101 protein-coding genes, 1 tRNA gene and 10 pseudogenes (1 of these 112 running past the window's edge) are annotated in these 115,343 nt (G+C 58.7%); 49 read left to right on the top strand and 63 right to left on the bottom strand.

Going from position 1 to position 115,343, the window contains the following annotated elements; all coding sequences use genetic code 11:
- From BLP10_RS16940 to BLP10_RS16910, 7 genes and pseudogenes are all read right to left on the bottom strand, one after another.
- Positions 1-592: the 5' portion of an aldehyde dehydrogenase family protein gene (locus tag BLP10_RS16940; RefSeq protein ID WP_091137184.1), read on the bottom strand. The gene continues 842 nt to the left of window position 1, outside the view; only the first 592 of its 1,434 coding nucleotides appear in the window; its start codon is at positions 590-592; its stop codon lies beyond the left edge, outside the window.
- Positions 589-1,704 (bottom strand): acyl-CoA dehydrogenase family protein, encoded by a 1,116-nt coding sequence (locus BLP10_RS16935; RefSeq protein WP_210183636.1) that lies wholly within the window; start codon positions 1,702-1,704, stop codon positions 589-591. The genes BLP10_RS16940 and BLP10_RS16935 overlap by 4 nt, the downstream gene beginning before the upstream one ends.
- Before the next feature lie 11 nt (positions 1,705-1,715).
- Positions 1,716-2,897: an acyl-CoA dehydrogenase family protein gene (locus BLP10_RS16930; protein ID WP_091137180.1), complete on the bottom strand. Its 1,182-nt coding sequence runs from the start codon at positions 2,895-2,897 to the stop codon at positions 1,716-1,718.
- Between the two features lie 6 nt (positions 2,898-2,903).
- Positions 2,904-3,272: pseudogene (locus BLP10_RS16925) on the bottom strand (enoyl-CoA hydratase-related protein); the annotation flags it as partial.
- Between the two features lie 82 nt (positions 3,273-3,354).
- On the bottom strand, positions 3,355-4,083 hold the full coding sequence (istB, locus tag BLP10_RS16920; RefSeq protein WP_091137296.1) for an IS21-like element helper ATPase IstB: 729 nt from the start codon (positions 4,081-4,083) through the stop codon (positions 3,355-3,357).
- Positions 4,083-5,582, bottom strand: coding sequence for an IS21 family transposase (gene istA, locus BLP10_RS16915; RefSeq protein ID WP_091137175.1), 1,500 nt, complete (start codon positions 5,580-5,582; stop codon positions 4,083-4,085). The genes istB (BLP10_RS16920) and istA (BLP10_RS16915) overlap by 1 nt, the downstream gene beginning before the upstream one ends.
- A gap of 495 nt (positions 5,583-6,077) precedes the next feature.
- On the bottom strand, positions 6,078-6,854 hold the full coding sequence (locus tag BLP10_RS16910; RefSeq protein ID WP_244510629.1) for a helix-turn-helix transcriptional regulator: 777 nt from the start codon (positions 6,852-6,854) through the stop codon (positions 6,078-6,080).
- A 158-nt stretch (positions 6,855-7,012) separates the two neighbouring features.
- On the opposite strand from BLP10_RS16910, the gene BLP10_RS16905 reads away from it, so the two are divergent.
- Together BLP10_RS16905 and BLP10_RS16900 are read left to right on the top strand one after the other, a co-directional pair.
- Positions 7,013-8,611 carry an MFS transporter gene (locus tag BLP10_RS16905; protein ID WP_091137171.1) on the top strand — a complete coding sequence of 533 codons (1,599 nt, stop codon included), beginning with the start codon at positions 7,013-7,015 and terminating at the stop codon, positions 8,609-8,611.
- Between the two features lie 256 nt (positions 8,612-8,867).
- Entirely contained in the window at positions 8,868-9,638 is a 771-nt protein-coding gene (locus tag BLP10_RS16900) for a hypothetical protein (protein WP_139165522.1), read from the top strand.
- A 6-nt stretch (positions 9,639-9,644) separates the two neighbouring features.
- On the opposite strand, the gene BLP10_RS16895 is transcribed toward BLP10_RS16900, so the two are convergent.
- On the bottom strand, positions 9,645-10,535 hold the full coding sequence (locus BLP10_RS16895; RefSeq protein WP_091137166.1) for a LysR family transcriptional regulator: 891 nt from the start codon (positions 10,533-10,535) through the stop codon (positions 9,645-9,647).
- 109 nt (positions 10,536-10,644) lie between these two features.
- On the opposite strand from BLP10_RS16895, the gene BLP10_RS16890 reads away from it, so the two are divergent.
- From BLP10_RS16890 to BLP10_RS16870, 6 genes are all read left to right on the top strand, one after another.
- Positions 10,645-11,259: a nitroreductase family protein gene (locus tag BLP10_RS16890; RefSeq protein ID WP_091137163.1), complete on the top strand. Its 615-nt coding sequence runs from the start codon at positions 10,645-10,647 to the stop codon at positions 11,257-11,259.
- On the top strand, positions 11,256-12,137 hold the full coding sequence (locus BLP10_RS16885; RefSeq protein ID WP_091137161.1) for an EamA family transporter: 882 nt from the start codon (positions 11,256-11,258) through the stop codon (positions 12,135-12,137). The genes BLP10_RS16890 and BLP10_RS16885 overlap by 4 nt, the downstream gene beginning before the upstream one ends.
- A 196-nt stretch (positions 12,138-12,333) precedes the next feature.
- The gene (locus BLP10_RS16880) at positions 12,334-13,074 is read left to right on the top strand and encodes an SDR family oxidoreductase (protein ID WP_091137159.1); all 741 of its coding nucleotides are present in this window, start codon (positions 12,334-12,336) and stop codon (positions 13,072-13,074) included.
- 65 nt (positions 13,075-13,139) lie between these two features.
- The gene (locus BLP10_RS23645; RefSeq protein WP_244510627.1) at positions 13,140-13,304 is read left to right on the top strand and encodes a hypothetical protein; all 165 of its coding nucleotides are present in this window, start codon (positions 13,140-13,142) and stop codon (positions 13,302-13,304) included.
- A 15-nt stretch (positions 13,305-13,319) separates the two neighbouring features.
- A complete protein-coding gene (locus tag BLP10_RS23640; protein WP_244510625.1) occupies positions 13,320-13,574 on the top strand; it encodes an MFS transporter in 255 nt (84 codons plus the stop codon).
- 347 nt (positions 13,575-13,921) lie between these two features.
- The gene (locus tag BLP10_RS16870; RefSeq protein WP_091137294.1) at positions 13,922-14,737 is read left to right on the top strand and encodes an APH(3')-I family aminoglycoside O-phosphotransferase; all 816 of its coding nucleotides are present in this window, start codon (positions 13,922-13,924) and stop codon (positions 14,735-14,737) included.
- 419 nt (positions 14,738-15,156) lie between these two features.
- Here BLP10_RS16870 and istB (BLP10_RS16865) read toward each other — a convergent pair whose 3' ends face one another.
- The 4 genes and pseudogenes from istB (BLP10_RS16865) to BLP10_RS16850 all read right to left on the bottom strand — a co-directional run bounded on the left by istB (BLP10_RS16865) (position 15,157) and on the right by BLP10_RS16850 (position 19,934).
- Entirely contained in the window at positions 15,157-15,966 is an 810-nt protein-coding gene (gene istB / locus BLP10_RS16865; protein WP_091137154.1) for an IS21-like element helper ATPase IstB, read from the bottom strand.
- Positions 15,963-17,473: pseudogene (gene istA, locus BLP10_RS16860) on the bottom strand (IS21 family transposase). The gene istB (BLP10_RS16865) and the pseudogene istA (BLP10_RS16860) overlap by 4 nt, the downstream one beginning before the upstream one ends.
- Positions 17,474-18,388: 915 nt before the next feature.
- Positions 18,389-19,114 carry a DJ-1/PfpI family protein gene (locus BLP10_RS16855; protein WP_210183635.1) on the bottom strand — a complete coding sequence of 242 codons (726 nt, stop codon included), beginning with the start codon at positions 19,112-19,114 and terminating at the stop codon, positions 18,389-18,391.
- Positions 19,104-19,934, bottom strand: coding sequence for a DJ-1/PfpI family protein (locus BLP10_RS16850; protein WP_091137152.1), 831 nt, complete (start codon positions 19,932-19,934; stop codon positions 19,104-19,106). Before BLP10_RS16850 ends, BLP10_RS16855 begins: the two co-directional genes overlap by 11 nt.
- A gap of 149 nt (positions 19,935-20,083) precedes the next feature.
- Here BLP10_RS16850 and BLP10_RS16845 point away from each other — a divergent pair, with 149 nt between their 5' ends.
- Positions 20,084-21,094, top strand: a complete 1,011-nt coding sequence (locus BLP10_RS16845; protein ID WP_210183634.1) for a GlxA family transcriptional regulator — start codon at positions 20,084-20,086, stop codon at positions 21,092-21,094.
- A 371-nt stretch (positions 21,095-21,465) separates the two neighbouring features.
- Here BLP10_RS16845 and BLP10_RS16840 read toward each other — a convergent pair whose 3' ends face one another.
- Positions 21,466-22,836, bottom strand: coding sequence for a PepSY-associated TM helix domain-containing protein (locus BLP10_RS16840; protein WP_091137150.1), 1,371 nt, complete (start codon positions 22,834-22,836; stop codon positions 21,466-21,468).
- A gap of 936 nt (positions 22,837-23,772) precedes the next feature.
- On the opposite strand from BLP10_RS16840, the gene BLP10_RS16830 reads away from it, so the two are divergent.
- Positions 23,773-24,450, top strand: a complete 678-nt coding sequence (locus BLP10_RS16830) for a peroxiredoxin-like family protein (RefSeq protein WP_091137145.1) — start codon at positions 23,773-23,775, stop codon at positions 24,448-24,450.
- Positions 24,451-25,015: 565 nt separating this feature from the next.
- Here BLP10_RS16830 and BLP10_RS16825 read toward each other — a convergent pair.
- The 5 genes from BLP10_RS16825 to BLP10_RS16805 all read right to left on the bottom strand — a co-directional run bounded on the left by BLP10_RS16825 (position 25,016) and on the right by BLP10_RS16805 (position 29,976).
- Positions 25,016-25,549: a response regulator transcription factor gene (locus BLP10_RS16825; RefSeq protein ID WP_091137142.1), complete on the bottom strand. Its 534-nt coding sequence runs from the start codon at positions 25,547-25,549 to the stop codon at positions 25,016-25,018.
- Positions 25,539-26,819 carry an ATP-binding protein gene (locus BLP10_RS16820; protein WP_091137140.1) on the bottom strand — a complete coding sequence of 427 codons (1,281 nt, stop codon included), beginning with the start codon at positions 26,817-26,819 and terminating at the stop codon, positions 25,539-25,541. The genes BLP10_RS16825 and BLP10_RS16820 overlap by 11 nt, the downstream gene beginning before the upstream one ends.
- A gap of 189 nt (positions 26,820-27,008) precedes the next feature.
- Positions 27,009-28,079, bottom strand: a complete 1,071-nt coding sequence (locus tag BLP10_RS16815; RefSeq protein ID WP_139165521.1) for a cytochrome C — start codon at positions 28,077-28,079, stop codon at positions 27,009-27,011.
- A 14-nt stretch (positions 28,080-28,093) separates the two neighbouring features.
- Positions 28,094-29,563, bottom strand: a complete 1,470-nt coding sequence (locus tag BLP10_RS16810) for a c-type cytochrome (protein ID WP_091137134.1) — start codon at positions 29,561-29,563, stop codon at positions 28,094-28,096.
- A complete protein-coding gene (locus tag BLP10_RS16805; protein ID WP_091137131.1) occupies positions 29,563-29,976 on the bottom strand; it encodes a hypothetical protein in 414 nt (137 codons plus the stop codon). Before BLP10_RS16805 ends, BLP10_RS16810 begins: the two co-directional genes overlap by 1 nt.
- A gap of 797 nt (positions 29,977-30,773) precedes the next feature.
- Here BLP10_RS16805 and BLP10_RS23230 point away from each other — a divergent pair.
- Positions 30,774-31,454: a copper resistance D family protein gene (locus BLP10_RS23230; protein WP_175493948.1), complete on the top strand. Its 681-nt coding sequence runs from the start codon at positions 30,774-30,776 to the stop codon at positions 31,452-31,454.
- A gap of 27 nt (positions 31,455-31,481) precedes the next feature.
- Here the strand turns inward: BLP10_RS23230 and BLP10_RS16795 are convergent, their stop codons facing one another.
- The gene (locus BLP10_RS16795; RefSeq protein ID WP_091137286.1) at positions 31,482-32,165 is read right to left on the bottom strand and encodes a DJ-1/PfpI family protein; all 684 of its coding nucleotides are present in this window, start codon (positions 32,163-32,165) and stop codon (positions 31,482-31,484) included.
- Positions 32,166-32,250: 85 nt separating this feature from the next.
- Between BLP10_RS16795 and BLP10_RS16790 the strand changes: the two genes are divergently transcribed.
- On the top strand, positions 32,251-33,213 hold the full coding sequence (locus BLP10_RS16790; protein ID WP_091137126.1) for a GlxA family transcriptional regulator: 963 nt from the start codon (positions 32,251-32,253) through the stop codon (positions 33,211-33,213).
- A 574-nt stretch (positions 33,214-33,787) separates the two neighbouring features.
- Here the strand turns inward: BLP10_RS16790 and BLP10_RS16785 are convergent.
- The 4 genes and pseudogenes from BLP10_RS16785 to BLP10_RS16770 all read right to left on the bottom strand — a co-directional run bounded on the left by BLP10_RS16785 (position 33,788) and on the right by BLP10_RS16770 (position 37,890).
- Positions 33,788-34,561, bottom strand: a complete 774-nt coding sequence (locus tag BLP10_RS16785; RefSeq protein ID WP_091137124.1) for a cyclase family protein — start codon at positions 34,559-34,561, stop codon at positions 33,788-33,790.
- Positions 34,562-34,572: 11 nt separating this feature from the next.
- The gene (locus BLP10_RS16780) at positions 34,573-34,941 is read right to left on the bottom strand and encodes a cupin domain-containing protein (RefSeq protein ID WP_210183633.1); all 369 of its coding nucleotides are present in this window, start codon (positions 34,939-34,941) and stop codon (positions 34,573-34,575) included.
- A 769-nt stretch (positions 34,942-35,710) separates the two neighbouring features.
- Positions 35,711-36,673 (bottom strand): annotated as a pseudogene (gene pdxA / locus BLP10_RS23630) (4-hydroxythreonine-4-phosphate dehydrogenase PdxA); the annotation flags it as partial.
- Positions 36,670-37,890, bottom strand: a complete 1,221-nt coding sequence (locus BLP10_RS16770) for a four-carbon acid sugar kinase family protein (RefSeq protein WP_175493947.1) — start codon at positions 37,888-37,890, stop codon at positions 36,670-36,672. The gene BLP10_RS16770 and the pseudogene pdxA, both read right to left, overlap by 4 nt.
- A 127-nt stretch (positions 37,891-38,017) precedes the next feature.
- Between BLP10_RS16770 and BLP10_RS16765 the strand changes: the two genes are divergently transcribed.
- On the top strand, positions 38,018-38,932 hold the full coding sequence (locus tag BLP10_RS16765) for a LysR substrate-binding domain-containing protein (RefSeq protein ID WP_091137119.1): 915 nt from the start codon (positions 38,018-38,020) through the stop codon (positions 38,930-38,932).
- Positions 38,933-39,112: 180 nt separating this feature from the next.
- On the opposite strand, the gene BLP10_RS16760 is transcribed toward BLP10_RS16765, so the two are convergent.
- Together BLP10_RS16760 and BLP10_RS16755 are read right to left on the bottom strand one after the other, a co-directional pair.
- Complete coding sequence (locus BLP10_RS16760; protein WP_425286965.1) at positions 39,113-40,387, bottom strand: IS701 family transposase; 1,275 nt, start codon at positions 40,385-40,387, stop codon at positions 39,113-39,115.
- 177 nt (positions 40,388-40,564) lie between these two features.
- Positions 40,565-41,380 carry an aminotransferase class IV family protein gene (locus tag BLP10_RS16755; RefSeq protein WP_091137117.1) on the bottom strand — a complete coding sequence of 272 codons (816 nt, stop codon included), beginning with the start codon at positions 41,378-41,380 and terminating at the stop codon, positions 40,565-40,567.
- 143 nt (positions 41,381-41,523) lie between these two features.
- Here BLP10_RS16755 and gcvA point away from each other — a divergent pair, with 143 nt between their 5' ends.
- Positions 41,524-42,447 (top strand): transcriptional regulator GcvA, encoded by a 924-nt coding sequence (gcvA, locus tag BLP10_RS16750; protein ID WP_091137115.1) that lies wholly within the window; start codon positions 41,524-41,526, stop codon positions 42,445-42,447.
- A 227-nt stretch (positions 42,448-42,674) separates the two neighbouring features.
- Here gcvA and BLP10_RS16745 read toward each other — a convergent pair whose 3' ends face one another.
- From BLP10_RS16745 to BLP10_RS16735, 3 genes are all read right to left on the bottom strand, one after another.
- Entirely contained in the window at positions 42,675-43,163 is a 489-nt protein-coding gene (locus BLP10_RS16745) for a hypothetical protein (protein WP_091137112.1), read from the bottom strand.
- A gap of 108 nt (positions 43,164-43,271) precedes the next feature.
- A complete protein-coding gene (locus BLP10_RS16740; RefSeq protein ID WP_091137110.1) occupies positions 43,272-43,484 on the bottom strand; it encodes a hypothetical protein in 213 nt (70 codons plus the stop codon).
- A gap of 385 nt (positions 43,485-43,869) precedes the next feature.
- On the bottom strand, positions 43,870-44,454 hold the full coding sequence (locus BLP10_RS16735) for a TetR/AcrR family transcriptional regulator (RefSeq protein ID WP_091137279.1): 585 nt from the start codon (positions 44,452-44,454) through the stop codon (positions 43,870-43,872).
- 69 nt (positions 44,455-44,523) lie between these two features.
- On the opposite strand from BLP10_RS16735, the gene BLP10_RS16730 reads away from it, so the two are divergent.
- Positions 44,524-44,955 (top strand): VOC family protein, encoded by a 432-nt coding sequence (locus BLP10_RS16730; RefSeq protein ID WP_091137108.1) that lies wholly within the window; start codon positions 44,524-44,526, stop codon positions 44,953-44,955.
- 275 nt (positions 44,956-45,230) lie between these two features.
- Here the strand turns inward: BLP10_RS16730 and BLP10_RS16725 are convergent, their stop codons facing one another.
- The 10 genes and pseudogenes from BLP10_RS16725 to BLP10_RS16680 form a co-directional block, all read right to left on the bottom strand.
- Positions 45,231-45,791, bottom strand: a complete 561-nt coding sequence (locus BLP10_RS16725) for a GNAT family N-acetyltransferase (protein ID WP_091137105.1) — start codon at positions 45,789-45,791, stop codon at positions 45,231-45,233.
- A 171-nt stretch (positions 45,792-45,962) separates the two neighbouring features.
- A complete protein-coding gene (locus BLP10_RS16720; RefSeq protein ID WP_091137103.1) occupies positions 45,963-46,661 on the bottom strand; it encodes an IS6 family transposase in 699 nt (232 codons plus the stop codon).
- Between the two features lie 261 nt (positions 46,662-46,922).
- Positions 46,923-47,612, bottom strand: a pseudogene (locus tag BLP10_RS16715) (IS6 family transposase).
- Between the two features lie 125 nt (positions 47,613-47,737).
- Positions 47,738-48,589: an inositol monophosphatase family protein gene (locus tag BLP10_RS16710; RefSeq protein WP_091137101.1), complete on the bottom strand. Its 852-nt coding sequence runs from the start codon at positions 48,587-48,589 to the stop codon at positions 47,738-47,740.
- Between the two features lie 93 nt (positions 48,590-48,682).
- Positions 48,683-49,513 (bottom strand): inositol monophosphatase family protein, encoded by an 831-nt coding sequence (locus BLP10_RS16705; protein ID WP_091137098.1) that lies wholly within the window; start codon positions 49,511-49,513, stop codon positions 48,683-48,685.
- A gap of 15 nt (positions 49,514-49,528) precedes the next feature.
- The gene (locus BLP10_RS16700) at positions 49,529-50,152 is read right to left on the bottom strand and encodes a protein-tyrosine phosphatase family protein (protein WP_091137095.1); all 624 of its coding nucleotides are present in this window, start codon (positions 50,150-50,152) and stop codon (positions 49,529-49,531) included.
- A gap of 105 nt (positions 50,153-50,257) precedes the next feature.
- Complete coding sequence (locus BLP10_RS16695; RefSeq protein ID WP_091137093.1) at positions 50,258-51,385, bottom strand: ABC transporter ATP-binding protein; 1,128 nt, start codon at positions 51,383-51,385, stop codon at positions 50,258-50,260.
- Positions 51,386-51,420: 35 nt separating this feature from the next.
- The gene (locus BLP10_RS16690; RefSeq protein WP_091137090.1) at positions 51,421-52,659 is read right to left on the bottom strand and encodes an ABC transporter substrate-binding protein; all 1,239 of its coding nucleotides are present in this window, start codon (positions 52,657-52,659) and stop codon (positions 51,421-51,423) included.
- Between the two features lie 52 nt (positions 52,660-52,711).
- Positions 52,712-54,547 (bottom strand): ABC transporter permease, encoded by a 1,836-nt coding sequence (locus tag BLP10_RS16685; RefSeq protein WP_091137087.1) that lies wholly within the window; start codon positions 54,545-54,547, stop codon positions 52,712-52,714.
- A gap of 228 nt (positions 54,548-54,775) precedes the next feature.
- A complete protein-coding gene (locus tag BLP10_RS16680; protein WP_175493946.1) occupies positions 54,776-55,825 on the bottom strand; it encodes a LacI family DNA-binding transcriptional regulator in 1,050 nt (349 codons plus the stop codon).
- 485 nt (positions 55,826-56,310) lie between these two features.
- Between BLP10_RS16680 and catB the strand changes: the two genes are divergently transcribed.
- Positions 56,311-56,949: a type B chloramphenicol O-acetyltransferase gene (gene catB / locus BLP10_RS16675; protein WP_091137082.1), complete on the top strand. Its 639-nt coding sequence runs from the start codon at positions 56,311-56,313 to the stop codon at positions 56,947-56,949.
- A gap of 127 nt (positions 56,950-57,076) precedes the next feature.
- Positions 57,077-57,754: pseudogene (locus BLP10_RS16670) on the top strand (IS6 family transposase); the annotation flags it as partial.
- A 221-nt stretch (positions 57,755-57,975) separates the two neighbouring features.
- Here BLP10_RS16670 and BLP10_RS16660 read toward each other — a convergent pair.
- The 5 genes and pseudogenes from BLP10_RS16660 to BLP10_RS16640 form a co-directional block, all read right to left on the bottom strand.
- The gene (locus tag BLP10_RS16660; RefSeq protein WP_091137080.1) at positions 57,976-58,473 is read right to left on the bottom strand and encodes a nucleoside deaminase; all 498 of its coding nucleotides are present in this window, start codon (positions 58,471-58,473) and stop codon (positions 57,976-57,978) included.
- Between the two features lie 23 nt (positions 58,474-58,496).
- A complete protein-coding gene (locus tag BLP10_RS16655; protein ID WP_244510618.1) occupies positions 58,497-59,132 on the bottom strand; it encodes an ankyrin repeat domain-containing protein in 636 nt (211 codons plus the stop codon).
- Positions 59,133-59,898: 766 nt separating this feature from the next.
- Positions 59,899-60,827 (bottom strand): annotated as a pseudogene (locus BLP10_RS16650) (integrase core domain-containing protein).
- A 303-nt stretch (positions 60,828-61,130) separates the two neighbouring features.
- The gene (locus BLP10_RS16645) at positions 61,131-62,630 is read right to left on the bottom strand and encodes a diguanylate cyclase (RefSeq protein ID WP_175493945.1); all 1,500 of its coding nucleotides are present in this window, start codon (positions 62,628-62,630) and stop codon (positions 61,131-61,133) included.
- A gap of 460 nt (positions 62,631-63,090) precedes the next feature.
- Positions 63,091-63,738, bottom strand: a complete 648-nt coding sequence (locus tag BLP10_RS16640) for an autotransporter outer membrane beta-barrel domain-containing protein (RefSeq protein WP_280141115.1) — start codon at positions 63,736-63,738, stop codon at positions 63,091-63,093.
- A gap of 90 nt (positions 63,739-63,828) precedes the next feature.
- On the opposite strand from BLP10_RS16640, the pseudogene BLP10_RS16635 reads away from it, so the two are divergent.
- Positions 63,829-64,104: pseudogene (locus tag BLP10_RS16635) on the top strand (transposase); the annotation flags it as partial.
- Positions 64,105-64,365: 261 nt separating this feature from the next.
- Here BLP10_RS16635 and BLP10_RS16630 read toward each other — a convergent pair.
- On the bottom strand, positions 64,366-65,397 hold the full coding sequence (locus BLP10_RS16630) for an IS110 family RNA-guided transposase (RefSeq protein WP_091137273.1): 1,032 nt from the start codon (positions 65,395-65,397) through the stop codon (positions 64,366-64,368).
- Between the two features lie 47 nt (positions 65,398-65,444).
- Between BLP10_RS16630 and BLP10_RS16625 the strand changes: the two are divergent.
- Positions 65,445-66,329, top strand: a pseudogene (locus BLP10_RS16625) (IS3 family transposase); the annotation flags it as partial.
- Positions 66,330-66,815: 486 nt separating this feature from the next.
- On the opposite strand, the gene BLP10_RS16620 reads toward BLP10_RS16625, so the two are convergent.
- Both BLP10_RS16620 and BLP10_RS16615 read right to left on the bottom strand, forming a co-directional pair.
- Positions 66,816-67,370 carry a GDSL-type esterase/lipase family protein gene (locus BLP10_RS16620; RefSeq protein ID WP_091137073.1) on the bottom strand — a complete coding sequence of 185 codons (555 nt, stop codon included), beginning with the start codon at positions 67,368-67,370 and terminating at the stop codon, positions 66,816-66,818.
- A gap of 379 nt (positions 67,371-67,749) precedes the next feature.
- A complete protein-coding gene (locus tag BLP10_RS16615; RefSeq protein ID WP_091137070.1) occupies positions 67,750-68,010 on the bottom strand; it encodes a hypothetical protein in 261 nt (86 codons plus the stop codon).
- On the opposite strand from BLP10_RS16615, the gene BLP10_RS16610 reads away from it, so the two are divergent.
- Complete coding sequence (locus BLP10_RS16610; RefSeq protein WP_091137066.1) at positions 68,009-68,410, top strand: hypothetical protein; 402 nt, start codon at positions 68,009-68,011, stop codon at positions 68,408-68,410. The two genes, BLP10_RS16615 and BLP10_RS16610, sit on opposite strands and share 2 nt — an antisense overlap.
- Positions 68,411-69,435: 1,025 nt before the next feature.
- Here BLP10_RS16610 and BLP10_RS16605 read toward each other — a convergent pair.
- The 7 genes from BLP10_RS16605 to BLP10_RS16575 form a co-directional block, all read right to left on the bottom strand.
- Positions 69,436-70,614: a pyridoxal-phosphate-dependent aminotransferase family protein gene (locus BLP10_RS16605; RefSeq protein WP_091137064.1), complete on the bottom strand. Its 1,179-nt coding sequence runs from the start codon at positions 70,612-70,614 to the stop codon at positions 69,436-69,438.
- 110 nt (positions 70,615-70,724) lie between these two features.
- Positions 70,725-71,813: an NAD/NADP-dependent octopine/nopaline dehydrogenase family protein gene (locus BLP10_RS16600; protein ID WP_091137061.1), complete on the bottom strand. Its 1,089-nt coding sequence runs from the start codon at positions 71,811-71,813 to the stop codon at positions 70,725-70,727.
- A 25-nt stretch (positions 71,814-71,838) separates the two neighbouring features.
- Positions 71,839-72,960, bottom strand: a complete 1,122-nt coding sequence (locus tag BLP10_RS16595) for an NAD(P)/FAD-dependent oxidoreductase (protein ID WP_091137059.1) — start codon at positions 72,958-72,960, stop codon at positions 71,839-71,841.
- A 40-nt stretch (positions 72,961-73,000) separates the two neighbouring features.
- Positions 73,001-73,798: an ABC transporter permease gene (locus BLP10_RS16590; RefSeq protein WP_091137057.1), complete on the bottom strand. Its 798-nt coding sequence runs from the start codon at positions 73,796-73,798 to the stop codon at positions 73,001-73,003.
- Positions 73,795-74,658, bottom strand: a complete 864-nt coding sequence (locus tag BLP10_RS16585; protein ID WP_091137055.1) for an ABC transporter permease — start codon at positions 74,656-74,658, stop codon at positions 73,795-73,797. The genes BLP10_RS16590 and BLP10_RS16585 overlap by 4 nt, the downstream gene beginning before the upstream one ends.
- Positions 74,651-75,730 (bottom strand): ABC transporter ATP-binding protein, encoded by a 1,080-nt coding sequence (locus tag BLP10_RS16580; RefSeq protein ID WP_091137052.1) that lies wholly within the window; start codon positions 75,728-75,730, stop codon positions 74,651-74,653. Before BLP10_RS16580 ends, BLP10_RS16585 begins: the two co-directional genes overlap by 8 nt.
- Before the next feature lie 57 nt (positions 75,731-75,787).
- Positions 75,788-76,741 (bottom strand): ABC transporter substrate-binding protein, encoded by a 954-nt coding sequence (locus tag BLP10_RS16575; RefSeq protein WP_210183632.1) that lies wholly within the window; start codon positions 76,739-76,741, stop codon positions 75,788-75,790.
- Positions 76,742-77,119: 378 nt separating this feature from the next.
- On the opposite strand from BLP10_RS16575, the gene BLP10_RS16570 reads away from it, so the two are divergent.
- Positions 77,120-78,076: a LysR substrate-binding domain-containing protein gene (locus BLP10_RS16570; protein ID WP_091137047.1), complete on the top strand. Its 957-nt coding sequence runs from the start codon at positions 77,120-77,122 to the stop codon at positions 78,074-78,076.
- Between the two features lie 572 nt (positions 78,077-78,648).
- Here the strand turns inward: BLP10_RS16570 and BLP10_RS23225 are convergent.
- Together BLP10_RS23225 and BLP10_RS16560 are read right to left on the bottom strand one after the other, a co-directional pair.
- Positions 78,649-78,722 (bottom strand) — tRNA-Lys (locus tag BLP10_RS23225).
- A 406-nt stretch (positions 78,723-79,128) separates the two neighbouring features.
- Complete coding sequence (locus BLP10_RS16560; RefSeq protein WP_091137042.1) at positions 79,129-80,808, bottom strand: MFS transporter; 1,680 nt, start codon at positions 80,806-80,808, stop codon at positions 79,129-79,131.
- Between the two features lie 716 nt (positions 80,809-81,524).
- Here BLP10_RS16560 and BLP10_RS16555 point away from each other — a divergent pair.
- The 6 genes from BLP10_RS16555 (at position 81,525) to BLP10_RS16530 (ending at position 91,596) form a co-directional block, all read left to right on the top strand.
- Entirely contained in the window at positions 81,525-82,460 is a 936-nt protein-coding gene (locus BLP10_RS16555; protein ID WP_091137040.1) for a recombinase family protein, read from the top strand.
- Between the two features lie 2,374 nt (positions 82,461-84,834).
- Positions 84,835-86,046, top strand: coding sequence for a plasmid partitioning protein RepA (gene repA / locus BLP10_RS16550; RefSeq protein ID WP_091137038.1), 1,212 nt, complete (start codon positions 84,835-84,837; stop codon positions 86,044-86,046).
- On the top strand, positions 86,046-87,116 hold the full coding sequence (repB, locus tag BLP10_RS16545) for a plasmid partitioning protein RepB (RefSeq protein WP_091137035.1): 1,071 nt from the start codon (positions 86,046-86,048) through the stop codon (positions 87,114-87,116). The genes repA and repB overlap by 1 nt, the downstream gene beginning before the upstream one ends.
- A 140-nt stretch (positions 87,117-87,256) precedes the next feature.
- On the top strand, positions 87,257-87,481 hold the full coding sequence (locus BLP10_RS23885; protein ID WP_342026203.1) for an antitoxin MazE-like protein: 225 nt from the start codon (positions 87,257-87,259) through the stop codon (positions 87,479-87,481).
- 736 nt (positions 87,482-88,217) lie between these two features.
- On the top strand, positions 88,218-89,474 hold the full coding sequence (repC, locus tag BLP10_RS16535; protein WP_244510614.1) for a plasmid replication protein RepC: 1,257 nt from the start codon (positions 88,218-88,220) through the stop codon (positions 89,472-89,474).
- 985 nt (positions 89,475-90,459) lie between these two features.
- On the top strand, positions 90,460-91,596 hold the full coding sequence (locus tag BLP10_RS16530; protein WP_244510612.1) for an RHE_PE00001 family protein: 1,137 nt from the start codon (positions 90,460-90,462) through the stop codon (positions 91,594-91,596).
- A gap of 116 nt (positions 91,597-91,712) precedes the next feature.
- On the opposite strand, the gene BLP10_RS16525 is transcribed toward BLP10_RS16530, so the two are convergent.
- Positions 91,713-92,219, bottom strand: a complete 507-nt coding sequence (locus BLP10_RS16525) for a hypothetical protein (protein ID WP_244510610.1) — start codon at positions 92,217-92,219, stop codon at positions 91,713-91,715.
- Between the two features lie 171 nt (positions 92,220-92,390).
- A complete protein-coding gene (locus BLP10_RS16520; protein WP_091137033.1) occupies positions 92,391-92,840 on the bottom strand; it encodes a GNAT family N-acetyltransferase in 450 nt (149 codons plus the stop codon).
- 382 nt (positions 92,841-93,222) lie between these two features.
- Here BLP10_RS16520 and BLP10_RS16515 point away from each other — a divergent pair, with 382 nt between their 5' ends.
- The 3 genes from BLP10_RS16515 to BLP10_RS16505 all read left to right on the top strand — a co-directional run bounded on the left by BLP10_RS16515 (position 93,223) and on the right by BLP10_RS16505 (position 96,726).
- Complete coding sequence (locus BLP10_RS16515; RefSeq protein ID WP_091137031.1) at positions 93,223-95,868, top strand: EAL domain-containing protein; 2,646 nt, start codon at positions 93,223-93,225, stop codon at positions 95,866-95,868.
- Between the two features lie 95 nt (positions 95,869-95,963).
- Positions 95,964-96,149, top strand: a complete 186-nt coding sequence (locus tag BLP10_RS16510) for a hypothetical protein (protein WP_091137028.1) — start codon at positions 95,964-95,966, stop codon at positions 96,147-96,149.
- Positions 96,150-96,210: 61 nt separating this feature from the next.
- Positions 96,211-96,726: a hypothetical protein gene (locus BLP10_RS16505; protein ID WP_091137025.1), complete on the top strand. Its 516-nt coding sequence runs from the start codon at positions 96,211-96,213 to the stop codon at positions 96,724-96,726.
- A 604-nt stretch (positions 96,727-97,330) separates the two neighbouring features.
- Here BLP10_RS16505 and BLP10_RS16500 read toward each other — a convergent pair.
- The 3 genes from BLP10_RS16500 to BLP10_RS16490 form a co-directional block, all read right to left on the bottom strand.
- A protein-coding gene (locus tag BLP10_RS16500; protein ID WP_091137261.1) for an IS6 family transposase occupies positions 97,331-97,988 on the bottom strand; the annotation gives its coding sequence in 2 pieces (ribosomal slippage) (positions 97,331-97,426 and positions 97,428-97,988; 657 coding nt in all).
- Between the two features lie 224 nt (positions 97,989-98,212).
- Positions 98,213-98,485, bottom strand: a complete 273-nt coding sequence (locus tag BLP10_RS16495; protein WP_244510609.1) for an SWIB/MDM2 domain-containing protein — start codon at positions 98,483-98,485, stop codon at positions 98,213-98,215.
- Between the two features lie 107 nt (positions 98,486-98,592).
- Positions 98,593-98,856, bottom strand: coding sequence for a hypothetical protein (locus tag BLP10_RS16490; protein ID WP_091137020.1), 264 nt, complete (start codon positions 98,854-98,856; stop codon positions 98,593-98,595).
- 109 nt (positions 98,857-98,965) lie between these two features.
- Here BLP10_RS16490 and BLP10_RS23405 point away from each other — a divergent pair, with 109 nt between their 5' ends.
- The 8 genes from BLP10_RS23405 (at position 98,966) to BLP10_RS16445 (ending at position 104,129) form a co-directional block, all read left to right on the top strand.
- A complete protein-coding gene (locus BLP10_RS23405; protein ID WP_139165520.1) occupies positions 98,966-99,307 on the top strand; it encodes a hypothetical protein in 342 nt (113 codons plus the stop codon).
- A gap of 51 nt (positions 99,308-99,358) precedes the next feature.
- The gene (locus tag BLP10_RS24095) at positions 99,359-99,619 is read left to right on the top strand and encodes a DUF7696 family protein (protein ID WP_091137016.1); all 261 of its coding nucleotides are present in this window, start codon (positions 99,359-99,361) and stop codon (positions 99,617-99,619) included.
- Between the two features lie 645 nt (positions 99,620-100,264).
- A complete protein-coding gene (locus tag BLP10_RS16470; RefSeq protein ID WP_091137011.1) occupies positions 100,265-100,984 on the top strand; it encodes a hypothetical protein in 720 nt (239 codons plus the stop codon).
- Positions 100,985-101,116: 132 nt separating this feature from the next.
- Positions 101,117-101,893, top strand: coding sequence for an ATP-binding protein (locus BLP10_RS16465; RefSeq protein ID WP_091137009.1), 777 nt, complete (start codon positions 101,117-101,119; stop codon positions 101,891-101,893).
- Between the two features lie 100 nt (positions 101,894-101,993).
- Positions 101,994-102,488, top strand: coding sequence for a hypothetical protein (locus BLP10_RS16460; protein WP_139165519.1), 495 nt, complete (start codon positions 101,994-101,996; stop codon positions 102,486-102,488).
- Positions 102,489-102,605: 117 nt separating this feature from the next.
- On the top strand, positions 102,606-102,896 hold the full coding sequence (locus BLP10_RS16455; RefSeq protein WP_091137003.1) for a hypothetical protein: 291 nt from the start codon (positions 102,606-102,608) through the stop codon (positions 102,894-102,896).
- 84 nt (positions 102,897-102,980) lie between these two features.
- On the top strand, positions 102,981-103,661 hold the full coding sequence (locus tag BLP10_RS16450; RefSeq protein ID WP_139165518.1) for a hypothetical protein: 681 nt from the start codon (positions 102,981-102,983) through the stop codon (positions 103,659-103,661).
- Positions 103,662-103,718: 57 nt separating this feature from the next.
- The gene (locus tag BLP10_RS16445) at positions 103,719-104,129 is read left to right on the top strand and encodes a hypothetical protein (protein ID WP_091136997.1); all 411 of its coding nucleotides are present in this window, start codon (positions 103,719-103,721) and stop codon (positions 104,127-104,129) included.
- 258 nt (positions 104,130-104,387) lie between these two features.
- Here the strand turns inward: BLP10_RS16445 and BLP10_RS16440 are convergent, their stop codons facing one another.
- The gene (locus tag BLP10_RS16440; RefSeq protein ID WP_091136995.1) at positions 104,388-104,807 is read right to left on the bottom strand and encodes a hypothetical protein; all 420 of its coding nucleotides are present in this window, start codon (positions 104,805-104,807) and stop codon (positions 104,388-104,390) included.
- Positions 104,808-105,549: 742 nt separating this feature from the next.
- Here BLP10_RS16440 and BLP10_RS16430 point away from each other — a divergent pair.
- From BLP10_RS16430 to BLP10_RS16375, 11 genes and pseudogenes are all read left to right on the top strand, one after another.
- Entirely contained in the window at positions 105,550-105,921 is a 372-nt protein-coding gene (locus tag BLP10_RS16430; protein ID WP_091136992.1) for a hypothetical protein, read from the top strand.
- Between the two features lie 62 nt (positions 105,922-105,983).
- Positions 105,984-106,487 (top strand): hypothetical protein, encoded by a 504-nt coding sequence (locus BLP10_RS16425; protein ID WP_091136989.1) that lies wholly within the window; start codon positions 105,984-105,986, stop codon positions 106,485-106,487.
- A gap of 140 nt (positions 106,488-106,627) precedes the next feature.
- Positions 106,628-107,164, top strand: a complete 537-nt coding sequence (locus tag BLP10_RS16420) for a hypothetical protein (protein WP_091136987.1) — start codon at positions 106,628-106,630, stop codon at positions 107,162-107,164.
- Between the two features lie 95 nt (positions 107,165-107,259).
- A complete protein-coding gene (locus BLP10_RS16415) occupies positions 107,260-107,958 on the top strand; it encodes a hypothetical protein (RefSeq protein WP_091137258.1) in 699 nt (232 codons plus the stop codon).
- A 13-nt stretch (positions 107,959-107,971) separates the two neighbouring features.
- A complete protein-coding gene (locus BLP10_RS16410; protein WP_091136985.1) occupies positions 107,972-108,226 on the top strand; it encodes a WGR domain-containing protein in 255 nt (84 codons plus the stop codon).
- 390 nt (positions 108,227-108,616) lie between these two features.
- Positions 108,617-108,832 (top strand): hypothetical protein, encoded by a 216-nt coding sequence (locus tag BLP10_RS16405; protein ID WP_091136983.1) that lies wholly within the window; start codon positions 108,617-108,619, stop codon positions 108,830-108,832.
- A 562-nt stretch (positions 108,833-109,394) separates the two neighbouring features.
- Positions 109,395-109,763 (top strand): hypothetical protein, encoded by a 369-nt coding sequence (locus tag BLP10_RS16395; RefSeq protein ID WP_091136981.1) that lies wholly within the window; start codon positions 109,395-109,397, stop codon positions 109,761-109,763.
- 825 nt (positions 109,764-110,588) lie between these two features.
- Positions 110,589-110,816 (top strand): helix-turn-helix domain-containing protein, encoded by a 228-nt coding sequence (locus BLP10_RS16390; RefSeq protein WP_091136979.1) that lies wholly within the window; start codon positions 110,589-110,591, stop codon positions 110,814-110,816.
- On the top strand, positions 110,813-112,072 hold the full coding sequence (locus tag BLP10_RS16385; RefSeq protein WP_091136977.1) for a type II toxin-antitoxin system HipA family toxin: 1,260 nt from the start codon (positions 110,813-110,815) through the stop codon (positions 112,070-112,072). Before BLP10_RS16390 ends, BLP10_RS16385 begins: the two co-directional genes overlap by 4 nt.
- Before the next feature lie 39 nt (positions 112,073-112,111).
- Positions 112,112-112,374, top strand: a pseudogene (locus BLP10_RS16380) (transposase); the annotation flags it as partial.
- Positions 112,344-113,027, top strand: a pseudogene (locus tag BLP10_RS16375) (IS6 family transposase). The pseudogenes BLP10_RS16380 and BLP10_RS16375, both read left to right, overlap by 31 nt.
- Before the next feature lie 349 nt (positions 113,028-113,376).
- Here the strand turns inward: BLP10_RS16375 and groL are convergent.
- Entirely contained in the window at positions 113,377-115,017 is a 1,641-nt protein-coding gene (groL, locus tag BLP10_RS16370; protein WP_091136974.1) for a chaperonin GroEL, read from the bottom strand.
- 50 nt (positions 115,018-115,067) lie between these two features.
- Positions 115,068-115,343: co-chaperone GroES (groES, locus tag BLP10_RS16365; protein ID WP_139165495.1), on the bottom strand; the 276-nt coding region annotated here is incomplete at its 5' end.

Here is a 115,343-nt window from a genome sequence, read left to right as displayed (position 1 = left end):
GATTGAAGGTTCCTGCTGGCACACCTGCTTCCGCCACGACCTCAGCGAGGATAAACGCGCTGATTGGAGCTACTTCGGAGGGTTTTAGGACAACTGTGCAGCCCGCGGCGAGCGCCGCAGCCACCTTTGCAGTCACCTGATGCAAGGGATAGTTCCAGGGTGTGATGCACCCCACGACGCCAACCGGCTCATGCACGACAAGGGAGTGACCGATGCGCTCCTCTCTCGGCAAGTCCATCGCCAAATCGGCATAGGCCTCCCACGCCAGAATCGGGCTGCCCACCTGGATGCGGTTCGAAAGCTTCAATGGCATGCCCACTTCCATTGCTACAGATCTCGCAATTTCGTCTGAGCGGGCCTTGAGTCCCTGCGCGATGCGGCGCAGTGCAGTGGCACGTTCTGCTGGTGGAAGCTGAGACCATACAGGAAACGCACGGTTGGCGCTGTCGACCGCCGCTTCGAGGTCAGCTCGAGACGCTGCGGATATCCGAGCTATAACTGTCCCGGTCGCTGCTTCAGTGATATCGAAGTGATCGGCCCCTGTTGCTGGAATCCACTGACCATCGATGAAAACGCGATCATAGTGCTTCATGCTGTCTCCAGAATTTTCTGATCGTAGGCCAGGATGGCCCGATCTTCGTCCCCAGCAACAAGCGCCGTCGTCAAGAGACGCTTGAAGTAGAGACCAACCGGCGTCTCGGCCGCCATGCCGATGCCGCCATGCATCTGTACGGCCTCCTGGGAAATTTTCCAGGCTGCCTTGACCACCGTGTAGTGTGCGGTGCAAATCGCCCGATGCCGCTCGGGGGCGGTGGCCGTGTCCAGGACGGCGGCTGCCCATTCTGTGACGGTTTCGGCCTGTGCCAGCTCTATGTCCAGGTCCACGAAACGATGCCTGAGAGCCTGATTGCTCGAAAGTGGGCGGTCAAATTGCTTGCGCACCTTCAGATAGGATCCTGTCATTTCGACCAACCGACGCATAGCACCGACCGCATCCGCACAAAGGGCGGCGATCCATGCATCCTGCATCCACGCAAGGAGGTCCTCCGCTTGGCGGCCGCATGCCAGAAGTGCGTCGCCATCGAGCGTGATGTCCTTGAAACAAAGGTCTGCACACGGTGTCAGATCGACCGCAGCGTATCGGCGTATCACGGAGCCGTGCGTACTGACGTCGACGGCGAAGAGAGCCAGCTCCTTCTCCAACATAGCTGGGACAAGGACAAGCTGGGCCTCGGCACCAAACGGAACCATCCGTTTCCGTCCGTTAAGACGATACCCATCTCCTTCCTTGACCGCATGAGCATGGGGGGTAAAGATCATCGGGTACGTATCGTCCTCATGGAAGGCAATCGTCGCAATGCTCTCGCCGGCGGCAAGCTTGTGCCGGTGGCGCGCCAGTGCCTCGCAGGAATCTAGCCGCGAAAGGGCCCGTGTCGCGACCGCCGACGACCAGACGAAGGGAGAAACGACGCCAGCCCAGCCGATCCGCTCTGCGATGGTCATCATCGCAAGGCCATGACCCATGCCCCCCTCCTCCGGAGGCAATGCCGCCGCTGGCACGCCGAGATCGGCCGAAGCCTGCCACAGCTCTCGCCAGTTCGAGACGGACGTGTCCGCTTCGTCGAAGAAACGGCCCAGCATATCATGCAGTAGGGATCGCTCTTCTGTCGGCACAAACGCGAACCCGTCGCCGAAGTCGTTCATGCTGTTCTCCATCACCCCAGCAAATGTTTTGCGGCAATCTCTCTCTGGATCTCGTTCGACCCGGCGTAGATTGTGGTCTTCCGCAGGTTGCAATAGCGCGGGCTCACGTGGGCGAATTCCGGATCCTCCACCGTCTCGTTGCGAAATTCACTGGATGCGGTCGGCATTGCGAATGATCCGAGTGCCCGCACCTGTAGTTCAGCGATATCCTGTTGCAGGTGCGAGCTCAGAATCTTCAGGTAAGGCGGATGCAGCTCACTGGTCTCTCCGCGCTCAGCCGCGCGCAGAAAGCGCAGGTTTGTCATATCGAGCGCAGCAAGCCTCATCTCAAGCGACGCGAGTCGAGCGCGAAAGGCCGGGTCGGAAATAACAGGTCCCCCGTTGCGTCGAACGCCCTGTGCGAGGCGCTTGAGGCGGCCGATCTCACGCTTGCAGAAGCCCATGCCACCGAAGTTCAAGCGCTCATGTACGAGGAGGTACTTAGCATAGGTCCATCCCCTTCCCTCTTCGCCCACCAGGTTCTGAATTGGCACGCGGACATTCTCAAACCAGACCTCGTTGATTTCATGCCTGCCATCGAAGGTGATGATGGGGCGAATAGTGATGCCTGGAGACTTGAGATCGATAAGAAGAAAGCTGATGCCGTCCTGCTTGCGTGCTTCTGTCGAAGTGCGCACGAGACAGAATATCCAATCCGCTTCGTGCGCCTCGGTCGTCCAGGTCTTCTGGCCGTCGACAATATAGAAGTCGCCGTCCCGGCGCGCGCGTGTGCGCAGCGAGGCAAGATCGGATCCAGCACCAGGCTCGGAATAACCTTGGCACCACCAGTCATCTAGCCTCGCGATGCGCGGCAGGAAGTGCTCCCTCTGCCAATGACTGCCGAACTCCATAATCACGGGCGCGACCATCTTTAGGCCAAAGGGTACAATCTCTGGCGCACCCGCCACGGCGCATTCGTCTTCGAACAAGTAGCGCTGGATGGGGGTGAATCCCGGCCCGCTGTGCTTGCGCGGCCATGTATATCCGCCCCATCCTCTTCGATGGAGAATCCTCGCCCAAGCTATAGTGTCCTCACGTCGGGCGAGTTCCCCGGATAGGATCCACCCGCTAATATCGTCGGGTAGCTCGCTGGCCAGGAACGCACGAACCTCTTCACGGAAGGCCAGTTCCTTTTCTGTCAGCAATGCGGACATTGGTAGTCACTTCCCAGAAAAACGTGGTGGCCGCCTCTCGACGAAGTGAGCAACTCCCTCGCGGAAATCCTCACTGCGAATGCTCAGAGCCATCTCGTGATTGGCGTAGGTGACCGCCTCCGCGAGCGTCTGGAAGGGAACCTCGTAGAGTTGTCGCTTGATCACGGCCATGGCTCTAGGCGATACGTAATCTACGAGATCGCGCACATATGCCATCGTATTCTCGAGTAGGGTATCCGCCGGGTAAACCCTGTTGACGAGGCCCATCCGCATAGCTTCGTCACTAGTGACCTTGCGTGCTGATAGCAGGAGGTCAAGTGCATTGGCGTGCCCTACGATTAGCGGCAGCATCCAGCTCAACCCATGCTCTGTCAATCGGCTTCCAAGTTTGACCCTCGATCAGCATCCAATTCTGACCCTGCGAGCATAAATGCAGTGCCGCCTTTCTGCGGCTTCATCAGATCCGGTTCTTGAAGCGCCAGCTCTCGTTGCCGGTCTCGACGATCTCGCAGTGGTGGGTCAGCCGGTCGAGCAAGGCCGTGGTCATCTTCGCGTCACCAAAAACGCTCGGCCATTCCCCAAAAGCCAGGTTGGTTGTGACGATCACAGAGGTCTGCTCGTACAGCCGACTGATCAGATGGAACAGAAGCTGGCCACCCGATTGGGCAAACGGCAGGTAGCCGAGTTCGTCCAGCACAACGAAGTCCATGCGCGAGAGATAGTCCCCCATCCGACCCTGCCGGCCTGCACGGGTCTCAGCCTCCAGCCGGTTGACCAGGTCAACCACGTTGTAGAACCGCCCGCGGGATCCAGCGCGAATGCACGCTCGTGCAATCCCTATCGCCAGATGGGTCTTGCCTGTGCCGGTGCCGCCCACCAGGACGACGTTGCGCTCCTGGGTCAGGAACTCCCCACCGGCCAGATCCCGCACGAGGCCTTCGTTGATCGGCGTGCCGGAGAAGACAAAGTCCTCAAGGTCCTTGGCCAGGGGCAGTTTGGCAATCGTCATCTGGTACTTGATCGAGCGCGCCTGCTTCTCGGCGATCTCGGCAGACAGAAGATCGCCCACCACCCGCTGCGGTTCGTGACTGCGCTTGACGGCCGTCGTGATGATCTCGTCATAGGCCGACCTCATGCCATAGAGCTTGAGGTTGCCCATCGCCGTAAGGATCTCAGTCCGTTCCATCATACAGCCCTCCTGATGCTGTCGTAGCGGGCACAATCGGCCTGCGGCTCATGCCGGAGCCGCAACGCCTGTGGGGTCGTGATCGTCAGTGGCGGGGCAGGCTCGCGGTGCCGGGCGAGAATGTTGAGGATCACGTCAGCGGACCAGACGCCTTCACTTAGCGCCTCGGCACAGGCAGCCTCAACCGCCGGCAGTCCATCGCTCAGCACCGCTGCCAGGATGCTGACCATCTGGCGGTCGCCATCATGTTGGCCGGCAAGCTTGCGCCGGACACGCTCAAGGGCGGCGGGCAGAACCCAGTCCTTGAACGGAGCCCCATTGCGCAGAGCTCCCGGCTTGCGGGCCAGGACCGGCACGTAATGCCAGGGATCGAAGATCGTCTGATCGCGGCCGAAGCAGCGGACATGCTCCGCGACGATCCGGCCGTCCTGGCGGCATTCAATCCGGTCGGCATAGGCCCGGATCTCCACCGGGCGCCCGACTGCGCTGGCGGCCACCGAGTACTTGTTGGAGTCGAAACGAACCAGAGAGGTTCGGGAGACAGACGCGGGAATGGCGTGAAAGCCATCGAACGGTCCGGGATAGGGCACCAGGCTGGCCCGTTCCGCCTCAAAGACTTGCCAGATCGTCCGCTCGCGGTGCTCGGGATGAGCATGCGCTTTGGCATAGGCAATACACTGATCAAGCAACCAGGCATTCAGCTCGTCATAGCTCTTCACCCGCAGCCGCGGGGTGAAGAAGCGCTCACGTACAAGCCCGACCTGGTTCTCGACCTGGCCCTTCTCCCAGCCGGAGGCCGGCGTGCAGGCGACCGGCTCGACCAGGTAATGCCCGCACATCTGGAGGAAGCGACGGTTATAGGCACGCTCCTTGCCCGCAAAGATGGCGTCCACCGCCGTCTTCATGTTGTCGTAGATGCCGCGCCGGCAGGTGCCCTTGAAGAACGCGAAGGCGCGATCATGAGCGTCGAACACCATCTCCTGGCTCTCACGCGGATAGGCTCGCACGAACATCATGCGCGAGTGGCAGAGCCGGACATGGGCGACTTTGACGGTCACCGGCATGCCGTTGAGCAGGATGACCTCATGGCTCCAGTCGAACTGATAGGCTTCGCCCGGCGCAAAGCTCAGGGGCACGAAGACGGCGGTCGCAGAGGTGGACTGCTCCCGACGCCAGCTCCTGGCATAGCGGCGTACGGCGTCATAGCCGCCCTCGTAGCCAAGACCCCGCAGCTCCTCGAACAATCGGATCAGGGTCAGACGTTCCCGAGCGGGCTTGGCGTCGTTAAGCGCCAGCAGTCGATCCAAGTCCTCCCTCCAGGGGCCGATCCGCGGCAGAGGCTGGCGTTCGCGCTCGTAGCGGAACTCGGTGGCTCCCGAGCGCAGCACCTTGCGGACGGTGTTGCGCGCGATGTGGAGCTCGCGGGCGATCTGCTTGATCGTCTTGCCGCGCACGAAGAACTCGCGCCGGATCCGTGCAATCGTGTCCACGCCCTTTATCCCCTGCCACCTATCCTGATCCAGGACAGGCAGTGTGCTCGCATGACAGCCGCAGGGGTCAAATTTGGACGCCGATCCCCCGTCTCAGAGGGTCAACATTGCACGCCGAAACACATGCTGGGCAATTCCTGAGTAAATGAGACATGTCAAACTAATTGAGACAACCGCTCGACGGATGGGTGGGTCGCAAAAATGCAGCTGTGCTGAGCTCCAAGGTGCTCCCTTATCGAAAGCCGGAGTTCGGAGTGGTCATCAAAGTCCAAACCGGACTTCGGTCGGATCGCCCGCTCAGCACTTACATCGTCATGGCACCAGCCTTTGATCTCCCAAGCTGCTTCCTAATTTTGGATGTCAGATCTCGGTCCGTACTCAGTCGATCACTTCGGCACCTTGCTCTGCCTGCCCCGGCAGCAGGATCTCCGATAGCACGCCCTGTCGCACCGGACGCGCTAGTCAAGGAATTCGGTAGCAGCGTTCCGGCATCGCAGTGTTGGTCTACACCGCCCGGCGCACCGGGTGGGATTTTGGATCGCGCTCCAGAATCTCCCTCGATCCTTCCGGGAAATACACAACGATCCGCAGGTGCCGGTATTCGTCGATGGTCATGACTTCATGTTGGAACTTCAGAACATCGTTCTCAGAAGCGAGGGAAGACAGCCCCCGAGATGGCGAATGATCCTGAGCCCCGTTCCACCAGTGTCGGAAATCGGGCGAGAGCTTCTTCAAATCGTCTATGAGCTGGAGCATCGCTGAGTCGTCAGGAACGAGAGCGAGGTCGCGCCGAAGGCTCGCAACGAGGCGTGGGGCATCGCTTCCCCACGTTGGAAGGCGACAGCGCAGATGCGGATCCGCAAACACCATCCGAAGCATGTTCCGGTCTGCCGGCTCCTTTCGCGAAAAGCCGAACAGCCGATCTGCAGCCGGATTCCAAGCAATGATATCCCACCGTAGATTCAAGACATACGCCGGTCGAGCTTCCAACTCATCCATAAGCTGCTGTACAAGCGGCGAGACGACCGGCCAATGGTACGGCTCGGCCGGCGGCGGCCGACGATGCGCTAGAAGGAATAGATGACAGCATTCGGCATCGTCGAGCTTGAGCACCTTGGCCAGCCTCAGAAGAAAGTCCTCAGAAACGCCAATCTCGCGCCCCTGCTCAAGCCACGTGTACCAGGTGATGCCGACACCGGCGAGTGTGGCAACCTCCTCGCGGCGCAGCCCAGGAGTGCGGCGGCGGCGGCCGCTCGGCAGGCCGACGTCGGCGGGTGTCAATCGCTGTCGATGGTGCCGTAGGAAATCCGAGAGTTCTTTCCGTGTGCGCTCAAGAGATCTAGCCAGCATATCGTATTGTCCCGAGTAACAGCATAAACTGCCAAATTGTAACAGATTAAATCTATCTCGAGAATGCCGCCAGACTTTCAGGAGGCAGCATGTCACTCGAATGCGATCAAAGTTCCCTTGGTTTTCGGGAGGTCCCGGCGGAGACCATCCCAGCTGAACGTCGGCGAAAGGCCGGGCCCGTGGAATGGGGCGGGCTGGCCGTGCTTGCGCTGCCGACCGCCCTGCTCGGATTAGATGTGACCCTGCTTTATCTGGCGATGCCGGCGCTTGCGGCGGACCTGCAGCCGAGTAGCAGTCAGGCGCTGTGGATCATGGACGCCTATGGCTTCATGATTGCGGGCTTCCTTATCACCATGGGCACACTGGGTGATCGGATCGGCCGTCGCCGGCTGCTGATGATTGGCGCTGCCGCCTTCGGCGTTGCCTCCGTGCTCGCCGCATACTCACCAACTGCTAACACTCTTATTGTCGCTCGGGCTATGCTTGGCGTCGCTGGCGCAACCTTGATGCCATCAACCCTCGCGCTGATTAGCAACATGTTTCTTGTCGCCCGTGAGCGGGCTCTGGCGATAGGGATATGGGCGACCATGTTCGCTCTTGGCATGGCTGCCGGACCGCTGGTCGGAGGGATGCTGCTGGAGCACTTCTGGTGGGGGTCAGCATTTCTTGTGGCGCTCCCCATCGTCGGCATTGTGCTCATTGCAGGCCCATTGTTGCTGCCTGAGTATCGGGCACCCGGGAATGGTCGGCTCGACCTTCTCAGCGTCGCTCTGTCTCTCGCCGCGATCCTGCCTGTGATCTACTTCATCAAGGATAGCGCAGAGACTGGCTTGTCTTACGGATCCGCGTTGGCACTGGCCATCGGAATCGCCTTTGCAGGAATTTTTGTAAGGCGGCAGCGTATTCTCACGAACCCGCTGCTCGATGTGCGTCTCTTCGAGAACAGGACCTTCAGCGCTGCCCTGAGCGTCCTGCTGTTTGGATTGATCGGTGTCGGCGGAGCTATGTTGTTGGTCACCCAGTATTTGCAGCTAGTCATGGACCTCCCAGCCGTTACTGCCGGTATGTGGATGGGCCCCCCGGCGTTGATGATGGTCGCGGCTGGAATTGGAGCACCTCTTCTTACTCGCTACGTCCGTCCGGGATTTATCATGGCCGCTGCGTTAGCCCTTTCCGCAGTCGGTTATCTCTTTCTCAGTTTGCTACCATGGATATCGGGTCTTGCTCTGGTAACGGCAGGGTACGGGCTGGTCTATCTCGGTCTGGGCACAATCGCCGCCCTCGGCACTGACTTAGTGGTGAGTTCCGCACCGCCAGAGAAGGCCGGTTCTGCCTCGGCCATGTCCGAGACCGTGCAGGAACTCGGTATCGCCGTTGGTGTTGCCATTCTTGGCAGCCTTACCACGGCAATCTACCGTAGGCTGATGCTCGAGCGCGTTACTGCTGACCTTCCAGAGGATATTTCAAGCACGGTCGAAGATAGTCTTTGGGCAGCATCGTCAGTTGCAGATCGTCTGCCGGGTGATCTGCTTGGCTCGGCGAAATACGCATTCACTGTGGGAATGAGCGCATCCACTATGCTTACGGCTCTTGGGATCTCGACGCTGGCAATTCTGTGCGCAGTAACGCTGAGAAACGTGCGGATTGCCGCAGAGGATCAAGAGTTTGGAGATGACGAGAAGCGTTAGCCACTTGACCTGCGAAGAATGCATCTTTTAAGTCCCCATGTTGTCAGAACTCCGACTAACAGCGGCGTAGATGGCAAGTAGGAGATGAATGGGGACAACAGATCGGCCTCTGTTTGAGCCAGAAGTAGCTCTCTCGTAGCCTCGCCGAGGCGTGTGCTCTGGTGGTATCGTCAACTCAACGGGTCGACGATACCATGTCGCGACAGATTAGCCGTTAGTCTCCTTAGAATGCACGAGAAGCAGGCCTGTAGAGAACATGAACGCATCGACTATGCCATCCCATCTTGTGGGACACGCTGCCCATAACAACGCTCTATGGTGTGATGCAGTTTGTAAGGTTCATGGCCGCCCTGGAGAGTTCCGGGACGGGCTCTGGTTGAATCGTTCTGGCACCCCGCAGTACTATCCCGACGCAGTGACCTTGGCGGGTCCCGAAGCCGCCCAAGAGCAATTGCTGACTATATCTGCCCTGATTGAGAAGCCACGCGCCGAAGCTTGGGCCGTGAAGGATAGTTTCTCATGCCTCGACCTCGGCTTCCTTGGATTTCGATTGCTGTTCGAAGCAGAGTGGATCGGTCTAAGTCTACCGGCGCTGGAGCTTGATCCTCTTCCGCCGGGCTATTCATTGACCGAGATCCATTTGGCATCGGAGCTGAATGTTTGGGAAAATGTCTGGAGAGGAGATGAGAGTTCAGCAGCAGGTGAGCCTAACGGCGGGATCTTCCGGGCATCGCTACTGACGCAGCACGGGATCAAGTTTATTGCTATCAGGTGCGACAACCGGATTGTTGGTGGCGGTATCTTGAACGAGGGAGGTGACGTGATTGGAGTATCGAACGTCTTCGCCTCGGACGTCGAGCCTGAGATCATCTGGCAGGGCATCTTAGCGCACGCTGTTGATTACTTTCCCGGTACGACCGTGGTCGGCTATGAGAGCGGGCGCGATCTTGACACTGCGCTTCGATCGGGTTTTCGAACACTTGGGCCGCTCCGGGTGTGGTTATCTGCATGTCGAGAGCACGCGTGATCGCCCTCATACCCGACTGAACTCCTCTGTCAGGAAATCGAGAAACACGTGGATCTTCGGGGCGAGATGCTGCCGCGACGGATAGACGGCATAGAGCGTGGTCTCCACCGTGCTCCAGTCCTCCAATGTGCATTGGAGCCGTCCTTCCCTCAGATCGCCCCCGACGTAGGGAAAGGGGATCAGACCCAGACCGAATCCCTCCCGCAGCGCATCGCGGACAGCGAGGCTCGACGTCACCGAGTACCGGGCACTGACCGGGATCCGCTCGGTGCGCCCGTCCTTGTGGAACTCCCATACGTCCGCGTGCCCTGAGAGGCTGAACCGGATACACTCGTGCGACCTCAAGTCGGACGGCGACTTTGGCCTGCCCCTTGCCTCGAAATAGGCCGGCGCCGCGCAGAGCACGTGCGACATGACCGTGAGCTTCCGGGCGATCAGGCTGGAGTCCTCCAGGCTGTCGCTGCCCCGGATAGCGAGGTCGAAGCCTTCCCGGATGAGATCGACCCGACGGTCGTCGAGATGGAGGTCTAGGGTAATCTGCGGGTAGCGTGACAGGAAGCGGGGGATCGAGGCGGAGAGCTGCGTCAGGGTGACGGTCATCGGCGCGCTGACCCGCAAGGTGCCGCTCGGCTCCTTCCGGAGCGGGGACAGGGTCTCGTCCGCCTCTGAAAGCGCGTCCAACCCGCGCACGACGTGCTCCAGGTAGATCCTGCCCTCCTCGGTGAGCGCCATGCGCCGCGTCGTGCGGTGGATCAGCCGGGTCCCCACATGCGCCTCTAGCTCGGCGATGTTCTTGCTAACCGCCGCCGGCGACAGGCCAAGCCGCCGTCCGGCTTCGGCGAAGCCGTTCAACTCGGCCGCGTGGCGGAACACCTGCAAGGCAGTGAATCGGTCCATCAGATTGTTTTCCCTTGGTGAACAATATCTTTCACCAATCGATAATTATCAACTAAAATTCACATGAATACCCTTCTCTCCGATGCCTCTTCCCTACGGAGACGGAAACATGACCAACCCTGCCATTGCCCTTATCGAGCGGCGCGTCTCGGCGAACCGGTTCGACGCCAGCCATGTCTTGACGGATGCAGAGATCGGGGAGCTCACGCGCCTCGCGACGCGGGCGCCAACCGCCTACAACCTTCAGAACTGGCGCTTCATCGCGCTGCAAACGCCTGAGGCGAAGGCGCGCCTACGCCAACTAGCCTATGGCCAGGCCAAAGTGTCAGATGCGGCCGTCACCTTCATCGTCTGCGGCTCACTGCCCGACCACGCTGCCATCCCACAACGGCTGCGTCCCTTTGTGGAGGCCGGATACATGCCGGCGGGTACGGTCTTAGACTGGCAGGAGGGCGCCCGCACACAGTATGCCAATCCTCGGACAGCTCGCGACGAGGCTGTCCGCTCGGCCTCACTTGGAAGCGCGACGCTGATCCATGCCGCTGAGGCGCTCGGCCTCGCCTCGTGTCCGATGGTCGGGTTCGATGCCGAAGGCGTGGAGCGTGAGTTCGGCCTTGGGCCGGATGAGGTGCCGGTGATGCTGGTCGCAATCGGCCGCGCCGCGCCCGGCAACTGGCCGCAAAAGCCTCGCCGCCCGCTCACCGAGGTTCTGAAGATCGCATGACGACGAAGACCTCCGATCTGCTGCTAACAGCCGTCGCGCCTGCCATCTGGGGCAGCACTTATCTTGTTACCACGCAGTTGTTACCCCAAGGGTATCCTCTGACCGTGGCTATGCTGCGGGCGCTCCCAGCTGGGCTCCTTCTGTTGCTGATCATCCGGCAGCTTCCGACGGGAGTCTGGTGGTTCCGCATCTTCGTGCTCGGGGCGCTCAATTTCTCAATCTTTTGGTGGATGCTGTTCATCTCCGCCTACCGGCTTCCGGGCGGCATGGCCGCCACGGTCGGCGCCATTCAGCCGTTGATGGTGGTCGTGCTCGCCTATCCGGTCTTGGGATCACCCATACGAATCCTGTCGCTTGGGGCCGCGCTTGCGGGCGCAGCTGGCGTTGGCATGCTGATCCTGACGCCGCAGGCCGCGCTGGATCCGCTCGGGGTGACCGCAGGTCTTGCCGGCGCGGCGTCAATGGCGGGAGGGACAGTACTAAGCCGCAAGTGGCAGCCGCCAGTCTCCCTGCTGACGTTCACTGCCTGGCAATTGAGTGCAGGTGGCCTTCTGCTTCTCCCGGCTGCATTGTGGTTCGAGCCGCTCTTACCCTCCTTGACTGCTGCCAACGTCCTCGGTCTTGCTTATCTTAGCCTGATCGGAGCGGCACTAACGTACATACTCTGGTTCCGCGGCATTGCCCGATTGGAGCCGGCCGCAGTCGCCCCACTTGGACTCCTCAGCCCTTTAACAGCCGTCGTACTCGGCTGGTTGGTACTGTCTCAGCACCTCACCGCAATGCAGCTTGTCGGCATGGCTGTGGTGCTTTTAAGCGTCTGGTTGAGCCAGCGCGCACAGCGGATCGCCCCATCCGTATCCTTTAGCACTGCGCGATGATTCCGGATGCGTAACCCAACAACAATGCTGGCGATCGGAGCTTATCGATGACCAACGTTCTTGATCTCTACACTCGACCCGTAGCTGACATCGTCATGTCGGAGTGGCTCCCGGAGAAGAGCTTTCAACGCCAAAAGAGCGATAGCAACGCCGCTATCCAACCACACAACTCAAATGCACTGTGGAGGACACATACATGACACTTCTTGGAAGGAAGATCGCGATTACCGGTGCCGGCCGTGGGTTGGGAAGGGCACTGGCGATCGTTGCTGCGGATCGAGGCGCCATACCCATTTTATTAGGCCGCTCGCCTGAGCACCTGGCACAGGTGAGGGCGGCAGTTGGTGAACGGGTCAACCGATTTCCGGATGCATTCGTGTGTGATCTGACAGAATTCAGTTCAATTGCCGATGCGGCCGATAACATCGTGCGCCAGCATCCAGACCTGGACGCCCTCGTCCACAATGGCTCACAATGGTCGAGCGGAGCCCTAGATTGCCAGAGTGATGACAGTATCGCAGCAGTGATAAACTCTACGGTGTCTGGGACGATAGCCCTCACAAAACGTCTGTTGCCCCTGCTCCGGGCTCGGCCACGAGCGGACATCCATACTGTGGTATCAATGTCCGGGCTGCAGTACGCACGTCTAGTCGGATCGTCGCTTCCATTCCGAGCTGCGAAGGGGGCTCAAGATAGCTTTTCGCAAGGGCTGATCGAGGAGGTGAAGGGCAGCAACATTCGCATCACATCCATCTATCCGGGGTTGATAGAAGACGTCTCGCCATTAGATCCAGCGTGGGAAACTGCGCGAGGAGTTGCAGACGGTCTAAGCAACAGAGATGTGGTCGACGCAATCCTATATGCGTTGGCTGCACCGCCCAACGTGGCGCTTCGCCAGATTGTCATTGAACGTACCAGGACCGAATTTCTGGGCTGACCACAGGCGACTAAGCTGTCTGAATTTCTCAGTTTTACAATGGCGCAGCTGAGAAACACATCTCGATGGCTCAGTTGCGGAAGACAAGGGACGCAGCCCTGACAGGGGAAAAGCTTGCGTGGGATGCCGTCTCTGCCATGACGTTCGACGTGTTCGTCCTGGCAGCGGCGGAGTTCCTGTCCGCCAGTCTGCTGAAGCCCGTGGCGACCGATCTGGGGATCACCGCGTGAAGCGCAGGACAGGCCGTGACTGCGACGGCTGTCGTCGGGATGGTGACAAGCCTTCTGATCTCCGCGGCAACGAGGCGGATCGATCGCCGCGTTGTAGTTCTGGCCTTTTCGGTCCTGCTGATCGCCTCGGACGTCCTTGTGGCCGTCGCTGCCAATCTGCCGTTCCTGCTGCTCGGGCGTGTGATGCTGGGCCCCTGCGCTCGGTATCACGTGAAGCGGCCTACTGCCACCTGCCGTTCACGTCCACCAGTGCCTCATGGCCTGGCCTGATGGAGTACTGGTTCGCTATTTAGACCTCCACGGCCTGCCCCAGGGTCTTTTCCCAGAACTGGCAGCCCAGAGACTTCAATTAAAGTCTACATTGGGGAGCCCACAACCCTCTCCGGGAACAACCCAGCCGACAAGCTTTTGACTTGCGTCAACCGCATCTGCCAGAGCACTTTGTGTTGAGCTCACAATGATGGTCAGAGCCCATGGCGCTTCCTGGAATGAATGCTGGGAGTCGCCCGATTGGCTTCTCTCTACCAAATGGCCTCTCGCACTCTTCTTGCGTATGCATTGACTGTGCGATACTTCGTCATAAGTGAATGCACCACGTTTTGCAGAGAGGTTGTTCAGTGGTCCACTTAGAGCGTGAGCAAGCCTGTGCCGTTCCGTCGACCGTAATGAGCATGCCAGCCATGCTGACGGATTATGAATGGGCGCGGAACACTGTCGGTCAGTCCGGCGGCGCCGTCTACCGTCTCCACAGCAAAGCCGACGCGGCTGGCTTGTACCTTAAGTACGGCGAGGACGCCGTTGCCGATGAAATCACCGACGAAATGGTAAGGCTGGGCTGGCTTAAAGGATATATACCTGTGCCAGCGATCAAGCACTTTGTTCGGACACACGATCAGGCATGGCTGCTAATGACGGCCATGCCTGGCAGAACGGCTTACCAGATACTTGAGTCAAACCCCGACGCTGGCCTAGCCGTTGTTGACGCGCTGGCGGCATTCCTGCGCCGGCTGCATACGATCCCGATAAGCGAGTGTCCCTTTAACAGCGATCACACCTTTCGGCTTCACCGTGCACGAATTCGTATCGATGAAGGCTGGGTAGACGCTGATGACTTTGATGAGGAACGGGAAGGTTGGACTGCCGAGCAAGTTTGGGAGGCGATGAGCGCTCTTCTGCCACTCGCACCTGATCCTGTCGTCACGCATGGCGATTTCTCGCTGGATAATCTTCTGATCCATGAAGGCGAGGTTGTCGGCTGCATCGACGTTGGGAGAGTTGGTGTCGCTGACCGATACCAGGACCTTGCCATACTCTGGAACTGTCTTGGTGAGTTTGGCCGGTCCTTACAGGAGAGGCTATTTCATCAGTATGGCATTGCTGAGCCCGATCAACACAAGCTGCAATTCCACTTGCTGTTGGACGAGCTTTTCTGAAAACGATCATCGCAAGTTTGGCAACCAGAATACTTTGAGTTGACTGCCCGTTACCCGCTTCAATCGAGCCGCTTCCTGGATCTAGAGCCCACAGCTGGCGCCTACGTCGCTCGGATCAGACCACACATCTGCGGCGACCCTCGACCCCATGACAGACTGCGGCACTAGAGAAGGCTACATCGCTTAGGTTGATGAGACGATGGAACGGCGTAGCCTCTCGTATCTGCCTCGGGTACACACTGGTTGGAAGATACCTTATCAATATAAGGTGCGGTTTCGGTAACCAGCGCGTATTGCGCGACGATCTGGATCGGAGGAGCGCGGCGATCAGGATGGTGATTGGCTGTCGCGGCGAGACGATGATTGTCGCGCCGCGACACAGATGCAAGCACTTTGTTGATTGTCGTTGCGAGCGTCAATCAGGATGAGGTTTTGATTGTCGCGCGCGTCGGCGGACGACCTGGTCCGCGTTTGCGCTCAATGGCTTCTCTGCGGCGATAGCTCTCGACATTCATCTCGAAGATGGTGGCGTGATGCACCAAGCGATCCACCGCGGCGAGCGTCATCGCTTGGTCCGGAAAGACCGAATTCCAGGCGCCAAAGGGCTGATTGGCCGTGATCAAGAGCGAGCGACGCTCGTACCGGGCGCCGATGAGTTCAAAGATAACGCTGGTTTCGGCCTGATCCTTGCTGACATAGGCGAGGTCATCCAGGATCAGCAGGTGGTACTTGTCGAGTTTGGCAATCGCCGCCTCGAGCTGCAGATCCCGCCGCGCTGTCTGGAGCTTCTGCACCAGATCGGTGGTGCGGGCGAACAGCACCCGCCAGTCGTTCTCCACCAGGGCCAGGCCCAGGGCTGCCGCCAGGTGCGATTTGCCTCCGCCCGGCGGGCCGAACATCAGCAGATTGGCGCCCTTCTCGAGCCAGCTGTCGCCGGCCGCCAGCGCCATCACCTGCGCCTTGCTGATCATGGGCACCGCGGAGAAGTCGAAGCTGTCGAGGGTCTTGCCGGGCGGAAGCCGCGCCTCGTCGAGATGGCGCTGAATGCGCCGGCTGGCGCGCTCGGCCATCTCGTGTTCGGCCAGAGTCGCCAGGAAGCGGGCCGCCGGCCAGCCTTCCTTGTCGGCACGGGCGGCGAAGTCCGGCCAGATCGTCTTGATGGCGGGAAGCCGCAGGTCGTTGAGCGGCAGGGTCAGGCGACCGGTATCAATGGCATCAGGGCTCGTCATGCGACCTCTCCCTGATGCACGCGGGCGAGTTCCTCGTAGGCGCTGAGCGGCACATGAGAGACCACAATGTCGGGCACGGCACCGGCATCCGGACTGAAGAGCACGCGCAAGCTCTTGAGATCCGGCAGCCGGCCGGCATCGAGATCCGCATCGAGGCGCGCGGCGAGTTCGGCCTCGCAGGCGCGCTCATGCGCCAAAGCGAGCAGGTCGACCATGGTGCGGCAGGCGCTCCGGACGGGAAGTTGGCCCCTCATCGCTTCAAAGGCCCGGGCATAGGCTTGCCGGGGAAAGAGCTGATCACGGTAGACCAGTCCCATCAGGGCCATGGGCTTGCGCCGCAGCGAGTGGATCACGTGCCGGTAATCGACCACATGCCCGTGCCGGCCGTTGGGATGAGCCCGCCCGCGCGGCAGCGTGAACTGGTGCGTGCCGCCGAGATAAACCTCGAGGCGATCGTCGAACAGGCGCACGCGCAGCCGGTAGCCGATCAGGCGCGACGGCACGCTGTAGAACACCTTGCGCAGGACGAAGCCGCTGGTCGAGGTCACGGTGACGATGGCGTCCTCGTAATCGGCGGTGCGCCGGTCCGGCAGCTCCTGAAGGGCGGTGCGCTCGACCGCAATGCGCGGGGTGTTGCGGGCATTGCGGCGCCCGACCACCTCGTCGACGAAGCGGCGGTAGGCACAAAGATCGGCGAAGTCGCGCGAACCGCGCAGCAGCAGGGCATCCTCGATCACCTTCTTGAGGTGGCCGTGCACGATCTCGATGGAGCCGTTCTCATGGGCGACGCCCGTGTTGTTGCGGCTCGGCTCCATGCCGTAATGGGTGCACAGGGCATCGTAGCGCCGGGTCAGGTCCTCGCGGGCGTCGCGATCCAGGTTGCGGAAGGCAGCCGAGAGACTGTCGCTGCGGTGTTCGCGTGGAGCGCCACCGAGCGCCCAGAGGGCGTTCTGCAGCCCCTCGGCGAGAGCGACATAGCTCTCGCCGCCGAGCACCACGTGGGCATGCTCGAAGCCGGAATAGGCGAGCCGGAAGTGATAGAGCCGGTGATCGAGCTGCTGGCCGGCGATGGTGATGGAAAGATCGGCCATGTCGGTGAAGTCTGACAGGCCCATGTGGCCGGGCTCGTGCACCTGGCGGAAGATGACCTCCTGCTCAGGGCCGTGCAGGGCGCGCCAGGCGCGGACACGACGCTCGAGGGTGCGGCGGATGCCGGTGCCGAGCTCGGGATGGCGACGGATGATCTCCTCGAAGAGAGCGACGGGGGCAGGCTCGGGGCGGCTTGCAGCAGCGGGAGGATCTCGCTGTCCCAGACGGCCTCGAGCGGATCGGGGCGCCTTCGCCCGCGTGGCGCCTTCCTCTGCGAGGGCAAGCGCGGGTCCTTGTCGATGCGATAGGCGGTGGAGGAGCTGAAGCCGGCCTTGGCGGCGGCGATCGGAGTGGTGTCGGTCTGACGAAGCTTCATGTAGAGTCTCATCTGGCAGTCGGTGATGTGGCGGCCGGGCAAAGGCTGGGTTCCTCATTGGACGTGAAGAACCCCAATCCTTACCCGGTCGGCCACGACAGCCAGACGGTGCGGTCCTGAGGGATCGCGCCGTCGCCGCTGCCGCCCCTCCGGTCGGGCCTCGGCCCTCCCTACGGAGCGGCAGCGGCGTCACCTCTCAAGTTGATTGCCGCTCAACTTCCACCCTGATCGCCGCGCGGCACAGCGCGGCTAAGTCGTATGCAAGTGCTTGACCGGCGACGATCACCTTGCATCCACGATTGTCACAATCAGGCCGCCCATCAACTCGAAGTAGCTAGTTCCTCTGAAGTTGTGATGTTGTCCTGCGGTCCATCCATTCGGAAGGTCAGTTGCGACAGTAGCGCTGTAGTCAGCCTCTATCACGATCCTGTTTGCGACGACGATACAGTTAGTCACCAATGGATGCCGTTCTGTGAACGCTCAGGCACCCATCTTTGCCAAAGCTGCCAATTCACGGCTTCCCTTGACTTCAGCGTTCATTTGGCCCCCTGAGAGACTCTGAAAATGCACGTCGTTAGCAAAGCAAGTTAGCATACAATCAACATCTTTCGCATTGTACGCATCGACGTAGCTGCGGATGGCCCTGGGCAACTACATCAGGATTTCCGTTGTAGCGCAGACGAATCCAAAACTGATCATCTGTTCAAGTCTATTGTCTTTTGTTGCCGGAGGCCGAGCGATTGCAGCACACAGCCAATAGAGACATTGGGATGTTAAGAAGCGTGTTCACTGTAGCATGGTGAGGTGAGACTGAATCTGATCCTGATTCCATCCTCAGCCCAGTTGCAACTGACAAAGCTCGGGTGCTGAAGGGCAGCAGAAGCTTCAGAGTCCACTTCGAACATGGTATCGACCGCGCGCCGGTGTATAGTTTCGTGGCGCCTCTCGGAGCGGAGGCTAGCGACGACGCCGGGCGAGAAAGGCCTCGATGATCTCTGGCGAAGCCTTCTGATCTGATCCGCTATCAAACGGTGGGTCAGGGTCGTACTGAAGTCCAAGCTGCTGGATTTGGGCCTCAGTTCGGCCGTACATCTCCCCAATCATAGCCAATGTCATATCGATGCCGGCTGAAACGCCTGCGGACGTCCAGTACTTTCCAGAGCGGACATAGCGATCTGGCTTATACTGTGCGCCAAGCTCACCGAGCATATTCTTCAGCGCCCAATGCGTGGCAGCATCTCGCGACTTGAGCAAGCCCGCTTCAGCAAGAATTAACGAGCCCGTGCAAACACTTGCCGTGTAAGTTGTGGTTTGATCGATGACTTTGATCCATTCCATGACACGCTGGTTTTCACGCACCCTCCGGACGCCAATCCCACCACCGGGCACGATGAGAATTGCGGTCTCCTGAACATCCGTCAGCGATTGCTCTGCAATCAACCTCAAGGCGCCGCTGTCGGCAGTAACTGGGCCCTTTGTCTCAGCAACAAAAGTCACTTCCAGCCCCGGAACCCGATGGAGCAGTTCGTAAGGGCCGATCGCATCCAATGCCGTTACGCCATCAAACAATAAAATGGCAACCCGACGGTTTGCCGGGACCGTGGCATGCGCGAGCTGAGACAGCCAGGGAGTCGCCATAAGAGCTGAGAGGGAAAGCAGCGTCTCCCGACGATCAAATTGCATTCGATGTCTCCCCATAGAGCTGGCTTTCTTTGACGGCGGAAGGGAGGTCGAACTTAGCGACTCTTGCCAGAGCGGCTGTTGTTCCAGAGCGATAGAGCGGCACCATGTGCGACTCCAGCGCCTCCAGCATTGCGAGCGAGTCACGGTGTGCCTTGCTCGCATTGCCCGTCCCGAAAGGAGGATGCGGGTCATACTCCATTGCCAGCTCAGCAAACGCGGCCATTTGCTGACCGAAAGCGTCTGCCGCAACAAGAAGCGAGGCTTCGAAACTTCCGATGCCCGGACCTGCCGTATAGAGGTTCCCGTCAACGACAACCCCACTGCCAGGTGGGAGCACTTCCGAAGGCCCCAACTCACTAAGCACCGACAAGGCATTGTAGCTTGCTGTGACCCGCTTGCCGCGCACTAGGCCGGCTGCACCTGCGAGGAGCACTCCACAGCAGACTCCTATGATATATCGCGCTTTGACCCCACGATTGTGGAAGAAGTCCACAACGTCTGGGTCGCTGATCACCTCCGGCGGCATCATCGGAGCCGCGAGCACGTCAAGATCGTCAGGACATTCCTCAAACGTCGTGGTCGGCATGGTCCACCAGTTGGGAAAGCCCTCGACGAGCTCGCGCTTCTTCCAAACAAGGTGGAGCTCGGCGCCGGGGCAGGTCCCTAGCACAGTTTGGATGCCCACCATATCCATCGGAATAAAGCCAGGACTGATAACAACAGCAACCTTGAAAGGCTTTACGCCGGTGTCCGTCATCTTAACGCGCATTTCGCGCATGCTTTTCAGTTCATCTTCATGAATTGGGAGGGCTGCGGTCAAGGGATCGCTCCAGTAAGGGTGTCAGCGTCCCTATAGACGGACGATCATATGGCCGCTATGACATAATGCCCACGAAATCGGCCAATGAGCGGGCGTGACTGCATAAACAGAAGACGACGTTCCGAGGCTACAGTGTAGAGTTCGAAGTTGTGTCGAAGTCCAGAAGAAGCAAGCCGCCTCTGCATATCGTTCTTCTCGCGGTCCCTCCGATTCTGGAGTTGGATCTTACGGGCGCTCTGACTGTATTTAAGTTCGCCAATGTTCTGCACGGCAGCGCAACTCTGCCATATCGCATCACCGTAGCATCCGGCGGCGCCTCCTGCGTGATAGGCGGCGATTGTGGACTTGAGATGAAGGCTCCTTTCCATTTTACGGACCTCGGAGGTCCAATCGACACGCTCATCGTAATAGGTGGAGATGGCTCTGCGGCGTCGACTCCCCTCGACAGTGATCTCATGCAATGGCTCAAAGAGCATGAAACGCGTGTCCGGAGAATGGCGTCGGTGTGCACGGCGGCCTTTGTATTGGCGAAGGCGGGCCTCCTTGACGGCCGGAGAGCCGCTACGCATTGGGCCTATGCGGACCGGCTTCAATCCGCCTTCGTCAACGTCCGAGTAGACTCGGAGGCCATCTGGGTAAAGGACGGAAACGTCTACACGTCAGCAGGTGTGACCGCTGGCATCGATCTCTCGCTCGCACTGGTCGAAGAGGACATTGGCAGTGAGCTTGCGCTGCGGGTCGCGCGGCAAATGGTTGTCTTCCTAAAGCGAACGGGTGGACAGCGCCAGTTTAGTGTAGCGTTGGCAGCAGAGGCGCCATCTTCGAGGACGTTGGTCGCGCTTCTGGCCTGGATCGCAGAGCACCTTGGCGATCGACTCACAGTCGAGAGTCTCGCATCACAGATGGCGATGAGCCCGCGTAACTTCAGCAGAGTCTTCCGCGCAGAGATCGGAGTTACGCCGGCACGCTATATCCGTAAGGCGAGGGTTGAAGCCGCAAGGACGTTGCTCGAACAGACCCGGCGTCCCGTTGAGGACGTCGCAGCGTGCTGCGGGTTTGGAAGCGCAGAGGTTATGCGCCGAGCTTTCTTGGACGAAATCGGCGTCCCCCCGACGTCCTATAGGTTCGGGTTCGAAACAGGTCCCCTTCAGGCGCGCTAGGCCCATTCTGTCGGACGCCTTATCGACAAACACAGGCAAGCCAGTTTGCGTTGCCATTTTTAAAGATCGCAACTAGGTTCTGCCGACCCCGTGCAGCTGGAAGACGTTGATCGCCGGCCACCCCTTCGGCCAGGACTGGCTGCTGCCGATCGTCCCTCGAGCCGAGAACCCGTTCACCTGAATGCCGGAGGCCAAGGGCATCAAGAACGACTTCTTCGGGATCGGCGCCATCGGTGACCGGAGTGGTGGAGTACGCGCCTGGGACTGCCGATCGTCTCGCTGAACCTGCGGCCCAGTGCATCAGGGACAGGCCTACAAGTCGCCCTGCCAGGAGACTGGACCGTCGCCGCACCAGCGACCATTCAGTTTGATCAAGCGACACTTCTAGTCCGCTCCGTGAGCGCCCAATCAAGAGTCAACATCACCAGCAGTGAGGCGCCCACGAGCGGGAATAGGATCCCACCCATGATGAGGATGACCAGAAGGCCTCGCAGCACGCGCTTATCGGCCGGAGCCGGCGGTATGCCAAGCGATCCGGTGGGCCGGCGCTTCCACCACATCGTTCCAGCCGAAACGCCCAGCACCACGACTGCCACGCAGACCGCTACTAGGAAAAGCTGGTTCGCCAGGCCGAACTGCTGCCCCATGTGGACACTGATACCAAACTCCAGCCACCTCCCGAGAGGGCCGTAGTCGGCATAGCTCATGTCGATGAGCGGCTTCCCCGAGTATTGGTTGAGATGAACAACCCGCTGCTGCGCGACGTCGTCAGGGTAGACCGAGGCCGAGTAGACGCCCGTGGCCGACGTAGGGATCGCAACCGTGTAGCCCCTGTGCAGACCCAGGCCGTCGAAGATGGCAATGGCCCTGTCCAGCCCGATCGGCTCCGCGCCATGGGCGTGTCTGGCGGTTTCCGGCACCTGCGCCTGCTCCAGCGACCAGGTAGTCGGGCTGACGTGGCCCAGGTGCTCGTCCGACATCGGCACCGCCACGCGCACGCCGGCCGGATAGCCGAAATTGTGGCCGTTGGCCCACTCGTTGACCTTGCCACCCCAGACGTTCGACCATGGCAGGCCGGTGATGGCTAGAAACACGATGAAGAAGCCGACAAAGATGCCCGTGACCGCGTGGGTGTCTCGCCAGAACACTCGCCGGTTCGGCGTGCTTCGAATGGACAATACGCCTCCGGACTGTCGTCTTGGCCACCAGAGATAAATGCCCGTTCCCACGAGAAGAATCGACCACCCCGCCGCGATCTCAACGAAGGCTCGGGTGACGGTCCCGAAGTACTTGAGGCTGTGGAGGTAGCGCACCGTCCACATGACTGTGCCACGATCGGGTAACGATCCCAGCACTTGGCCACCGTAGGGATTTACGTAAACCGCCAGGTTCTGACCGGAAGTCGTCTTAATCGTCACCTCGGCCGATGCGGTCGACGTGATTGGATCAGTGTACTTGACCGCCTTGCCGGGATGCGCGACCAAAGCCGCCGCAACCATGGACGATGGGGCAACTCGGTTGGACGGGTCCCGCACCTCGACCCGCTTGAGGTCAGCATGGACGATTCCATCGATTTCATCCTTGAAGAGGTAGAGGCCGCCGGTAATTGAGAGGACGATGAGGAACGGCAGGACCAGAAGACCGGCATAGAAGTGCCAACGCCAGACGGCGCGGTAGAGGTCAGTAGAGGCTGCGTCGGAGCGCGCGACGCCGCGCCCCCCGCGCAAGGTTTGATCAGACATGACTGTTGCTCAGGTCAGCGTCCAGGAACGCAGCTAGGAACATCGCCGCTCACGAGGAACGGTGGGCGAAAAAGATCGGCGCTCGGCTCCGCTGAGGCGGTGCACGCGCTTCCGCAGCGTGGGACTTCTTGCGCTCGCCGCCGGGAGTAATGGAACAGTCTGACCTCAGTACTTCATGGAAAGGGTCGGTACGCAGAAAGACAAGTTGGCCATCGGAAAGCGTGCCAACCTTATCGCCTGAGAGCTGGGAGAGGATGCCGCAACACTTATGGTGACCGTCGCCGGAGCCTTGGGGTGGATCGCCGGTCTCATGATAGCTGTCTATGGAAGAGCAGGTGACAAAGGATCGATCTGCGACGGCGCTAGCCGACGCTCCTTGGGCGATGGCTCCAGTCAGGCTCTGGAGGAACAGGAAATAGGCCATCGCGGCAGCTAACAGGCCGCCGGACCAGTGTCCCTCCAGGTGTCTCCGCAGATCCGTCATCAGCTTCTACAACGCCCTTTTGCGATCCCAAGAGATCAGTTTGCAGACGAGCACCCGTCACCGATCATTCTTCCATCAGAAAGAGACCGTACAGGAGACATCGGTGGTCCTCGAGAAGTACAGACACCAAAAATAGTCCGGCGCCCCCGCCCCCATTTCCGAACTACCGGCACCTACACCAGGGGTTCTGGTCCTGTCTTACTGGCTAGCGCCCATTCCAACGCAGAGTTACCCTTCCCCCTCAATCCCGCGCTTCGGCGGGGCGATAATGGGTCGAGCGGCACCCGTCCACACTCTATACAAGTGCCCCTAACTGTCGATCACGACTGGCCCAGTTTGGCGGAAAGCGTGGGCAAAATGTCATTCATACCACTGCCCAGCTGAGACATTCTCTCCTGCATTGGATCGTTAGTGATGCTCCAGCTCTGAGCGCTGGATCGAAAGGATTGGCAATGGCTCTCCAGGATGCGCTTGATGCGCTCAGATCGAAGTTTGAGGCTGGCGAGGGGCCGATAACTGTGCCCAGTTGGGTACACCAATGGATGCACCGCGCCACCAATGAACTCGTTGCCTCTGGTGCCGCGGCGAGAGCCCGCAAAGTAGGAGACCTGACTCCGTCTTTCACGCTAAATGACTCCAATGGCGAACCGGTTTCATCGGACGAATTGCTGAAGAAGGGGCCATTGGTCATTTCCTTCTATCGTGGCGTCTGGTGCCCCTACTGCAACATCGAGCTGCGATCACTGCAGAGTTTCCTACCCCAAATCAGATCACATGGAGCTCATCTCATCGCAATCTCTCCACAAACCCCTGCAAACAGTCGCCGGTCGCAGCGCGAGAACGCAATCGAGTTCCCAATCCTTTCCGACCCGTCCAATAGTATTGCCGGCGAGTTTGGTCTTCGCTACAAGCTTCCAGACTACCTGATTGATGTCTACACTGAAGTCTTTCGGAACGACCTCACAATCATCAATGGTGATCCGAGCTGGACACTCCCGATGCCTGCACGATACGTTGTGAGGCAGGACGGAATGATCGCCTACGCGGAGGTCAATCCAGACTACACAAGGCGTCCAGACCCAACAGAACTGCTTCCAGTTCTCGAACGTATTTCAAGCGAAGTAAACTAATTACTTCTATCCCGAAACGGTTTACTCCCCCTTACCGCCGTTCCACGTCCCAACCCGCTCCCCTCACGCGCTCAATGCACCCGAAGCTATCCCGTCCTGACGAAGTGTCAGTCGGGAACGAGTGACGCGTTTTCGCTGGAACATTTCGCAGTGGATCAGCGCCTCTGCGCTGATGTTTAATCGTAAGCAATTGCGGGGCATCTAACGTCCCGGCGTGGAACGAGCAAGCGCCCTAGGACCACTCGACGACACCTCTAATCCGCGTTCACGCAGCTACAACGCCAAGTACTGTGGGATTGGATCTGCCCCGCGCGGCCAATCAAGCGACTGATATCGAGGAGGTCGAAACAATACACTTGTGCGATGGAACTCACCTGCAAAGAAGGAGCGGAAGCTGTCCAGCAAGTACAGTCTCCGGCTCCACAATTCGGATCGTTGAGTGTCTCCGTCTCATTGTGAACACGGGCGCGGTGGCAGCCATAAGATCGTCTGCCTTCTCGACCAGCAGCCCCGCAGTGCAATCTATGTCGCTGGCGAATCCGATAGAGGATCGCCGCCCCGATGGTCATTTCACATGCCTCTTTTTTAGCTTCCGAGCGAGTGTCCGTCGGTGCAGCCCGAGGCGCCGAGCAGCTTCGGATATGTTGAAGTTGGCATCTGCCAATGTCTCGTGGATCCGTTCCCACTCGAGATTCTTGATCGAGGTCCCTCGGTCAGTCACTGGTACATTGACGTCCCCCTCCGCTCGTTCGAAAGCCGCGACAATGTCGTCGGTATTGGCAGGCTTGGCCAGATAGTGGCACGCCCCGAGCTTTATTGCTTCAACTGCTGTGGCAATGCTCGCGAATCCCGTCAGCACAACGATCTTGATTCCGCGGCATTCCGTTCTTAGGAGCTTGACGCATTCAAGCCCCGATCCACGCGCGAGCTTCAGGTCGACGACTGCGTATCGGGGTGAGATCTCTCGAAGAACGGGACTTATTTCCTCACGTCCTGCGCAATGAAAGACATCGTAGTCACGACGCTGGAACGATCGGCATAGCGTGCGGGCAAATACCTCGTCGTCCTCAACTATCAGGACTGATCGTCTAGTCACCATGGTCTTCTCCAGGCGAAAGAGCGTCAAACGGAAGCGTAAGTACGACAACAGCACCCCGTCCCTCCGCATTCTGTACGCTCAGCGTACCACCGAGTTTACGGGTGACGTTGACAACAAGGAACAATCCGAGCCCTCGCCCACGAGCACTCTTGGTCGACCGATACGGCTTCCCAAAGTCGTGAAGCACTTCTTTCGCGAAGCCGGGTCCGATGTCGCTGACCCTAACCACCAGGTTACCGCCCTGCCGATCGACCTCAAGTCCGAGCCACCCGGGAGAGGCCTCAAGCGCATTGTCTAGCAGATTGAAAATCACCTGCTTCAAGGCCGTGTCGGAAACGATTGAAGCGTCCGAACAAATCCCATTGGTGTAGCTGAACTGGCTCGGCGACCTGCGAGCCTTCCATTCCCTGGCAGCCTCGTCAAAGAAGGAGCGGATCGTCGTATGGACGGTTCCCTCCCCACGCGCCTCACCTGCCGACAGCAAGATAGCCGATACTATGGATTTGCACCGCTCAAGCTCTACCTGCATGTCACTGATCTCCGCCGCGATCTCCGGGTTCGACATCAGCGAGGGCAAGCGTCGCCAGTCACCGAGGATAACTGAGAGTGTGGCAAGTGGCGTACCAAGCTCGTGCGCCGCGCCCGTCGCCAGCAATCCCATTCTTACAATGTGATCCTCCTCCGCAGACCGCTGCCTTAACTCCGCGAGGCGCGCGTCGCGCGCCCTGAGATTATTGTGAACTCTCGTTATGAGCAGAACGAGAAGCGTTGATGCGAGGATGAAGCAAATAAACATGCCCTGAATGTGCAGATCCAGGAATGTGCCTCGGTGGGTATGTGGGATACCAATCCCGCGATATGAAGACGTCAACCAGGCGAAGCATACACTTGTGGTTAGGACAAGGGCCCACATTAACCATGGGTCGAGCAGAACTGCTCCTAAGATGACCTGAAGCAAGAAGAGCGAAACAAACGGGTTTGTTGCGCCTCCGCTGAGGTAAAGTTGAATCGTAAGGGCTGCTACATCGAGCAGAAGTTCAACGAAAAGCTCTCCGTTCCGAAGGGCTCTCTGGTACCAGTATCTGTGTAGGCTTACACCATTAAGGCCGATGAGACAGAGAATGACCGTTCCCATCGGCGCGAGAGGCAGTTCTATCCCCAAGAAACAGTGGGCGACAGCAATCGTGGTGATCTGGCCGCCGACGGCGACCCACCGCAGCTGAATCAGGAGCAGAAGGTTCTTCTTGTTCGTTTCGCTGTATATGCTCATTACCGGAGAAGATCGAGCAGCGCTAGCATGCAAAGTACAGAAGGATGAGCGGACCCCAGATCGTTGCCATGGTGATCAATCCCTTAATCGTCTGATAGATGATTCAAGCCCGGAAGGCATGATTACCTCGGGCCTTAACTCTCAAAAAAAGGTCGCGCTCCGACCCACGTTGATCAAGGGAGTTGGGGATCACTTTGCTTCGCCCCCCGATTGCTGATCGCGGGCGGATTGCTGGCGCGCCTCATCGACCGCTTGCATGTACTGCTCGGTCTTAGCGCGTACAAGCTCACGATGTGGTGCGACGGCTGCCTCACGATACAGATGTCGCCCGGTTCCCATAAGCGCTACAACGGTCAGCATCATCATGCAAATCGCGCCAAAGCTCCGTCCAATTGCCTCGCCTGCTCGCCGGATTTCCGTGAACATCAGGTGTGCCATCGCCAGCGCCACGACCGTCGCAATTCCAAAGACTGCCATGGCGGCGTGGCTGACTTCCTGTGTCCGCGGCAAGGTCATCAGGACAACGGGCCCGACCAGGAACTGAACGGAGGTCGGCCAGAAAGCCCACCGATATCCCATTCGAACAAGGTCATCACGTTTGAAGCCTGCTACTGTTGAATTGCGCCTTTCCTTTCTCCGAAACAGCCAGACCATGAGTAGGCCCGTCATCGCAGGACAGGCAAGAATGAAGTGAGCATATCGTGGGAGCACATTTGGTAGGGCTAGTGCAGAAAAGAAGCCCTTCACCCGATCCCAGTGTTCGGGGAACAACATCAGATTGATATTTGTCAGGAATATCAAAGGGATGAACAGGAAGAGAATGCAGACGACCACAGCGATGCCAATGTGAAGTTCCTTGAAAGGCTCCATCTGTCGCCAAAGATATTTATGCAAGTAGGTGAGAAGAAATGCGAGAGTCACCAGCGGAATTACACTGATCCAGAAGATTCCAGTAAGAGCGTTCGCCGAGTAGAAGTAAACAGTATAGAGCGTGTTGATGGCAAGCAAGGGCCCGACACCGAGTACGACTGCGATCGATTTGTTGACCGTAATCGTCGACGCAATGGCGTAGGCCAGATCGTCGTAGCGCTTCTCTTTCAAGCCGCGCAGCTGATACCACAGCGTCAGCAATGCACCGCCGACCATTAGATTGACGAAAACAATATGCATCAGGAAGAAGACGATTAGGACTCCAACCAACACAGGTTCAGGCGCTGGTTGAGGAAGCGGAATTTCTCTGGGAATTGGAAGTTCATTCATTGCCGTGCAGCCCCCTAGTGGTCGTGCGTCGCGGTTCGGGTCGAGAGATTGCGGTTCACAACAACGCCGACCGACTGTGCGCCTGGAATCGGGGCCTTATTGTTCTGAAGGTGCTCCAGATAACGACCAAGAAGTCGCAGCTCAGCCTTGCTTCCGGGAAATGGCGGCATATAAGGCTGCGCGTAGTGCATATTCTCGATGTAGCTCGCCGTGAGGTCCGGGGTCCAAGGCTGATCGCCGAACATACGCTGCAAATGGCCTGAGATGCTATTGGAGCCGTGCCCGGAGTGGCAGCGCGAGCAGGTAATCATGAAGACATCTTTACCTTGCTGAATGGCCCTTAAATGGGCAGATCGTTCTGGCTCCGACAGACCGTCAGGGATCCCCGCAAGTTCGGCTTCAGAAAGCGGGTTTGAATACGTCGCATACTTGAGGACGCCATCTCGTTGCAACAGTGCATAGTCGTCTACCCGAATGCCGTTCGCGTACATGTAGCGTCCGATAATGTAGGGTTTTCGAATGAACTCTCGCACTCGTTCGAAGTGTCCAGTCATCCACAGGATGGATAGAAAGGGAATGACAAGTGCAATTCGCGGCAGGAGCTTCGGTCTGAAGATCGCGAACTGGACAACGAGCAGGATCGTGATCACGGTGGCTGCAGCAATTTGGAGGAACCGCTCCTGCCAGTCTGCAAATTCCAGTGTTCCTAGAGAGACCCCAAGATTCTCCTTCATCGCGCCAGGAACAGACGTGTAGTACCACCAGCCCGCAATGATGACGAGTGGTGCAAAGGCTAGGGTCCAGAGGCTAACTGCACGTAAGGCATCATACCGGAAAGCGTCGCCCCGCTGCGTGTAGAACAGGACAAGAAACATCGCAATGATCCCAGCCATTGCAGCAGCGAGTGGCGTCCGGAAAGCCAGCTGCGGCAGATAGAGCGGGTTCATCACTCCAATCCAGAAGCTGTGATCTGTTAGCCAATTGCCAGGATCCATCATGAACCCGAGGATCGCGACAATGATCGCCATGGTAATCCACGAGAAGAGCGCGAGTGCAAATCCAAGTCTAATGTGCCGGACCTTCCACTTGCCTCCCCGCGTACTCCAATTCTTCCAAGTCAATGTATAGGCAAGGATAAGGCAGACTTCGGTGATGAAGACGAGCCACTCAGCAAACCATGCCCAGAAGAAGACCCGAATGAGGCTCGCGATGGAGTATGGGTTCACCAATGATACGGAGAACCATATACCGACGCCGGTGAGCGCGCCAATGGTGGTGGTGATAAGGAAGCAGACAAAAAGGATTCTGTACGCAAGCCTGTCCCAGCGCGCGTCCTGCGACCGGTGACCGTACCATTCCATGGCGGCAATCAGAGGCATCATGCCAACCGCCAGCCCATGATTGATCAGCACATGCGTAATCGCGATGATGGCGATCAGCCAACGGTTTCCGAGAAGATCAAGGTGGAAAAGTGGGAAGTCCATCACAAGTCCCCTGTAGCGGTGCTACGGCGCATTGACTGAGCCCTGAGGTCATAGCCAGCAACAGTCAGCACCGCCAATTGCCAGGCGAGTAACACCGTGCCCATTCCATACTCGAGCGCGTTTGATTCATAGCTTGTGAGGACGTGAAGGCTTGCTGCTGCGAGGCCGACGGCTAGGACACCAGGAACCCATATCAGCAAAGCCTGATACAGGTTCATAGCGGCACGCGACAGGAATGCGCGCCTGGCTGCGTGTAGAAAGAAATGGGCGGCCGCGATGGCAACAGCCCCCCCTCCGACTATCCTGAGCAGGCCTGCACTTCCAATTAGAGCGAGCACAGTTATCAGCATGGCGATGTTGATGACGGTCCCTCGATAGGGCTTCTCGATAAGCCAGCGCGATATAGCGATCATCGTGGTCCATAAGGTTTCACAAGGATGTTTCGCGGGCTTGTTACAGTCGGCGTGTGAGTGGCGGCATTGGACATTTGGTCCAAGGGAATACGTCTGCTGTCGCCCCTATTACAGCGCGACCTAAGTTAACTGAGGCTCTTCATTGCGGAGTTTGGGACGCGATGCTCCACGATCTAACAATCATCCCTCTTCTTCGTCGATGCGGGATGGCCGCTCTAGCGATGGCTATCATCGGCGGAGTTTTTGCCTTTGGCATGGATACCATTGCGCTTGACGGCCGAGCCTGGGGTGAGCCGGAGAATCGCCTTTTGGCTGAGACAGAGCAAAGACCACATAGGACCATTGACTCCCCGCAATCGCAATCACAGGCGCCCATATCTGTTGAGCGGCTCCCCGTGTCGGGGATCGCTCCGATCTGGGCTGCTGTCTTTGATATTCCAGCATCGTTGGTCTGTCGACATTGTGCCTACAATGGAGAATTGGCCAGCAGATTCGGCAGCGCGCATCTCGCGAGTTGTCCGAGAAGCGGTCGCCCAGAGGCTCTGAGCGATACAATCGTCACCATCTTTGCGGAGACGGCCCAATCGCCCATTCTGACTTGGCTCGCGAGAGTTGTGCTCTGTATTGGACTTCTTGTCGGTGTCGGCGGCGCCTTTTTCAGTAACTGGGTGGCAGGCAGGGTGAGGCCTGGTGTGTGGATTGTGCGCGGGTTGATTGTTGGCTGTCTTGCTGTCGCGATTGCTGCAGCTGGCTTGAAGCTGCTCGCATCGTGCCACGCAGTTCTACATGGAGACAGCTTGACGTCAGCACCAGGAGATGACCTCGTAACCGACACGATAGAGATCGGACTTTTTGCTGCCCCAAGCCTCATCCTTGGACTCCTTTCGCTTAACCTGCGAGGCTTGCTCGGAAAGTCGTTGTCCCTCTGCGCAATGGTTCTGGCCGGCATCACTTTGACTGCGCAGAGTCATGCGGTAGAGACGCGCCCGCCTTGGCTTAGCCGTCCCACGATGTTTCTGCATGCTGTCGGGATCATCTTCTGGATTGGCTCCCTTCTCCCGCTTTCGATTGCATTCGCGAGGTGGGGGGCAGGTAGCAAGTTGCTTCTTCAGCGATTCACCCATGCCATTCCGTTCGCCGTGTTCCCACTTGCCGGTGCAGGTATGCTCCTTGCTATGGTTCAACTGCCAAGTATCAACGCGCTATGGGTGACACCTTATGGACAAGTCCTTTCAGTCAAACTTGCTCTGGTCGCCATGGTTTTCGCCCTTGCCGTTTGGAACCGTTTCTGGCTGACGGACGGAGCAATCGGCGGCGAGCGAGCAGCAGTTTCGCAACTGTCCCGCTCGACGCGGATCGAACTTATTCTCGTTGTGGCCATTCTCGCGACGACGGCGCTTTGGCACCTCACCCCTCCACCAGAGGATTTGTCCAAAGATCGGCTTAAGCGCGAAAGGGCATCTCAGCAAACTCAGTAACTGTGGCCCCCTGCGATCCTCTGCCGTTCATTTGCCATGGCTGAGAGCCCACTCAGCGATAATCGCCTCTCGGGCTGAGCGGGTCGGCTTCAGCCGGGTCCGTGCTGTCGCTAAAACATCTTGCGTTGCTCGCTCGGGCGTACCGGACTGGAAAGGTGGCGCGGGCTCGTACTCCAGTATCAGCTGGATTGTCTCTGCCTCTGTTCGGCCGAGGAGCTCCGCAATGACGGCTAGACCGAAGTCGATACCTGAGGTTACTCCACCAGCGGTAATAATGTTTTGATCTTGAACGATACGTTCGTTGACGGGAATGGCTCCGAAGTGAGTCAGAAGATCATGAGCATTCCAGTGTGTGGTGGCTCGCCTACCATTAAGCAACCCCGCGGCACCGAGAACCAGAGATCCGGTGCAGACGGAAGTGACATAGCGTGCGCTAGTTGCCTGCTTACGTATGAACGTAAGAACTGTTTCATCAAGGAGTAATGGATTGGTTCCCGTGCCGCCAGGTACGCAGAGGACATCGAAGTCCGGACAGTCGCTAAAACTCGCCGTAGGAGTGAGAGTCAGACCCGTGGAAGACTTGACTGGTTCATGATCCTTCCAGACGAGCTCAACTTCGGCGTCTCTTGCGGAGGCAAACACTTCGTAGGGACCGGTCAGGTCCAACTGCTGGATCATAGGGAATACAAGAATACCAAAACGAAGGCCCATTCGGAATCTCCTGGTTGACGATCCGATTATGGCAGGCCATTCGTTGGCGGAAACGCCAATCACCCCTCGAATCGCGCCAAAGCCCATGCGTCGCATAGAGATCCTCACGTTCGCCAATGCTCAGCTTCTTGATGTTGCAGGGCCGCTGCAGGTTTTCTCATACGCGAACGATCTCGCGGCGACGGATGGCCAAAGCCCTCCCTACGAGCCGGTTGTAGTCGCCAAAGATGCCAGTTTCACTGTCAGTGCTGGACTTACGATTGCTGCCCACTCCCTACCTGATCCTGGTATACCTCTGAATACCCTGATCGTGGCTGGAGGACGCGGGGTGAATGCCGCATGCGACGATCATGAACTGATCGGATGGCTTCGTCGCCGTTCAGAATCAGCCACGCGCACAGCATCTGTCTGCAGCGGCGCCTTTCTGCTCGCCACAGCAGGACTGCTGGACGGGCGGCGCGCGGTGACGCACTGGCATCGTTGTGCTGAGTTCGCCAAGCGCTTCCCGCAGGTCCGCGTCGATCCTGATCCTATATTCATACAGGACGGACGTATCTGGACATCAGCGGGCGTTACCGCAGGGATTGATCTTGCCTTAGCGTTAGTTGAGGCCGATCTAGGCGGCGCAGAGGCATTGGCTGTGGCCCGACACCTTGTCGTCTATCTGAAGCGCTCGGGCGGACAGGCGCAGTTTAGTTCAGTACTAGCGCTGCAACGAGGCCACGGTCATTTCGATCGTCTCCATGCGTGGATCATGGAAAACCTACAAGCTGATCTGTCCGTCCCAGCTCTTGCCAACCAAGTGAACATGAGCGAGCGCAGTTTCACTCGTCATTATCAACGTGTGACGGGAAGAACTCCGGCACGGGCAGTCGAAGACATTCGTGTGGAGGCCGCACGACGGTTGCTTGAACAGGGGGCGTCCGTCGCCCGCGCATCGTTGCGGTGCGGCTTCAGATCAGAGGAAACTATGCGTCGCGCCTTTGTTCGACGCTTAGGAACTAATCCGCAATCCTATAAAGAGCATTTCGGTATGGTTCGTGCCTAGTGTCTACTAGGCTCCGCTGTTATCGCGACATCCTCAGCTGACTATCATTTTTCTCTGAGAGAGCGGCGGGCCTACACCATTAGCAAGCCGCCTAGCTGAGTCGCTACGATTGCTCGGGGATCCACAATATACTCGAAACACCAGCACCGTTCTAGGCCCGGATGCCTCCCACAGCAATCAGATCCTTCGAGGTTATGGTAGGTCGGGATCGTATGGCGGGCACATCGAAAGATGCGATGGCGCTCGGATCGACTCAGCCGGCGTCATCAAGTCGATTGTCGAGGGGGCCGATGCATCCGATAATCGAGCCCTCGCTGCCATACTCCTGCCTGCGAACCGCAGCAGCGGTGACAATGCGGATTGTAATGACCAATACCGCTTTCGTTGTGCCGCTCCCAATTGGCTGTGATTCGTAGATACCACCACTAGGATTGTGCAGGAGCAGTCGGCATCGGTTCTCGTGCATCAATGCTGGCCGAGGGATGCATCATCGGCAGACGGCATCCGTAATGTTGGGATCAGATCTGTACGGGTCCTGGTAACAGAGCAATATTGATTCGCCGCTTCTTGCTTCCTATTGAACCGGCGCGATGGCGAAGACTCGTGCCGGGAAGCCCGATCCCTTTCTCGGTTTAGGCCAAGACGCAATCACGATCGCCCCGGCTTCCGGCAGCTCGCTCAGTTCGGCCAGAAGCTCGATCTGCCACTTGTCCCGAGCGAGCCAGTAGGCTTCCAGAGGAGCCTCGCGCCGCGAGACGACAACTCCCGGATCCGTATCGGTGGTCTCGTGGCCAATTGCGGAGACGTTCCGGCGCTCGGCGAGATACTGAAGAACCTCAAGGCTCCATCCCGGAAAGTGCGAAACTCCCTCGGTGTCGAAGTTCTTCATGGCCATGGCATCCGGCCAGCGGCGCGACCAGCCGGTGCGCTTTGCCACGAAAGCGCCCTGCGGAACAGGTCCGTTCCGGCCTTCCCAGGCATGAACGTCATCGAGAGAGACGCAATAGTCCGGATCCTCCGCGACGCGGCGAGTGATGTCGATCACCACAAGCGGCAGGATCATCTCCTCCACGGGGAGTTCATCGAGATGGCGCAGGCCGCGGATGAAATGGGCCGGGGGATCCACGTGCGTTCCCCACTGCCCCGTATGCCGATACTCATGCGCAAGAAACCCATGGCCCTTGAGTCCTATGCCCTCGTCATAGTGATAGAGCGTGATGCGCTCTTCAGGATCGAAGGAGCTGCAATGAGGAATGTTCCTGTCGAAGGCATGCGTCAGGTCAATCCAGCGGCACCCCTGAAGATCCCTCAGAACGGGCCACAGGCCCAGCGAAGATCCGGTCGCCATTGCCGTGTCCCTCAAGCGATACGATCAAGGTCGCGAACCGTGCGCTCATTCTCGACATTTCCGGTGTTGAGCGTGGTCCTCGGCTCAAGCAGAACGATCTCGCATTCGTCGCTCTCCGCTACGGGAAGATGCTCGACACCGCGTGGCACGACGATGAACTCACCGGGGCCGAGCCGGACATCGCGGTCACGAAACCGCATGAGAAGAGTTCCCTTGTGAACGAGGAACAGCTCGTCCTCGTGGTCGTGATGATGCCACATGAACTCGCCTTTGAACTTGGCGAGCTTGATCTGCATGTCGTTGATTTCGCCCGCAACCTTCGGACTCCAGTAGTCCGAAAACATGGCAAAGGCGGCGTCGAGTTGAACCTTATCCAGCATGATCTATTCCTTGAAAGGGCAATGAGCTTTGTCATGCCACATGGCTGAACGGACCCTCGGACCGATGACGGGTGAGGGCCTTTTTGATCATCGTTTGAATCGCGGCAAGCTGCGCCGTCAATCCAGGCTCCTCGGCCGGGAAAGCACCGTCGAGGGCGGCCGTTCCGACCGTGAAGCCGGCCGCCTGTCCGCGGACGACGTCGCAGATCCTGTCAAAACGATCGATCGATCCCGCAATGTACACCGGTTTCGATATCTCGCGGCAGACCTGACGAATCAGCTCGGGAACATCCCCGTCGAACCGGTAGGCCAGGAGGTCGAGCCCGTGAACGCCTTCCTTGGCGGCGAGAGTCTTGGCGCTTTCCACGATATCCTCGATCGGTCCCAGAAGGATGCTTGGATGTCCGACGATCTTGCCCGGGAACGGATAATACTCGATCCCAGTGCTCCTGATGATCGGCAGGACCGCGTCGGGGCGCGTTCCGCCCATGAGAACATCCACCTCAAGAGCAACGGCAGCCTTGGCCGATTTCACTTCGCTCGTCTCATCAAGGCTGACGACCTCGAGATAGAGCTTTGCCCCGCCCCGGCGAATGGCCGATGCCAGCAGTTTGAGGTCCTCGAAGGGAAGCCCAACATCCTTGAAGCCGATATGCCTGACGCCTGCAGCCAGCACTTCCTCGAGGCGGTCCATCGCATCGGGGATCGTGCGGTCCTGACGCGTGAGCATGAAGATAAATTCAGGCACTGGGCTTTCCATCATCGCGCCATTCAACTTTTCGGCTTGGGCGAGGGCATATTGCAGGGACCGGTGATCGGCCTTGCCCGCCCCGGCGATATCGAAGGCGGTACCATGATCGACGCTTGTCCGGACGAACGGAAGACCCAGCGTGATATTCACCCCATGATCAATCCCGAGATACTTGACCGGAATGAGACCCTGGTCGTGGTACTGGGCGACGACAACGTCGAACTCTCCGCGACGTGCCCGCATGAAGATCGTGTCTCCGGGCCAGGGACCCGTCGCGTCGATTCCTTCGGCCCGGGCGAGCTCGATGGCTGGCGCGATTAAATCGAGATCCTCTCGGCCGAAGAGGCCATTCTCCCCAGCATGCGGATTGAGGCCAGCCACTGCAACCCTGGGAGACGCAATGCCGGACCGGCGGCATGCCTCGTTGGCCAGTCTGATCGCCCTCAACTCGGTTTCGATCGAAACCTGCCTGATGGCATCGGCGAGGGAGAGATGGATCGTCACGAGCACGACGCGCAGTTCGTCATTGGCGAGCATCATGGTGAAGTCGCTCGTTCCGGTCCTCTCGGCCAGGATCTCGGTGTGCCCGGGATAGTCGATGCCGGCGAGCTTGAGAGCCTCCTTGTTGATCGGCGATGTCACGATCGCCCCGATGGAGCCCTGAAGAGCATAATCGATCGCGCGCTCGACATAGATGTAGGCCGCCTGACCTGCACGCGCATCGACCCGGCCGACGGGCAGGTCGACCGGGAGCCGGGTCTCGGCGACAACCTCGATCGTGTTCGGGGCGAATACCGCGTCGGAGGGATGCGATATCCGGCGGATGGCCATGCCGCTCCCGACGAGGTCGACGGCGCGCTGCATGATCGTCTCGTCGCCGATGACGATCGCCTGGGTCGAAGGGGTCTCATGAAAGAGCTTGGCGATGATCTCGGGACCGATGCCCGTCGGGTCACCCATGGTAATGCCGATCGGCTTCATGCCGCGCTCTCCTTCGATGTGGCGTTCATTGTAAGGTGCCTCCAGGCATCCGTGAGGCTGGCGCCATCGCCGAAGCCTCCTGCCTTCGTGATGACGCGCGCGGGATTCCGGCCCACGAAAGCCCCAATGGGAATGCCTGGCGACAGCTCCGACTCAAGCACGATTCCGGTTGCATCCAGGGCTCTCGCAACCTTGATCGCCGTGTCTCCCCCGGTGAGGACAAACCCGTCGTAGGGAGCTTGCGCGTGGAGGATCCGGACCGCGGCCGCGATCGATTCGGCCACCAGGGATGCCTTTTCCCGGCCGACCCGGATCTCGCCGAGGGTGGAGGTCACCACGACGGTCTGCATGCTGCTGCTGGGACCGAGGGAGGCAACGGCCTCCCGCGCGGCCTCCTCCGGTGCCGCAGCGGCCTTCATCGCGTCGACCTCGACGACAAGGTCGGCGTGGGGCCTCAGATGCTCCAGCTGCTCGCGACTGACCGGATTGACACTTCCGATGGCGACCAGGACGCGTCTTGAGCGAGGTCGACGGGGAGGCGAAGTGTGGCCGGGGAACGCTTCCGCGAGGGCTCGTGCCAGTCCCGGAGAGCCGATCCAGACCAGATCGGTCGGCTCGGGGACGGCGCGTACCATAGTGCGGAGATCGGAAGGCGTTTCGGCGTCGACGACAAGGATGGAATGGTTCCTCAAAGCCGATTCCAGAACATCCCGCCTGCCTGCGGAGGCTCTGTCCAATACGGCAATGGACCCGCCTGCAGCCGACAGGATACTGGCGATGTCATCGGTTTGCACGGGATGAAGGGGGTCGTTGGCAAAGGCCGTCGCGGATATCCCGACCCCATCGAGGAGCTGGCGCCCGCCCCGGGTGATGCGGCCCGCCTCCGGGAAAGCCGGAGCAAAGATGGCCGCGTGCCGCCCCGATGCCCGAAGCGCTGCGCCTAGCTCGCCGGCCAGATGGCCACGGATGGTAGAGTCTACGGTCTTGTAGAGAAGGTCGCGGTCCCGCAATCGGAAGACCGCATCGTGAACGCGCCGAATCGCCTCATCGTGAGATCGAATACGGCTGTCGGCGTCGATTGATACGACATCCCACCGGCTTGCTGCCCCAAGATGTTCCAGGCTCAGCGCCACCGTGGTCGGATGCCCGGCCTGAGCAAAGGCTATGCCGCCATCCGTGGCGCTTGTTAGATCATCTGCAACAACTGCGATCTTCATCGTGGGCCTGATCTTATGCTTGGGGCGCATCCCTCATCGTCCGGCTCATGGATGAGTAGGATGAATTGTCTGCTTGTGAAAATGATGATTTGATAAGGCTATCGGTGAGAAAAACGCACGTATTCCAATGACTGAACGTCTCCCCCCTCTGAATGCCTTGCGCTGCTTCGAGAAGGCCGCGCGTCTCGAAAGCTTCGCCAAGGCTGCTGACGAATTGCATCTGACGCACAGTGCAGTAAGTCGCCAGATCAAGAATCTTGAGGAGCAGCTTGGAGTCGCGCTCTTCGAACGGCGGAACAGGCGTGTTTATGTGACAGAGCCGGGTCGCCGGCTGCTTGCAGCAACGGCGAACGCATTTCATCTTATCCGGGATGCTTGCGAAGAGATTAGGCTGAAGGTACCTACACCCCTTGTCCTGTCTTGCGAACCCACCCTGACCCAGCGCTGGCTCATCCCTAGACTTCCTAGACTCGGTGAGTGCCACCCTGACCTTCTGGTTCATGTCGTTGCAGCGGGAGGTCCCGTGCAGTTCGATCGGGACCGTATCGACATAGCCGTCAGAAGAGACGATTTTCAGTGGGACTCAGATACTTACTCTTTCCCTATCGTCGAGGAGACGGTGGGGCCTGTTCTCAGCCCGGCACTTCTTGAGACATCTGCGCGCCGCCACGACCTCCTGAACCTGCCACTGATTCACTCCGCGACGCGCCCGGATGCCTGGGAGCGGTGGTGCAAGGAGAATGAGAAGACTGCGAATTCACGAGAAGGCCGCACGTTCGAACATTTTTACCTGAGCATCCAGGCGGCCGTGGCGGGCTTGGGGGTTGCGATCGGTCCTTACCCTCTGGTCGTCGACGAGATCCGGACAGGCCGGCTTGTGGCCCCCTTCGGATTCACGCCAAATGGTCACCAATATGTCCTGCTGACAAGAACAGACCTTAGCCAGGAGCCCCGGGCTATGGCCTTGCTGAAGTGGCTCAGGGCCGAGGCCGCAGACCTCTGTCCGCCAGTTGGAGAGTTGGTCGAGGTCTGTCATCGTTGAGGTTTCCGAACACAGCGCCACTGGATCATGTTTCTGCGACTACTTGGCCGCGAACTGCCCGGCTCGACCAGCTCTACAAGATAATTGGGTCGAATTCCTAACACTACAGTTGCACCTTTCGCTTGCGATGTGAGGCTTCCGCCATGGCCTGATGCGCTCGTCTCCAAGCGGACCAGGCGATCACGAAGGCGGGCTCGATCCGGCGTTGCCGGAGGCGTGTGGCCACGCGGCGGATTTCCTGGACAGACCATCGCACAAGCGCCGGAGCTTGGCCTCGTCGCTTCTTTTTTGGGGTGAGGTCAGAGTATTGGCGCGCTGGCGCACCACCGCCATCATGGCAAATGCCAGCATCACCAGCGAGACATGGCGGTGCCAGCCATGCCACGAGCGCGTCTCGTTGTGCGTGAGACCCAACTCGGTCTTCGCTGTCTCAAAGGCATCCTCAATTGCCCAGCGCTGGCCCTCGACCCGCACCAATTCTTCGATCAACGTACCGGCGCGACACCAGGTCGAGAAGAACGCCAGGTCCCCATCAGAGAGGGTGCGCCGGATCAGCAGGCCGCGTGTCCACAGGCCGGTGAGGTGCTCGTTGTATTCGTCAGCCTCGAGATCAGCGAGTTCGACATAGGCCCAGTCATACAGGCGCGCTCCCTTGGTGCCGTCACCGGCTGACAGGCGCGTCCAGGCCTCAGGCGCAAGAGCCTTTGCGATCTGCTCGGCCGTGCCGGCGACCTCGGGTTTGTCGATCCAGGAGTTGAATTGATCAGAGGCATGCGCGCCCAGCACATAGCCCTTGCCAGCCCGGCGCAACTGCATCTCGATCCGGCCCACGCTATAGACCGTGTCGGTGGAGACCCAGTCGAACGGCATGTTGGCCGCAATCGCCCGCTCGATCATCTGCGCGGCGATCTCGGGTTTGGTGACGAAGCCGATGCTGTCGGGCACCTGAGCGGCGGTGCGGCGCTCGGGCTTACTTGTCCAGTCCTTAGGCAAATACAGCTGGCGATCGATGAAGGCGCAGCCCTTGTCCGAGACATAAGCCGCAAACACGCCGATCTGACAGTTCGTGATCTTGCCAGCCGATCCAGTGTACTGGCGTCCCACGCCACACGAGTGCTGGCCCTGCTTGAGAAATCCGGTCTCATCGATCACCAGCACGGCCCCAGGCGAGGCGAGCGTCTCGAGAGCATAGTCGCGCACCATGTCCCGCAAGACATCCGCGTCCCAGTGGCTACGCCCGAGCACCGCCTGCTGGCGCCAGGGGCCTGGATCGCCAGCGGCTTCGGCCCGCATCCAGCCGGTCTTGCGCCGCTCAGGCCCGAGCAACCCATCGAGGAAGGTCGCCGCCGAGGCAGCGACACTGGGATGGGCAAACAGCGACCCGAGATGAACTTTGACCTGACGCAACTCTACACACCAGAGTTCGAGCATCTGCTCGATGGCTACACCCGTCATGGCAGCCTCCTGTGTCAGATCAGGAGATAACTAGCGCAAAACTAGTGGGTGCAACTGTAGTGCTAAGCCAACACGTTGCACTTTCATCCCAGTGGCAACGTTTGGTGACGATCCACATCACGATTACCAGGAATTGACCAGTGAAGCCAACGACCTTTCAGGGCCGGCTATTCGCAGCTAGGGCGAGACGAGCGGCTCGGCCTGATAGGCGCGGTGAAGCGCGTCCAGGAAGGACGGCGCCTCGGGCAAGGGCACCGTGCCGATCCGGTGGACCGGCACACCCGGTGTCCACGAGTTCATGACCACAGCGCCGGCCAAGGCCGGCAGGTCGTCGAGCGTGATCTCTTGGATGCGCTGGGGGACACCAATGCGATCCAGTTGCCGGCGAACGATACCCATAGTGGTGCCCAACAGCATTTCCGCCGCAGGCCACACCACGGCAGTGCCGTCCCAGAATGCCAGATTCCAGATCGACCCCTCGCTCAGCCGCCCTTGCCGGTCAACGAAGGCGGCATCATCGAAGCCTTGATCGACTGCCTGCCGGAGGAAATACGTCTTGGCCACCTCGCCGACGTGCTTCACGGCCGGGAGGACCCGCTCGTAGTTGACCAGTGCCAGTGCCAGCGGACCCTTCGGGCCCGACGCGGCCGGCCCAGTGCGGACCAACAATACGGGTTCGACGTCAGACCCGGCAACCGTGAACTCGCCGGCTGGGGAATACACCGTTGCTAACAGGGAAAGGTCGGGAGGACCGACCTCCAGCGCCGCCCGTAGGTAGAACTGAATCTGATCGTCGGGCAATGCTCGGCCGAACAATTCCACCGAGGCAACCCGAAGCCGTTCCAGATGGAGATCAAGGCCACGGATTCGGCCCTCCCGCACTTGGATGGCAGTGAAGTGAGCGTAGCCGGCAAAGGCGAGAGGTGCTAGGTCATCGGCGGTTGCCTCCTGACCATTACATTGAACGACGAAAGAGGCTGCACGAGAGGACATTCGCTCACTCCAGGATCGGTGTTGGGGCGGACCGGCGCTCGGTCCCCATACACATGGTTGTCGATGCCCGGACCATCTCCGATTGAACGAGTTTGGAAAAACGAATAGTTTTCGACGGTCCATCAAATGGGGTTTGAAGATCGATGAGCCGCATTCTGCCCGGGACACGAGCCCTCAGGACTTTTGAGGCTGCGGGGCGGCACCTGAACTTCACGCGTGCGGCCGCTGAGGTTGGGTTGACGCCGGCGGCGGTGAGCCATCAGATTAAGGAAATCGAGGACCAACTCGGCATCGTGTTGTTTATGCGCACAAGCCGTAACATCCGGCTCACACCGAGCGGCACCGTGTTGTTCGAGGCTGTCGCCGATGCCCTGGAAACGCTCCAACGCGGCGTCAGCCGCGCCAACAGAACGGCCCGGAACTCAGCGCATCTGCGCATCTCGACCAGTGCACGGTTTGCGACGAACTGGCTCCTGCCCAGACTCACGCGCTTCCGTGCCGAGAACCCGACCCTTGAAATGACATTCGACATTACCGACGAGATAAGGGACTTTGGTTTCGACGATGTCGATGTTGCTATCCGGTTTGGCACTGGGAATTATGACCAGGCGCGATCGGACCGTTTGTTCGACACGGTGATCGCTCCAGTCTGCAGCCCGAAGCTGATCGAAAGCGGTGCCAGACTGGAAGAACCGCGGGATCTGCTTCACCACACGCTCTTTCACGTAGACTGGAAGACCGACCGTATGGTCTGGCCCAACTGGAGCATGTGGATGGCTGCGGCCGGCGTCAACGACTTCGACGATGGTAAGTGCGTTGGCTTCCCCGATTCGAGCCATGTCGTTCAAGCGGTCATCGAAGGTGGCGGAGTCGGTCTGGCTGACTTGGACATGATCGCGAATGATCTTACCGATGGACGGCTGGTGAGGGTGTTCGACATTGGCGTCAGCGTGGCTCCGGAGTACGCCTATCATCTGGTTTACCCGGAGAGCAATAGTGAGGACCCGCGTGTCCTCGCTTTTCGGAAATGGATACTGAGCGAGACGGGTTACCGGTCCGATCAATGATTCGATCTTCCACCAAGGGCCGTTACCGGAAAACGCCTTTATGCTTGCACCTTACTAAAGCGCTCTTAATTTGAGCTCGCATCATTGTGGGTGGGCTGTGCGTTGGTAAGGACATAGCCCGGGAGGCGAGCGATGCCCCATCTCTATTCTGCTGAATATGCGAGAGTGTGTTCTGATCACTTGAGAGCGCGCCGAGCCCTAGGTCGGTGATGGTACCTTCACCTCACTCACATTCTTGAGGAGTCCAGCGTCTTCCAAGGGACGAAGGAGACGTATGCGAGTCTGATGAAAAGCACGGTCAGTGTCTTTTGCACCGCAATGGACATCGCCTCCGGCTCTCTCGTTCGTGCATCGTATGTCATGGCGCAGGCCTGTCCTGTGTGGTCTGACTGCGTATTGCTCCACATCAGCTCAATGGCAATGTGCCCCGGCGTATGTGTCACTACGTACCCACCGATCTTGTGAGAGGGCGGGACGTTGAGCGTGACCTTCTTCTCGTAGGGCTCTCCTTGTAGGTTGACGTCACCGACGCTGGCAGCGTGCGCTCTGAAACTCGATCCACGGCTCTTAAAGGCTCCGATGTACGACAAGCGACGGTGGCGCGTGATTGGAACTAGCTCAATCAGACGGCGTGCCTTTTCTCGGGAGAAGGTCTGGCCATCGGCCACGAGGCAATCAATGATCGCGTGTGCTTCGAGACGCGTGGAGGCATCCATGGTTTGATCCTCTGTGGGCTGTGATCCTGCTTTGAGCGATACCTCGCCCTCTGTAGCGCTTCTCTTGCCCGTAATTCTTCTTCGAGACCGTGTTGACAGAGGTGCCGATCAGTCTTCTTCCCCCAGCACTCGCTCCAGAACCGCGTCGAGCGGCTCCGGTACACGGACGATTTGGGAGCCGAGCTTCACAAATGTTTCGTTCTGAAGCAGATCCGTGCCGGATAGCGCATTGATATGGCCAACTCTGACGAGATGGCGGCGGCCCTCCTCATCATTGAGCCGCACGAGCGGTTCCGACCAGGCCCCAGAACGTCTCCGCATACGTGCTCCCCTCATCTTCCCCCTCAGCGGAACAAAAAGTGAACACAGAACAGTTAAGTCTGTCAATGCCGCAGTAGAGTCACAGCCGAAGTGGTGAAGTCGAAGATCGGCTTCGGAGGAGGAGAGCAAACTGGACCTGTGGGAGCAGGAATAATGAGCTCGGGCGGAAACCGGTTCGATCCACGGGAGACCATCTCGTGCAGCAAAGCCTCGTGCAGCAAAGCGTTTATCTGCTGGATGCAATTTTCTTTGAGCCACGGATCCAAAAACGGATTCACACGCTGGGGATTGATCCAGTTCCTTCTTTTGGAAAGAGGGTATCGCTGGGCGCGGAAAACCGGATCCTCCCTTTCATATGCGGCGCTCTATAGTTTCGTGACTGGGCTCATCCGGAGGCCGTGACCCTCTCCACAAGGCGGATCATAGCGGTCTCGAAGGCGACAGGATCGGCTCCCTCCGCAATGGCGAGCGCCGCGCGGTCGAAGGCTGCCGACAGCAGAGCGGTCATGGCTGCGATCGGGAACGGGTCCCGCAACGATCCCGCGACCGCTTCCAAACCCTCGCGCAGAGTGCGGGCCGGATGCGCTTCGTCGATGGCTGCGGCCTGCCTCGGGCCAAGCACGGCCGGGCCCTCAATGAGGAGTAGGCGAGTGCGGCCGGGAACGGACATAGCGTTAAGGTAGGCCAGGCTCCCGTGGAGCAGTGCGTCCCGTGGGGGGAGGTCTGGAGATCCTGAGGCTTCGGTTTCGCCGGCAACCGCCTGCGCCTCCCGCTCCAGCACCGCGAGGAAGAGATCGCGCTTGTCGGTGAAGTGGTGGTAGAGCGCCCCACGCGTCACCCGGGCTGCCGCAACAATCTCAGGCGTAGATGTCTCCGCATAGCCTTTCTCTACAAAGAGAGCGCGGGCGGCTTGCAGGAGAGCCGTTCGCGTCGCCTCCGTACGTTCCAAATTGCTTCGCCTCTGTTGCATGCAAACAGCCTGTATGTTAATCGTCAAAAACATACAGATTGTATGTCATAATGTGAAGGTTGAACAGAGATGAAGATCACGAGCTACTATCCAGTGGTCATGACCCGCGATGTCGCCGGGACGACCGCCTTCTACGAGCGGCATTTCGGCTTCCGGCCGCTGTTTACAAGCGAATGGTACGTGCACCTGCAGTCCGTTCACGAGGAGAGAGTCAATCTCGCCATCCTCGACAGTGTGCATGATTCGATCCCGGCCGAGGCCCGCAGGCCCACCTCCGGAATGATCCTCAACTTCGAGGTCGAGGACCCGGATTCCCTTTACGCTGAAGCCCAGGCGGCCGGGCTGCCGATCCTGATCCCTCTGCGGGACGAGCCTTTCGGGCAACGACACTTCATCACAAAGGACCCGAACGGCGTGCTGATCGACATCATCAAGCCGATCCCGCCAGCGCCCGAGTTCGCGGCGCAATATGAGGCGAGCGCCCTGCCGCAGACCTCCTGACGCATTGTGCGGACCCAGAGGGCCGCGCCAGCGTCCCGAAGGGTCACGCAGGTGACAAGTCGACCCGGTTTTCCGCGTTCAAACATGCGCTCATCTTAGAGGGAGCATCGTATCGATGCGGCATTCGATAGGAAACGCCACCAGATTTCCGTGACCTGATCCGGAAACGTCCGCAGCCAATTATGTAATATGAACCAGCATACAGTGCGTCATGATTTTTGCGGAAGTGAACTGCTGCAGTTGTCTTCATGACAGGATGCCGTGGTACGAGGCTTTCATGGGACTGGCGATGAGGATTGCCGCGCGAACGGCAGGTACCAGAACAAGGCAACCTCTCGGGTGCCGGGACGCATTGCCTGATACAGATAGCGGTCATAGCCGCCGAGCACGAACCCATACCGCCCGTAGAAGCGGCAAGCGGCAACATTGTTAGATTGAGTTTCAAGGCGGATGCCTGCCATGGCAGCTTCTCGCGCCCATTGGACAGCTATATCCATCAAGCGGCGAGCAATGCCCATCCCGCGATAGGAGACATCCACTGCGAAGTCCTCAATGATCGCATAGTTATTCCAGCCCTGAGACAGGGCAATATAGCCAATCGAGCTTCCGTTCACCTGCGCCACGAAAAGCCCTCTGTTGGGATCTTCAATGTAGCCGGCCAATTCTTTTGTGCTGAAGTCGTAAGTCTTACGGTATGGCGGGGCGACCGGGATGGTCTGCCCGCCCTCGAATGGCTCGGAACGCTCGACCGTGACCTCGAAGGAGAAGTCGCATTTGGCGAGGTCGGGAAGGCAAGCGGTGTCTCCGGGACGAACGATGGCCTCATAAGCGTGCATCGACGAGTGCATCCGATTTAGTACAGTGGCGGGCGACTTGTACGATGGAAGCGACCGTCACGCGAATCTTGGGCCTCCAGAGGATTCTCAATTCCGTGCGCAGGGTTCGGAAAGGGGATCCGTCGCAAATTTTGCTGAGTGCCAAGATATTGGCCGGACTGGATACAACGCTCAGGCGACCAGGATCTCAAACTGCTCCGCGAGCGAGGGGTGCAGATTGCGGGCATATTTCGCCTGCCGTTTACGCATCATGTGGATCATTTCGATGCCTCCCAGGATCGCACGCGCGCTGTCAATGGTCTGAAACCCAAGCATCGGCCGCACTCGTTTCTTAATGGCCCGATGATCCTGCTCGATCCGATTGTTCAGGTAGGCGCTTTGGCGGATACGAATGGGCTTCAGATCACGCCGCCTTCTGTCTTGGAGCCGGTCTGTTGTATCGCATGACAGGATAGCCTCTCGATTAGTCTGGCTTCCGTCGATGACGATCCTCTCTGGCCGTCCGTGCCGCTTGAGCGCGTTGCTCAGGAACCGCTTGGCGGCTGTCAGATTGCGCTTTTCACTGAACCAGAATTCGACCGTGTCACCATTGCTGTCGATAGCTCGATAGAGATACATCCACCGCCCACGCACTTTGATATACGTTTCATCGACATGCCACTTACGGCTGACGGGTCGCTTGTGTCGATTGAATCGCTCGAGAAGCTCGGGTGAGTAATGGACCACCCAGCGGCCGACCGTAGCGTGGTCCACCACGATACCCCGCTCGGCCATCATCTCTTCTAAATTCCGGAGGCTGAGATTGTAGGCGAGATACCAGCGGACACACAGCAGAATTACCGACCGATCAAAATGCCTGCCCTTAAACACTGCTGCCTCCGCTACTGTGACCGCAGCCTCAGTAGTTGAAACTCTGAAACGAAAAGTTTGCGACGGATCCGTTCCCGATGCTTCCAATCGCCCGCGTTCCTCCTTTCCATGAAGATTGGCGCTTGACCTTGCCGTCGTGGGGAGGTGCAAATTTCCCCCACTTGCGTTGAAACGGAGATTTGAACATGTGCGGGTGCAATACCCATCGGCACAGTTGCAGTAACTTGAAAACGGCATCACTGGCCCAATTTAAGGGGCCGCTCAGCCAGCAATACCGAGGAGCTGATTGGTCAGACGGATATCGCCTGTTGCTTGACGCTCTCGCTGGATGCGGCGGATCATGCGCATAATCTCAAAGCCCTTCAGGGTCGCGGCAGCGGGTTTCATCGTCTGGAAGCCATGCGTCGGCCGGATCACGCGCTTGAGCGCAACATGATCCGCGTCAGTGATGTCATTGAGGTATTTCGATGTCCGATGCTTCACGTGATGCCCCAAGTGACCTTCGTTCTGCGGGCGCAGGATTGCCTTGGGATACGATGCCAGCTTATCCGCCGTGATAGATGATGGCGGATAACCGCTCATCGCGTTTATGGCTTTACGCAGGAAGCGATGAGAAGCATTGGAATTTTGGCGATCGGACAGCACGAAGCTGATCAACCGGGCGTGTTTATCAACCGCTCGAAACAAGTACTTCCACGTGCCTCCTACGCGGACGTAGGTCTCGTCCACCCTCCAGGAGCCTGAACGGTGTCCCTGGTAGGGTCGCACTCGCTTCTCCATCTCTGGGGCATAGCGTTGAACTCAACGGAAGATCGTGGATGGATCAACGGCGACACCGCTCTCAGACATCATTTCGGCCAGGTCGCGATAGCTGATCCCATACTTGCAGTACCAGCGCACGCACAGCAGGATGATCTCAACCGGGAAGCGACGGCGCTTGAACAGAGACACGGGAGCGGATCCTTGATGAACCGCTCCTCGCTAAACGGCCGAGGTTAATGCAACGGTGCCCGAGAATTGTTACTGAGAGCTGCATGCAGGTCTATAGATTATGCGGCTTAGTTGGATAACCTATCTTAGGATTGCGTGTTTCGAAGCCCCGAAGAGTCTCTGAAGAGGCGCTCATAAATCATCCGCCAGCCTTCCTCGTCGGGGGCACAAATGATGCCCCCGTCGTGGAGAGCCGGGCGATAGGGCGATCCGTCAAACCGTGCGGAGTAGCCGCCTGCTTCCCGGTGGAGTAGCCAGCCTGCCGCATGGTCCCAAGGCATCAGCTTCGCGTGGACGAGGAAATGGCAATGCCCCGCAGCTGCCAGTCGGTACTCGTGGGCCGCGCAGCGGTAACATGCGACGGCCCCGAAGCCCGTTAGATTCGTCGCCACGGTCGACCGTATGGGCTCCGGCATATGATGCCAGGACGCACATCCTGACATGTCACGGAGTGGAACCGGATGCGCGACACGAAGGTCAACGTTGCTGCTGGACCGCTGAATCCATGCTCCCTCCCCGCGAACGGCGATCGCGGTATCGTCCCCGATCGGGTCGTGGATCCAACCGGCAATGATCTCTCCTCGCATGACGGCCGCCACCATCACCCCGAATAGCGGGAGACCCGAAGCGAAATTCTTGGTGCCGTCCACCGGATCGATCAGAAAGGCAAGGTCCGCGTCCGCCAGCTTGTTCAGCAGCGACGGATCACGCTCCGTGGCCTCTTCCCCAATGATGACGGCGTACGGAAACATTCGCCGCAGTCCAGCGGCGATCACCCGCTCGGCTGCCTCATCGGCATCCGTCACGAGATCCATAGGTGATGACTTCTGCCGAACTTCGTGGGTCGAGAGGTTCCGAAAGCGGGGCATTATCTCGAATCGCGCTGCTTCGCGGAGAAGCTGATTCACAGCTTCGGCATCATCGGTCGAGAACAGCATACAGAACCACTTTCAAAGATTCCGGGTAGCGCAACTTCTCCTTGCCACAACAAGGTGCAGCGCCCCCATTTCAGGATAGGACACTGGTGAGCCTCAGGCTATTTCCATCGCGCGGACGAGAGGACTCATTAGACCCGTAGTGCAGCCGAGCACTATGTTGCCGTTCCGCAATCCCGATTTGGCGAGGAAATCATTGACCCAGCCTCCCGCCTCCTCGATCAGCAGCATCCCGGCGAGGGCATCCCATGAGTTCATGTGCAACTCGCAATAACCGTCAATCCGGCCGGCCGCAACATAGGCTAGCGCCAGTGCGCCTGATCCTCCGCGACGGACCCCTGCTCCATCCGCCAGGATGCGGCCGACAAGATCAACGTATTGGCTAAGCGGGAGCCGGGTCGACCAGCCGGCTTCGATGGTGGCGGACTGCATGTCACCCAGTCCGCTGACCTGAATCGGCTCACCGTTCAGGGTCGCACCTCTGCCGCGCTCCGCTGCGAACAGTTCATCGTGCATCGGGTCATAAATGATCCCGATTTGGGTCTGCCCGTCACGAACATAGGCGATGGAGATGCAGAATTGCGAGATCCCGCGCACGAAGTTCGCAGTTCCGTCAATCGGATCCACCACCCAGACATTGTTGTCGAACGATCCCCCACCCTCTTCACCGAAAAAGGAATCCTCCGGGAAGCTCTCCAGCAACCGTCCACGCACTAGACCCTCCACCTCGGCGTCTACGGCTGAAAGATAGTCCTGGTGTCCTTTGAGGTTGATGCCGGCTGTGCCAGGCCGTCCGTTGAACCGGCGTCGGGCCAGGGCTCCAGCCTCGCGAGCAACTGCGCATGCTACGGACAGGCGGAGGTTGGATTTATCTGCTGCGGACAAAGAGGGAGGAACCGTGGTTCTGGCTGTGTTCGGGAGAGGCATGAAAGTTTGTCCTGCTTACTGGCTGGAGGAAACGGGCTGTGGCGCCGGATGCTTCTCATGCTCGATACGCCGGATCCACTCAGCTGCATGACGAGCGGCCTTGATCAGCATCGGCTTCGGTGTCTCCATCCATTCGTCCGGGTGAAGCTCACGCGTGACGCGCAGATGATCGATCGCCGATTCGAGGGTGGGGAAACGGTCGGGTATCTGGATGTGGATATACAAAGCCGCGAGGATCACGGATCGGCTACGCCCTCCGCGGCAGTGCAGCAGGACATTACCGCGGCGGCGATGCGGATAGGTGTAACGGTCGGGCAGCTGCTGGTGCAGGGCTCCGTCGAGCAGATAATAGCCGGCGAGCAGCATTGTGTCCGGATTGCCCGCGTCGTCGATGAGACCCAGCTTGTAGTTCCGAACAGGTCCGTGCGGCGACGCGACGTCGGAGGCTCCGATGCCCGCCGTGTAGTCGATATCGAGGTTGACGGCGCAGTTCACCACGATGGCGATGTCGCTGCTTTCAAGCAGGGCTCTGTCCGACGCCGCATTGGCATCGCCGACGAACAGCTTCACCCCGAACGGTGGAAGATCCTCAACGATGAGGCTCATAGGGGGGCGTGGGAAGTTGAATGGTGTCGCCATCGTTAGTCAGATCCTGCTTTCATGTGCATGCTATTGCGACCCGCCTGTTGGTGAACCGCAGCATTCTTCTTGTGCTTCCAACCGAGCTTCCGTTGGAGGTGGCTCTCATGCCGCCTGGGACGCTCCGACGACTGACTGCTTTAATGGGATACGGTTCCCGCTGCCCTTATCGAAGAAGGTGAGCTGGTCAGCGGGGAACTCGATCCAGATGTTGTTCCGCGGCAGAGAGGTCTCGAAACGTGGGATGAGCGCCGTGACTCGATGCCCTTTGACCGTCAGCGAGATGATCGTCTGTGATCCGGTGGGCTGGACGATGTCGACCTCAGCCTGAAGGCTGAACGGACCCTGCCGCTCGACGATTGCGATATTCTCCGGCCTGATCGCGAATGTCACCGGGCCGTTTGCGCCTTGCAGGCTTGTCGGAAGCGGAATGGCGGCATCCTCGAAACGCACGATCCGCTCGCCCTCAACAGTCTCCAGCATTCCGTCAAGGAGATTGATCCTGGGATCGCCAATGAACTCGGCGACGAAGAGGTTGGCAGGGTCGTGATAGATCTCGTAGGGCGAGCCCTGTTGCTGAATGACGCCGTCCCTCATCACCACGATGACATCGGACATAGTCAACGCCTCGACCTGATCGTGCGTGACGTATACGGTGGTCGCCTGCAACTCTCGATGCAGACGCTTGAGCTCGGTGCGCATCTCCGTCCGGAGCTTCGCGTCGAGGTTCGACAACGGCTCGTCCATCAACAGGATCGAGTTGCGGGCCGCGATCAGGCGGGCCACGGCCACCCGCTGCTGCTGGCCTCCCGACAGCTCGGACGGATAACGGTCCGCCAGCCCGGTCAGCTGGACCTTTGCGAGCGCCTCGGCAAGTCGTTCCTTGATCACATGCGCCGGTTGTTTCGCCTCCGAGAGCGCCAGTGTGATGTTCCGGTCGACCTTCATGTTCGGCCACAGGGCGTAGCTCTGGAAGATGAAGCCAAGGCCACGGCGCTCGGGCGGGACGAAGACGCCGTTCCGGCTGGAGTAGACCGTCTTGCCGCCGAGCACGACCTCGCCGGTTGTCGCCTGCTCGAGGCCAGCGATGACGCGCAAGGTCGTGGTCTTGCCGCAGCCCGACGGCCCGAGCAAGGTCACGAAGCTGCCTTTCGGGATGTCGAGGTCGAGGCTCGGAAGAGCCAGATGGCTTCCGTACGACTTGGTGATGTTTCTGAGGGTGATTTCAGACATGGGCACTCTCTCGTGCGGAAGCCATTCAGGTTAGGTTATCGGCTCGTCTCGGCCATCCAGAAGTCGCTGATCTTCGCGATATTGTCCTTCACGAATTCAGGCGACGCCGTGAGCTTGCGGGCCTTGGGCCACATCTCGCTGTGGGGCGGCGGCGGAACGTCCGTGCGCGGCGAGAAGGTGCCGACCTGATAGAAGGCGGCCATGCCCTGCAGGAGCTCCAGCGATTTCCCGGACCTGAACGGAGGCTTGAGCTCCGAATTGGCATTGAGCTCCTTGCTGCCCATCAGGAACGCCACGAAGAGCTTCGCGGCATTCGGATGCGGCGCCTGTCCGGCGACCGCGACATAGGTGGGATACGAGTACAGCGCCGCGGGCTTCAGATCGTAGGGAATCGCGTTTGCGTAATTGTCGGTCTGGTTCTTGGTCAGATAGTGGATGACCGAGAACGCCATCGGGGGCTTTGCTTGCCCGCGAAGACCGACCGCCGTCGCGATCTTCGAACTGTTATCGGAGATGACGATGTCGTTGCCGATCAGCCGGTGCAGAAACTCGTAGCCCGCGTTTTCGACGCCAGGCGAGAGTTCGAGCTTCTTGCCGTAATGCTCCTCATAAGCCTTCTGCATCTCATCGGAATGCTCGACGATGGCGGCAAGCGTCATCAGCGTGGTGAGTGAACCGGCCGGCGACTTCATCGAGAAGCGGCCCTTCCATTGCGGCTCCGTGAGCTCCCAGATGGTCTTGATCGGCGGCTGCGGGTAGGTCTCCGAGTTATAGAAGATGCCGTAGGCTTCGATCACATGCGTCAGCAGCGGCTCGCGGTGTTCGGCGGGGATCCTGTCGGTCAGATAGGAGGGCACGTAGTTGACGATGCGGTGGTTCGGCAGGAGATCGAATACCATCTGCTCGGTGCCGCCCGAGTAGACCACGTCGGCTGCATAGACGCCGGCCTGGTGCTCGCGCACCACCTTCTCAATGGTCTTTTCAGAGCCAAGATCATAGGCCTTTACTTTGATTTCGGGATAGAGCTTCGCGAAATCCTCAGCTACCTTCAGCATCGTGCCAGTGGAGGAGTAGACGACGACTTCGCCCTCCTTCTTTGCGTTAGTGATGACCTCGTCCCAGTTCTCGTTTTTCTGGTAGGGGCCGAGCTGGCTCTTCTGCAGCCATGCATCCCACTTGGGATCAGCCTGCTGCGCCAGGGCCGGCGTCGTCAGGGCAAAGGTCAGGGCTCCGGCCGCAAGCCAGGTTTTGGCGTTTCTGAATGTCGGTGTCATGATGGGCTTCCTCCTTCGTTTCTCTTCGTGTCGAGCGGTCCGGACGAAGCGGTCAGGCTGCTCCAATCCTCGCTTTTGTCGACAAGGCACGGACGACCAGGTTGACCGTAATCACGATGGCGACGAGCAGCACGGTGGCGACGCCGACGAGTTGAGGCATGTCCTGGTTCTGGTAGTTATAGATGACACCGGCGAGCACGTTGGTGGACGGCGTGACTAGCAGGATGATCAGCGACAGCTCGCGCATGATGCTGATGAAGCTAAGCAGCATGCCGGAGAGAAGCCCCCCAGCAGCAATTGGTACGATGATCCGCACCATTCGGCGGAACCAGCCGATGCCCTGGACGCGGGCCGCCTCCTCCAGCGACTTGTCAATCTGCAGGAGCGCCGCAATCCCGGTGCGCGACGTGAAGGGCAGCGTCTTAACCGAGCAAATCAGGACCAGCAGCGCGAAGGTGCCGTACAGTGCCGGGACCGGTCCGAACGGGCGGGCGAACATGCCGATATAGATCGCGCCGAAGGCCAGGGCCGGGAAGATGTACGGCAGGAAGGCCACCAGTTCTAGGGTGCGCGAGGTGAGAGAGCCGCGAGTCCTGACGACCACATAGCCGATGAGGAATCCGAAGATGCCAGTCATCATGGCGGTGAGGAATGCCAGTTTGAGGCTGTTCCAGGTGGCGTCGATGATGTTACCATTGTCTATCAGGGCAGACTGCAGCTGGTCGACGCCCTCACCTCCCCCGCCGATCCAATAGTGCAGGGTCAGGTTGCTGAGGCTGTAATTGCCCGCTGTCTTGATCAGCGATTGCAGGACCAAGAGCACAAGTGGAAATGCGACCGCTGCTATCATAAGCAGAATGACAAGAATGAAGAGCGGCCAACGCCAGCGTCCGAGGTCGATTTCCTTGTTGCGGAAGCCTTTGCCAGAGAGGGTTACGAAGCTCTTGCGGACGCCGATAAGACGTTGGTTGATGAAGATGAACAGGCAGGCGAGAACCACGAGCACCAGTGCGAGCAGGAAGCCATCGCCTGCATTGCGCGTCCCCATAGCCGCGTAAATCTGTGTTGGCAGCACGAAATAGCGGACCGGCATGCCGAGCACGGCAGGCGTGCCAAACGATCCGACCACCCGAATGAAGGTCATCACCACTGCGGAGCCAATGGCTGGGAGCAGCAGCGGCGCGGTGATCCACAGGAACTGCTTCAGACGTGAGAGACCCGCCATCGCTCCTGCTTCCTCCATTTGGCTGTCGACGCTCGTGATTGAGCTCGACACAGAGAGATAGGAGTAAACATAGTAATGCAGTGACAGACAGATGATGATTGGGATAGGGCCGTAGGCGATCCAGTCCGGCGGCTGCACGCCGAAGAAGTAAGCGAAAGCGCCCGACGCTCCGCCAATGCGGTCGTTCTTGAAGAACGTGATCCAGGCCAGCGCCATCACCCACGACGGGAGCATGTAGGGGATCATTACCAGCGTATGGAGAAAACTCCGGAACGGAATGTTCGTGCGCACGATCAGCCAAGCGAGACCCGCGCCGAAGGCAAGACAGATTGCGGTGGCGGCAAATGCTGTGACCAGCGAATTGAAGAAGGGTTTGTAGAACAACGCCCAGGAAAGGCGGCCGGCGAACACGCGCTCGTAGTGGAAGAGCGTGAACTCTCCTGGCTGAGCCTTGGGCAGATAAGCGCGATCATAGGGCTGTACGGTGAGAGTTTCCCGGACCAACTCGAACAACGGCACGAGAACCAGCGCTCCCAGCACTAGAGCAAGCACAATACCAAGGAGGCGTTCTGGCTGGGTGAAGAAATGCCGTAGGCGTCCCAGGATGGCGCGTGTGGAAGGTATGTTCGATGGTGTTTGTGCTGGTGCCGCCGAACCTGTCATTCCCTCGTGTCCTTCCCAAAGCCTGAGACGGCTCGATAACGTTTCCCGTAGGCGGCTGATTATTCGGTGCTCTCATCCGGTATGCTTGGAGGGCAGTCAGCTCGCGCTATTCAGCCATCCCTGTTGCGAAGAATGGTCCGCTTGAGGGTTGAGGATGAATAACGATGAAGTTTGCACACGTGTGCAAGGGTTGCAAGAGGTATTCTTGGAAAGAAAGTCGCTAATCGATCAGGCGGTGGGGCGAACGGTCGCTCGTTCGACAAGCTCGACTGGGAGGACCTCATGGACAAGGTCCATGTCCTTCCCATGCATCTCCCGCTCAATGGCCGTCAGCACGGCTTCGGTGAGATCGCTCATCGATTGCCTGACAGTGGTCAGGTGATAAGGAACCCATGCGGATTGCGGGATATCGTCAAAGCCGATGACGGAGAGGTCATCAGGAACACGCCGACCCATCCTGCGGGCACCATCGAGAAACCCAAGGGCCAGTAGGTCAGTGACGCAGAATACGCCATCAAGATCATGGGAGGCGAGCAGTCCTTCAGCTGCCTCTATGCCAGTCTCGTAGGTTGTCTCGCCCGAAGCCCAGACGACGGGTTCGATCCCGGCCTCTTCAATGCATTCCGCAAAGGCGACCCGTCGACGAAGCTGGGTTGGCGTACGGGCTCCGCTGCCAACCACGCCGATACGTCGACACCCGGCCTGAAGCAGCCGACCGGCTGCAAGGCGGGCGCCACCAAGATCGTCGCTGATGATTGTGTCCGTTTCAGCATCATCAGCCTGCCGGTTGACCAGGATCACCCGAACACCGTTAGCCACACAATCGTCGATGATGGATGAGGGGGGCGAGCCGGACATCACGACGATAGCCCGCACGCGGAACTCCAGGATGAGTTCGATCAGCGGTGTGATCCCCTGTTCCGCCTCGGCGGCGTTCAGGAGCAGGCACTGCATGCCGCGCCTGAGAAGCGCACGGCTCAACTCGTCGAGCTGGCGGGCCATGAAGGGCAAGGACAGGTTCGCGCCGACGACGCCGACGAGGTTGGACTGATCACTAATCAGGCTTCGGGCGAGGCGGTTGACCCTGTATCCTAAGGTTTTGGCAGCTTCCTGGACCCGAAGCCTCACATCTGCAGAGACACTGGCTCCCGGCGTGAACGTGCGCGACACGGCCGAGCGGGAGACACCTGCAAGCCGAGCCACGTCTTCTGCTGTTACAAAGTTGCGAATCCCGCGGTCGCGTTTCAGATTATCTTCATGATCTGAAGACGCCTCCATTGGGACTTGCTCCGCTTTAATCGTAGTTCTGTGTAAATTCTATGAGCTGATACGGAAAAGCGGATCGCCCGCTAGCCGGACGTAGAGAATCTATGCACACGTGTTCGGATAGGCAAGCATCTGGCATTAACATCCCAAGTCGACAGGAGGTCAGAGTTTGTTCCGGGCCGATGCTGTTCTCTAATGGGTCAAGGGGCAGCTTTCCAATTCTGAGCGGTTGCGCGCTCTCAAATGGGCATCGTCATGACTGGATGGCGCACGTCTAATTGGAAACTCTGCTCTTTGGATTCCAACAATTGTCTAGGCGCCAATGATGCGGCATATTCCCGAAATGGCAAAAGCCTTGAGTATCACCTGCCTCGTGCGTCCGCATACCTGATGCGAGAGGCTTGGATGCGAGCATCTCAATACCCTCTCAGGCATCCGCTCGCGTTCTTGCTAGCAGGCAGTCGCCGCCCATGCGGCGCACATGCAATGGTCTCTCTATGACGAACTTCTTCGAAAGCCCATTCAAGGGCATCACGCTCGACCAACAGGTCACGAACCCGAACATCATCGTCGGTCGCTACAGTTACTACTCAGGCTATTATCATGGTCACAACTTTGACGATTGTGCTCGCTTTCTTTCCTCAGGCGAAGGTGTCGATAAACTCGTCATCGGCAGCTTCTGCTCCATTGGGTCGGGAGCCGCGTTCATAATGGCAGGCAACCAAGGCCATCGAACCGATTGGATTAGCACTTTTCCATTCTTCTGGATGCCGGAAGTCCCAGCCTTCGCAGGAGCGAAAAATGGATTTCAAGCCACAGGCGACACGGTGATCGGCAACGACGTCTGGATTGGGTCCGAGGCGATCATCATGCCAAGCGTGACGGTTGGGGACGGTGCAGTGATCGGCACCCGTGCTCTGGTGGCGCGAGATGTGGAACCTTATGCCATCGTTGGGGGCAATCCGGCCAAGCCGATCCGACGTCGCTTTGACGAGTCTCTCATCACCAAATTGCTCGAGATGAAGTGGTGGAACTGGACCGACGAGCAGTTGCACGGAGCGATGCACCTCCTAACCGATGGCGATGTGGAAGTTCTCCACCACCACTGGCAGAATGTCATCATGTCTAAGAAATAGCGGCAGTGTCGGCCTCTGCGTGTTCAACGATTCGAGTCGACGCCATCCTGTATTGGGGACGGTACTGTCGCAAACCCATTAGTAACTCAGTTTGGCCTATGCCTCCGGCAGGCTTCGGAGGTGAAAGATGTTCAAAGTCCGTCATTTCGATCGATCCGTGATCCTGCTGTGCTTGCGGTGGTATCTCACCTATAGCCTCAGTTTACGTAACCTCGAGGAGATGATGGCCGAGCGCAGGATCTCGGTTGATCATGCGACCATTCACAGGGATCGTGCGCTAGTCGCCTGAACTGCTTGAGTAGTTCGATCGGCGTAAGAGAGCGGTCACCGAGAGGTGGCACGTCGACGAGACCTATCTCAAGGTCCGCGGACGGTGGATGTATTTGTACCGCGCTATCGGCAGCAACGGCGACACGGTTGAATTCTGGTTCAACGACCGGCGCAATCTGGCAGCGGCCAAACGGTTCCTGCGCGAGGCGCTCACGCGTCATGGCCGACCCGAGCGGATTGTGATCGACGGCAGTCAGACCAACAGAGAGGCGATCTTGTTGAGTGATGCAGAGATCCGGTTACAGGATCGATCAAGACGCCGTCTCAAGCCAATCAAAATCCGGCAAATCGCCTACCTCAATAACCGTATCGAGCAGGATCATCGTGCAATCAAGCGGTGGCTCCATCTGATGATGAGTTTCAAATTCATGAATAGCGCTCGCGGTGTGCTGGGCGGCATCGAGATGGTGCAAATGACGAGAAAGGGGCGAAATACGCCTGTAGTCAGCAGCTGTCGCTCGCGGGGCAGTTCGAGCGACAGCTGCATAAGCGGCGACGGAATATACCGGGGTCTTTCAGTTCGCTGTCAGAGATTGCGACAGAGGCCGCCGAGTCGGTGTGGTGGCGCTGCCACCGCCGGATCATCGCCGATTACCTGCTCGCCTCCGGCCGTGCGGTGTTCCACATCCTGGGACCTGGCAACATCGGGCCGGCGTCGATGACATCCGCAGCCCGTTCGACCGCTGATGGGATTGTCTACGCGGACCTGCCGGAATCGGACCCGTCGGGCGGGACCGAGGTGGCGTCGCGCCACATCTCGTAGATATCCCCCTCCTCAAGGCGGACGGGCACATGGGCGATTTTGAGCGACTGCTCCGCCAGCGGCTTTGCCAGTTCCGCATAAATGGCCGCCGTCGACAGGCCGTACGGCTCGCCGTCATCATTGGAGTAGGCGTAGTTCACTTCGCGAATGCCCGTGAGATGCATGGCCGACAGGCACATTGGACAGGGATGACCGCTCGCGTAGACCACACAGCCATCGAGGCGCGGGCTGCCGAGCGCCCGGCTCGCCGCGCGGATCGCCTGGAGTTCGGCATGAGTGGTCGGGTCTTGCGTGGTGTGGATCTCATTGACACCCGTGGCAATGACGGCGCCGTCCTTGACGAGGACCGCACCGAAGGGGCGGCCGCCCTTGCGCACGTTCTCGCGCGCCAGATCAATGGCTTCACAGAGGAAGCGCTCGGCTGGGGACATGTCGTTTCTCCTCGTCTCTCAGTTCAGCGTGCGCCAGCCGCGGTCAGGAGTTGTTCGATCTCATGGTAGCCACGCCGGCGCGCATGCTGCAGGGGTGTGACTCCGTCGCGGTCGGCAAGGTCGGCGCTCGCTCCTGCATCGAGCAGCAGCCGTACAATTTCCACATGTCTGCGCCCACCATCCCCGAGAATGATGGCCTCGAGCAATGCGGTCCAGCCCAGCTTGTTCACGTGATCGACATCCACGCCAGCAGCGATCAGGGTGCGCACCGTCTCCACGTGCCCGCGCTCGGCGGCGGGAATGAGCGCCGTGCCGCCATAGCGGTTCGTGCTCTTGAGATCGGCGCCATGAGCCAGCGTCAGGTTGAGGATTTCGAGATAGCCCCTTGCACCGGCGAGCAGGTAGGGGCTGTCGTTGATCTCGTCCTTCGCATTCACATCGGCGCCCGCCTCGATCAGGGCTTTCGCCGCGGCAACGTGATTGCTCTGGACAGCTGCCATGAGGGCCGTTCGCTGTCGGCTGTCACGCGCGTCGATGCTCGCCCCTTTCCCCAGGGCGCGCCTGACGCCGTCGGGATCTCCCTGCTCTGCGGCGGCGATGAGTTGGCGGTCGAGGGGCGAAGGGGTTCCACTCGAACCAAACCCCGAAAACGTGCTCATCAGCAAGGCTCCCAACACCATCACAGGCAACAGCGATCTCATCATCGTGCCATCCACAATACCATCCCGCTCCCGGTCCAGATATATTGGCCGGTCATGCTTGTTAGGAAGAGCATGCACGGTGCAGAGGCGACTGATCTCAGACGCCACTTGCCACCTCGTCCACACCAGACAACTCGTCTAAAAGCGGCCGCCGTCTGCTCTCCATCTGCCGTGCGGGAACGGAATCGAGGACTTGTCGTTCTGTGCAGGTGGGCAATCTAACGAAATGACTAGGCTCGTGAAATAACTTTGCCTTCGGGCTCATTCTGTCTGTCCGAAAGAACGCCAGTCGCCCTGGAACCCGACCCGCTCTGCGCCGGATCCTCGGAATTATCAATACCCCCAAGATATTATCAGAGCCCTTGCCCATGCAATTGGGCACGTGCCAGCGATCATGTTGCCCCATCCTACCTAATGTCTCGGCGCGTTGCAGGCTTGGCGTTCCTAAAAAAGAGTCTTCATGAACGTGCCGTCTGATCTCCCGCCGATCACGCTTGCGATCAACGACTAAAACCACCTGCTGTTCGCTGCGATGCCCCGGTGCTGACTGCACTGGCCGGAGCCGAACTTCCTGCTCAAGGAACTGCGTCGGGCCTAGCTGTGCCGCTCGGCAGGGCTACGCAAGGATGCCGTGTCAACAAACTGCCGCGTGATCTACCGGATCAATGACGAGCCCAACCGCCGCGCGCCTACTCGACCATCCCAAGGACCTGATCTGGCCAAGCTAGATTTTCAGTCTCGGAACTTGATCGACTGGATCAAGTTTGAAACGTTTGGGCTCCTTGAGCCAGGTTTTGTAGATGAACTCGTAGGGGGATGAGGCCTTTCAGGGTCTTGAGCCTTCGGGCGAAGTTGTAGGCGCTCACAAAGTCAGTCAGATGCTGCCGGAGTTGGTCATGGCTGTCGTAGTAGTAGCGCTTGACCGTCGCATCCTTGAGGGTGCGGTTCATCCGCTCCACCTGACCATTGGTCCAGGGATGCCTCGGCTTGGTCACGCGATGGTCCACATCGTTCTGGGCACAGGCATACTCCAAGGCATGAGCCCGGAAGAGCTCGCCGCGTTTCATCGCTTTCTGGATCAGCGGGACTGCTGATGCCGTGTTGCTGGGGGTGGTGAAGTGAATGCCATGGTCGGTCAGGACCGTGTGCACCTTGTACGGCACCGCCTTGATCAGCGCGCGCAGGAAGTCGCCGTCGATTCCGGTCGTCACCTTCTCGTGCAGCTCCACAAAGGCAAACTTGCTGGTGCGGTCAATCGCAACCAGCAGATAGAGCCTTCCCTCCTCAGTGCGCACTTCGGCAATGTCGATGTGGAAATAGCCGAGGGGATAGTTCTTGAACTTCTTCTTGGCCGGCTTGTCGCCGGTCACCTCGGGCAGGCGGCTGATGCCATGGCGCTGCAGACAGCGATGGAGCGATGAGCGCGTCAGGTGCGGGATCGTGGCTTGCAGAGCGTAGAGGCAGTCGTCCAGCGGCAGGAGAGTATGCCGGCGGAAGGCGATCTGCAGTGGTGTCCCGCTTCCTCCATTTGGTGACGGTCTTGGGGGTGATGCCATGGCGCTCGGCCAGGGCTCTCAGGCTCGCTTGACTATTGTGTCTTGCTCGACGGATTGCCTCTGTCGTTGTGGCGCTCCCATGGAGAACTTGGCCCATAGCGCGTCCCTCCATCCTGAGGATAATATCGCACCATCAAACCCTGGGATCAAACATCTAAAAGTCCGCCCTGTTTAAGATCAGTTGCGGACGCTCGGGCTACTTTTGGATCGCGCCTGAATCGGCAGCTGCCAGTGCGAGTGACGAGCTGCTAGCCTTGTAGGCTGATGCCCTGAATGCTCATTGGTACACCGCCATGTGAGCGTGAATGGCGCAGCGATCACGCACATCGAAAAAACGAGCCTCAACGACCCAACAGGCTCAGTTGTCGAAGCAAGCCGTCGGCGTTCCCGACCAGGGGCCTTACGGTTTGACGAGCGCCATCCGTGCGGGCGCCGCCTCGACCCGATTCCGTCCCTCCTGCTTGGCCTTGTAGAGAGCTGCATCCGCCATCGTTAAGAGATCCGCAGGACTAGCCGAGGTCTGCGGGATCGAGGCCACACCAAGGGACGCGCTCACCACGACTCCCTCGACCGGCGAGACATCCGCGATGCGTTTACGGATTTCCTCCGCCTTTGTGCGCGCGGCGACAAGATCGCTGTCCGGCAACAGGACGATCAACTCCTCGCCGCCGTAGCGGCATGCAATATCGCTCTTGCGCAGCGCGGACACAATGGCAGCGGCGACATCACGCAACACGGCATCGCCAACGGCATGACCGTGCTGATCATTCAACTTCTTAAAATGGTCGAGGTCGATCATGATCGCCGACATCGGCGCGTTCCGCCTCTCGGCCTGGAGCGCGAAGCTCTCGAGCACCTCCTCCATGAAGCGGCGGTTGTAGAGCCCGGTAAGAGGATCGCGCAGGGCTTGGTTGCGGAGACGCTCCCGCAGCGCAATGCTCGACAAAGCCAACGACATGCTGTCCGCCAGGGCGATCGCCAGCGGCTTGATGGTTTCCAAGCCTGCGCCGGTCGGGTCGTCGCTGAAGATCTGCAGGAGGCCATAAACCTCGCCGCGCGCCAGCATTGGGATTTCAAGTGCGCTCTGCCCCTCCAGTGAATGGCTGCAGCGCAGCGCCCCAAAGGTTCCACGATTGATGTGGGGCTTGCCCCGCTTGAGCGCCCAACACTGCGATGGCGGGATGACTTGAGGATGGGACGCATCAACCCCATCGCCATTCCACGCGGTGGAGAGGTCGAGCCGGTCACGCGAGTTGTTGAAGATGTAGAGTGCGCCGCCAAAACCGGACAGCAACCGTCCGGCAGTCGCCCGCAGCACCGCATTGGCGTCCTCGTACCCCATGGCACTCTGCAACATGTCGGCCATCGAGAGCAGATGTCCGATCTGATCCCGGTTCTGGACCGCTTCACCCATGGCAGTCGCCCGCGCTCGCGATTGGCTGACCAAACCGCGAAAGGCCAGGAACAACGCCGTCAGGATCGCAACTCCACTGATGCTCTGAAGCGCCAGAAGAAGCCTCTGTAGCGCAGCGACATTGTCCTCGGCCCGGGTGGCCTCGCCTGCCTTGGCCGCCAGGAACTGGCCCAGGATCTGGCGCAGCGTGTCCATAGTTGCTTTGGTACTGTCCAGGTAGGCGAACTGCTCGGCGCCAGTGGTGCTTCCGGGTTGCGCCGCACTGGTCATCTTGGAAAGCTCGGACCGGAGATGGGCGATGAGAGAAGACACGGTCTGGGTGCCAAGGGCACTGCCGGACAGCTCGGCCACGAACCGGTCGAGCTTTCCCAACGTCGCCCGGTTGTCATCGAGAGCTTGCGAGCCAACGCTATAGGGCTGGAGATAATCGGGCCGCGAGGACAGGGCATAGCCTCGTGCACTACTCTCGATGTCGAGCAGGGCCAACTGGACGATTCGGACGTCACGGCTCTCCGTCCGGAGAGCCAAAAGGTCTTGCTGAGCCCGATATGTGTAGACGAATGCGCCAAGAGTGGCGCTGACCGTGAGAACAACGACGCAGGCCACGAGCAGTGACAGAGTCATGGCTGCGGGGACGCGTTCACTCTCTGGCAGGCCAACGCTTCGCAAGAGCGCAGTCCTTATGCCGGTGCCGAGGAATTTCGGTCGCTTGCGTATCATTGATCAGGGTATCCAAGAAAAAACGGCTTAGTCAGCAAGCTTAGCAGTTTCTGAGACGAGCGAAGGCCTGTGACCGGTTTACATGTATGGGCCAGATTAATCCGTAACGCTTACACCAACCCCGTCAAAAATGGAAACTTAGTTTCGCCACGATCGGCCCGCGTGAGAATTGAATACTCCCCTGACATTGGCAGCTCACACCATTCGCACATCGGCCTGACTGTTCTCACCGGGTCTCAAAGTGCCAGGTAAAGCTGCCTTTCACCGCATGCTCCTGAGCCCGCTTGCCGATCTGACTGGCATAAGGCACGCCAAGCGTCATATTCTGACCGATCTGCCAGTCGAGGCCCGCCTCAGCCACAAAGGCGTCACGGTCGATGGGAATGCCTGCAGCGCTGAAGGCCGAGGCTCCGCCAGAGAAGGCAAACAGGGCCGAGGGGTTCACGTTGCCAAAGGCATGCCGCCATCCGACCATGCCATGCACGGTCAGCGGGAGATCGAGGCCGAGCTTCGCCTCGGTGCGCAGGCCGAGAGTGGTCGTGCCGAGATCGTAGGTGAGCCCGTATCCGGTCAGGACCGCCGCACCACCTTCTTCCTGGAACCCGTCCAGGCGCAGGCGCATGACCGAGGCACCAATAAACGGCTCCAAGGTCAGTCCGCCGAGATCAAATGCGTAGCCCACCTCGCCGAAGGCCATCAGGCTCAAGCCGTCATAGGACGAACCCACGCGGTCGCCAAATCCCGGGACGGTGATCGTGCGGTTCACGTCCACATTATGATGGGCATAGAGAGCGCCGAGCCGGACATTGATCGCATCCCACTTCGCGGCCCCGTAGATCAAGCCAAAGACCGTCTCGTTCGTCCCCGACGACAGCCGACCGCGACGCCGATGCGGTAGTGACCTGACTGGGTGGAATTGGACCAGGTTGATTGAGAGGATTGACCTGGAACCAAGGAGCTCAAGATGCCGAAGAAGAGGTTCAGTTCGGAGCAGATCATCGCCAAGTTGCGGCAGATCGAGGTGCAGCTCGCCCAGGGCAAGAGCATCGCGCTCGCCTGCAAGGACGCCGCCATCTCGGAGCAGAGTTACTTCCGCTGGCGTAAAGAGTACGGCGGTCTGCAAATCGAACAGGCTAGGCGCCTGAAGGATTTGGAGCGGGAGAACGCTCGCTTGCGCCGGCTCGTCGCCGACCTCTCGCTGGAGAAGCAGATCCTTAAGGACATCTCGCAGGGAAACTTGTTCTCTATTCGGGGCTCATAGGTCAACTCCCTTATGCGTGCTTCCTTCGGCTGCAGATGAATGGTCCTGCGGAGCTCTTGCTTCTCTCCGAGGTCGGCGATGCAGCCGCCTCATGATGGGATCAGAAGGAGTGGGCGGAGCCATCTAAGCCGCGCGATCAGCCGAAGCTATCGCTCCAGTTTCCCCGGTCTCGCCCACTCCCTTCGTCCCCGCAGGGACCTTCTCCGTGCCGGAGAAGCTCAGAACGGATTTGGGCTCAACTCATGCGGCCGCTGACCAGCGGAAGTCCGTCTCGTCCCGCCACATCCGATGCAGCACGATGGCGAGCTTGCGTGCGACCGCCACGATTGCCTTTTGCATGCCGCGGCGCCGTGCAACGGCAACACCCCAGGCCTTCAGCGCGCTCCAGCGGCTCCGGGGACCCGTGAGCAGGACGAGAGCCGCCTCATAGAGGGAGGCTCGCAGCATCGCATCCCCACACTTGGAGATCCGGCCTATTCTGGCTGTCTCGCCAGATTGGTAGAGGCGCGGGGTAAGCCCATAATGGGCCCCGACGCACTTGGAGCGACTGAACCGCGCTGGATTGTCGACGCACGTCCGGTAGGTAAGAGCGACCACCGGCCCTACACCTGGTGCTGTCATGAGGCGGCGGCAGATGGGATCAGCCCGGACAAGATCCAGGAGCATCTTGTGGAGCTTGATGAGTTGTGCTCGCAGCGCTGAGCGAGCCTCCAGCAGTGGAACGATGACGGATGCGATGAACACATGGCCAGCCACGAGCTCCCGCACACGTGTCTCAAAGCCAACGGCTCCGACTATGCCAACCTTCAGCCCGAAGTTGCGCAGCTGTCCCCGCAAGTCGCTCTCAATATCGTAAACCTTGCGCTGAAGGAGCTTACGCGAGGTCAGAAGCAGGCGCCGCTGCTGGCTTGCTGGCGTCTTCACGTGGACCGGCTTGAACAGGCCCACCCGCATCATCTGTGCAATGCCGAGGGCATCATTACGATCAGTCTTGTTGATCCGAGCCGATAGTGCCGCATGCATATGCCGGGTCTCAACACAGATTGCCGGCAAGCCTGCCTCGATCAGGCCGGCGTAGAGCCAAGGTGAGAGCGGGCCGGCCTCAAGACCGATCCGGCTGAACTCGTATCCTAGGCTGAGGAGGCATTCACTGAGCACCTTCGGGTCGCTTTCCACGAGGGCGCGGTGAACAATACAACCGTCCTTATCAAGGACGCAGAGGGCCGTCTCCTTAACCGAGACGTCGAGACCGACGAAGTGCTGCATGGCGATGCTCCTGGTTGAGATCGGATGCCATCCTGCCACGGTTCCCGTAGCGCGACGCGCCCCGAATACCCCATCTAAGCCCCGAGCGGCGCCGGCAGGTGGTCAGCCGCATCCGGGAGAAGTACGGCCTCTCGGAGCGCCACGCCTGCCGCATCGTCAGCCAGCCCAGGGGAACACAGCGTTATGTGCCCACCCTCCGGGCTGACGAGGATGCCCTGACCCAAGCCATCATCGCGCTCGCCTCGCAGTATGGGCGGTACGGCTACCGGCGGATCACCGCCCTGCTGCAGCGGATCGGCTGGAAGGTGGGGCGGGATCGGGTTCAGCGCATCTGGCGCCGCGAGGGGCTCAAGGTCCCCAAGAAGCACAAGCCGCGCGCTCGGCTGTGGCTTAACGACGGCTCCTGCATTCGGCTGCGGCCCGAGCGAGCCAATCACGTCTGGAGCTTCGACTTTGTTGAGGGGCACACCCATGATGGACGGAGCCTGCGGATCATGACGCTCATCGATGAGTTCACGCGAGAATGCCTGGACCTGAGGGTGGCACGGCGGATCAACAGCTTCGGGGTGATCGAGACGCTGGCGGCCGCCATGCTGACCAAGGGCGTGCCTGAACATGTGCGCTGCGATAATGGGCCTGAGATGGTCGCCCGAACTTTGCGGGAGTGGCTGGCACAGCTCGGGACCAAGCCCCTGTACATCGAGCCGGGCAGCCCGTGGGAGAACGGGTACTGTGAGAGCTTCAACGGGAAACTCAGGGACGAGTGCCTGAAGCTGGAGATCTTCTACAGCCTGAAGGAGGCTCAGATCGTGATCGGCGCCTGGAGGGATCACTACAATCGCGTGCGGCCTCATTCATCCTTGGGCTATCGGCCGCCCGCACCGATGACAATGGAGGCCATCTCACAGCAGCTACCCACATCCGCAATCATGCAGTAGGCTCTCAGTGAGCCTGGTCCAAAACCCCGGTCAGGTCACTGAGAGGCAGTGTTTACCCGCGTAGCAAATTCGAACAATGCAATCTGGCCTGCCATAAGAAGCCAGTCTCTCTGCGCCTTACAGTCTTGACCCAAATCGGCACTAGCTTCTGAAATAAGCAGTATAAGTAGCGTCTGCAGACCCTCACCCTATCCAACGCCACCCCAGTCGATCCCTACGCCTGCGAGGGTGATCTCAATGTTGGAAACTCCAGCATCGGAGAGGGCACAGAAGGCGCGTTTGTTTGAGACGCAATCGCTCGGGCTTCCGGTTAGAGAAGCTCGCAACGGAACGAGTTCGCCGGCAGGGTGCCGACTTCAAGACTGCTTACCTGTCGCTCCTTAATGAGCGGCGGAGCGAAGGAGCGACTGAGAAAGCTCCAAACGGCACAACGAAGAGATCGGCTCACGTGCTCGTGCGGCGACCGAGCCGAGCGGCACACTCCCATTAACGCGATGCACGTCCTCCTATTGCCGCAATGACCTGGGGTAGCAGACGTGCTGCAACAGCACGATGCGCTTCTGGAGTTAGATGTCGCCGATCACCCTGCCGGTTCTCGTCCGGCAACCCGCCAAACCTAGCCATAATCACGGGGATGCCACGCGCGCGGAGTTGAGCTCTGATCTGAGCCACGCTCGCATCGTGTTCCTCTTGGCTAGCACATGTGCCACGACGCCGTTGTTGACAGCCACGTAGATCATTCCCACCAGGATTGAGGATAACCACACGTGTCCCCGCCGGCACCGAAGAGTTGAGACGGCCCAACATCCCTTGTGGTGTGTCACCACTGATTCCGGCGTTAATCACCCTCACGTCATAGCCATTCGCCCGAAGCATAGCCTGCAACTGAGCAGGAAAAGCCTGTTCCTGCGATGATAAGCCTTTGCCTTCTGTGTTGCTTGCGCCAATTGCCACGATTGTGGTGGTCTGAGCGCTTGTCGCCAATGTGGTGAACAGCAGTATAGGTACCGAAAGAACAGTAGGAAGTATATGGCACTTCATTGTCGTTCTCCTACTAGGCTCTGACAGCTGCGAAGCTAGGGCAATGACATCGAACTCATGGGCACACAGTGCACTAAAAGGCACGAAGACTTTATCATATGTCATTTCTATTCCGCATGCACTGAACAATTCCCCACCAATAGCGGCTTTCCCTGAAGATACGTTTCGATACTGCCACGTCCGGCACGATGTCCTCACCATCAACACCGTCACGAGCATACTCTACACCGGCCGCAGGGATCGCTGCAGCCGAGCTGCTCTCGAGCAATACCCCAGTCCTGAGACCAGCGGAGCTAGCGCAGAAGACAAAGGCTAAGCCGATTGCCTAGCGCCTACTTTCCCTATCCTGTCCTCCGCATAATCCCCCTTTAACCGGATCCTATTCCTCGTCTTCCAAGAGATCGATGAAGGTAGAGGATTCATTGCCGAGCCAGAGTTGCTCCTTCCGGCGCATGGCAGGACGGTTGGCAGGGTTGTTCTCCTTCAGGAGAGCGGCCGCTATCGCCGGGTTGAGAAGCGCTCGATCAAGCAAGCGGCTGAAGGTCTGTTCCCTAGCCTTGCCGACTACGCGCCGGGCAGCGGTCGCGGCGATACTCAGCCCGAAGTATGGCACGCCGATCTGGCCGCGTTGAACGGCCATGGCACGGCTCGAGAGGGTCTCCATCGAGAGCGCCGGAGAATGGCCCACGTTCAAGCCCTGCGCCGTTCCGCTCGTGTTGGGCGCTGCTGCCGGTGCCCCACAAGGCCGCGAGCCAAGGTGGCAGGGAGCTGTCGCAGGCCTGTATGTCATCGATGGCCTCGATCACCCTTTCCAAGCGCACAGACCTCATGTGCAGCAAAATGTCGTCGTCTTCGTCGGTGGTCTCAGCTATCCACCGCACTCCGTCGCAGAAGATTGTGTAGCCGTTGTAGTCGCTATCGTAGCGCATGTGCACCTCAAGGCTTGGGTCAGGGAATCCTACATCGGTGTGGGCGCGAACACGACGCCTCTTTCAAGGGATTCTTGCATCTTCCTCGAAGACCGTCCCACAATGACCTGACCGGCCGAACATGTTTCCTGCATTGTCCGAAAATTCCAGGTCACATTTTTTATAAAACCCTCCCCGGGCACTCTGGGGGACCCATGCGGACCATTGCGATCTGCAAAAGACGCTTTTTCAACCTGGCTTCGCCCTCGATACAAAAGCGCCTCTCGTGAGGTTCAGGCCCATTTTTCGTCTGCCAAAAAGGCGGTAAAACTTGATCGCGCAAACTGATGCTGCCGGGACTTTCATAAGCTCCGGCAAGCCTGAGAACAGGCACAGCGTCAAGGATAAATGCTTGCCATCAGACCGGACGTTGAAAATCCTCGCAACACGTCACGAAAGGTGCCCTAAAAGAGCCGTCGGAATTCAAATTTGCAGGGCAGCTAATGACGAAATCCCTGCGACGCAAGGTTTCATGACACACATTTAGGTCGCAGAAATTCAAGCTGAGGTTTGATTTCCAAAGCCCGTGACGTTGATTTTAGGAGAACCGCCCGCTGCGCTCGATGGGCAGTGGCGTGACGTGAAAGCAACATCGCCGGATCTGTGACTTCCAGCTTTACCCTGCATTACACACCTAGAAAGGTGTTTTTTCGGAGTATCCGGCGGCCTTTTGGGGAGTGAAATGCAGCAGCTCAGTCAGGCTGAGCCTATGGTGACCGATACTGCGAGACTGTGAGCCGCGTTCGCTTGGAATAGGATTTATCCCGTCCTTGCCTCAAGGCAGGAACTGGTTGTCCGATGCGTGAATCCAAATTGGATTCTCGTGAAGCCGGGAGTAGTAACGTAAACTGGTAGCTGCAACTTCGAGGTCTGGGAGCGGCACCACTTGTTTTGCGGAAGCGGGAAGGCTTGGGCTGTTTAAGCGTCTGCGCCGGGAATCAACACAGACTACCAAGCACAATGCTGGCTCGGTGCAAATATACCACCTCCCCATCTTTGTTCAGAAGCATCCATCGCTCTCGTCACCGGCATAGCGAACACTGCTATCGTGAAGTGACGTTAGTGTGAGCCTGTCCACGGGAGTATTGTCTTTCGGGTCACGATGCTCCCGCATTGCCTACCAGGAATCCAAGGGCTGCATTGGTTCCCCCGGAGCGATGCGGAACGCCGCAAGCGCGCAATCCCATTTCGATCGCCGAAAGGGTTCCCATAACCGCCGGTGCGCTGAAATCTCCGAGATGCCCGATACGAAACACCTTGTCAGCCAATTGCCCAAGTCCGTTGCCAAGCGACAGGTTAGAGCGGGACAGGATCTCGGCACGCAAAGCATCGGCAGAATGCCCTTCAGGTAACCGAACAGCCGTGAGGGATGACGAATACTCTGCAGAATTGCTGCATTGAATCTCAAAACCCCAATGCTCGATGCACCGGCGGGTGGCTTCCGCTGCTCTGTCATGACGGGTAAAGACGTTTTCGAGGCCCTCCTCATGCAGCAAGCCGATGGCGACGCGCAATCCCTGCAGCAGATTGGTGGAGGGCGTGTAGGGGAAGAAACCCTTGGCGTTTATGGTGATCATCTCCTCCCAATCCCAGAAGGCGCGCGGAAGCCGTGCCGTCCGGCTCGCGGCGATAGCTTTGGGAGACAAGGCGTTGAAGGAAAGGCCAGGCGGAAGCATGAGTCCTTTCTGGGAACCGCCGACAGCCACGTCGACTCCCCATTCATCGTGCCGATAGTCGATAGAGCCGAGGGATGAGATCGTATCGACCAAGAGCAATGCATCATGGTTGGCGTCGTTGATGGCGCGCCTCACAGCAGCGACATTGGTCACCGCACCGGTCGAGGTTTCATTATGGACGACGGCGACCGCTTTGATCGCGCCTTGCTTGTCTTCCTTCAAACGCTCGCGGATCGCATCTGCATCGGCGCCACCGCGCCAATCGCCTGCGATGACTTCGACCTCGATCCCGAGTCGCTTGGCCATCCGGCTCCAAAGCGTCGCGAACCAGCCAGTTTCATACATCAGCACCTTGTCGCCAGGCGAAAGGGTGTTCACGAGAGCAGCTTCCCATGCTCCTGTCCCTGAAGCGGGATAGATGACGACAGGATGCTCAGTTTTGAAGATCGTCCGGATCCCCGAGAGCACCGCCATGCCAAGACGGGAGAATTCGGGGCCGCGGTGATCGATCGTGGGCATTGCGATCGCCGAGAGGACGGGCAGCGGAACATTCGTCGGGCCAGGGATCTGCAGGAAATGGCGGCCGGGCTGATATGTCATTGTGTGTTTCCTCCTGGCTTCCTGTGCAGCAATCAAAGGGCGGCCAGAAGCTCTCATGGTTGAGAGAGATCCAAGGATCATCCCTTGGATCTCGGCGTGCATCTCTCGGCTCAGGCCATGGCGGGTGTCTTCCACCCGTGCTCGACGATTTCGTTAAGCATCGCGACGCTCATCTCCTGCACGCCGATGGCTGGCAGCAGGTCGTTCTCGGCGCTGAGGTCCCGACCGTAGAGGGCCGAGAAAATCGCCATCCCGGCCTCGTGGAGCCGCATGTCGATCCCGAGCATGCGTCCGAGAACCAGGTTCTGCTGCAAGCCGAACGGAACATCCTCAAGGACGTAGCGCGTGTCGATGGTCGCCGGTCCAGCTGTCCGCTCGGTGCGGGTCACGAGCAATCGTGCTGTCTCCCCGATCGGGGCGTCAGGCACCCCATACGTGAGTGAGTAATGCTCCCGCATGGTCCGAACGTTGCGTCCGAGCTTCGCAGCGATGGCGAGCCTTTCCGCATCAATCGCTTCCAACAGGCGCCCGACCGCGTCAGTCATGTTCTCCGTCTGCCCCCAATCCTCCCCGCGCTCCATGCGGGTGAGGTTGCACAAGGCCAGGGCCATGTGGCTCTGCGGATTGACATTGCTGAGCGCGATGGCGAGCACATCCGCGCGCTGGACAAACCGCTCGCCAAATAAGGCAACGCACGTCTGGAGGCCGCGTTCGCTCTCGGACACAGGAAGCGTCGCGATATCCACTTTGCCACGAAGGGTGGCTATCTTGACAGAGGTCAGCGAACGCTGCCGCGCCCGCAGCACCGTTGTGCTCCAAGCCACAATGGGGATCGATAATCCCCGTTCGGCGAGGAGCTTGGCCAGATAGAGGGCGCCAAGCGAAGAATGCGAGCTGATTACGACGACTTGGCCGGCGGCGAGGTGTGGCGCCATGGCGTCCATCGCCGCACGATGGCCGTTGGTGGGCATCGCCAGCAGGATCACATCCGCGCCAGCTACGGCCTCAGCGCACGTGGTTGCTACTGTAGGATTGAAGGTCCCTTCGACAACTCCCTCGCTCGTCAGTGGCTGCCCCTTTGCCAGCTCGGCCGTCCTCCGCCCCGACGGTGACCACAGCACGGGCTGATGGCCGCTCTGCGCCAGCACCGCCGCGCTGCCGAAGGCAACGGCACCCGCTCCAATAATTCCGATGCGCATGGCGCTCTCCTTGTCCGGCTGTCGATCAGTTGAAGAAACGGCTGGGGCGAAAATCGGCGAGTTCTGGCCGGGTGCGGTTGTTGATCACCTCATCGGCCACCGCCTCGCCGATAAACGGTCCAAGCGTCACACCGCTATGTGTTACCGCGACATAGTAGCCGTCGAGATGGGGCACGGGGCCGATCGCTGAATAGGAATCCTTTGGGATGGGACGGATGGCAATGCGCACGGCCTCGACTTCAATCTTCTCAAGAGCCGGGATCGTTTTCCTCGCGCGCCTTAGCAATTCCTGTGCCTGTGGGTGATCAGTGGTCGGAGCAGCGTCTGCCGCAACAAGTTTATCGAGTTCGTTGGAGCGCAACATGAAGCGGCCGCCGCCATCAGGGCGCATGTTGACGAGGGGCGTACGCAGGGCCCGCTTGAGCTTGACGCCTGCCGCCTGTGTGTAGGCGATAAGGCCCACCGTCGGCGCCAAGGGAATCTGGTACTCCTTCTCCGAGGCGACGTCGTTGGACCACCGCCCGGAGCAGTTGACGACAATATCCGCCGTACGAACCGTTCCGTCGGCAAGGACGACGCCATCACACCGTCCGGCCGTGATCTTCAGGCCTGTGACCTTTGCATCAACAAGAGTCAGCCCATACCGCTCCATCGCGCCGCCGACGACGGATCCCGCATAGACGACGGCATCACACCATCCGTCCTTGGGATAGAGGATCACCGGAGCGTTACCCACCACCTCGGAGTTCAGTTCGGGCTCAAGCCGGTGGAGGTCATCATGGGAGAGGCGTTCAGCTGGATAGCCCCAGGTCTGCAACTGCCTTAGCTTGTCGAGCGGCTCCGCGGAGTCTCTACCACCTGCTTCTGCTTCTGCGCCCTGCCATTGAATGACACCCGGGCGATGGTACCAGTTGGCATCGGAAAATTCCTCGAGAATGCGCGCGTGGGCCTCGCGACCGGCGAAGTTGAGGCGGTAATAGGCCTCAGAGGACAGCTTCTCGCAGGCATTCACCCACGCGAAGGTTACGCGGGATGTACCACCCCCCACCCCACGTTCCTCGATCAAAGTGACGGATGCGCCGGCTTGCGCAAGGCGATAGGCGACTGATGAGCCGACGATGCCGGCACCTACGACGATAGCTTTCATCGTTTTAATCCTGAAGAGTAGATTTCGTGATGAGGGGATGTCATTTCGTTGGTCCAACCAGCATGCGGTCGAGGCCGTAGATCCGATCGACGACGAACATGAGCAGGAAAGTTCCGAAGATGACGACCGTCGACACAGAGGCGACGAGGGGATCGATGGATTCTTCGATGTAGTGGTAGATGCGTACGGGAAGCGTCATAGAGGACGGCGTCGCGACGAACACGGTCATCGTGACCTCATCGAAGCTCTGAATGAACGAGATTACCCAGCCGCCAGCGACACCCGGAATCATCATAGGCAGGACAACTCGCTTGAAGACCGTCCAATTGCTCGCACCGAGAGAAACGGCTGCCCTTTCGAGAGCGGGATCGGAGGCGGTGAGCGAAGCCAGGACTAGGCGGAGCCCATAAGGAAAGATCACGAGCACGTGGCTGCCGAGAAGAGCCGCAAAGGATCCCGTGATGCCGGCCTGCGTAAAGAAACGGAGGAACGCGACGCCCAGCACCACATGCGGGATGATCAGCGGCGACAGGAAGAAGGCCACCAAACCGTCCCGTCCCGGGAACCGATAGCGCGACAAAGCAAGCGCTGCCGGCACGGAAAGCAGAATTGCGAGGGTCGCGGCGATGACGCCCAGGAGGATGCTCAAGCCAAAGGCATTGATAAACTGCTGGTTGTTGAGGATGGCATAGAACCATCGCAGTGAAAGCGTTGTCGTGGGCAGTTTGAGCAAATTGTCCGGTGTGAACGACATCCAGATCACCACGGCGAGCGGCGCAATCATGAACACCACGAACAACGCGTGGAAAAGCAAGGCAAGAGGGCCATTCCGGTTCATCGGGTGCTCCTCGCATAACGCCGTTCGAGCAGGTTGTTATACGTCAGCATGATCGTGGCGTTTACGACCAGCAGCACGACCGCGATCGCCGCGCCAAGGGGCCAATTGAGTGTGCCGAGGAACTCGTCATACGTCGATGTCGCCACCACCTTCAGTTGGCGGCCGCCGATGATCGCTGGGGTCGCGAAGGCGCTTGCGGCCAGCGCGAACACGATTAGCGATCCTGAGAGAACGCCGGGGATGATCTGCGGCAGGATGATGCGGCGGAATACGGTCGCCTCACTCGCGCCAAGTGACAGAGCCGCCTTTGAGACCCGTGGATCGAGGCGCTGGAGCGAGGCCCACACAGAAATCACCATAAAGGGGACGGAGACATGGACGAGCGCGATCACAACCCCATGGGTGGTGTAAAGAAGCGGGATTGGACCAGCACCAATTCCGAGAGCAGCGAGGGTCTCGTTGATGACACCGTTCCGTCCGAACAGAAGCGCCCATCCAAGGGTCCGAACCACGACCGAAATCAGCAGCGGACTGAGTGTAACGATCAGGAAGATCGACCGCCATGGAGGCTGCATCCGCGACAGAAAATAGGCCTCGGGCGCGCCGATCAGGATGCATAAGATGGTTGTCGCGCAAGCAATACCGATCGTGCGTAGAAAGATCGTGTGGTAGTAGGGGTCGCCTAACGCATCGAGATAATTGCCAAGCGTGAAGCCCCCGATGGCGCCTGTGTTGAGGTCATAGTTCTGGAAGCTCAAGACGACCGTCATCGCGAGCGGCACTACGAGCAAGGCTGTGAAGAGCAGCATCGCTGGCAGGCTCAGGGCATAGGGAGCGCTCTGTCGTCTGGTTTTAGTCATGGCTCGCCTCGCGAGGAAGAAGCGCTGCGTCTGCCGCTGACCAGCTCACGCCGACCGGTTGTCCCTCGACGAAGCTCGGTGCGCCGCGATGGAGTTCGCAGACGAGCACGGTCCCGGCCGGCGTATCGACAACAAAGAGCCAAGAGCTCCCCTGAAACACGCGCGAAATTAGAGTCCCCCGCAGCATCCCATCTTCCTGAGAAGTGGATAGGGAAATCTTTTCCGGACGCAGAGCGAGCACGACTTGGGCACCCTTGGCGAGCGAGGGAACGGCGGCGACGGAGAGCGGCCTTTCTCCGCCTCGGAGCGACACCAGGGCCCTCTCGCCCTCCACTGCGACAATCTCCCCGAAGAGCTGGGACGACTTGCCGACAAAGGACGCAGCAAACTGGGTATTGGGGCTGTCATAGAGGGTCAGAGGATCGGCGAGTTGCACGATGCGGCCAGCGTCCATCACCGCGATGCGGTCGCAGGTGGCGAGCGCCTCTGCCTGATCATGGGTGACCATGACAGTTGTAGTGCCGACCCGACGCTGGATCGCGCGCAGTTCCACCTGCATCTCCTCGCGCAGCTTCGCATCAAGGTTGGAGAGTGGCTCGTCAAGGAGCAGCAGAGATGGCTCAATGGCCAGCGCGCGAGCGACTGCGACACGCTGCTGTTGTCCCCCTGAAAGCTGGCGCGGGTAACGATCGGCCAGGTGCTCCAGGCGCACGAGGTCCAACGCGCTCCGCGCGCGCTTTTCACGCTCAAGTCGGGGCATCCTGCGCATTTCCAAACCGAACGCGACATTCTCGGCGATCGTCATGTGCGGGAACAGGGCATAGCTTTGGAAGACAACCCCCATTCCGCGCTTGTTAGCGGGGACACCTGCGAGATCGCGCCCGTCCAGAGCGATGCGCCCACTGGTCGCTTCCTCAAAGCCGGCGATGATATTCAGCGTCGTCGTCTTGCCACAGCCTGAAGGGCCAAGGAGGCCAATGAATTCGCCCTGCGCAATCGACAAATCGATTCCGTTGAGCGCAGTAAACGCTCCGAATCGCTTCACGAGCGATTCGATGACAATCTTGCTCATCTTGTATTTGCCTTGTGCGGGCGACCTGCCGATCTCGGCAGGCCGCTCTGTCGATCTCTAGCGCTCGATTTCGCGATTCCAGCGCTGCGTCCAGGCGGCGCGGCTCTGGTTCACGGTTGGCCAGTCGATCTTCACAAGCTTGGAGACGGCTTCCTCGCCGAAGGGGACCCCCTCGGCCTCTGCAGTGGTCAGCTTCGTGGTTTTATTCACTGGGCCGTACCCATTTCCAGCGAGGATCTTCTGGACGTCCGGCGAGAGCATATACTGCACGAATTTCTGCGACAGGTCCGGCACATCGCTGTCCACCACCGGGCACATCGTAACCATGAGAGCCACGTTGCCCTCCTTCGGCTCGACGATCTTGATCGGCAGACCCGCCTTCTGAAGTGCGACAGCGCGCGAACGTGCCACAACAGTCATCGCGATCTCGCCGTTCTGCAGGAGTTCCTCGATTTTTGGGGCGGAGGGCGCAAAGGTGAGCATGTTTGGGCGAATCTTGTCACGGTAGGCGACGAAGCCCGGCTCAATATCCTTCTCGCCCCCACCATTGGCGCGAGCCACCAGGATCAAACCGTGCAGACCTGTCGTGCTCGCAGCGCCGAGCAGCGAAACCTGCCCCTTGAAGGCAGGATTGCCGAGATCGCTCCAGGAGGTCGGCGCCGGCCAGCCCTTCTCAGCGAAGATCTTCTCATTATAGACCGGGCCTGTTGCGCCGATCCCAAAGGCGATCGCTTTCTCATCGAGCTTGGCGATTGGATAGACGTCGTCGAGAACGGCCGCCTTTTCGATGGGCGCGCAGAAGCCGAACTGCACGGCTTGATACATTGGACCGTCGTCAACGATGGCAACGTCGATTTCCTGCTTGCCGCGCTGTGCCTGCAGTTTGGCGAGCGTTGCCGTCGACTGTCCAGCAACGTACTCGACCTTGACGTTGTTAGCTTTCTCGAAGGGAGGAAGCAGCGTCTCGCGCATCGCTTTTTCGAAAGAGCCGCCGTACCCGGCAACGTACATTGTCCTCGGCTCTTGAGCTTGCGCGGCGCCTGAAATTGCGCCGGCAGCAACGAGCGCTGATACGCATGCAAATACCTTGGAGCTGTGATTCATATCGTTCCCCTTGTTGGTCCTGCACGCTGACGCCCGATGCCCCTCGATCGCTTGCGAATGGCAAGCTCCGCGAGATCGGTCTCTTCCCGTTAAACCATCCACCGGACGTCGTTGCAGGTCGTGTTTCAGTCTCGGGGAGTAGCACGATATGTCAATTGCATAATTGATTATCCCATTATACAGATCTGATATGACCATCGCACACCGTGCAGTCATTTGTCCGCATCCGATTTGGGCAGATGATGACTTCTGCATCATCATGTTTGGGCATTAAGATCTGGTCCGATGCACATCAGCCACCGCCATCTCCAAGCCTTCCAGGCTGTCATTCTGACCGGTGGGTTCACCAAAGCGGCACGTCTCCTGAGAACGTCGCAGCCCGCCATCAGCCGTCTCATCAAGCAGCTGCAAGACGATGTTGGGTTTTCACTCTTCGCGCGCATTGATGGGCACACAGTACCGACCGCCGAGGGCCAACTGCTTTACCAGGAGGTGGAGCGCTCGTTTCACGGCCTCGACAAAATCATCCACCGCGCATCGCAGATTAAGGAGCAGCGGATCGGCCACTTGCGCATCGTAAGCATGCCAGCTCTCGCCCAGACCTTTCTGCCACGCGTCCTGTCGCGATTCCTGAAACGCCGCCCGGGTGTCATGGCTTCCCTGCAGGTTCAACGGTCCGAAACCATCGCTGCTTCCATGACGAGCCAGCAGTTCGACATTGGTTTTGCGATGCTGCCCTTCGAGAGGCCAGGGCTGGACGTAGAGGTCTTTGACCGCGCCGCTGGCGTCTGCGTGCTGCCGAAGACAAGCCCCCTCGCCCAGAAGCCGTATGTGGAGGCCCGGGATCTTGCAGGGGCCTCGTTCATTGGCTATGGCCCTAACAGCCTCGTCCAGCGGTCTCTGGAAAGGGTGCTCAGCGATGCTGACGTTGCCTATCAAGTGCAAGTCGAGACGCCAATTACCGCCATTGCCTGTCAGCTCGTCAAAGAAGGTTTAGGTGTGACTATTGCCGATCCCTTCACGGCTGAGACCTTTGCCGAGCAAGGGCTGGCAGTCCGACCTTTCCTGCCGGAAGTGACTTTCAATTTCGGCGTCTTTTACCCAGCCAACAGTCCACGCTCCTCCCTCGTCCTCGACTTTTTCCTTGAGGCGCAGGAGGAGCGCCAAGCGATCCTGAAACGCTCCGTGACCCTGATGAGAGGAAATCGCGGGACCCGAGGCAAACCACAGACTGGACTATGAACCCGGAAATGCCTTGCGCCACTGCATGGCGTTGATGCTTCACCGCCGAAGTGCGGGAGAGCCGGGAGAATGCCCGAGCTGCATGCCCCGAGCGGCCGGTTTCAGACGCCATTTAGTCTTAGCGCATGAGATCGAACTGCACGCCCTGGCCTGCAATGCGGCTCGCGATAGGCTCGCCATGGCCTGAATCTAGCACCGAGAGATCATGGTGCTGAATAGCTGTCTAGAGAGCGGCGCAGAAGCTCGGCCGGAGCCAAAGCTCGATCGCGTGACGATCACTCACGGCCTGAACACGAAGCGTTGACCACCGCGCGCCGAGCAAATTCGGGCTCTGCAGCGTGGGTCTCGGATGCATAGCTCTTTTGGAGAGATTTTGGAGAAATATGCTCAGACCTGCTGGGCTTGCCAGCTAAGCCCTTGAAACCTTTGGCGCTCCCTAGGGGACTCGAACCCCTGTTTTCGCCGTGAGAGGACGAGTAAAAAAGCACCCATTAGTGCGCACGGGGTGCGCACGGCGGATTGTGCAAACCTTCTGATCCGATCTCAATGCGCCGGTAAGTCATTGAGAAATATGGTGAGCGCGCTGGGACTCGAACCCAGGACCCTCTGATTAAAAGTCAGAGCCTCTCTCAGCAACTCTATGCCCTTAGGAAGGGGTCGCCTTCATCAGGTTCTGGAACCTAACGTGGATTACTGAAAAAGGTATCCTCTGCCGCTCGTCGTCCGTCAGCTGCCCAATCGGAGCACTCCAGCACCGATCGGATGTCAGGCTCTCCACTTCTGCCGTCTTTAACACAGGCCCATCCTCGTCCCAGCTCACGGTCAGTTCGGCATGGCGCAACTCCCTAAGGTGTCGGTCCTCTCAACCAGTGCTGGTCAGCATACCTGACACCACTTGCATGCCGAACTGCGTTCTTGCGTCACTTTGCAACCACACGTCTTAGCCCATGTCCGGCCTGTGCCTCGTACTCGCATTAGCCAAGAGTGGTCATCCACGGATACGATTGAAAACTCACTCCGGCTAGGCAGCTCGCAGGTGCAGTCACATGATCCTAGGATGACCGGGTCGGATCCGTCAGGGGCTCGGCCAAATCATGGGTCTGAGCTCCAGGTTCCGGGGTTAGCCCACCGGTCTGGCGCTCGATCATGCGTCGCACCCGCGGCTTGTCCGGCCCCTGATGCAATTCCCTGAGCCGCTCGCCCACGGTAGCGTCTGCCTGCGTGATGCGCTGGTTGTGCCGCACGTAGTCCAGCCAGGTCGGGTTATGGTATCGCTCGACCCAGATCTCAGAGTTCTCCAGATCCCGCAGCAGGGTCCAATGGCGAGCGCCGTCCCGCCGCCGGATCCGCTGTCGCTCGGCCATCACGGCGAGGAAGGCCACCACATTCTCCTCTCGGATCCGGTACTCGATCGTGATCACGATGGGGCCGCTGCGCGGTAGAATGTCGACAGCAAGATCAGGCTCTCTCCACCGGTCCAAGGGATCGAGGTTGAGTGTCTTCAACTCGGGCAAAGGCAGCCACAGACCGACGGCGGCTCCAGTAACCAGCACCACCGCCGCGATCAGAAGAGCATCCCCCGTTCCGTAGTGCTCGGCCGCCACACCCCAAATCCAGCTGCCGAAGGCCATGCCGCCGAAGGTCGCCATCTGGTAGAGCGCGAGAGCGCGGCCGACTACCCAACGCGGCGAGGACAGCTGCACGGTGGCGTTGAAGCTCGAGAGCGCGAGCACCCAACTCGCCCCACCCAGAGCCATCGCAATGATTGTCAGAAACGCGAAGGGGCTTAGTCCCCCAACAGTTGCGCACAAGGCAAAGCTGAGGAAGGCAATACGCACGAGAGCCTCAAGCGACAGGGCCTGCCTCAGACGAGTGCTGAGAAGAGCCCCACCAACCGCTCCGATGCCGAAGGCACCAAGGAGGAGGCCATAAGTGAGTGGCCCTCCTTTGATCAGATCTCGGGCAATGAGCGGCATCAGGGCCTGCACTGCGATAGCCGCGACGCCGAACATCGCACCTCGCAGGAGTACCACGCTGAGATTGGGAGACATGGCAACATACCGGATCCCGGCCGCCATAGCGGCCCCGAGGGTCTCGGGTGGCAACACTCTAGGTGGCTTGGCAGGCTGCCAGCGGGCCAGAACGGCAATCAGCCCAATATAGCTGAACGCATTGACCGCAAAGGCTGCGAAGGCACCGATCGTTGCGACGATGATGCCGCCGAGCGCAGGGCCGACGCTGCGAGCGATGTTGAAGCCCATGCTGTTGAGAGCGATCGCTGCTGGCAAATCGCTGCGGGGGACCATCTCGCCTACCAGCGACTGCCAGGCGGGGCCATTGAAGGCGGTGCCGCAGCCGACCAGGAAGGTGAAGGCCAGCAGGAGCCAAGGTGTCAACACTCCGACATAGGTGCATAAGGTCAAGGCGACCGACACCGCCAGCAGGAAGAGCTGCGAGGTGAGCATGAGCTTGCGCCTGTCGAAGTTGTCGGCGATGGCACCGGCCATGAGCGAGAACAGCATGATCGGCAGCGTCGTTGAGGCTTGCACTAGGGCAATGAGATCAGCCGATGCACCGATGGAGGTCATTAGCCAGGCCGCTCCCACCGACTGGATCAGTCCGCCGAAGTTAGAGGCGAGGCTGGCAATCCAGACAGCCAGAAAGATGCGATGCCGGAATGGCGCCAACGAGGATGTTCGCCCACCCGTTCGCGCAGTGTCCTGGAATGACATTGAGAACTCTATGTGAGGTGCGGGCCAGAGCCAGCCCAGGGCAGCTATGTAGGGCCAGCAGGGTGGCGTACTAGGGTGGAGATGCGGTTGCCGAACATGGCCGGGACTAGGATTGTTTCCACGTTCATGAGTTTGGCGCCAAAGGAGCCATGCACTCGCTCTGTCGCGAGACCAAATGATCTTGTGAGGCTGACTGGCACTGGCGGCCAAGCCAGACGTCTCCAGCCTTGCATCGAAGCACCGGATGACAATCGTGACTGTCTCTATGAGAGCCACGACGGTCTCCCTCAGCAGATCCGACATGGCAGAAGTACGGGGCGTCAGTTGCTCTTCACCGAACATCCCTGCCCTGCTTGCGAAAGCCGAGCTTGCGTCTTCAGACTAAGCCATTGATGCAGCATACTATTGGTTAGCCAAGAGAAGTAAAGTCAGGGTTGAATACGATGGGAGACGGAGCCATTCGGCTCTCTGCAAAGCAGCATGCGCAACAGTCGAGTGTTGTGCTATCGACGGCGCGTCCGCGGACGGTTCAGGATCCAACGAAGCCGCAAAATGGCTCGAGAAGTCCTTGTTTTAAGCCAGTTTCGAAGAGCTTAGGAAAGCCCTCCTCTCTCCCTCTGGTTAACAGAATTGCCTAAAAGACGTCTTCAAACGATCAGTTGCTCGCAGTGAACGAAAGTGTACAAGTGGCTGCAACAGGCTTCGGAATCCGATTGATGGCCCCTCCCCTCTCGAAAAATCGGCTCATTGGCTATGCCCGCATATCGACGGAGGATCAGGCGCACGATGCGCAGCTCGACGAGTTACGCGCGGCCGGGTGTGCTGAGATCCATCAGGAACATGGCTCCGGCGCAAGCCGCGCCCGGCCGGTACTGGCGCGGATTGTCCGCGATATCAAGCCGGGCGAGGTCCTTGTCGTTGTCCGCCTCGACCGTCTTGCGCGCTCGGTGAGCCACCTCTTGGAGGTGATCGAAACGCTTGAAGCCAAGAAGGCTCACTTCCGTTCCTTGCGCGATCCTATCGATACCTCGACGCCGCAAGGAATATTTTCATTGCATGTGCTTGGCGCGGTGGCCCAACTCGAGCGGTCGCTTATCTCAGAACGTACGCGGGCGGGGATCAAGGCAGCTAAAGCCAGAGGCCGGAAGCCAGGGAATCCAGGGATGCGCGAGCGCCGGCCAGACGCCATCCGGAAGATCACCCTTGCTCGGGAGAAGGTCTATCTCAACGAGTTGATCGCTGGCGCGGATCGATGGATGCCAACGGTGCGTCGTATGCGGCCACATCAGCCCTGGGAGGATGTAGTCCGCGTGCTGGCGAACAGTGGGCAATCGTGGACTGTGGCCCGCCTGCGGCGTGCCGTGGGCAAGCTGGTGTCGCAGCATATGGCAGACTCTGTCCTCCTCAGGCCTGCCCCACGCAAGAACCCAGAAGACCGGCTCATGATACTGATCGCGGGCATTGCTATGGCAGACTCAGGCCTCTCGCTCCGAGAGATTGGAGCGCAACTTGAGCGCATGCGGGAGCGTACGCCGCGGGGCGGCCTCACCTGGTCGGCCTCATCCGTGAAGAAACAGCTCGACCGGGCTCGCGAAGCAGGGTTGGTTCTGCCGGCGTCTCTCCACGGAGAGGTCCAGCACTCTAAGAAGTAGTGCAAGCCAACGTCTTGATCCGAGGGAGGGTCTAACATGATGCGATAGCGGAGGCGCCGATTGTGAGTGGTTCGTTTTCTGCGCCAACCTTGCTCGTTCGCTAAGAAAGGCTTGGCTCCTCCCCTGCTCCGAAGCGTCATGTCGAAAAATTGGAGTTCCAAACATCAAGCAGCGAGAACAATGCCATAGCACTTCGGGGTGTGCCGAAGATGCTTTCACCATTTAGCTGGTGACACGTCAGCAGTCATGCGGAGCGCCAGCTCCACCGCCGCTCCGTGAGCTTTGGCGTGCGCTCATGGAGAGAAGTCTTGTAGAAGCAGCGAGCAGATCCGGAAGCTGACGTCGGTGGAGTTGGCGGCCGCCAACTCTTGCAGAACGCCCCTGAAGCAGCTTCTCTGAGTGTCATGTGCTGATAATCGGCGGACTACCGAGTGATTCAAAGGCGGCTCGGGGCGACTATTCGAGTGTGCGGCCTAGGTCTGGCCTTTCCCTATGACTTAGATAGCCAAAACTTAATTCGTGAACTTCTTTCAAAGAGTGAGCAGCCGTCTTTTACTACGAGATGGCATCCCCCCGACCAAGTATGAGCTAACCGCTCTGCCAACTAGGTATCGTGCAACGCAGGACGCTTGGTTAGGCCTGAGCCGTTTATTTCTCTTCCGATCTAATGGGCGGTTGGCGGCCGCCAACTTCTACGCGGCGCGAAAACGGGTGGTCCGTGACAACTCCCGTTTCACCGCAGCAACCTCTGACAATTTTGTACCACCGCTGCCATATCAAAATTCACCGGTTGCTGTCGCTCTTTGGTAACTACGCAGGTTGTGTCAATACCGCAGCGCAGCGTATCTCTCTCGAATATGAACCAGGTCCACGTCTTTGTCCCGGCTGATGAATGTACCTGGTTTCACTCAATCTTCTGGGAAGCCTGCCAGCTGAAGGCCGACGCAGAATCTCATGATCCACGTCCAAGTGAATCGCGGCTCCTATACTTCGATCTTTTCGGGGAACAACAGAGTCGTGATGGCAAACTAAATCGTACGCAGAACCCAGGTGTTCTATGGATGCCCTCAGGTGGGGTGACCTCCGCAACGCCATCTGATCTCCTGACCGCGTTACAATCGCAGCGTCATAGTCGAAAAGTGCTCAGTCCTCACCCGACATACCAAAGCTGTTCTAGGTAGATCTGTGCTCATGTCGATCTGACGCCCTGCATGACGTTGATGGAGCGCTGAAAATGATCCTCCTTGCCACGGGTCGAGCGGCTCTTCAGACGCTGGACTCCAGGATGGGTTCTCAACTCCCAGCCCCGTCTAGGTGCCAACTGATTTACTCGTGAGAAGCAACGAAGGCGCCAAAAAGAGACTGTCTGATAACTACCAGGCCGCCAGAGGTGAAGCGCCGGGGCGAGACAGACTTCCTCGTGCTGGGCTGCAACCTTGCAACGATTAACTGCCTGATGGCAGGCGTCAACTCAATCTGGTGCAGAACCGCATCGTATGGTCAGTATCTAATACCCAGATCGACCACTCTTTCCTTCAGAGTATCCGCCGGTCGAGGGCTCTCAACTCCTAAGCGAGCAGCGGGCAAGTGTAATCTTATGCGGTGCAGGCAGAGGCGCCTAAAGCAATCATAGAGATCCTAGACCGGATAAGTGTTCGAACCTAAAGGCGGCTAGATTATTTCAAAGCGCCGAAGGTTCATCATTGAGCGAGCCAAGGAAAGGGGTATGACTGCAGGGGCGAGGTGGCATCATATGCGGAGTAGGGTGCCAGCTCTCGAGCAAGTTGGCTGCGGACACATTGGTTGCTCAGCCTGGGGCCTTGAGAATGAGCTGCGGGACTAGCTTGGTGATGGCATTTCAGTGCTACTCCCACACCGGTGACATCCTAGGTTGGTAGTCAAGTGGCGTCAAAGAAACGTCTAGTGCCGCACGCTGCTAAGCCACCTTTCAGAAGCACACTGTGTAGTCTGATGACCGTGAGTTATGTTCTATGACCTCTAGTTCTCATCAAGACACCCTGGAGAGTTGCAATGTCCAACAAGTTGGCGGCCGCCAACTCTCCATACGCTCGACGACAATTAAAGGAAACAATCGACCCGCCGCCAACACCGAACTATGGAGAGATCCCCATCTAACCGTCCACGAGGACCTGGTGAATGCATTCCCCTTGGACGTGGAAGGAGAAGGATAAGGTTGGCCGCTCCTAAATTGGACGCTGTTAGCGGCAGCATCCTATTTCGATCTGTGAAAGCGGTTCATGTGCAGCACAGCAACAGGCTTAGGTTAATCGTTATTAACCTGCTAGAAAGATATTGCGGCCTAAAACGGTTTTAGTCCAAAAGAGCAAGCTGAACCGTTTTAGGAGATCCTACTGTGACAGCGCAGGCAACTCGTCTTGAAGAGCTTTTTACGACGGACGACAGAATCTCTGCTCATGCGAAACTGTTATCCAATCAACTCCTGCAACTCCGTGAACGGCTGTTTCCGCCTGAAGCAACAAAGGAACTCCGGACCTTCACTTCTGGGGAGGCGGCAAAGCTGATTGGTGTAAGTGATAGCTACCTTCGCCAACTCTCCCTAGAAGGTGCCGGACCCAAGCCCGAGACCACACCGAGCGGCCGCAGGTCCTATACCCTCCAGCAGATTAATGAGCTTCGCCGCTACCTGGCTGAGGCGAAGCCAAAGGACGCCCATCTTTATCTTCCTCACCGACGGTCAGGAGAAAAGCTGCAAGCAATTGCAGTCACAAACTTCAAAGGTGGATCTGCTAAAACAACAACTACGCTGTACTTGGCCCAGTATCTCGCGTTGCAGGGGTATCGCGTTCTAGCTGTCGACCTCGATCCTCAAGCGTCTCTGACCTCGATGTTCGGGATCCAGCCCGAATTTGATCTTGAACCAAACGATACGCTCTATGGTGCCATTCGGTACGACGACGAACGGCGCCCGCTCTCCGAAATCGTCCGTTCAACGTATTTCGACGGGATTGATCTCGTTCCCGGCAACCTTGAACTCATGGAGTTCGAACATGAGACTCCGCAGGCGATTAATAGCGGGGGAGGGGAGGGGCGTTACTTCTATCGCCGAATCGCAGACGCCCTTGGCGATATTGAGGACCGCTACGACATCGTCGTAATCGACTGCCCGCCACAACTTGGCTACCTAACGCTCGGTGCGCTGCTGGCAGCGACCTCCTTGCTCATCACTATCCACCCTCAGATGGTCGATATCGCCTCGATGTCACAGTTCCTCTTAATGGCCGCTGATCTGCTTGCTGTTCTGCGCCGTGCTGGCGGGAACATGCAGCACGATTTTGTCCGCTATGTCATCACGCGGCACGAGCCCCATGACGGACCGCAGTCGCAGATCGTCGCGCTACTTCGCGGATTGTTCGGCGATGACGTTCTCGCTGCGAGCGTATGGAAGTCGACCGCAATTGCGGATGCGGGACTAACGAAGCAAAGCCTTTATGAGCTTGAGCGTGGAGCCGTCTCCAGGGCAACTTTTGATCGAGCCATCGAGAGCCTTGATGCGGTTAATCGTGAAATTCTCAGCCTCGTACACAAAGCTTGGGGGAGGGCATAATGAGCCGGCGCGACCGTATTAAGGACCTATACTCGATTCCATCAGCGGGAGAGAAAGCAGCACTTGAACCTGCTCCGCCCGCTCCTGAGAGATCACACATAAAATTACCAGTCACTGAAGTTAGCCCTGATACGATTACGAAGCCTACAGCACCGAACCTTAGACAAGATCGGGTACCCGCCGGCCCGGTCCGGTCGATGGGTTTTGCCCTCGGGCAGATCGAAGAGGAAACCAAAGCCCTTCAGAAGGCTCTGGCATCCGGGCTGACAATCGTGGAGTTAGACCCATCCCTTATTGACGGCTCAATCATACGCGATCGCTTGGGCTCTCTGGAGAACCTCGAAATCGGCAGCCTAATGCAGTCGATTGAGGAGAAGGGGCAAGAGGTCCCGATCCTGGTTCGCCCTCATCCGTCAAGAAGCGGCTACTATCAGATTGCGTACGGACACCGCCGGCTTAAGGCAGTCGCTGCACTAGGTCGTAAAGTCAAAGCGTTTGTCCGCGACCTCTCGGACGAAGATCTGATCGTCGCGCAGGGCGTTGAGAATTCAGAGAGACAAGACCTCAGTTACATTGAACGAGCGCTTTTTGCAGCGCGAATAGAAGCTCGGGGCTTTGATCGCAGTGTGATTATGCAGGCTCTTTCAACCGACAAGACAGAACTGTCGAAACTCATTTCCGTCGCAAAAGGAGTCCCAGAGCTTATCATCGAAGCGATCGGCCCAGCACCGAAAGCAGGCAGAGACCGGTGGATCAAGCTCTCTAAGTGCATTGAAGATAAAACAGCGGCCAAGCGCGTTGAGAAAGCTATTGCTGAGGATGGCTTTGCCTCAATCAACAGTGACGAGCGCTTCATCCGCGTGCTCAATGCAGCATCCGGACTTCCGCCAAAGTCCGAGAAGGTTCAGCGGAAGACGTGGAGAAGCGAATGGGGGCCTGCCACTGCGACTGTGACACGCTCTAGTCGAGGAGTTGAGATCCTCTTCGATACAAAGGCTGACCCTGGTTTTGCGGATTTCGTCGCACAGCAACTGGACGAGCTTTATAGCGCATTTCGCACGAAGCTTTAGCCGGAGAGGGCCTCAATGCCGTGCAGTTTTAGGCGCGCCGGGAAATAGCCCCTGGAGTTTTCCAACGTGATTCTGATTCACTCTTGCATTTTGACTCCAACGTCGAAGCAGAATCGGGCAGCGTTGAGTCGTTACAAGAAATGGAGCAATCCATGGCCGACCCAACGAACCGTGAACGCATACAGCGCCATCGGGAAGCCCGACGAGCTCAAGGGTTAAAGGAGGCTACCGTTTGGGTGGACCAGTCTATTACGTCCGCAATCGACGAAGCTGTCGAGCGTGGGCTTTATCCGTCGCGGCAGGCAGCAATGTCTGCCGCAATTCGTATGGTCTTTTCCGGAGACGCCACGAAGAGAGTGTTTTAACCACGCAAAGCAAAGGGCCCCAGAGCTGGTAACTCTGAGGCCCTTGGAGCGACCGAGGGTCGGCAGCTAAGATCGTTTAGCGACAATCTTTATGCCATCCCGATAGTCCGTAGTCAATGAACATCGGATTCCGGTGAACGCTCTTGCTTTGCCCTCACAAGGAGGGTGCGGTGCTCGCAGCATCGTTCAAGAGCTGGGCTTACCCAGCGCACATCATAGGGGCTAATAGCAGGAATGCGAGAAGCTCTCTGAATGGGAAGGCGATCGCAAGTCGGGTTTACGTTCGACTGAGCGAATGCATGCGCCACTCTGCGAGCAAATCGGCAACTTGGGATCTCTCCCAGTTGCTGAGCGGATGCGGCCCTAATGTGGGTGAGCGGAAATTCTCGAGTTCCTGGCCCGGAGTTCCTGAGGAAATTCAAAAATTTAATGATTCTTGCCTCCACGACAACTCTGTGGAGGCATGGATGACGTCCTATCGGCCGATTCTCGCGCGCAGCGATGGGCCGGACGATCAGGTCGTACGGGAAACCAAACAGAGGAGAAGCGCCAAGGCGTGACGATGTAGGAAAAGCAACGGCCCCCGAAGCGCCAACTCCGGAGGCCGTGGAAATCAGTGGGACAATGAAGTCCGAGAACAACTTCAACGTCCCACACACCGAATCTAGTGTCAACGGGGAAACGCCAATTTCTCTGAACACCTGAGCTTTGCCTCACCTCATGAGCGTCTTCGCTTATGAGAACGGACACGCATGGCCTGAAAAGGGTCAATGCCATGACGGTACATCAATCGACTACCCCCTTCGGTCGGCGACCCCTATCGCTGGCTACGGCCGCCGCACGAGCGGTCTCAGAGGCCGGACCGAAAGACGCCATTGCTGAAAAGTGGAAGGTTTTCGACAACCTTCGGGAGGCCAAGATCTCACTCGGCATCTCAGACAGAGCCCTAAGCGTGCTCAACGCGCTTCTGACCTTCCACCAGGATACAACGCTGCAGCTCGGGGCGGACCTGATTGTCTTCCCGTCCAACAAGGCCCTGACTTTCCGGGCGAACGGGATGTCGCCGGCGACCCTGCGGCGCCATCTGGCAGCTCTTGTGCAAGCGGGCCTGTTGATCCGTCGCGACAGTCCCAACGGCAAACGCTACGCCCGAAAAGGGGAGGGGGGCACAATCGAGCAGGCTTTCGGCTTCGACCTTTCACCTCTTGTCGCTCGAGCCGCGGAGTTCGAGAGCCTGGCCGAACGAGCCCGAGCTGAGAGGAAAGCCCGTTACCTCCTGCGGGAGGAAATCACCGTCCTCAGGCGCGACATTGGGAAGACAATCGCTATGGCTCTTGATGAGGATCTCCCGGGTTCTTGGAACGATCTTCGAGCGCGGTTTGCAGCTCTGAACGAGACACCGCCCCGGGCGGCGGGGGCCTCGGTTCTGGAGGCTATTGCTGTTGATCTGCGAAGCCTTTGGGCTGATGTGGACAACCTGCTGAAAGTTCAGCTTAAACCTCAGAATATGAGCGCCAATGAGTCTCATACTGAGCGCCACTATCAGAATTCAAACTCAAACCCTCTTTTAGATTCTGAACACGGCCTCCAGAAGAGGCTGGAAGAAACTTCGGCGCCAGAACCTGAACCCAAGAAGCCTCCCATTCGGGCCTTTTCCCTGAGCCTCATTCTGCAGGCCTGTCCGGACATCGCGATGTACACGAAGGGAGGGCAGGGGATTTCTAGCTGGCGCGACCTCATCACTGCGGCCGGTGTCGTGAGAGGGTCCTTGGGGATCAGCCCATCAGCCTGGGAGGAGGCCCGTGCTGTCATGGGCGAAGAAGACGCTGCAGTCGTGATTGCCGCGATTCTTCAACGATCCGAGATGATCGTAAGCGCGGGTGGTTACCTACGAAACCTCACGGAACGAGCGCGGGAGGGTAAGTTCTCGGTCGGACCCATGGTCATGGCTCTTTTGCGCGTGGTTGCTTCGGATGGGAAAAAATCAGCATGACGCCAATCCAATACATTGCTTTTCGCGGCTTCAGGTCGATTGAGCCTATGAGAGTAGGCCTAATGCTTGGACGGACACCACCAGCTGTGAACAGAGCGCATTGGATACGCTTCATCAGGATTGTGAATCGGTCACCCTGTGAAAGATTCCTGCTTTTCATTAGACCGCGTACCCCAGATCACGACACTGGGCTCATGTCCGAAAAGCTCAATGTATTTGTCTTGGAACGCTCTGATCCGTCACAGAATGTATCGCTCTTTGGTGATCCAACCTTGGTCCGTGAACGGGGTCGGATCGGCCAGCGCAGCCGCCAGCGGGTCGAATTTCACCAAACGGAAGATAGGGCTGCTGAGGCCCTGGAATCAGGGCTTCGTCGTAAACAACTACGGGGCTACCAAATACGAGGCTTGTAGATCAAGATAGCCTACGCGCAGACCATCACGAGCCATACCCAATCTATCGTGGAATCTGTAGAGAGGTTTGCTAACTCGCTAGGCTATTGGGAGAGTGCGCGGGCAGGTGTGCTGCGACCATGATCGCCAGGATATTATCACTTGGCTCACAGGCAGCAAAAGCTGTAAAAGAGCCAGGAAGACAAACTCGAGTTTTTCATAAAGCTCTTGGCCAACAACCTCTGACGCAGTCTCGTCGGGTCTGAACTCGACGCCCGGCAGTATAAAGTGAAGGGTGCTGCGCTTGCGCACGACCACGAGTAGGTCGCAGCTGCCATGGGATTTAAGGGGGAGAAACGGTTGTCATGGTAGCCTGCGAAGAGGGGACCAGCAGCGCTATGCCGCCATTCTGGCGGGGCGGGCAACACTCCCGATAAAGCACCATTTATCGATACCCAAAGCCACCACGTGACGAGCTCCCGTCAAAAGATAGTAAACCCCCATATTGCTTCTCGTATGCCACTCACTCATAACCACATCAATAACTTATCCTAGGCGGGGAATATCCCCGAACTGCTAGGGGGCACCTATCAGTGAGATATTTCGAGTTCGGAACCGGTCAGGCAGAGGCACTCTCGATCCCAGACCTGCCGTGGGAGGAAATCGTTGGCCGGATGGAGCTGCTCACGATCTCCATTCTTCGGTTCGATGCGCGCTTGGAGGCGTCCGGCTTGTCTGCGGGGTGGCAATCCCGCTGCGACATGACCGAAGCAGTTCGCGCCCTGCTGCTTGATGGTCACCTGGTCGATGTCGGCGACCTGGTGCTGCACGATGCGGGGATGGATGTGAGAAGCCCCACCCATGAACTCACTCGGGCCGCCGCAGCGCTTCGGGCGCGACGCATCGCGATGGCCCGTAAAGCTCCGTGGCCACTCTCGATCGATGGCCTCGCTGCCCTTAGAGGTGTCGGCGGTCTTTCCCCAGACCTCCCCGCGAAGAAGGGCAAACGGCCTGACCCAACCGATGAAGAATCCTACCCAGCTTTCGCCAACGACGCCGATCCGTTGAAAGCTCATTTCGCCGAGATCGATGCCCTGCTTGATCGAACCAACAAAGTTCTTGCCGGAGAGACGCCTCTCCCAAAGAGCCGGTCGCACTTGCTCTATGATCCTGACCAGGACGAAGCCGAACATGAAGACCTGTGGCTCGACCTCGTGAAGCGGACGTCGCACTGGCCGGCGATTGCGGCCGCGGCGGTGGCCTGGAATGGATGGTTGGATCTCAACCTGTACACCCGCTTGCCGTGGCTCGGGCTGACCATGGCCGCAGCGATCCTCCGTGCCAAAGGGCTCACGGACCATCTCCTGCCATTGGCAGCAGGCTTCAAAAAATCCAAGTTCCGTCCGCAGGGCAGGGAAGGGGCGAAGGACAAACTCGAGGGCTTCTGCGGCGTGATCGAGGAAGCCCTCGATATCGCCAACAAGGATTTGGAGCGATTGATCCTGGCTCGTGAGCTGATGGGTCGGGTGACCGCCAAAACCCGTTCGAACTCGAAGCTGCCGGAGCTGGTGAACCTGTTCCTGTCCCGTCCGCTCGTGACGGTGCCCCTTGGTGCGAAGATGCTGAAGGTCACGCCCAAGGCGGTCGATCTAATGATGGCGCAACTGGGTGGCGCGCTCCCACGCGAGTTGACCGGCCGTACACGCTACCGAGCTTGGGGTATTGTCTGAGGGGCGGTTATGCCCCTGACAAACCAAGGCCGTCCGATCTTTCTATGAAGGAGATGGAGGTTGGGACGTGATGCAGCGCGGTTAGTGGGGAGAGGTCACATTCGGGAGATCCTAGGTTAGTCGCAGATCTTTGTTTTGCGCGTGGTGACAGCACCATAAGGATCGACCCGCTTTGTCACGACAACGCTGCATTCCTCAACTGGCGAAGGGATGTCTAGAGCTCTCTGCCGATAGATGGGTGGAGGCACGACCGGCTGCACAGAAACGATCGGGACATTCTGGGGAGGGACCAGGGCAGGACCCTCATAGCCTTCGCTCTCATCCACAGACACAATCGGCAAAGGCTGCTGCGGCACCAGAGCGGGCCCTTCATAACCCTCAAGATAGCGGCGCTCGATTACTCTGCGTTCAATCACCCTGTGCTCGATCGGTGGGGCGATATATGTCTCCTCGACCGCAAGCCGACGCCGGATCGGTGGGGGCTCCAGAACCGCTTCTTGATCCGCGAAATATGGAGGGAGGTCTGCGGCTACAGCAGACACTGGACTCACCAGAGTTGACCCGGCGAGCAGCAGGGCGACCAATCCCGCTTGCGCAAATTTATTTAGATCAAACATCTGCATGTGAGCTCCTGATACCCCCAATGGGAACGTAGCCTCACGGCCGAGGTTCCGCTCTTCCGCGATAGTGTCTGGCCGACAATGCATGCCCGGGGCTATAGCCTCTTACTGGGTTGCAGATGGATGAGTCTACGGCTTGGGTCGAGGCGCCTGTGAAGGCGGCCTCGACTAATCTCATTCAGTGTCAATGCGGAGTCTGATCACTTCAAACGGTTGGTTGTTGTCGTCGGTTGACCTGCGCTCAACTTCAACGAACCCAAGCCGGCGATAGAAGCCGATTGCAGTCTCATTCAGTGCGTAGACATCCAGTTCGAGGGCCCGGTTGCGCTCGAGAACATAGGTGACCAGGGCGCGGCCAATTCCTTGCCCGTGTGCCTCAGGCGCCACGAACAGGCCACCGATGAAGTGACCGAGCATGCCAATGAAGCCAACGGGCGCGTCATCGTGTTCCGCGACAAAAGTCTCCGCTTGAGGCAAGTATACCTCTCCGACGACCTTCTGCTGTTCATTGAGCTGGTCGTTGCTGAAGAATGGATGGCCGATTTCCGATGCTGCTCGCCAAATCGAGAGCAAACGCGATTTATCTTCCGGCGTGTAGGGCCGGATCTGGAGATCAAGACTCATGTTGAGATTCCGTCAGTTAAGCGCGTATGCGCACGTTTCACCACTCGGCCAGACGGCCGTTTACCCCTCAGGGTCGTTTTGTGCTGAAGTCGCTGCGCATAAATCTCCTTGTTCTGACAATCAGACCCCTAATTCCCGAGTGTGGAGCAGTCAACTGTCCGGCGGAGCCCTGCCGCGATAGCTTACCGGCCGTACCCGCTACCGGGCCTGGGGCATCTTATAAGAGTTGTTCAACAGGATTTTGTGCATCCAGTAAGCAGAACGGTCATCAATTTCCTTTGTCGAATGGATCTCGAGAAATTTATCTGGCTTATTTCGGTCAGGCCGGATTGCGGTCTGTGGTGCACAAGTATCGTTGAAGTCCTGCCTAAGAAACTGCCTCGTGATCTCTCTTTCCCAGCCTGAAAAACTGATTGCTCGCAACCCCGTCTTGAACGTTGTGGTCTTGGCTGCGGTTTTCAATCTGCTCTGCGTGGCCCTTATTTACGATGCGAGGGGGAACGCTCATGACCAGGCCAAGGCGTCGTCAAGCAATCTTGTTGCCTCGGTTAGTCGGGACATCTCTCGTAATATCGAGATCATCGATCTGACGATCCAGAGGATCATCGGCCGCGTCAGCCAGCCTGACTTTTCTCAGCTGGGGTCGGAGCTTCAGCGCCAGCTGCTGTTCGACCAGGTTGCCACAGCGCAGTACTTTGCAGCCATCGCGGTAGCCGATGAAAAAGGGAGGATAAAGCACCACTCCCGTTTTATGAGCCCGGAGATCATCAATGTCGCAAAGAACCAGTATTTCACCGTCCACCGGGATAGTGCAGACGTAGGGTTCTATGTTTCACTGCCCATCAAGAGCTCGGTTGGCCTTGGATGGGGCCTCGTGTTCAGTCGCCGGCTCTCCCATCCGGATGGTCGTTTTGCCGGGATCGCGTATGTCAGCTTGAGCTTGGACTACTTTACCGACCTGTTCCGTAAGATGGACCTGGGCTCGAACGGCTCCATGTCGCTGATGCGAGCTGACAAGAAGCTGCTTGTGCGGGAGCCATTCAACGAGAAGCAACTTGGTATCGATGTCAGCAAGGCCGAGATCTATCGTTACTATCCAGAGCACCGTTCAGGATCGTTTGAGGCCAGTTCTTCGCCCCTCGATGGCGTCCCGCGGCTCTACACATTCACCCAGATCGGGGAGTTCCCGATAATACTTAACGTAGGACGCTCACTCGATGACGTCTACGGCGTCTGGCAGAGTCGGGCTCTGACGATTGGCGCCATTGTGCTGATGCTGACCGGAGCCATGATGGCTCTAGCTCTCAGCCTGCGGCGGGAACTCCGCCGGAGGCGAGCCGCACATCAGGAAGCCTTGCACAACGAAGCGCTCTTCCGTGGCGCCATGAAGGGAGCGGGGATTGGAACGGCGCTCCTGCAACTCGACGGAACCGTGTTCAAGGTCAATCCAGCCTTCTGCGGGCTGTTCGGATTCTCTGAGAAGGAAATGCTGTCGAAGACAGTCACCGACCTGACTGTCCCGGGTGACGATCTACCCAACGATGGCCCTCTCCTGCGAGGAGAGATCGACGTCATTGAAAGCGAACAACGTTTGAAGCGCAAGGATGGTACGGAAGTTTGGGTCTTCAGGTCTGCCTCTCTCCTGCGCGATGAGATAGGCCGGCCTGCCTACATGATTGTCCAATATCAAGACATCACGGCCCGGCGTGAAGCTGAGGAGCGGCTCAGGTACAGCGCCACCCATGACGAGCTGACCGGCCTCCTGAACCGATCCGCCTTCGAGCAGAGGCTCGAAGAGGCGCTGGCGGAAAGCCGTAACACAGGCATCAAGCATGCCCTGGCGTTTGTCGACCTCGACCGCCTGAAGTTCATCAACGACTCCGCCGGACATGCAGCGGGCGATGCCCTGTTGCGGGGCGTCGCAGGGGCATTGCCCGGATATCTGCGCGAAGCCGATGTCATCGGACGCCTCGGCGGGGATGAGTTTGGCATTATCCTGCTAGGGTGCTCGCTCGACGACGCGAGAGCAATCCTTGAGGAGGTCAATGCCGCGGCCAGTGCTATCCAGTTCCCATGGGGCGATCGCAGCTATAGCGTCGGGGCTAGTATCGGGGTGGCTGAGATTACGCCCAGTACCCCTTCCACGAGTGCGGTCCTGGCTCAGGCGGATGTTGCCTGCCTGACGGCCAAAATGGCAGGGCGGAACCGGGTCAGTATTTACCGGCCCGAGCAGAGCGAAGCTGTCGATCGTCACCGCGAGATCGGTGTGGCCGCGGGGATCAGACTGGCCCTTGAAGAGGGACGGTTCCTGCTCTTTGCTCAAAGGATCGTTGCATGCGCCGATCTGGCCCAAGATCGGTATGAGATCCTGGTGCGGATGGTGGACCGGGACGGGGCCATTATCCCGCCATCCGTGTTTATCCCGGCCGCAGAACGGTATGACCTCATCAGGGACATCGACCGCTGGGTAGTACAGGAAGCTCTGAGCGTTGTCGGACGGGCAGGGGACCTCAATCGCCTGACCCGGATCCACCTCAATCTGTCGGCCGCTTCAATTGGCGATGCTTCGTTCGTAGCTTACGTGCGGGAGGTCCTTGAGAATTCCGGTGTCGCGCCGGAAATCCTCGCATTCGAGATCACAGAAACGGCTGTGATCAGCAATATGGCTGTCGCAGCCACGACCGTTGGCGGGCTGAGAGAGATGGGATGCCAGATTGCACTGGATGATTTCGGCGTCGGTCTGAGCTCGTTCAATTACCTGCGCCAGTTTCCCGTCGACATCGTCAAGATCGACGGGAGCTTCGTTCTCAACATGACGACGAACGCGGTGGATCGATACATCGTCAGGTCGATCCACCAGATCGCCCAAGAACTTGGAGCTCAGACGGTTGCTGAATTCGTCAAGGATCAGGCGACCTTCGAACTGGTCTCGTCTATGGGGCTCACTTTCGCACAGGGCTACGCTATCCACAGACCTGAGCCCTTTGATGCGCTGTTGGCAGATCACGCAACCAAGGCCGAGCTATAGGGCGCCTAAATCCTCCTTGCCATGACATGAGCCTGTCATTGGCTGTTCATCTTCCTTCAGCTACGGCTGCACCGCGTTCTAAAGGGAGGTCTCGCATGTTCATGTGGAGCGCAGTGGTTGCTTTCCTCCTCTCGCTGGCAGTAATCGGACCGCTGCGGGCGAGTGCTCCGTCCTGGCTCCTGCCCACGGCGGAATTGGTAGCTGTGATCAGCATCTTCGCCTTCGTGTGCATCCTCGAATCCAGCGGCGGCAATTCCGACCGATCCAATCCGGCGGCTTGACCTAAAAAAGTAAGGAAGTACGGACTACGGTGGTTTCCCAGCCCTGACCGGAGTCGATCCCGTGAAACGCTTCCTGCTCGCCACGATCGGGATTGTGGTGGCGTCCTCAGCCGCCCTTGCCGACGGCATGAGCCTTGCAGGCTCCCTCTGGCAATGCACCCGAGCTTCTGATGGATCCCAGCTTGTCATCACCTTTTATCCGGGCGGTGGCGTGGGGGGAGGGGAGCACGAGAACGGTGAGGTGAGCCCCTATATCTTCGACGCGTCCCGGACGAAGCCCGGTCAATGGCCGGGACGTTGGAAACAGAATGGCCGAAGCTTTACCTGGACTTTCCCCGATCAGAACATCCGGATCAAAGGTCAGCTTTCGAGGGACACCACATCTGGCCGTTTGTCGGGAACCGAAATATCGGGTGGGCACACATCTGCTATCGCGTGCACAGCATTGTCCAAGCTCCCAAGGATCGGTGAGGGGCTGGTCATCCCAAGGAATGGCCGGTTCATCGACCTTGATGGCGACGAGGGCGAGCTGAAGGTTCCGGCGGGTATATCGCTTCGGGAGCAGAAGCCCCGATAGAAGGCGGTACGAACCTACTGGGTTCCAGGTGGGCGGATAAAGGGAACGTCAAGCGGGATCGTTGGCGGTTCGCCTTCGCGATCATCCGTATCCGGCGCGTCGCCCTCTGCTGGCTCGTTGGTCTCCTCGACCTCAGCCGGCGGCATTGGCGGCACATCCGACAAGGGCGTCTGATCCTGTATGTCGGGTGTATGTGGAGACGGAAGATCAGGCTCGGGAATGTCAGACATCATCAGTCCCTTTAGTGAGCGCAACTGAACGTGTGAGTAGACTGGTACCGAAAGGCCTCCTCATCCGCCGTTGCCGGGTAGATGAGGAGGCCTCCTAGTCCTGAAGGCCCCATGAAGCAGCCTTCATGCACACAATGATGATGTGGCGAAGTCGTTCCCCTCGGCCAAGGAGGGGCGATTTGCGAATCCTTGTGGCTCACAGTAACCAGGTCCTGGCGAGGTATCTCAGTTTGAGTCGTTTTAATTCGCGTGGTGCACGCCCGACGTTCAGATAAGGCTCTGTCGCAATTTCCGAGTCGAAATAGAAAGATCCTAAAGCGGTTTGTATTCGCTTGTGCGGCGAGCCGCTCGAACTGCTCGGCGAGCGAAGGTTGCTAAGCGCAGGCGTATTTTGCCTGTCCCTTTCGCATCATATGTACCATTTCGATGCCGCCCAGGATCGCGCGAGCGCTACTCATGGACTTAAAACCCCATCATCGAGCGAACCCGCCGCTTGATGGCCCGATGATCCTGCTCAATACGATTATTCAAGTAGGTACTCTGACGGATCCTGATGGGTTTCAGCTTGCGTCTCGACCGATCCTGGAGCCGACTTGTCGTATCGCAGGACAGGATCGCTTCACGATTGGTCTGGCTCCCGTCGATCACGACCCGCTCAGGCCGGCCATGACGCTTGAGGGCGTTGCTCAGGAACCGATTGGCAGCAGCCAGATCGCGCCGCTCGCTGAACCAGAACTCGACTGTGTCACCATTGCTGTCGATGGCGCGGTAGAGATACGTCCACCGCCCGCGGACTTTGATGTCTGTCTCATCAACATGCCATTTCCAGCTGACGGATCGCTTCCGGCGATTGAAGCGTTCGAGCAGTTCGGGAGAGTATCGGATGATCCAGCGATGCACCGTCGCGTGGTCGACGGAGATGCCGCGCTCGGCCATCATCTCCTCAAGATCGCGCAGACTGAGGCTGTAAGCGAGATACCATCGGACGCAGAGCAGGATCACCGATCGATCAAAATGCCTGCCCTTGAACACGCTACCCTCCATCCCTGAACCGAAGGAGCAGTAGCTGAAACTCTGAAACAAAGGGTTTGCGACAGAGCCACCCTCGGCCAGGGCAAGCTCCGCACATGGGGGCAATGGGAGACTGATCGGGCTGATACGCAACGCGCCCGACCCGATCATTATGAAACGGCTAAGCTTAACAATTCGTGGACAGCCACGACACCCCGCCGTTTCGCCGGTCTCAATTGCGGTGCTCAGGAGAGGTGGTTCGCAAAGTGCTTGTTCATCTCGAACATGCTCACCTTGTCCTTGCCCCCGAACACGGCCTGGAGCTTGCTATCGGCCAGGATCTCGCGCTTGTTGGCAGGGTTCTGCAGGTTGTTCGCCTTGATGTATTCCCACACCTTGCTCACCACCTCCGTACGGGGAAGGGGAGCGGAGCCAACCACTGCAGCCAGTTCCGGCGACGGCTTCAAGGGTTTCATCAGGGCCGGGTTCGGCTTCTTGGCTGCTTTGGCTTCAGTCATTGTATTCTCCATTGGGGCGCCACCTCGTTACCGGCAGGCGCAAAGGAACGGAACCATGACGAGAGGACCCCTAACAGTTCCTTAACTCTCTAGTGCCACAATTCCTGTCAGCGCCGCCGTCCGCTCTGCGGCTTGGCCATCATCCGCTTCAAGGCGTCCTCGGCCTGCGCTCTGGCCTCTGCATCCTGACTGAGATCACGGACCTCCGATGATTGCTCGTCCAACTGCATCCCGCTCTTGCGCGCCCGCCAGTGCTTTTCCTGACTGGCCGTTGCCGCTGCATTCGCGAGCTTCTCTAGCCGGTCCAGTTGAGGCGTGCTGGCTTCCGATTTGCTTTTGGCTTGCTCGTCGTCGTGAGAGTGGTCTGTCATCAGCTTTCCTTCGTAAGGGGGTTGAAGCGCCTCGATGCTGTTTCGTACACGCCGAGGGAAGGAGATCCCGGTTAACGTCTCCTTAACCAAAACGGTTCGAGTTAGACGCATGCAGAAGATCCGCCACGGCCTTATCGCTCTCGCCATTCTTGGAGGACCAGCCTCGCTTATTCTTGTGCATCAGAACATCACGGAGGCGCCCGCACAGTTCGCACGAGAATCCGTTTATGTCGCTGCCCTCGTACAACAAGCCTACCTTGCATGTTCGGAGCAACCCGTACAGGAGAGACTCGCACCCTGCAACGACTACATCCGTACCTATGACGAGTGCGTCGCTCGCAAGGACGAATGCAACCCACGCTCGGTCTACAAAGTGCTCCAAGAAATGAATCTGACGCCAATGCTCGGGAATCTGCCGCACGCAACCGGACGGAGCCCGACTGACGCCTAATATGCCCGCCGTTTACGATCAGCCTTATTCAATCTCAATTATCTGATAGATATGACCTATTCCTGCGACACCACTGCCATTTCGGAAATCACAGGAAGGCCAGTCAGCAGATGGTCTGAAGAGTGGCAGCGCGAGTGTGAGGCACGCGCTGTTCTTAAAATGTCGAAGGCGGGCCGCGACAGCTTCTTCAATGGCACGAAGGACGAGAATGGGAAATCTATTGAGCGTGGCATCATTACCCTTCGTGTTGCCAAGGCAGCAGAGACGCTAAAAGAACTAATGCAGCGACCGAACACATCACCTATTCGTTAACAAATGACCAAAAGATTGAGCGCTCCGATTGGAGACGCTCAACGGCACGAATAGGGACGTGAACGTTTGGAAGATTTGGGCTGGGGGCCACTATTCAATGTTTATTGTCGTTGCATCGCAGCAGTCAGCTGCGGCTGCTTACGTCTCCGCGTTCTTCGACGAGGGGGGTCCTTCGCTTGGGGTCTACTCCGAACACCTGCAGGCTTGGATCGACAGCCGGTCTAATAATTTTGAGCAGGTGCGCGGGTTCCTAGTCGATGACAGTCGCGATCAGATGAGCGCGTAGCGCAGCGAGCGGACTCACGATCTTCACGATCCCTTCACAGCATCGTCATCAATTCACGCGCTGGATTGAACCGATTGCCCCCTTGCGGTATTATGCCGACGAAGGTGTTGCAACCGGCACCTGACAAAAGCGCCCTGACAGAGCAAGCTCCGCACGCAAACTCTGTCAGGGCGTTTGCATTCTAAGTTTCGAGGCTGGCTCCGATTGAATTCGGGCCAGCCTTTTTGCTTTGGCGGCTCAAGGTTTGCCAGTCGGATTTCTCAATCCCCAAAAGAAGAGACGCTGACGGCGCGGGCTCGACGCATGGTTGATGGAACCGCATCCCACTCTTACCGGCGCCAAGTCGACCGGAGGATTCCATGACACATGACTTCAAGCTCAGGAACGGGCATCGGACCCGCGCGCTATCGCACGCGGTTACCTTGATCAATACCAGTTCCTGCAAACCCCTGTACGAGCGTCGTTCTCGACTTCTCAACGACATCGTTCATTGTGCCTACCAGATCGGCACCATCGCCTCCGGTCGATACAAATCGTTCGGCGAGTTCACTGCAGCCGGGCTTGCCCTGTCTACTTCCGAGATCGATCTCGGAGCGCAAGCCGCACGCCTCCTCGGGACCGTCGAAATCTCACACACCTACCGCAGCCTTTGGGGTGTCTGGGTTGATCACTGCTCCCATCCTGACTTTCTGACCTTCCGGTTGCCTGAAGGATCAAGGAGTCAGCAGGCGATGGCCTGCGAGATTCTGAACTTCCGCCACGTTATCCAGAAAGGGGAGGGCGGAGCCGCCTCGTTCCTTCCGGTGGCATCGCTGTCCTGGGCGCTTACGACTGAAACCCCCAGCGTCGAGATGTATCAGGGCAGCCTCAAAGATCATATCAAGGTCATCGACGAGGAGATCTCCCCCGCTGTGATGGCCGAGTTCGCCCAGGTGCCAGCCTTCGTTCAGGCCTTCAACGACTGCGTTTCCTATCAGGATATAGTCAAGCTCTTCCCTGCGGTGGCGAATGTGCTCAAGGCCGCCGAGGAGCATCGTAACGACAACGCCGTCACCTCTCTTCTCAGTCTCGCTGGCTAGCACTCCTCATCCTTTTAGGCATTTGCAATGAACACGTTGACCACTACCCACATCGAAGCCACCCTCGGCCGCAAGCTCATCACCCGGGCGGATTAGTTCTTCAGCCACTCGACCGACTGCATCATTGACGAGATGATCCAGAACTCCCGTCGCGCCAAAGCCAACAACATCCAGTTCAGCGTCGACGATGGCGATCTGATCATCGTCGACGACGGACACGGCCTGACGGCAGAGAATGCCCATATCCTGCTTACAGCCGGTGGCAGCAATAACGACGCTGCGACGGAAGAATCGGAACGGGCTGCGGGGCTCGGTTTCTTTTCTCTGGCAAAATATGATGTCGTTGTGCGCTCCCATGATTGGGAGATGGAGATCCCTAAGGAAGCCTTCGTAGGCGGCGCCACCGCTACGCTGACGCGTGGCTTCCCGCATCAAGAGGGACTGTCAATCCGGATCCAGGGATTTACAGGCGGCAAGATTGCCAGGGAGCAGGAGAAGCGTCGGCTTGGTGAGATCATCGAACGATGCGTCCGCTATTCGGGCCTCACTGCGTCCCTCAAAGGCTTTCCCAACGACGTCCCTACTGTCGTTATCCCAAAAGTCTTCCTTGATCACAGCCTTCAGCCATTCGCTGCTAACATCGTTGCCATCGAAACTGAGATGGTGCATGGCGTCACCATCAAGCTCGCTCGCGTTAAAGGAGAGTACTGGCGATCGGAGAAGACGTGGATCAATTTCTTCGGAGAAGTCATCGGCCTGAGCGACGCACAGGCCCAGAACCAGATCCCCTCCGTGGAACGAACAGTCGTCCTCGACGCCGAGAAAAAGGCGTTCATCGACACCAGCTACGCTACCATTGTGCTGATCGACGTTCACGACACCACCCATCTGAAGCTCAGACTGCCCTAGCGTGACGTCCTGATCAAGGACCAAGGGTTGGAACTGATCTGGAAAACGGTCGATCTCCTTTATTGCAAGATGATCTCGCGACCCGACCTGGTTAACAGGCTTGTCGCCGATCATCCGCTGCGGAGCGCTTACCCGTTCCCAATCCCCCGCCCGTCGTGTGGTTTCCAATCTCGCTGGCGTTCGATGGATTCCTTCCGATGGAGGGTTAATCTCTGCCGACGGCGATCGCCTGGCGCGGCATGAAATCGTCGCGGTCTACCTTGACCGCCACAGCGTTCAAGACAGCGGGTATCTCGAATCCATGCTCGAGAGCTTTCCCGGTATGGGTGGCTGCCCCGCCGTAGCACGGGTCATGTTCGAGGATGTAGAGATCGTGAACGCGCTCGGAAAAGGCGTCGTTCCCTATGTCAAGGGTAGTACCCTTGTCATCAAAGCCGAAGGGGACGAGATCAAGGTTCCTCTCAATGACGGCGAATCCGGTGATCCCCTGACCTATACCGACTTTGGGGCCGCAATCACCAAGGCCAACATCCAGGACCTCTACGATAGTGTGGTAGTCGATTTGGCGCTTACCTTCACGATTGAAGATCCCTAAGGTGGCGATAGAACCCTGTCCGCCCTGATTGCGGCGATCTACTTCAACGTTGATTGGGATACGTACAGCCCCAACGTAATCCTCGCCAAGGGGCGCGAGGACGAAGCGCACTCCCGCATGATGCGTGGCATTCACTGGTTTAACGATGAAGCGGGAGACTACGATCAGCAGGAGCGTGAGTACAGCAGCTCGTACGCCACAATGCTGTCCAAGATCACGGGAGAGGCACGGACGCACTTCGAGCGGGAGGTTCGAGATGTCGTCTTCGACAAGGCATACCCTCTGATGAGCGAGATCGAAGAGGACGAGGAGACCATCGTCCTGAAGGTGATGGTGACCCTCAGGAAGGGTTGCGGTCCCATCGTCTCTGTTACCAGCGAAACCCAGCCAGTCGGCCAGGCCGAGTAGTGGGGAAGAACACCTGGAGGGGCGGGCGGAAAAGCGGATGCATAATGCTCCGCCCCTTCCAACGAGCCGGGGTGGAAGTCCCATGTGGCCGCCAAATCGCCTGCCATTAACGCTCACTTACGTTTTGGCTATCCAACCCTGAGCAAACAAAATATCGCTCGGATACAAAACTTGCAGCAAGATCAACCAGCCATGAACCCGGAAATTGTCGTCCTCGCCGCGGCCGCTTGCACCTTTGCCTTTCCTGCTTTGGCTCAAACTTCGTCCGGAACCGGCCGAACTGTGGCCTATACAGAGACTTCTGGAAAAACCTGCAAAACTCTCAGCAACCAAGGCGAGGGTGAGATCGTGGAGTGGAAGTGCCGGGGCGTGGGGCGCGATCCCTTCTTCATAGATGCGGTTACCCTCGGCGGAGTTGCCTTCGGCAAAGATGGGGAGCATGAGCCCGGATTCACTCCAAGTCAGGAATTCACGGGCAAGAAGATCGAATGGCGCCTTCAGAATGGCAAGCCCTACGCCACCATCTACCGGGCGTACGTCAACGTTGAGGTCCAGAGCACGCCCGTGCCGAAATCGATCACCAAGCAGGTTCTTGTGGTGACCAAGCTCAATGGCGAGAACGCCTGCCACATCGCCTACGTGGACGCCAGCATTCAGAATGCCAATGCCAAGGCCGCTGAAATCGCTGACGCGAACGTGAGCTTGTTCACGTGCGGTTCTGACAAGCCGCTGCGGGTCGGGAATCCCCCGGCATTCCGGGATTAGGCCTGTGCAGGGCCCTCTATCGGAACCCGATTTTGGACAATCGAATGGGAAGATATCATGCGTGCGATCATCGCGGCCGCAATCCTCGCAGCCTCCTCCATGCCTACTTTTGCCCTCACGCTCGAAGACTATCCTGAGTATCGGGTTGTCTGGTCGCTCGATTGCAAGAACCCGGCAGCCGATCGGGTTGACGTCAAGCTCGACAACATCACGATCTTCGTAAAGGGCACTCCGCACGTTTATCGGGGTGTTGAACTCAGCAAAACGTTCTCTGGGGGAGCTCGCGCCGATGGAAAGCTCGCTTGGATCTTTGGAAGCAAGGAGAAGGACGGGGACTATGTCTTCATCGCTGAAGTCCCTGGTTATGGCCGAAAGGGACCACTTGAACTCACCCCAGCCGGCTACACCCCTGTCCCCGATCTAGAGCCGCTTTGGGGCAAGAAATTCAAGAAATGCCCGGCTGAGTGATTGCAAGGCAACATCGATTGAAAGCCGCCGGGCACGACCGACGCCGGCGGCTTTTTCGCGTCTAGCCGACGGGCAACTAAAGTTTACTGCTACTCCGTTGTGTTTAACATGCGGCTTCGCGGGCGCGCCCAACTGCAAAGGAGCCGGCAATGCGCTACCAGTCGCCTGAGCGCGAGGCTGAGCCTCGCGCTCAGGCGCTTTGAACAGAGAAGGGCGGCTCTTGGTGAGCCGCCCTTCGCTTGTTTGATCGGATAACCATTACCAGCCGCCGTAGTAGCCATGTCCGTAATAGGGCGAACCGTAGCTATAGGTGACTGTGCGGCTCCTCACAGGTGCATATCCATAGTTATAGGATCGCACCACACGCCGGGTGCGGTAAACCGGGCGCGGTTCCTCATAGTAGCGGACAACACGCCGTTCCCGATAAACCGGGCGCGCATAGTAGCCGTCATCGTAGCCATACCGGTACGACGTGACGGGCGCGGCATAGCCATAGCCGTAGGCGGGTGCCGCATAGGCCTGAGACGCAGCGCCAGCGATGATGGCTCCCGCCGCAAGGCCGACAACGCCAGCCGCGACAGCAGCACCGCGACGCCCAGATCGAGCTTCGGCATCTGAGGTCGAGAGCATGCCGAGAGCGAGAACACCAACAGCAGCAAGAGTTGCAATCTTACGCATGTTAATTCTCCCGAACTCCTAATGGGTTCAATGATGTAAACACCTACCTTATTGTTGATATTGGCCTCATCGACCTGAATAGTAGGTGAACCAAGACCCGCTGTTTAGCTTGGGCTCTGCAGATCGTTTGCTAGTCTATACGTTTCTGGTGCGCCTTCTGTGTTCCCCCACACTTAGTGGGCGCAGTGTCAAGGAGGGAGGGGATCGCGCTGCGCGGTCAGATATATTGCGGTTATCTGTGTTTCTAATTCGGGAAGCGTTCGCCTCATTCTGCAGCAGATACGCGATTATAAGAACGATGTTATTGTCATTGGTAACTTCATGGTTGTTTCCCTTACTCAGAATCCGTTGTTTCGGGTCTTAGATGGTCAAGGGCGCGATTTCGCTTCCAATCCCCCAGCACCCATGCCCGAGATTATCGGGCCAAAGACGGGCCAACCCCGCAGTTCCGAGCAGAGTGCCATCGAAAACGGGTTTCGGAGCACAAGCGATATGCAGTGCCGGATGGCCGAGGTGACGGTTGGAACGCACTCTCAGTCAGCCGCCTTTAGCCGCTGGTACTATACCGATGGATCTAAGAGCGGCCTCGAGGCTTTGGTTGAAACTCAGTACAGAATTTTTGCCCCCGAGACCATCTAAAGGTTTCTCTAGAGAGTTGAGCAGGAGCCTTCGAGCAATATCGAAGTCGAGCATTGTGTGAACCCGACAATCGGTCAAAACCCCAAGAGGGAGGGCAGTCACGATGCAGCTCACGCGCAAGTCCCGCAGTCTTATCCGTCGTGTATGCCGTGAGGCCTTTCGCAACAGGATCGATCCCCTGCTGCAACGGATGAAGCTCAAGGCGAGGATCGCCGTGCTTCAGGAACAGGGCGCCATCGCCATCGTCCACGGAGGGATCGATTGCGACGGCGGTCGCTGGGACAATCGCGTGGCGATGGTTGCCGCTACCGTTGCCGCAGTCGAGCGCTGGTCCAACCAGTACAAGGCCCAAGCGGAAGGGCCCCAGTGGCAAACTCTCGAAAAGCCTTCGCTTGCAAAAGACCTCGCTGAGGACAGCCGCGACCTTGGTCTGGAGGCCTTCGAGGACGGGCACAGTCACGTCCTCTTTGCCTGACGGCCGGCACCGTCAACTCACCGCCCCTTCCTTCCCAGTTTTCGATGAATGGTGGTTCCGCCATGACGATGCGCCATGCCCACAACGATAACAGCTGGTTTCACCTCGGCTTCCTCAACATCAGCCGCTGCGAACCAGAGACAGGCACTGATGGCCGGATCGACCGATTGGACATCCGCCTCACCGACGCCGTCTTCCAGGCATCGAACGGGGGTGTTTATCGGAAGCTGCGAGCCGTTGCACAGGACGGTTCGGTACACTACGGCAGTGCCTTTGCAGGCAGGGACGGCGACTTCACCAAGGCGATGACCCTGATTGTGTACTATGGGGTTGAGAAGCTCATGGTCCCCGTGCCGGTATCCGATCTGGTGGTCGGCGATAGTTCTTCAATCGATCTGTTTGCCACCATCCAAGCGCCGCAGGCTAAAGCCTGCCCAATCCCCCCGAACAGCCTGCAGCCGGGCCGTCCCTTCAGGAAGAACGCCTCTGGTCAGCGTCAGAGCTGTTCATTCGCGCATAGCCCGTCCGGGCGAAAGAGCATCTCACGAAACTGCGGCGAGCCGTGACCCTCATCTATCACCCTGATCAATACTCAGGGAACGAGCTCGAAGTCCGGACCCGGATCATGGCCCGTGCCAACGACCTCATCGATAAGCTCAGTGAGCAGATCGCCGCTTAAACCCTCAGATTTCCGTAAGGACTCTTTATGGACACCACCGCCCATTCAACTGAATCGAAGACGGTCGTCCAATTGCTCGCCGAGATTCAGAGTTTCTTTGCCATTCTCGCCAACACCGAACGTCTGTCTCTCTCTGAAACTGATGAATCCGACGTCCTCTGTCTGCAGGACGCCACGCATATTGGTGGACAGGGCCTCGATCTCGTTCAGGAGCTGCGGAACCAGCTCGACGTCGGCAACGAATTGATTGCCAGCGTCCAAGCTAGCGCGGCCGATGCCGATCCCCTTGCTGAACTCATGCAATTGCCTCTCGATCGGGTAGTAATTGTTCACGTCTGCTCCGGCCATTCCTTCACCGGCGCCCTGGCGGAGAGCCCCGACAATCAAGTCATCCTGTTCGAGCCCATGCCCAAGGGCGCCTCGCGCTATCACCCGGTGCCGGTATCGAACATCATCGGGTGGACAGACATGCGGGGTGAAGACACGGAGCCGCTGTTTCTCTGCAATCGCCAGTATCTTACTAAGCGCCAGATTCTTGATAAGGAGAAGTCTTCCAGACTGTGATCGGGCACGATGTTACCGCATCCATGGTTGCTGGGCTTTACGCTGCGATATACGAGAGCCTAATCTCCGCAATCCATTTTCAGTCCTTCGGTATCATGCCCCTTCAGCGCCGGTTCCTCATCTCATCGTCTGTGGCCCGCCTTATCCAGCGTGAGAAAGGCGTTTACCGTCAGGTGGAAGGCTTCTTTCCGACGCAAGGCGACAGGCTCACCTTCGTCCACCTCGAGGAGAACCGGGCCTTTCTGATCCTCCAGACTTCAGGTCCGAACGGAGAGGCCGAGGATCGGACCGAAGTGCCAACCCCGCATGCTCACGCCCTGCTTGATGTGTGTGCCGGTGAGGTCGATTATGCCCGCACCAAGCTGCCGATCGGATCCTATACGGCCCTGGTCGATCACATTATGCGGCCCTGCCTCCTTCACCTTGTCACCGTTGAGTTCGGCAGTCTGGAAGAGGCAAGAGCGTTCCGCCCCTTGGAATGGTTCGGGCCCGAGGTGACCGGCCAGGCGCGCTTCACAAATCAAGGGCTCGCCCTCAACGGGTTGAGCGAGGCTCCCGACGTGCCGCTGTCCAATGCGACTCTCAATAGCCTGATCGATACCCTCGACAACCGGTTCCCGGCCCAAGCCCGGATGCCGATCAATCCGCCCAAGGCCAAGCAGGATCAGGGAACCAGGGCATCGGCGGGGCCAGCCTCTGGCAGCGGCCACGCCACCGAGGTTAGCCTCGAGGACATCGAGGAAGCGATGACGCGGGAGATGGGGCTCGCAATGCGGAACAAGCCAACTTCCTGAGTTCAGGCTACTGATGCCTGACATCCGCTCGCCGATCCGGCACCACGTGGTGCTTTACCGCCGGGACCCGGAGCAGGGGAGGGCGCGATACTACAGCTTGATGATCGAGCGGGATCTGTTCGGCACAATCCGGCTGGTCCACAACTGGGGGCAGGTTGGATCGAAAGGGCAGGAAAAAGTCGAGCTGTTTCCTGACGAAGCCGAAGCCACCCAGGCCTTGGAGGCATGGGCAACGATCCAGCGCCAGAAGGGCTACGCGGATTTGTAGGCTACCCCTGGATTCTTCCCCTGGATCTTCAGTACGCCCCTCGCCACGAAGTCGAGCCTGATGCGATCGGCCCGCTCAAGAACTACCGAGAGGATCTCTAGTCGGGATAGCGGTGGCTCCAAAGCCACCGCGCGACCAGCAGGTTTTGGAAAGTTGTCGTTGGACGGCGGTGGCGGCACTGGCAGCCTAGTCTGTCTTCGCTTGCACATAGAAACTCCCATTCCTTGCTCGTCCATTAGCCCTGCAACGTTGTGCGAAGGTCGCTTGGCAATCGCGAAGCAAGCGTCAAAGGGAGGAAACTTCGGTATCCTGGACAGGCCGCATGCAAGATTAACTTCACATCAAGATCATCGCGCCAGTGTGCCTCCTCAACAGTAAGGAGCACACATCATGACGGCTTGGCCACGCACCGACCGGGAACCGATCTCAGAGGAAAAGCTCCTCAAGGCCGTCAATATTCTCGCCGACCTTGTTGAACAGAACGGCCAGGCCTTCCGGCCACTGTATCTGAGCCTTCGCCAGCAATTGGCCGAATTCCGCCTGCAGCAGAGCGCCGAGGCTGCACTGGAAGCAATCGCCAGCCAGTCAAACGCGCAAGTCGCGTGAACCTTCAAGGTCGCCTTCCATGAGCCATAGGGATGACAAACCCCAAGAAGCTCAACCTGACCACGATCGTACATCGGGAGGGAGGCACCTTGAGTTGAAGCATGTCCGGAACGAGAGGAGAAAACTCCTCGCCAACGCCATTGATCGGGCCTCGACGGCCTTCGTAACCGTGGGAGTAGCAACTCCAATCGCAGGTGTTATATTCAAAGTGAATGGCCTCGGGCTCGCTTTGGCGAACTCGGAACTGGGGCTAGCCGTATTGGGTTTCCTTGGTACCGCCGTCGGGCTACATACACTTGGCAGCACGACGGGCACTTAGAGGATTAGAAGCATGAGTGGAACATCGTTTCTAGCCTTTGTGGCGACACCAGCTTTGGTGCTGGCGCTGGCATGGGGCGCTGTGCTGCTCAATGAATGGCACGACCGAAAACAGCGTCACCAGCATCGTTAATTTCGCCTCTCAAGGCGTTCTCATAAGTTATTGAAGTGTCCAAGGGACTGGCGTTTGCCGGTCCTTTTTTGTGCCAGTTTCAGGCCAAGTCCTCGCAAGTCCGGTCCTTCCATGCTCAAGTTTATCCTCGGGCTCCCTCATGTCATGAGGGGGCCGCTGATCGATGCTGCCCGATCCCTCCATGCACCGGTCCTGATCAGCGCCAATGCGCTGTCTGTCTGGAAGAAAGACATAGCGGGAATTCCGGTATGGCACGGGTTCAACACCCGCAACCTGCACCACCTCGACGGCTTTGAGGCCTACCTCGACAGTGCAGGCTTTGTCGCTGCCAGCTGGTACCGGGGCTTTGCGTGGACCGTGGACCAATACCTGGATTTGGGAGCAGCCTACCCCTGGCGGTGGTTCGCCTCCATGGATTTCTTATCCATTCACGCAAGGGGAAATCGACAGCAGTTAGACAAAATGGATCAAGAAAGGTAATTTCTTACAATCTCCTAGGCTGGTAGTTCCAGTCTGAGACAGCAATCTTGCCTCAAGAACCGTCTCACTTCTAAGTTCCAGAAATCTCGAGGCCCAAGCTGCGAAGACATAATTTGTCCAAATAAGAAGACATGGCATTGGCGAAAACATGCTGTTGGACAAAGTCGAGCTTTACAGGGGCAGGGATGGCTTCGGCGGCAGAAAACAATGCTGAACTAGCGCTACGATAGGAGTTGTCAGATCTAACAGTCCGAAACGACATAGATCTGTCCGAACGAGGCGTTACCTCTACGGCATAATTTAGTTTCAATTCACCAGAGTATATCCAAACAATGAAGGGGTGCGGCCAAGTTTTAGAAGAGATAGATTGGCGCGCCTTCCCTGTAAGTACTATGAAAATTCGAAAAAATGTCTCGGTATTTTCGGGCCAACTTGTAACTATTCCAACCGCAGTCTCAGGGGTATACCTGTATTCTCTTTTGATCGGCGGCAGGCTCGCGCTCGGGCCTTCCGCGTCTGGATAGAGGTCACTGGCACCGTGACTGTCGCCTAACCCGGCCCCGAACCAAGATCGGTGTGTCTTACTTCAACAGCTTGACAGTGCCAGCACCAGAGCGTGAGAGTTTGGGGCCGGTCACAGGTGAGCAGCGGACCAAGGTGTCTCACCGTTTAGTAATTCTGATAGAAGCAAGGCTGCGTCATCATCACCCCGATCGGGACGATTGATCGACTAAGGGTCCATCGGCGGCCAAAAAAGTCCCGATCGGTTCTTTTTATTGATTCTCGTTCCTTATCCTGCTATAATCGTCCCAATAGGGATGATTTATGCAATCCGTTTCAGACAGCAGAAGCTTTGGTCTCATAATCCGCCAGGAGCGGAAGTCGCAGAAACTCACACAGGAACAGCTTGCCGGGCTTACCGGCGTGGGGGTTCGGTTCGTGCGCGAGTTGGAGGCAGGAAAGGAGAGCTGTCAGGTCGGCCGCGCTCTTCGGGTGGCTGCCGCTCTAGGCCTTAGCGTCTCCGTCGGCAGCCGCCGAGAGAGTGCGCCATGACGCACCTGTTGGATGTTTGGTTCGGCGATATAAAGGCGGGCACCCTAGCCCAGGACGAGGCAGGTACTCTGAGCTACGCCTACGATCCCGGCTATCTCGCCGGACGAGAGCCGCACCCCATCTCCTTTTCCATGCCGTTGCAGGAGGCGCCTTACGCCGACCGTGTGGTTCGTCCCTTTTTCTCGGGTCTGCTGCCGGATGAGGGTGCGCGGCAGCGCCTCGCGGGTGCGCTCGGCATTTCAGCCGGTAATGCCTTCGGGCTCCTGGAGGTAATCGGTGGTGAATGCGCTGGTGCCTTGTCTCTCTATCGGACCGGCGAGACGCCATCATCGTCGGATGACGATGGTGTCGAGCTGCTGAACCCGGCGCGGCTCGAAGAAATCATTGGCAAGCTACGAGAGCGACCTTTGCTCGGCGGTGAGGAAGGTGTCCGGCTGTCCTTAGCTGGTGCGCAAGACAAACTTGCAGTCTGCGTAGAAGGCGACGATATCGGCCTCGCCAAAGGCGGCCGACCAACTACGCATATCCTCAAGCCCTTCATTCAGGCGCTCGACGGCACAGTAGAGAACGAGCTGTTCTGCCTGCGCCTTGCAGCGCGATTGAAATTTCCGGTGCCGGCCGTCGAGATGCGCCGCACTGGCGCGATACCCTTCCTAATCGTTGAGCGCTATGACCGCGCGCCACACAAGGACGGAACGATTACCCGCTTGCACCAGGAAGATTTCTGTCAGGCTTTGAGCGTACCGCCGGAGCTCAAATATGAAGAGGAAGGCGGACCGGGGACAGAGAAGGCACTGGACCTGATTGGCCGCGCCACCGCGCGTCCGGCGGCAGACCGTCTGCGCTTCCTTCGAATGCTGATCTTCCACTACCTTGTCGGCAACGCGGACGCTCACGGGAAGAATTACGCCCTACTCTATCGAAGCAAGGTTCCTGACCTCGCGCCACTATACGATGTGGTATGTACGGCTGCATATCCGCGGCTCACAAAGAAGCTCGCTATGGCGATTGGAGGGCGCTCGGCTCCAGACACGATACAGTTGAAACACTGGCTCACGCTCGTCCCGGAGACGCGCGGCGCTCAGCGCCTTCTAGTCAAGGACATAGCCGAACTGGCAGGGCGCATCGGAGGCGAGGCAGACAAGCTTCTAGCAGAGTTTGAGGAGGCGGGCATTGCCCATGAAATTCTTAAAGTTGTCCGTCGGATTATTGAGGCTCGCGCGGCGCACTTGTTGAGAATTGCGACGCCTAATTAAGAGCGTCTAACAAAACTGGGTTGAGAGCGTTGGTCAGGCATGGCCAAACCACTTGTATCCGACGCCCAGTGGGCGGTGATTGAACCCCTCCTCCCCCTGAGCCTCCCAAGCCTAAGGGTGGACGGCCCCGGCTGAGTGACAGGGCAGCCTCGACTGGCATCTTGTTCGTGTTGCGCTCTGGCACGCCGTGGGAGTTGCTGCCCCAGGAGATGGGCTGCGGCTCGGGGATGACGTGCTGGCGGCGCTTGCGCGATTGGCAGCACGCAGGTGTCTGGCACAAGCTGCAACAGGTTCTGCTCGACGTGTTCGGTGGTCCCTCGCTTATGGCCTCAGCCTCCGCAACTAGGGAGATGCTGGACGAGCGCGGCATCTTCGTCGATCACGCCACGATCCACAGATGGATTGTCCGGTACTCGCCCGAACTTCGGAAGCGCCTCAATACCCGCAAGCGAGCCGCGACCGGCAAGTGGCATGTCGACGAGACATACATCAAGGTGAGAGGTCGCTGGATGTATTTGTGCCGCGCGATCGACAGCCATGGCGGCACGGTTGAGTTTCGGTTCAATGAGCGGCGCAACCTGCCTGCCGCCTAGCGGTTCCTGCGCAAGGCTCTCAAGCGGCATGGCCGGCCTGAGCGGATCGTGATCGCCGGCAGCCAGACGAACCGCGAAGCGATCCTGTTGTGTGATACCGCAGACCGGCTCCAGGATAGAACACAGCGTGATCTGAAGCCTATTCGCATCCGGCAATGTGCCTACCTCAATCATCGTAGCGAGCAGGATCATCGCGCCATCAAGCGCCGGGTCCGATCCATGATTGGGTTCCAGTCCGCGGCCACGGCCCGTGTGATCCTCAGTGGGATCGAGCTGGTCCACATGATGCGCAAGCAACAGGCGAGTATGCCTGCGCGCCGCAATACTCAATTGCTGAGAAATTTCACCTGCTTGCTGCATAAACTCTGGGAGCATACCGCTCCTCCTTTTGGAACGGGACTGGATTTGCGACAAATCCTATTCTCTTATGCTGAGATGAGGTCGCCACCAGGGCAGACGGCGAAAGCTCTCGAAGATGGTGTCGTAGAATCCGGCAACATCAATGTCTCGGACTACGTAGGAATTCGTTGTCCGACCGCTAACACGCCACCAGTCAATCACGAGCATCCCAGTCGTCATAGGCGAGGTCGCTTCGACTTCGACATTGACCTTCAGACCTGAGAACAATTCCGGGCTGCAGTAGCCAGACAACATAAATGAAGAGCCCCGGATCGCTCCGGGGCTCTTCGCATATCACGCTGGAGACAGGGCTTAGAAACCGCCCATGCCCCCCATTCCACCGCCGGGCATGGCCGGAGCAGCGTCATTCTTCGGTGTCTCGGCGACCATGGCTTCGGTGGTGACCAGCAGACCAGCGACCGAGGCTGCATTCTGCAGAGCCGTGCGGACGACCTTGGCCGGATCGACGATGCCGGCCTGAAGCAGATCCACGAACTCTTCGGTTTGAGCATTGAAGCCGAAGGTGTCGGACTTCGTGTTGTCGTTGATCTTGCCAACTACTGTAGAGCCTTCGACGCCAGCATTCTCGGCGATCTGGCGGATCGGAGCCTCAAGGGCACGCAACACGATGTTGATGCCGGACTTCACATCAGGATTGTCGCTGGAGAGCTTGGCAACCGCAGCCTTGGCCCGCAGCAGAGCCGTGCCACCGCCAGGAACGATGCCTTCCTCGACCGCAGCGCGGGTGGCATGCATCGCGTCGTCAACGCGGTCCCTCTTCTCCTTGACTTCAATCTCGGTCGAGCCGCCGACGCGGATCACCGCGACGCCGCCTGCGAGCTTGGCAAGACGTTCCTGCAGCTTCTCGCGGTCGTAGTCCGAGGTGGTCTCCTCGATCTGCGCCTTGATCTGCTGCACGCGGGCTTCGATGTCCTGCGTAGAGCCAGCACCGTCGATGATCGTGGTGCTCTCCTTGTCGATGCGTATGCGCTTGGCGCGGCCGAGCATGTCGGGGGTGACGTTCTCGAGCTTGATGCCGAGATCCTCAGAGATCGTCTGGCCGGCGGTGAGGATCGCGATGTCTTCCAGCATGGCTTTGCGACGGTCACCGAAACCCGGCGCCTTCACGGCGGCAATCTTCAGGCCGCCACGGAGCTTGTTCACCACGAGGGTAGCGAGCGCCTCGCCTTCGATGTCTTCCGCCACAATCAACAATGGCTTGCTAGTCTGAACCACGGCCTCGAGGATCGGTAGGAGCGACTGCAAGGAGGAGAGCTTCTTCTCGTGGATGAGGATGTAGGGATCCTCGAGCTCGGCAACCATCTTCTCCGCGTTCGTGATGAAGTACGGCGAGAGATAGCCGCGGTCGAACTGCATGCCTTCTACGACGTCGAGCTCGGTCTCGGCGGTCTTGGCTTCCTCGACGGTGATGACACCCTCGTTGCCGACCTTCTGCATGGCATGGGCGATCATCTCGCCGATGGAGGCGTCGCCGTTGGCCGAAATCGTGCCGACCTGGGCGATCTCCTCAGATGAAGCCACCTTCTTGGCACGAGCTTGGATGTCCTTCACGGCTTCAGCAACAGCCAAATCAATGCCGCGCTTGAGGTCCATCGGGTTCATGCCGGCGGCAACAGCCTTGGCGCCCTCGCGGACGATGGACTGGGCCAGGACGGTTGCCGTCGTGGTGCCGTCACCGGCGATGTCGTTGGTCTTCGAGGCCACTTCGCGCACCATCTGGGCGCCCATGTTCTCGAAACGGTCAGCGAGTTCGATTTCCTTCGCGACCGACACGCCGTCCTTCGTGATGCGCGGAGCGCCGAAGGACTTCTCGATCACGACGTTGCGGCCCTTGGGACCCAGGGTCACCTTCACCGCATCGGCGAGGATATCGACGCCGCGCAGCATCTTATCGCGGGCTTCGGTAGAAAACTTAACGTCTTTGGCAGCCATAGGCTTAGCCTCCAGTTAAATTGGAAATCTGTGATGGGTCGAAGGCTTGATTAGCCGACGATGCCCATGATGTCGGATTCCTTCATGATCAGGAGATCCTGACCGTCGATACGCACCTCGGTGCCGGACCACTTGCCGAACAGGACGCGGTCGCCGGCCTTCACATCGAGAGCAACGACCTTGCCGCTCTCATCGCGGGCGCCAGCGCCGACGGCGACGACTTCGCCCTCTTGCGGCTTTTCCTTGGCGGTATCCGGGATGATGATGCCGCCGGCCGTCTTCTCTTCGGCCTCGATGCGGCGGACGACGACGCGGTCGTGCAGCGG

The organism is Microvirga guangxiensis (genome assembly GCF_900102135.1).
GTDB lineage: Bacteria > Pseudomonadota > Alphaproteobacteria > Rhizobiales > Beijerinckiaceae > Microvirga > Microvirga guangxiensis.
The sequence above is the reverse complement of the archived record's forward strand: the minus strand, read 5'-3'. Positions and strand labels throughout refer to the sequence as shown.

Bases quoted from the DNA above. Each gene is read 5' to 3' on its own strand.
- BLP10_RS16935 (WP_210183636.1), bottom strand. From the start codon at position 1,704: ATGAACGACTTCGGCGACGGGTTCGCGTTTGTGCCGACAGAAGAGCGA.
- BLP10_RS16930 (WP_091137180.1), bottom strand. From the start codon at position 2,897: ATGTCCGCATTGCTGACAGAAAAGGAACTGGCCTTCCGTGAAGAGGTT.
- istB (WP_091137296.1), bottom strand. From the start codon at position 4,083: ATGGAACGGACTGAGATCCTTACGGCGATGGGCAACCTCAAGCTCTAT.
- BLP10_RS16905 (WP_091137171.1), top strand. From the start codon at position 7,013: ATGTCACTCGAATGCGATCAAAGTTCCCTTGGTTTTCGGGAGGTCCCG.
- BLP10_RS16900 (WP_139165522.1), top strand. From the start codon at position 8,868: ATGAACGCATCGACTATGCCATCCCATCTTGTGGGACACGCTGCCCAT.
- BLP10_RS16895 (WP_091137166.1), bottom strand. From the start codon at position 10,535: ATGGACCGATTCACTGCCTTGCAGGTGTTCCGCCACGCGGCCGAGTTG.
- BLP10_RS16890 (WP_091137163.1), top strand. From the start codon at position 10,645: ATGACCAACCCTGCCATTGCCCTTATCGAGCGGCGCGTCTCGGCGAAC.
- BLP10_RS16885 (WP_091137161.1), top strand. From the start codon at position 11,256: ATGACGACGAAGACCTCCGATCTGCTGCTAACAGCCGTCGCGCCTGCC.
- BLP10_RS16880 (WP_091137159.1), top strand. From the start codon at position 12,334: ATGACACTTCTTGGAAGGAAGATCGCGATTACCGGTGCCGGCCGTGGG.
- BLP10_RS23645 (WP_244510627.1), top strand. From the start codon at position 13,140: ATGGCTCAGTTGCGGAAGACAAGGGACGCAGCCCTGACAGGGGAAAAG.
- istB (WP_091137154.1), bottom strand. From the start codon at position 15,966: ATGACGAGCCCTGATGCCATTGATACCGGTCGCCTGACCCTGCCGCTC.
- BLP10_RS16855 (WP_210183635.1), bottom strand. From the start codon at position 19,114: ATGCAATTTGATCGTCGGGAGACGCTGCTTTCCCTCTCAGCTCTTATG.
- BLP10_RS16840 (WP_091137150.1), bottom strand. From the start codon at position 22,836: ATGTCTGATCAAACCTTGCGCGGGGGGCGCGGCGTCGCGCGCTCCGAC.
- BLP10_RS16830 (WP_091137145.1), top strand. From the start codon at position 23,773: ATGGCTCTCCAGGATGCGCTTGATGCGCTCAGATCGAAGTTTGAGGCT.
- BLP10_RS16825 (WP_091137142.1), bottom strand. From the start codon at position 25,549: ATGGTGACTAGACGATCAGTCCTGATAGTTGAGGACGACGAGGTATTT.
- BLP10_RS16820 (WP_091137140.1), bottom strand. From the start codon at position 26,819: ATGAGCATATACAGCGAAACGAACAAGAAGAACCTTCTGCTCCTGATT.
- BLP10_RS16815 (WP_139165521.1), bottom strand. From the start codon at position 28,079: ATGAATGAACTTCCAATTCCCAGAGAAATTCCGCTTCCTCAACCAGCG.
- BLP10_RS16810 (WP_091137134.1), bottom strand. From the start codon at position 29,563: ATGGACTTCCCACTTTTCCACCTTGATCTTCTCGGAAACCGTTGGCTG.
- BLP10_RS16805 (WP_091137131.1), bottom strand. From the start codon at position 29,976: ATGATCGCTATATCGCGCTGGCTTATCGAGAAGCCCTATCGAGGGACC.
- BLP10_RS16795 (WP_091137286.1), bottom strand. From the start codon at position 32,165: ATGGGCCTTCGTTTTGGTATTCTTGTATTCCCTATGATCCAGCAGTTG.
- BLP10_RS16790 (WP_091137126.1), top strand. From the start codon at position 32,251: ATGCGTCGCATAGAGATCCTCACGTTCGCCAATGCTCAGCTTCTTGAT.
- BLP10_RS16785 (WP_091137124.1), bottom strand. From the start codon at position 34,561: ATGGCGACCGGATCTTCGCTGGGCCTGTGGCCCGTTCTGAGGGATCTT.
- BLP10_RS16780 (WP_210183633.1), bottom strand. From the start codon at position 34,941: ATGCTGGATAAGGTTCAACTCGACGCCGCCTTTGCCATGTTTTCGGAC.
- BLP10_RS16770 (WP_175493947.1), bottom strand. From the start codon at position 37,890: ATGAAGATCGCAGTTGTTGCAGATGATCTAACAAGCGCCACGGATGGC.
- BLP10_RS16765 (WP_091137119.1), top strand. From the start codon at position 38,018: ATGACTGAACGTCTCCCCCCTCTGAATGCCTTGCGCTGCTTCGAGAAG.
- BLP10_RS16760 (WP_425286965.1), bottom strand. From the start codon at position 40,387: ATGACGGGTGTAGCCATCGAGCAGATGCTCGAACTCTGGTGTGTAGAG.
- BLP10_RS16755 (WP_091137117.1), bottom strand. From the start codon at position 41,380: ATGTCCTCTCGTGCAGCCTCTTTCGTCGTTCAATGTAATGGTCAGGAG.
- gcvA (WP_091137115.1), top strand. From the start codon at position 41,524: ATGAGCCGCATTCTGCCCGGGACACGAGCCCTCAGGACTTTTGAGGCT.
- BLP10_RS16745 (WP_091137112.1), bottom strand. From the start codon at position 43,163: ATGGATGCCTCCACGCGTCTCGAAGCACACGCGATCATTGATTGCCTC.
- BLP10_RS16740 (WP_091137110.1), bottom strand. From the start codon at position 43,484: ATGCGGAGACGTTCTGGGGCCTGGTCGGAACCGCTCGTGCGGCTCAAT.
- BLP10_RS16735 (WP_091137279.1), bottom strand. From the start codon at position 44,454: ATGCAACAGAGGCGAAGCAATTTGGAACGTACGGAGGCGACGCGAACG.
- BLP10_RS16730 (WP_091137108.1), top strand. From the start codon at position 44,524: ATGAAGATCACGAGCTACTATCCAGTGGTCATGACCCGCGATGTCGCC.
- BLP10_RS16725 (WP_091137105.1), bottom strand. From the start codon at position 45,791: ATGCACGCTTATGAGGCCATCGTTCGTCCCGGAGACACCGCTTGCCTT.
- BLP10_RS16710 (WP_091137101.1), bottom strand. From the start codon at position 48,589: ATGCTGTTCTCGACCGATGATGCCGAAGCTGTGAATCAGCTTCTCCGC.
- BLP10_RS16705 (WP_091137098.1), bottom strand. From the start codon at position 49,513: ATGCCTCTCCCGAACACAGCCAGAACCACGGTTCCTCCCTCTTTGTCC.
- BLP10_RS16700 (WP_091137095.1), bottom strand. From the start codon at position 50,152: ATGGCGACACCATTCAACTTCCCACGCCCCCCTATGAGCCTCATCGTT.
- BLP10_RS16695 (WP_091137093.1), bottom strand. From the start codon at position 51,385: ATGTCTGAAATCACCCTCAGAAACATCACCAAGTCGTACGGAAGCCAT.
- BLP10_RS16690 (WP_091137090.1), bottom strand. From the start codon at position 52,659: ATGACACCGACATTCAGAAACGCCAAAACCTGGCTTGCGGCCGGAGCC.
- BLP10_RS16685 (WP_091137087.1), bottom strand. From the start codon at position 54,547: ATGACAGGTTCGGCGGCACCAGCACAAACACCATCGAACATACCTTCC.
- BLP10_RS16680 (WP_175493946.1), bottom strand. From the start codon at position 55,825: ATGGAGGCGTCTTCAGATCATGAAGATAATCTGAAACGCGACCGCGGG.
- catB (WP_091137082.1), top strand. From the start codon at position 56,311: ATGACGAACTTCTTCGAAAGCCCATTCAAGGGCATCACGCTCGACCAA.
- BLP10_RS16660 (WP_091137080.1), bottom strand. From the start codon at position 58,473: ATGTCCCCAGCCGAGCGCTTCCTCTGTGAAGCCATTGATCTGGCGCGC.
- BLP10_RS16655 (WP_244510618.1), bottom strand. From the start codon at position 59,132: ATGAGCACGTTTTCGGGGTTTGGTTCGAGTGGAACCCCTTCGCCCCTC.
- BLP10_RS16620 (WP_091137073.1), bottom strand. From the start codon at position 67,370: ATGAAGTGCCATATACTTCCTACTGTTCTTTCGGTACCTATACTGCTG.
- BLP10_RS16610 (WP_091137066.1), top strand. From the start codon at position 68,009: ATGGCACGGCTCGAGAGGGTCTCCATCGAGAGCGCCGGAGAATGGCCC.
- BLP10_RS16615 (WP_091137070.1), bottom strand. From the start codon at position 68,010: ATGGCCGTTCAACGCGGCCAGATCGGCGTGCCATACTTCGGGCTGAGT.
- BLP10_RS16605 (WP_091137064.1), bottom strand. From the start codon at position 70,614: ATGACATATCAGCCCGGCCGCCATTTCCTGCAGATCCCTGGCCCGACG.
- BLP10_RS16600 (WP_091137061.1), bottom strand. From the start codon at position 71,813: ATGCGCATCGGAATTATTGGAGCGGGTGCCGTTGCCTTCGGCAGCGCG.
- BLP10_RS16595 (WP_091137059.1), bottom strand. From the start codon at position 72,960: ATGAAAGCTATCGTCGTAGGTGCCGGCATCGTCGGCTCATCAGTCGCC.
- BLP10_RS16590 (WP_091137057.1), bottom strand. From the start codon at position 73,798: ATGAACCGGAATGGCCCTCTTGCCTTGCTTTTCCACGCGTTGTTCGTG.
- BLP10_RS16585 (WP_091137055.1), bottom strand. From the start codon at position 74,658: ATGACTAAAACCAGACGACAGAGCGCTCCCTATGCCCTGAGCCTGCCA.
- BLP10_RS16580 (WP_091137052.1), bottom strand. From the start codon at position 75,730: ATGAGCAAGATTGTCATCGAATCGCTCGTGAAGCGATTCGGAGCGTTT.
- BLP10_RS16575 (WP_210183632.1), bottom strand. From the start codon at position 76,741: ATGTACGTTGCCGGGTACGGCGGCTCTTTCGAAAAAGCGATGCGCGAG.
- BLP10_RS16570 (WP_091137047.1), top strand. From the start codon at position 77,120: ATGCACATCAGCCACCGCCATCTCCAAGCCTTCCAGGCTGTCATTCTG.
- BLP10_RS16560 (WP_091137042.1), bottom strand. From the start codon at position 80,808: ATGTCATTCCAGGACACTGCGCGAACGGGTGGGCGAACATCCTCGTTG.
- BLP10_RS16555 (WP_091137040.1), top strand. From the start codon at position 81,525: ATGGCCCCTCCCCTCTCGAAAAATCGGCTCATTGGCTATGCCCGCATA.
- repB (WP_091137035.1), top strand. From the start codon at position 86,046: ATGAGCCGGCGCGACCGTATTAAGGACCTATACTCGATTCCATCAGCG.
- BLP10_RS23885 (WP_342026203.1), top strand. From the start codon at position 87,257: ATGGAGCAATCCATGGCCGACCCAACGAACCGTGAACGCATACAGCGC.
- repC (WP_244510614.1), top strand. From the start codon at position 88,218: ATGAGAACGGACACGCATGGCCTGAAAAGGGTCAATGCCATGACGGTA.
- BLP10_RS16525 (WP_244510610.1), bottom strand. From the start codon at position 92,219: ATGCAGATGTTTGATCTAAATAAATTTGCGCAAGCGGGATTGGTCGCC.
- BLP10_RS16520 (WP_091137033.1), bottom strand. From the start codon at position 92,840: ATGAGTCTTGATCTCCAGATCCGGCCCTACACGCCGGAAGATAAATCG.
- BLP10_RS16510 (WP_091137028.1), top strand. From the start codon at position 95,964: ATGTTCATGTGGAGCGCAGTGGTTGCTTTCCTCCTCTCGCTGGCAGTA.
- BLP10_RS16495 (WP_244510609.1), bottom strand. From the start codon at position 98,485: ATGACTGAAGCCAAAGCAGCCAAGAAGCCGAACCCGGCCCTGATGAAA.
- BLP10_RS16490 (WP_091137020.1), bottom strand. From the start codon at position 98,856: ATGACAGACCACTCTCACGACGACGAGCAAGCCAAAAGCAAATCGGAA.
- BLP10_RS23405 (WP_139165520.1), top strand. From the start codon at position 98,966: ATGCAGAAGATCCGCCACGGCCTTATCGCTCTCGCCATTCTTGGAGGA.
- BLP10_RS24095 (WP_091137016.1), top strand. From the start codon at position 99,359: ATGACCTATTCCTGCGACACCACTGCCATTTCGGAAATCACAGGAAGG.
- BLP10_RS16470 (WP_091137011.1), top strand. From the start codon at position 100,265: ATGACACATGACTTCAAGCTCAGGAACGGGCATCGGACCCGCGCGCTA.
- BLP10_RS16465 (WP_091137009.1), top strand. From the start codon at position 101,117: ATGATCCAGAACTCCCGTCGCGCCAAAGCCAACAACATCCAGTTCAGC.
- BLP10_RS16455 (WP_091137003.1), top strand. From the start codon at position 102,606: ATGATGCGTGGCATTCACTGGTTTAACGATGAAGCGGGAGACTACGAT.
- BLP10_RS16445 (WP_091136997.1), top strand. From the start codon at position 103,719: ATGCGTGCGATCATCGCGGCCGCAATCCTCGCAGCCTCCTCCATGCCT.
- BLP10_RS16440 (WP_091136995.1), bottom strand. From the start codon at position 104,807: ATGCGTAAGATTGCAACTCTTGCTGCTGTTGGTGTTCTCGCTCTCGGC.
- BLP10_RS16430 (WP_091136992.1), top strand. From the start codon at position 105,550: ATGCAGCTCACGCGCAAGTCCCGCAGTCTTATCCGTCGTGTATGCCGT.
- BLP10_RS16425 (WP_091136989.1), top strand. From the start codon at position 105,984: ATGACGATGCGCCATGCCCACAACGATAACAGCTGGTTTCACCTCGGC.
- BLP10_RS16420 (WP_091136987.1), top strand. From the start codon at position 106,628: ATGGACACCACCGCCCATTCAACTGAATCGAAGACGGTCGTCCAATTG.
- BLP10_RS16415 (WP_091137258.1), top strand. From the start codon at position 107,260: ATGCCCCTTCAGCGCCGGTTCCTCATCTCATCGTCTGTGGCCCGCCTT.
- BLP10_RS16410 (WP_091136985.1), top strand. From the start codon at position 107,972: ATGCCTGACATCCGCTCGCCGATCCGGCACCACGTGGTGCTTTACCGC.
- BLP10_RS16405 (WP_091136983.1), top strand. From the start codon at position 108,617: ATGACGGCTTGGCCACGCACCGACCGGGAACCGATCTCAGAGGAAAAG.
- BLP10_RS16395 (WP_091136981.1), top strand. From the start codon at position 109,395: ATGCTCAAGTTTATCCTCGGGCTCCCTCATGTCATGAGGGGGCCGCTG.
- BLP10_RS16390 (WP_091136979.1), top strand. From the start codon at position 110,589: ATGCAATCCGTTTCAGACAGCAGAAGCTTTGGTCTCATAATCCGCCAG.
- BLP10_RS16385 (WP_091136977.1), top strand. From the start codon at position 110,813: ATGACGCACCTGTTGGATGTTTGGTTCGGCGATATAAAGGCGGGCACC.
- groL (WP_091136974.1), bottom strand. From the start codon at position 115,017: ATGGCTGCCAAAGACGTTAAGTTTTCTACCGAAGCCCGCGATAAGATG.